The sequence below is a fragment of the Leptospira haakeii genome (genome assembly GCF_002812045.1).
Lineage (GTDB): Bacteria > Spirochaetota > Leptospiria > Leptospirales > Leptospiraceae > Leptospira_B > Leptospira_B haakeii.
In genome coordinates, this window is sequence record NZ_NPEG01000004.1 from 57,672 (window position 1) to 173,014 (window position 115,343).

At 40.1% G+C, this 115,343-nt stretch carries 108 protein-coding genes and 2 tRNA genes (2 of these 110 cut by a window edge); 64 read left to right on the plus strand and 46 right to left on the minus strand.

Annotation, left to right across the window (positions count from 1 at the left end; all coding sequences use genetic code 11):
- The 7 genes from CH377_RS09160 to CH377_RS09190 all read left to right on the plus strand — a co-directional run.
- Window positions 1-746: the final stretch of an AAA family ATPase gene (locus CH377_RS09160; protein ID WP_100723519.1), read on the plus strand. It extends 2,284 nt beyond the left edge of the window; 746 of the gene's 3,030 nt are visible here — the last part of the coding sequence; its start codon lies off the left edge, out of view; it ends in the stop codon at window positions 744-746.
- Window positions 747-779: 33 nt separating this feature from the next.
- A complete protein-coding gene (gene smpB / locus CH377_RS09165) occupies window positions 780-1,262 on the plus strand; it encodes an SsrA-binding protein (RefSeq protein ID WP_086446672.1) in 483 nt (160 codons plus the stop codon).
- The gene (der, locus tag CH377_RS09170; RefSeq protein WP_100723520.1) at window positions 1,263-2,642 is read left to right on the plus strand and encodes a ribosome biogenesis GTPase Der; all 1,380 of its coding nucleotides are present in this window, start codon (window positions 1,263-1,265) and stop codon (window positions 2,640-2,642) included. It begins immediately after the preceding gene.
- Window positions 2,639-3,271, plus strand: coding sequence for a glycerol-3-phosphate 1-O-acyltransferase PlsY (plsY, locus tag CH377_RS09175; protein ID WP_100723521.1), 633 nt, complete (start codon window positions 2,639-2,641; stop codon window positions 3,269-3,271). Before der ends, plsY begins: the two co-directional genes overlap by 4 nt.
- 79 nt (window positions 3,272-3,350) lie before the next feature.
- Window positions 3,351-4,037, plus strand: coding sequence for a hypothetical protein (locus CH377_RS09180; protein WP_100723522.1), 687 nt, complete (start codon window positions 3,351-3,353; stop codon window positions 4,035-4,037).
- A 103-nt stretch (window positions 4,038-4,140) separates the two neighbouring features.
- Window positions 4,141-4,353 carry a hypothetical protein gene (locus CH377_RS09185; protein ID WP_008592748.1) on the plus strand — a complete coding sequence of 71 codons (213 nt, stop codon included), beginning with the start codon at window positions 4,141-4,143 and terminating at the stop codon, window positions 4,351-4,353.
- Window positions 4,354-4,466: 113 nt separating this feature from the next.
- On the plus strand, window positions 4,467-5,399 hold the full coding sequence (locus CH377_RS09190; RefSeq protein ID WP_100723523.1) for a DMT family transporter: 933 nt from the start codon (window positions 4,467-4,469) through the stop codon (window positions 5,397-5,399).
- Here CH377_RS09190 and CH377_RS09195 read toward each other — a convergent pair.
- The 5 genes from CH377_RS09195 to CH377_RS09215 form a co-directional block, all read right to left on the minus strand.
- Window positions 5,396-5,617 carry a hypothetical protein gene (locus tag CH377_RS09195; RefSeq protein WP_100723524.1) on the minus strand — a complete coding sequence of 74 codons (222 nt, stop codon included), beginning with the start codon at window positions 5,615-5,617 and terminating at the stop codon, window positions 5,396-5,398. The genes CH377_RS09190 and CH377_RS09195 overlap by 4 nt on opposite strands.
- A gap of 12 nt (window positions 5,618-5,629) precedes the next feature.
- Entirely contained in the window at window positions 5,630-6,844 is a 1,215-nt protein-coding gene (locus CH377_RS09200) for an EAL domain-containing protein (protein WP_100723525.1), read from the minus strand.
- Window positions 6,845-6,964: 120 nt separating this feature from the next.
- Window positions 6,965-7,150, minus strand: a complete 186-nt coding sequence (locus tag CH377_RS19595) for a hypothetical protein (protein ID WP_125172155.1) — start codon at window positions 7,148-7,150, stop codon at window positions 6,965-6,967.
- A gap of 584 nt (window positions 7,151-7,734) precedes the next feature.
- The gene (locus CH377_RS09210; RefSeq protein WP_125172157.1) at window positions 7,735-8,733 is read right to left on the minus strand and encodes an outer membrane protein assembly factor BamD; all 999 of its coding nucleotides are present in this window, start codon (window positions 8,731-8,733) and stop codon (window positions 7,735-7,737) included.
- An 85-nt stretch (window positions 8,734-8,818) separates the two neighbouring features.
- On the minus strand, window positions 8,819-9,913 hold the full coding sequence (locus tag CH377_RS09215) for a hypothetical protein (RefSeq protein ID WP_100723528.1): 1,095 nt from the start codon (window positions 9,911-9,913) through the stop codon (window positions 8,819-8,821).
- 508 nt (window positions 9,914-10,421) lie between these two features.
- Between CH377_RS09215 and CH377_RS09220 the strand changes: the two genes are divergently transcribed.
- On the plus strand, window positions 10,422-14,066 hold the full coding sequence (locus CH377_RS09220; RefSeq protein WP_125172159.1) for a fibronectin type III domain-containing protein: 3,645 nt from the start codon (window positions 10,422-10,424) through the stop codon (window positions 14,064-14,066).
- Window positions 14,067-14,116: 50 nt separating this feature from the next.
- On the opposite strand, the gene CH377_RS09225 is transcribed toward CH377_RS09220, so the two are convergent.
- The 4 genes from CH377_RS09225 to CH377_RS09240 are packed head-to-tail and all read right to left on the minus strand — an operon-like array spanning window position 14,117 to window position 17,096.
- Window positions 14,117-14,524: an acyl-CoA thioesterase gene (locus CH377_RS09225; protein WP_100723530.1), complete on the minus strand. Its 408-nt coding sequence runs from the start codon at window positions 14,522-14,524 to the stop codon at window positions 14,117-14,119.
- A 3-nt stretch (window positions 14,525-14,527) separates the two neighbouring features.
- Entirely contained in the window at window positions 14,528-15,133 is a 606-nt protein-coding gene (locus CH377_RS09230) for a TetR/AcrR family transcriptional regulator (protein ID WP_100723531.1), read from the minus strand.
- 28 nt (window positions 15,134-15,161) lie between these two features.
- Window positions 15,162-16,412 (minus strand): MFS transporter, encoded by a 1,251-nt coding sequence (locus CH377_RS09235; protein WP_100723532.1) that lies wholly within the window; start codon window positions 16,410-16,412, stop codon window positions 15,162-15,164.
- A gap of 3 nt (window positions 16,413-16,415) precedes the next feature.
- A complete protein-coding gene (locus CH377_RS09240; RefSeq protein ID WP_100723533.1) occupies window positions 16,416-17,096 on the minus strand; it encodes a biliverdin-producing heme oxygenase in 681 nt (226 codons plus the stop codon).
- A gap of 308 nt (window positions 17,097-17,404) precedes the next feature.
- Here CH377_RS09240 and CH377_RS09245 point away from each other — a divergent pair, with 308 nt between their 5' ends.
- The gene (locus CH377_RS09245) at window positions 17,405-18,424 is read left to right on the plus strand and encodes a hypothetical protein (RefSeq protein WP_125172161.1); all 1,020 of its coding nucleotides are present in this window, start codon (window positions 17,405-17,407) and stop codon (window positions 18,422-18,424) included.
- Here CH377_RS09245 and CH377_RS09250 read toward each other — a convergent pair.
- Both CH377_RS09250 and CH377_RS09255 read right to left on the minus strand, forming a co-directional pair.
- Window positions 18,421-19,473, minus strand: coding sequence for a serine/threonine protein kinase (locus CH377_RS09250; protein WP_100723535.1), 1,053 nt, complete (start codon window positions 19,471-19,473; stop codon window positions 18,421-18,423). The two genes, CH377_RS09245 and CH377_RS09250, sit on opposite strands and share 4 nt — an antisense overlap.
- Before the next feature lie 37 nt (window positions 19,474-19,510).
- Window positions 19,511-21,337: a motility associated factor glycosyltransferase family protein gene (locus CH377_RS09255; protein WP_100723536.1), complete on the minus strand. Its 1,827-nt coding sequence runs from the start codon at window positions 21,335-21,337 to the stop codon at window positions 19,511-19,513.
- A 77-nt stretch (window positions 21,338-21,414) separates the two neighbouring features.
- Between CH377_RS09255 and CH377_RS09260 the strand changes: the two genes are divergently transcribed.
- The 3 genes from CH377_RS09260 to thiH are packed head-to-tail and all read left to right on the plus strand — an operon-like array spanning window position 21,415 to window position 26,137.
- Window positions 21,415-24,198 carry a chromosome segregation SMC family protein gene (locus CH377_RS09260; RefSeq protein ID WP_100723537.1) on the plus strand — a complete coding sequence of 928 codons (2,784 nt, stop codon included), beginning with the start codon at window positions 21,415-21,417 and terminating at the stop codon, window positions 24,196-24,198.
- A 9-nt stretch (window positions 24,199-24,207) separates the two neighbouring features.
- On the plus strand, window positions 24,208-25,020 hold the full coding sequence (locus tag CH377_RS09265) for a thiazole synthase (RefSeq protein ID WP_100723538.1): 813 nt from the start codon (window positions 24,208-24,210) through the stop codon (window positions 25,018-25,020).
- Window positions 25,001-26,137: a 2-iminoacetate synthase ThiH gene (gene thiH, locus CH377_RS09270; RefSeq protein WP_100723539.1), complete on the plus strand. Its 1,137-nt coding sequence runs from the start codon at window positions 25,001-25,003 to the stop codon at window positions 26,135-26,137. The genes CH377_RS09265 and thiH overlap by 20 nt, the downstream gene beginning before the upstream one ends.
- A gap of 3 nt (window positions 26,138-26,140) precedes the next feature.
- Here the strand turns inward: thiH and CH377_RS09275 are convergent, their stop codons facing one another.
- The 3 genes from CH377_RS09275 to CH377_RS09285 form a co-directional block, all read right to left on the minus strand.
- A complete protein-coding gene (locus tag CH377_RS09275; protein ID WP_100723540.1) occupies window positions 26,141-26,428 on the minus strand; it encodes a Cys-rich protein in 288 nt (95 codons plus the stop codon).
- A gap of 23 nt (window positions 26,429-26,451) precedes the next feature.
- Window positions 26,452-26,525, minus strand: a tRNA-Met gene (locus tag CH377_RS09280).
- A 123-nt stretch (window positions 26,526-26,648) separates the two neighbouring features.
- On the minus strand, window positions 26,649-27,896 hold the full coding sequence (locus CH377_RS09285) for a hypothetical protein (protein WP_100723651.1): 1,248 nt from the start codon (window positions 27,894-27,896) through the stop codon (window positions 26,649-26,651).
- Window positions 27,897-28,215: 319 nt separating this feature from the next.
- On the opposite strand from CH377_RS09285, the gene glnA reads away from it, so the two are divergent.
- Both glnA and CH377_RS09295 read left to right on the plus strand, forming a co-directional pair.
- Entirely contained in the window at window positions 28,216-29,637 is a 1,422-nt protein-coding gene (gene glnA / locus CH377_RS09290) for a type I glutamate--ammonia ligase (RefSeq protein ID WP_100723541.1), read from the plus strand.
- Between the two features lie 734 nt (window positions 29,638-30,371).
- A complete protein-coding gene (locus tag CH377_RS09295) occupies window positions 30,372-31,520 on the plus strand; it encodes a hypothetical protein (RefSeq protein ID WP_125172163.1) in 1,149 nt (382 codons plus the stop codon).
- A gap of 44 nt (window positions 31,521-31,564) precedes the next feature.
- Here the strand turns inward: CH377_RS09295 and CH377_RS09300 are convergent, their stop codons facing one another.
- A complete protein-coding gene (locus CH377_RS09300; RefSeq protein ID WP_100723543.1) occupies window positions 31,565-32,323 on the minus strand; it encodes a hypothetical protein in 759 nt (252 codons plus the stop codon).
- 329 nt (window positions 32,324-32,652) lie between these two features.
- Here CH377_RS09300 and CH377_RS09305 point away from each other — a divergent pair, with 329 nt between their 5' ends.
- Both CH377_RS09305 and CH377_RS09310 read left to right on the plus strand, forming a co-directional pair.
- Complete coding sequence (locus tag CH377_RS09305; RefSeq protein ID WP_243401980.1) at window positions 32,653-34,485, plus strand: alginate export family protein; 1,833 nt, start codon at window positions 32,653-32,655, stop codon at window positions 34,483-34,485.
- Window positions 34,486-34,715: 230 nt separating this feature from the next.
- Window positions 34,716-36,122, plus strand: coding sequence for a cytochrome c biogenesis protein CcdA (locus CH377_RS09310; protein WP_100723652.1), 1,407 nt, complete (start codon window positions 34,716-34,718; stop codon window positions 36,120-36,122).
- 17 nt (window positions 36,123-36,139) lie between these two features.
- Here CH377_RS09310 and CH377_RS09315 read toward each other — a convergent pair whose 3' ends face one another.
- Both CH377_RS09315 and CH377_RS09320 read right to left on the minus strand, forming a co-directional pair.
- Window positions 36,140-37,102 carry a prolipoprotein diacylglyceryl transferase gene (locus tag CH377_RS09315; protein WP_100723545.1) on the minus strand — a complete coding sequence of 321 codons (963 nt, stop codon included), beginning with the start codon at window positions 37,100-37,102 and terminating at the stop codon, window positions 36,140-36,142.
- A 71-nt stretch (window positions 37,103-37,173) separates the two neighbouring features.
- On the minus strand, window positions 37,174-38,190 hold the full coding sequence (locus tag CH377_RS09320) for a M23 family metallopeptidase (protein WP_100723546.1): 1,017 nt from the start codon (window positions 38,188-38,190) through the stop codon (window positions 37,174-37,176).
- Window positions 38,191-38,249: 59 nt separating this feature from the next.
- Here CH377_RS09320 and pcnB point away from each other — a divergent pair, with 59 nt between their 5' ends.
- Window positions 38,250-39,722: a polynucleotide adenylyltransferase PcnB gene (gene pcnB / locus CH377_RS09325; RefSeq protein WP_100723547.1), complete on the plus strand. Its 1,473-nt coding sequence runs from the start codon at window positions 38,250-38,252 to the stop codon at window positions 39,720-39,722.
- Window position 39,723: 1 nt separating this feature from the next.
- Here pcnB and recJ read toward each other — a convergent pair whose 3' ends face one another.
- From recJ to CH377_RS09355, 6 genes are all read right to left on the minus strand, one after another.
- Window positions 39,724-41,628 (minus strand): single-stranded-DNA-specific exonuclease RecJ, encoded by a 1,905-nt coding sequence (gene recJ, locus CH377_RS09330; protein WP_100723548.1) that lies wholly within the window; start codon window positions 41,626-41,628, stop codon window positions 39,724-39,726.
- A 2-nt stretch (window positions 41,629-41,630) separates the two neighbouring features.
- On the minus strand, window positions 41,631-41,951 hold the full coding sequence (locus tag CH377_RS09335; RefSeq protein WP_010515397.1) for a bactofilin family protein: 321 nt from the start codon (window positions 41,949-41,951) through the stop codon (window positions 41,631-41,633).
- 72 nt (window positions 41,952-42,023) lie between these two features.
- A complete protein-coding gene (locus CH377_RS09340; RefSeq protein WP_100723549.1) occupies window positions 42,024-43,193 on the minus strand; it encodes an iron-containing alcohol dehydrogenase in 1,170 nt (389 codons plus the stop codon).
- Window positions 43,194-43,275: 82 nt separating this feature from the next.
- On the minus strand, window positions 43,276-43,599 hold the full coding sequence (locus CH377_RS09345) for a flagellar biosynthesis anti-sigma factor FlgM (RefSeq protein WP_008592868.1): 324 nt from the start codon (window positions 43,597-43,599) through the stop codon (window positions 43,276-43,278).
- Window positions 43,600-43,611: 12 nt separating this feature from the next.
- Window positions 43,612-44,361, minus strand: a complete 750-nt coding sequence (gene rsmI / locus CH377_RS09350) for a 16S rRNA (cytidine(1402)-2'-O)-methyltransferase (protein ID WP_100723550.1) — start codon at window positions 44,359-44,361, stop codon at window positions 43,612-43,614.
- The gene (locus CH377_RS09355) at window positions 44,358-45,065 is read right to left on the minus strand and encodes an LIC11073 family putative lipoprotein (RefSeq protein WP_423789917.1); all 708 of its coding nucleotides are present in this window, start codon (window positions 45,063-45,065) and stop codon (window positions 44,358-44,360) included. The genes rsmI and CH377_RS09355 overlap by 4 nt, the downstream gene beginning before the upstream one ends.
- Window positions 45,066-45,143: 78 nt before the next feature.
- Between CH377_RS09355 and CH377_RS09360 the strand changes: the two genes are divergently transcribed.
- Entirely contained in the window at window positions 45,144-45,863 is a 720-nt protein-coding gene (locus CH377_RS09360; RefSeq protein WP_423789915.1) for an LIC_20245 family lipoprotein, read from the plus strand.
- Here CH377_RS09360 and nadE read toward each other — a convergent pair.
- Complete coding sequence (nadE, locus tag CH377_RS09365) at window positions 45,860-47,749, minus strand: NAD(+) synthase (protein ID WP_100723654.1); 1,890 nt, start codon at window positions 47,747-47,749, stop codon at window positions 45,860-45,862. The genes CH377_RS09360 and nadE overlap by 4 nt on opposite strands.
- Before the next feature lie 94 nt (window positions 47,750-47,843).
- Window positions 47,844-49,079, minus strand: coding sequence for a 3-deoxy-D-manno-octulosonic acid transferase (locus CH377_RS09370; protein ID WP_100723551.1), 1,236 nt, complete (start codon window positions 49,077-49,079; stop codon window positions 47,844-47,846).
- Window positions 49,080-49,085: 6 nt separating this feature from the next.
- Between CH377_RS09370 and CH377_RS09375 the strand changes: the two genes are divergently transcribed.
- Window positions 49,086-49,703: an HAD family hydrolase gene (locus CH377_RS09375; RefSeq protein ID WP_100723552.1), complete on the plus strand. Its 618-nt coding sequence runs from the start codon at window positions 49,086-49,088 to the stop codon at window positions 49,701-49,703.
- Here CH377_RS09375 and CH377_RS09380 read toward each other — a convergent pair.
- Window positions 49,675-50,415, minus strand: coding sequence for a flagellar filament outer layer protein FlaA (locus CH377_RS09380; RefSeq protein WP_100723553.1), 741 nt, complete (start codon window positions 50,413-50,415; stop codon window positions 49,675-49,677). The genes CH377_RS09375 and CH377_RS09380 overlap by 29 nt on opposite strands.
- A 99-nt stretch (window positions 50,416-50,514) precedes the next feature.
- Between CH377_RS09380 and CH377_RS09385 the strand changes: the two genes are divergently transcribed.
- From CH377_RS09385 to proC, 3 genes are read left to right on the plus strand one after another with little or no spacing between them, the layout of a single operon-like run.
- Window positions 50,515-51,198 (plus strand): hypothetical protein, encoded by a 684-nt coding sequence (locus CH377_RS09385; RefSeq protein WP_243401981.1) that lies wholly within the window; start codon window positions 50,515-50,517, stop codon window positions 51,196-51,198.
- Between the two features lie 2 nt (window positions 51,199-51,200).
- On the plus strand, window positions 51,201-51,866 hold the full coding sequence (locus tag CH377_RS09390) for a YggS family pyridoxal phosphate-dependent enzyme (protein WP_165780458.1): 666 nt from the start codon (window positions 51,201-51,203) through the stop codon (window positions 51,864-51,866).
- Complete coding sequence (gene proC, locus CH377_RS09395) at window positions 51,863-52,642, plus strand: pyrroline-5-carboxylate reductase (RefSeq protein WP_100723555.1); 780 nt, start codon at window positions 51,863-51,865, stop codon at window positions 52,640-52,642. Before CH377_RS09390 ends, proC begins: the two co-directional genes overlap by 4 nt.
- A gap of 118 nt (window positions 52,643-52,760) precedes the next feature.
- On the opposite strand, the gene CH377_RS09400 is transcribed toward proC, so the two are convergent.
- Window positions 52,761-52,833 (minus strand) — tRNA-Met (locus CH377_RS09400).
- Window positions 52,834-53,032: 199 nt separating this feature from the next.
- Between CH377_RS09400 and CH377_RS09405 the strand changes: the two genes are divergently transcribed.
- The 12 genes from CH377_RS09405 to CH377_RS09460 all read left to right on the plus strand — a co-directional run bounded on the left by CH377_RS09405 (window position 53,033) and on the right by CH377_RS09460 (window position 66,972).
- Window positions 53,033-54,097 carry a sensor domain-containing diguanylate cyclase gene (locus CH377_RS09405; protein WP_100723656.1) on the plus strand — a complete coding sequence of 355 codons (1,065 nt, stop codon included), beginning with the start codon at window positions 53,033-53,035 and terminating at the stop codon, window positions 54,095-54,097.
- 65 nt (window positions 54,098-54,162) lie between these two features.
- Window positions 54,163-54,393 carry a hypothetical protein gene (locus CH377_RS09410; RefSeq protein ID WP_100707036.1) on the plus strand — a complete coding sequence of 77 codons (231 nt, stop codon included), beginning with the start codon at window positions 54,163-54,165 and terminating at the stop codon, window positions 54,391-54,393.
- A gap of 108 nt (window positions 54,394-54,501) precedes the next feature.
- Window positions 54,502-55,521 carry a retropepsin-like aspartic protease gene (locus tag CH377_RS09415; protein ID WP_100723556.1) on the plus strand — a complete coding sequence of 340 codons (1,020 nt, stop codon included), beginning with the start codon at window positions 54,502-54,504 and terminating at the stop codon, window positions 55,519-55,521.
- On the plus strand, window positions 55,514-56,668 hold the full coding sequence (mnmA, locus tag CH377_RS09420) for a tRNA 2-thiouridine(34) synthase MnmA (RefSeq protein WP_100723557.1): 1,155 nt from the start codon (window positions 55,514-55,516) through the stop codon (window positions 56,666-56,668). The genes CH377_RS09415 and mnmA overlap by 8 nt, the downstream gene beginning before the upstream one ends.
- Window positions 56,665-58,929, plus strand: coding sequence for an alpha-hydroxy-acid oxidizing protein (locus tag CH377_RS09425; RefSeq protein WP_100723558.1), 2,265 nt, complete (start codon window positions 56,665-56,667; stop codon window positions 58,927-58,929). The genes mnmA and CH377_RS09425 overlap by 4 nt, the downstream gene beginning before the upstream one ends.
- 207 nt (window positions 58,930-59,136) lie before the next feature.
- Complete coding sequence (locus CH377_RS09430; protein WP_100723559.1) at window positions 59,137-60,348, plus strand: PilZ domain-containing protein; 1,212 nt, start codon at window positions 59,137-59,139, stop codon at window positions 60,346-60,348.
- Between the two features lie 31 nt (window positions 60,349-60,379).
- A complete protein-coding gene (locus CH377_RS09435) occupies window positions 60,380-61,312 on the plus strand; it encodes a pseudouridine synthase (protein ID WP_100723657.1) in 933 nt (310 codons plus the stop codon).
- Window positions 61,309-62,757 (plus strand): Na+/H+ antiporter NhaC, encoded by a 1,449-nt coding sequence (nhaC, locus tag CH377_RS09440; RefSeq protein WP_100723560.1) that lies wholly within the window; start codon window positions 61,309-61,311, stop codon window positions 62,755-62,757. Before CH377_RS09435 ends, nhaC begins: the two co-directional genes overlap by 4 nt.
- 187 nt (window positions 62,758-62,944) lie before the next feature.
- The gene (locus CH377_RS09445) at window positions 62,945-64,951 is read left to right on the plus strand and encodes a right-handed parallel beta-helix repeat-containing protein (RefSeq protein WP_100723658.1); all 2,007 of its coding nucleotides are present in this window, start codon (window positions 62,945-62,947) and stop codon (window positions 64,949-64,951) included.
- Window positions 64,952-65,001: 50 nt separating this feature from the next.
- On the plus strand, window positions 65,002-65,316 hold the full coding sequence (locus tag CH377_RS09450; RefSeq protein ID WP_100723561.1) for a PLDc N-terminal domain-containing protein: 315 nt from the start codon (window positions 65,002-65,004) through the stop codon (window positions 65,314-65,316).
- Window positions 65,317-65,332: 16 nt separating this feature from the next.
- On the plus strand, window positions 65,333-66,367 hold the full coding sequence (locus CH377_RS09455; RefSeq protein WP_100723562.1) for a multicopper oxidase domain-containing protein: 1,035 nt from the start codon (window positions 65,333-65,335) through the stop codon (window positions 66,365-66,367).
- Window positions 66,364-66,972: an SCO family protein gene (locus CH377_RS09460; RefSeq protein ID WP_100723563.1), complete on the plus strand. Its 609-nt coding sequence runs from the start codon at window positions 66,364-66,366 to the stop codon at window positions 66,970-66,972. Before CH377_RS09455 ends, CH377_RS09460 begins: the two co-directional genes overlap by 4 nt.
- 67 nt (window positions 66,973-67,039) lie before the next feature.
- On the opposite strand, the gene CH377_RS09465 is transcribed toward CH377_RS09460, so the two are convergent.
- The 3 genes from CH377_RS09465 to CH377_RS09475 all read right to left on the minus strand — a co-directional run bounded on the left by CH377_RS09465 (window position 67,040) and on the right by CH377_RS09475 (window position 68,283).
- Window positions 67,040-67,381, minus strand: a complete 342-nt coding sequence (locus CH377_RS09465; RefSeq protein WP_100723659.1) for a DMT family protein — start codon at window positions 67,379-67,381, stop codon at window positions 67,040-67,042.
- Window positions 67,382-67,469: 88 nt separating this feature from the next.
- Window positions 67,470-67,865 carry an Hsp20/alpha crystallin family protein gene (locus CH377_RS09470; RefSeq protein WP_100723564.1) on the minus strand — a complete coding sequence of 132 codons (396 nt, stop codon included), beginning with the start codon at window positions 67,863-67,865 and terminating at the stop codon, window positions 67,470-67,472.
- A gap of 10 nt (window positions 67,866-67,875) precedes the next feature.
- Window positions 67,876-68,283, minus strand: a complete 408-nt coding sequence (locus tag CH377_RS09475) for an Hsp20/alpha crystallin family protein (protein ID WP_100723565.1) — start codon at window positions 68,281-68,283, stop codon at window positions 67,876-67,878.
- Between the two features lie 255 nt (window positions 68,284-68,538).
- On the opposite strand from CH377_RS09475, the gene purU reads away from it, so the two are divergent.
- From purU to CH377_RS09495, 4 genes are all read left to right on the plus strand, one after another.
- Window positions 68,539-69,402: a formyltetrahydrofolate deformylase gene (purU, locus tag CH377_RS09480; protein ID WP_100723566.1), complete on the plus strand. Its 864-nt coding sequence runs from the start codon at window positions 68,539-68,541 to the stop codon at window positions 69,400-69,402.
- 36 nt (window positions 69,403-69,438) lie between these two features.
- On the plus strand, window positions 69,439-70,845 hold the full coding sequence (locus CH377_RS09485) for an SLC13 family permease (protein ID WP_100723567.1): 1,407 nt from the start codon (window positions 69,439-69,441) through the stop codon (window positions 70,843-70,845).
- Between the two features lie 127 nt (window positions 70,846-70,972).
- Entirely contained in the window at window positions 70,973-72,412 is a 1,440-nt protein-coding gene (locus tag CH377_RS09490) for an SBBP repeat-containing protein (protein WP_100723568.1), read from the plus strand.
- A gap of 64 nt (window positions 72,413-72,476) precedes the next feature.
- Entirely contained in the window at window positions 72,477-73,685 is a 1,209-nt protein-coding gene (locus tag CH377_RS09495; protein ID WP_100723569.1) for a CapA family protein, read from the plus strand.
- Here CH377_RS09495 and CH377_RS09500 read toward each other — a convergent pair.
- On the minus strand, window positions 73,682-74,086 hold the full coding sequence (locus tag CH377_RS09500; RefSeq protein WP_100723570.1) for a type II toxin-antitoxin system VapC family toxin: 405 nt from the start codon (window positions 74,084-74,086) through the stop codon (window positions 73,682-73,684). The genes CH377_RS09495 and CH377_RS09500 overlap by 4 nt on opposite strands.
- Complete coding sequence (locus CH377_RS09505; protein WP_100723571.1) at window positions 74,070-74,348, minus strand: FitA-like ribbon-helix-helix domain-containing protein; 279 nt, start codon at window positions 74,346-74,348, stop codon at window positions 74,070-74,072. Before CH377_RS09505 ends, CH377_RS09500 begins: the two co-directional genes overlap by 17 nt.
- 318 nt (window positions 74,349-74,666) lie before the next feature.
- On the opposite strand from CH377_RS09505, the gene rpsF reads away from it, so the two are divergent.
- From rpsF to CH377_RS09575, 14 genes are all read left to right on the plus strand, one after another.
- Complete coding sequence (gene rpsF / locus CH377_RS09510; protein WP_100709504.1) at window positions 74,667-74,942, plus strand: 30S ribosomal protein S6; 276 nt, start codon at window positions 74,667-74,669, stop codon at window positions 74,940-74,942.
- Window positions 74,935-75,375, plus strand: a complete 441-nt coding sequence (locus CH377_RS09515) for a single-stranded DNA-binding protein (protein ID WP_008592888.1) — start codon at window positions 74,935-74,937, stop codon at window positions 75,373-75,375. The genes rpsF and CH377_RS09515 overlap by 8 nt, the downstream gene beginning before the upstream one ends.
- 14 nt (window positions 75,376-75,389) lie before the next feature.
- Window positions 75,390-75,704, plus strand: coding sequence for a 30S ribosomal protein S18 (rpsR, locus tag CH377_RS09520; protein WP_086446611.1), 315 nt, complete (start codon window positions 75,390-75,392; stop codon window positions 75,702-75,704).
- Between the two features lie 10 nt (window positions 75,705-75,714).
- Window positions 75,715-76,179, plus strand: a complete 465-nt coding sequence (gene rplI, locus CH377_RS09525; protein WP_100723572.1) for a 50S ribosomal protein L9 — start codon at window positions 75,715-75,717, stop codon at window positions 76,177-76,179.
- Between the two features lie 12 nt (window positions 76,180-76,191).
- The gene (gene dnaB / locus CH377_RS09530) at window positions 76,192-77,514 is read left to right on the plus strand and encodes a replicative DNA helicase (RefSeq protein WP_100723573.1); all 1,323 of its coding nucleotides are present in this window, start codon (window positions 76,192-76,194) and stop codon (window positions 77,512-77,514) included.
- A gap of 95 nt (window positions 77,515-77,609) precedes the next feature.
- A complete protein-coding gene (aspS, locus tag CH377_RS09535) occupies window positions 77,610-79,415 on the plus strand; it encodes an aspartate--tRNA ligase (RefSeq protein WP_100723574.1) in 1,806 nt (601 codons plus the stop codon).
- A 4-nt stretch (window positions 79,416-79,419) separates the two neighbouring features.
- Window positions 79,420-80,388 (plus strand): PhoH family protein, encoded by a 969-nt coding sequence (locus CH377_RS09540; RefSeq protein ID WP_100723575.1) that lies wholly within the window; start codon window positions 79,420-79,422, stop codon window positions 80,386-80,388.
- Window positions 80,388-82,796: an HD family phosphohydrolase gene (locus CH377_RS09545; RefSeq protein WP_100723576.1), complete on the plus strand. Its 2,409-nt coding sequence runs from the start codon at window positions 80,388-80,390 to the stop codon at window positions 82,794-82,796. Before CH377_RS09540 ends, CH377_RS09545 begins: the two co-directional genes overlap by 1 nt.
- 64 nt (window positions 82,797-82,860) lie before the next feature.
- The gene (gene ybeY / locus CH377_RS09550) at window positions 82,861-83,280 is read left to right on the plus strand and encodes an rRNA maturation RNase YbeY (protein ID WP_423789918.1); all 420 of its coding nucleotides are present in this window, start codon (window positions 82,861-82,863) and stop codon (window positions 83,278-83,280) included.
- On the plus strand, window positions 83,253-84,026 hold the full coding sequence (gene recO / locus CH377_RS09555) for a DNA repair protein RecO (protein ID WP_100723578.1): 774 nt from the start codon (window positions 83,253-83,255) through the stop codon (window positions 84,024-84,026). The genes ybeY and recO overlap by 28 nt, the downstream gene beginning before the upstream one ends.
- Entirely contained in the window at window positions 84,019-84,273 is a 255-nt protein-coding gene (locus CH377_RS09560; protein ID WP_100723579.1) for a hypothetical protein, read from the plus strand. The genes recO and CH377_RS09560 overlap by 8 nt, the downstream gene beginning before the upstream one ends.
- 20 nt (window positions 84,274-84,293) lie before the next feature.
- Window positions 84,294-86,060 carry an arginine--tRNA ligase gene (gene argS, locus CH377_RS09565; protein ID WP_100723580.1) on the plus strand — a complete coding sequence of 589 codons (1,767 nt, stop codon included), beginning with the start codon at window positions 84,294-84,296 and terminating at the stop codon, window positions 86,058-86,060.
- Window positions 86,057-87,313, plus strand: a complete 1,257-nt coding sequence (locus CH377_RS09570) for a CinA family nicotinamide mononucleotide deamidase-related protein (protein ID WP_100723581.1) — start codon at window positions 86,057-86,059, stop codon at window positions 87,311-87,313. Before argS ends, CH377_RS09570 begins: the two co-directional genes overlap by 4 nt.
- Entirely contained in the window at window positions 87,310-88,398 is a 1,089-nt protein-coding gene (locus tag CH377_RS09575) for a TolB-like translocation protein (protein WP_100723582.1), read from the plus strand. Before CH377_RS09570 ends, CH377_RS09575 begins: the two co-directional genes overlap by 4 nt.
- 182 nt (window positions 88,399-88,580) lie before the next feature.
- Here the strand turns inward: CH377_RS09575 and CH377_RS09580 are convergent, their stop codons facing one another.
- From CH377_RS09580 to CH377_RS09620, 9 genes are all read right to left on the minus strand, one after another.
- A complete protein-coding gene (locus CH377_RS09580; protein ID WP_100723583.1) occupies window positions 88,581-89,576 on the minus strand; it encodes a response regulator transcription factor in 996 nt (331 codons plus the stop codon).
- Window position 89,577: 1 nt separating this feature from the next.
- The gene (locus CH377_RS09585) at window positions 89,578-90,702 is read right to left on the minus strand and encodes an LIC_12097 family sensor histidine kinase (RefSeq protein ID WP_100723584.1); all 1,125 of its coding nucleotides are present in this window, start codon (window positions 90,700-90,702) and stop codon (window positions 89,578-89,580) included.
- Window positions 90,703-90,707: 5 nt separating this feature from the next.
- Window positions 90,708-91,472 (minus strand): endostatin-like outer membrane lipoprotein LenA, encoded by a 765-nt coding sequence (gene lenA, locus CH377_RS09590; RefSeq protein WP_243401982.1) that lies wholly within the window; start codon window positions 91,470-91,472, stop codon window positions 90,708-90,710.
- On the minus strand, window positions 91,408-91,788 hold the full coding sequence (secG, locus tag CH377_RS09595) for a preprotein translocase subunit SecG (RefSeq protein WP_100723585.1): 381 nt from the start codon (window positions 91,786-91,788) through the stop codon (window positions 91,408-91,410). The genes lenA and secG overlap by 65 nt, the downstream gene beginning before the upstream one ends.
- Before the next feature lie 135 nt (window positions 91,789-91,923).
- Complete coding sequence (gene tpiA, locus CH377_RS09600; protein WP_100723586.1) at window positions 91,924-92,676, minus strand: triose-phosphate isomerase; 753 nt, start codon at window positions 92,674-92,676, stop codon at window positions 91,924-91,926.
- A 22-nt stretch (window positions 92,677-92,698) separates the two neighbouring features.
- Window positions 92,699-93,880: a phosphoglycerate kinase gene (locus CH377_RS09605; RefSeq protein ID WP_100723587.1), complete on the minus strand. Its 1,182-nt coding sequence runs from the start codon at window positions 93,878-93,880 to the stop codon at window positions 92,699-92,701.
- 3 nt (window positions 93,881-93,883) lie between these two features.
- Window positions 93,884-94,891 (minus strand): type I glyceraldehyde-3-phosphate dehydrogenase, encoded by a 1,008-nt coding sequence (gene gap / locus CH377_RS09610; RefSeq protein WP_100709523.1) that lies wholly within the window; start codon window positions 94,889-94,891, stop codon window positions 93,884-93,886.
- 145 nt (window positions 94,892-95,036) lie between these two features.
- Complete coding sequence (lepB, locus tag CH377_RS09615; protein WP_100723588.1) at window positions 95,037-95,594, minus strand: signal peptidase I; 558 nt, start codon at window positions 95,592-95,594, stop codon at window positions 95,037-95,039.
- A 69-nt stretch (window positions 95,595-95,663) separates the two neighbouring features.
- Window positions 95,664-97,235, minus strand: coding sequence for an LA_3751/LA_3752 family putative glycosyltransferase (locus tag CH377_RS09620; RefSeq protein ID WP_100723589.1), 1,572 nt, complete (start codon window positions 97,233-97,235; stop codon window positions 95,664-95,666).
- A gap of 113 nt (window positions 97,236-97,348) precedes the next feature.
- Here CH377_RS09620 and CH377_RS09625 point away from each other — a divergent pair, with 113 nt between their 5' ends.
- From CH377_RS09625 to topA, 5 genes are all read left to right on the plus strand, one after another.
- On the plus strand, window positions 97,349-97,906 hold the full coding sequence (locus CH377_RS09625; RefSeq protein ID WP_100723590.1) for a gamma carbonic anhydrase family protein: 558 nt from the start codon (window positions 97,349-97,351) through the stop codon (window positions 97,904-97,906).
- A gap of 51 nt (window positions 97,907-97,957) precedes the next feature.
- On the plus strand, window positions 97,958-99,028 hold the full coding sequence (locus CH377_RS09630) for a hypothetical protein (RefSeq protein ID WP_100723591.1): 1,071 nt from the start codon (window positions 97,958-97,960) through the stop codon (window positions 99,026-99,028).
- Between the two features lie 123 nt (window positions 99,029-99,151).
- Complete coding sequence (gene cysK / locus CH377_RS09635) at window positions 99,152-100,081, plus strand: cysteine synthase A (RefSeq protein WP_100723592.1); 930 nt, start codon at window positions 99,152-99,154, stop codon at window positions 100,079-100,081.
- 178 nt (window positions 100,082-100,259) lie between these two features.
- Window positions 100,260-101,108 carry an oxygenase MpaB family protein gene (locus CH377_RS09640; protein WP_100723593.1) on the plus strand — a complete coding sequence of 283 codons (849 nt, stop codon included), beginning with the start codon at window positions 100,260-100,262 and terminating at the stop codon, window positions 101,106-101,108.
- Window positions 101,109-101,146: 38 nt separating this feature from the next.
- Window positions 101,147-102,991, plus strand: coding sequence for a type I DNA topoisomerase (gene topA, locus CH377_RS09645; RefSeq protein ID WP_100723594.1), 1,845 nt, complete (start codon window positions 101,147-101,149; stop codon window positions 102,989-102,991).
- Here topA and CH377_RS09650 read toward each other — a convergent pair whose 3' ends face one another.
- Together CH377_RS09650 and CH377_RS09655 are read right to left on the minus strand one after the other, a co-directional pair.
- The gene (locus CH377_RS09650) at window positions 102,992-103,792 is read right to left on the minus strand and encodes an ABC transporter ATP-binding protein (RefSeq protein ID WP_100723595.1); all 801 of its coding nucleotides are present in this window, start codon (window positions 103,790-103,792) and stop codon (window positions 102,992-102,994) included.
- Window positions 103,779-105,260 carry an HDOD domain-containing protein gene (locus CH377_RS09655; RefSeq protein WP_100723596.1) on the minus strand — a complete coding sequence of 494 codons (1,482 nt, stop codon included), beginning with the start codon at window positions 105,258-105,260 and terminating at the stop codon, window positions 103,779-103,781. Before CH377_RS09655 ends, CH377_RS09650 begins: the two co-directional genes overlap by 14 nt.
- A 114-nt stretch (window positions 105,261-105,374) precedes the next feature.
- On the opposite strand from CH377_RS09655, the gene CH377_RS09660 reads away from it, so the two are divergent.
- Window positions 105,375-105,662 carry a hypothetical protein gene (locus tag CH377_RS09660; protein ID WP_100723597.1) on the plus strand — a complete coding sequence of 96 codons (288 nt, stop codon included), beginning with the start codon at window positions 105,375-105,377 and terminating at the stop codon, window positions 105,660-105,662.
- A gap of 79 nt (window positions 105,663-105,741) precedes the next feature.
- Entirely contained in the window at window positions 105,742-105,984 is a 243-nt protein-coding gene (locus CH377_RS09665) for a hypothetical protein (RefSeq protein WP_100709534.1), read from the plus strand.
- A gap of 67 nt (window positions 105,985-106,051) precedes the next feature.
- Here the strand turns inward: CH377_RS09665 and CH377_RS09670 are convergent, their stop codons facing one another.
- The 3 genes from CH377_RS09670 to CH377_RS09680 all read right to left on the minus strand — a co-directional run bounded on the left by CH377_RS09670 (window position 106,052) and on the right by CH377_RS09680 (window position 107,984).
- Window positions 106,052-106,900 carry a hypothetical protein gene (locus tag CH377_RS09670; protein WP_100723598.1) on the minus strand — a complete coding sequence of 283 codons (849 nt, stop codon included), beginning with the start codon at window positions 106,898-106,900 and terminating at the stop codon, window positions 106,052-106,054.
- Between the two features lie 187 nt (window positions 106,901-107,087).
- Window positions 107,088-107,444, minus strand: a complete 357-nt coding sequence (panD, locus tag CH377_RS09675; protein WP_008592788.1) for an aspartate 1-decarboxylase — start codon at window positions 107,442-107,444, stop codon at window positions 107,088-107,090.
- 6 nt (window positions 107,445-107,450) lie between these two features.
- Window positions 107,451-107,984 carry a type II toxin-antitoxin system antitoxin SocA domain-containing protein gene (locus CH377_RS09680; RefSeq protein WP_100723599.1) on the minus strand — a complete coding sequence of 178 codons (534 nt, stop codon included), beginning with the start codon at window positions 107,982-107,984 and terminating at the stop codon, window positions 107,451-107,453.
- Between CH377_RS09680 and lipB the strand changes: the two genes are divergently transcribed.
- The 5 genes from lipB to CH377_RS09705 all read left to right on the plus strand — a co-directional run.
- On the plus strand, window positions 107,962-108,651 hold the full coding sequence (gene lipB, locus CH377_RS09685) for a lipoyl(octanoyl) transferase LipB (protein ID WP_100723600.1): 690 nt from the start codon (window positions 107,962-107,964) through the stop codon (window positions 108,649-108,651). The two genes, CH377_RS09680 and lipB, sit on opposite strands and share 23 nt — an antisense overlap.
- A gap of 65 nt (window positions 108,652-108,716) precedes the next feature.
- On the plus strand, window positions 108,717-109,700 hold the full coding sequence (locus CH377_RS09690; RefSeq protein WP_100723601.1) for an LIC_12071 family protein: 984 nt from the start codon (window positions 108,717-108,719) through the stop codon (window positions 109,698-109,700).
- A gap of 6 nt (window positions 109,701-109,706) precedes the next feature.
- Window positions 109,707-110,411 carry an STAS domain-containing protein gene (locus CH377_RS09695; RefSeq protein ID WP_100723602.1) on the plus strand — a complete coding sequence of 235 codons (705 nt, stop codon included), beginning with the start codon at window positions 109,707-109,709 and terminating at the stop codon, window positions 110,409-110,411.
- 37 nt (window positions 110,412-110,448) lie between these two features.
- A complete protein-coding gene (gene murJ / locus CH377_RS09700; RefSeq protein ID WP_100723603.1) occupies window positions 110,449-112,038 on the plus strand; it encodes a murein biosynthesis integral membrane protein MurJ in 1,590 nt (529 codons plus the stop codon).
- Between the two features lie 98 nt (window positions 112,039-112,136).
- Window positions 112,137-115,343 carry the 5' portion of an LA_1737 family protein gene (locus tag CH377_RS09705; protein ID WP_244283709.1) on the plus strand. The gene runs 1,776 nt beyond the window's last position, so the window shows 3,207 of its 4,983 coding nt (coding positions 1-3,207); its start codon is at window positions 112,137-112,139; the stop codon falls past the right edge of the window.

The window sequence follows — 115,343 nt, forward strand, 5'->3', positions numbered from 1 at the left end:
ATCCGGAAATAGACATCAACCGGATGTATAGAAGTGAAGGTTCCAGGATCGACACTCGAAAATATATCTCATTTCTCTCCGGAAAAGGGGACTCTAAGGTATTCGATAAGACTACGATAGATAAGGACGAAGAAAAACTAAAAGGTGTAGAAGTCGCCTTCCTGGTTTCCAAGTCCCGTAGGATCTTCAACTTCGAATATTCTGTCGCTACATTATCCGCAATGCTCTCCAGTGCTCATATCCTGGATGAACATGACGTAAACTTCTCCGTAACAGCTTATTCGGATAGAATGAACCGAAAAGACAGGATCGATTTGGTTCAAGTGAAACGAATGGACGAATACTTTGATTCCAAAAAGGAAGAGGAGATGTTCGATTCTCTTCGATCGGACTGGCAAGGGGATTCGATTGAAGAATACCAACTCTTAGAACAGATAGAATCCTACTTTTCCCCGGAGGCCCAGACGAAAATACTGGTTATGATTTCGGACTTTAGGGGACAAAGGGGTAAAACGGAGATCGAACAAGAGATCCAATCCCGAGACAATAAACGTCTAAAGGCGGAGATCCTTAAACATTCGAATAAAAATTACGTGTTTTTGGGTGTGGGACTGGGACGCAGATATATTGCGGAGCATTTATTTCCGGATTCTATCCAAATCACTTCCGAAAACTTTTATAATATGCCGAATTTAATCGGAGCAGAACTGGGAAGATTGATCCTAACTCACCATTCTTCCCGATAACGGCAAGCGCGGGTATCTCCGCGCCTGGGAACTATGGCAACGAAGAAGGAAAAAGACAATAGCCCTCAACCTCTGGTAAATAAAAAAGCCAAGTTTAACTTCGAATTGATCTCATTCATCGAAGCAGGCATAGTTTTGTCCGGATCAGAAGTTAAAAGTCTCCGAGAAAAAAAAGCAAACCTCACTGATGCATTTGCTAAGATAAAAAACGGAGAAGTTTACTTGGATAGTTTTTCTATCACTCCATACAAGAACGGAGGATATTCCAATCACCCGGATATCAGACCACGTAAACTTCTACTGAATAGAAAAGAGATAGATAAGTTAGATAAACAGATCAAAGAAAAAGGATTGGTGCTCGTCGCAACTAAAGTATATTTCAAGGATAACCGTTGGGCTAAGGTAGAGTTAGCATTAGGAAAACCTAAAAAACTCTATGATAAACGGGAAGATATGAAAAAAAGCGACGCAAAACTGGAAATCGCGAGAGCGATGAAGACCAAGAATTACTCCTAAATGTCCTCTAAAAAAAGAGTTCCGATTATAAGTATCGTAGGACGCCAGAATGTTGGTAAGTCCACATTATTCAACGCACTTCTCAAAAAGAAATTAGCGATCACAGAAGATTATCCTGGTGTGACACGTGACGTTCTTCGTGCTCGTGTTTTAAATCCGGAGAAGGGACTGGATTTTATCCTGGCCGATACTCCAGGTCTGGATATAGAAAGACCTGAAAGTTTGGAAGAAGCAGTTCTTGAAAATGCTTTCAGACAAGTTGCAGAATCCGACCTTGTAGTTTTTCTTTTAGATCTGCACGAGGTCACTTCTTACGATTCCAGGCTTATTGATAAATTCAGAAAGGATCCTGAGCTAACTCAGATCCCAGTATTATACTGCGTGAACAAAGTGGATCATCCGGAAGATGAAGAAGATCTGGATTCTTTTTATAAGATGGGTTTGTCGGAAATCCTACCGATTTCTGCTATAGGAAGAAGAAACCTTCCTCTTCTTTTAGAAAAAATTGCATTCTTACTTCCAACTGCAAAAAGAAGACTCCAGACTTCTGAAGAAGGCGAAACTACCTCTACAGCTAGTGCTGAAGACTTCAGTCTTGCAATCGTAGGAAAACCAAACGCAGGAAAATCCAGTTTATTAAATGCACTTTGTGGATATGATAGAGCAGTTGTGAGCGAGGTTGCCGGAACTACTCGAGACTCAGTAGATACAACTGTTACATTTGAGGGCAAAAAGATCCGTATCACAGATACTGCTGGTATCCGCAGAAAATCGGATAAGGCAGAAGCCTTGGAATTTTATTCTTACCAAAGAACAAAAAGAACCATCCAGAATTCTGATGTTGTCATTCATCTTTTGGATGCGCTTAAAGGTTTCGGGGAATTCGATAAAAAGATCGTAGGAATGCTCCAAGAAGAAGGAAAACCATTCTTACTCGCCGTAAATAAATGGGACGCAATAGAAGATAAGGATAATGATTCCTTTAAAAATTACCAAGAACGTTTATATTCCAGATTCCCTCTTTTAAAAGAAATACAGATCATCACCTTAAGTGCTAAAGAAAAACAGAGGATCCATAAGATGATGGAAATGACCATCGATCTTGCGTCCCGTTCTAAGAAAAAAATCTCTACCTCAGAATTAAACCAATCTCTTAGGGCATGGATGGCGGAAGCAGGTAGGTCCTTCTCCGCAAATAAACCTCCTAAGATGTTGTATTGTACACAAGTTTCTGTTTCTCCGTTCCATCTCATCTTATTCGTGAATCATGTGGATTATTTCAAATCCAATCTAATAACATTTATAAAGAAGAAGCTGACAGAGAAATATAATCTGAAAGGGATCCCGATCCGTTTAGAATTGAGATCTGATAGAAAATGAACGAATTATATATACTCTTCTTACCTGGCTCTTTTCTTATAGGCTCAATTCCTTTTGGGTTTTTGGCCGCTAAATTTAAAGGAATAGATATCAGACAAAAAGGAAGCGGTAATATCGGTGCAACCAATGTAACCCGTATGCTTGGATGGAAGATCGGACTTCCGGTTTTACTTTTAGACATTGCTAAAGGTGCGGTTTTCCCATTTACGATCCGATTGATCTACGGGGAATCCCAAGAGTTACTTTCCCTTTTTTGCGGAGTCGTAGCAGTCCTCGGTCATATGTTTTCTCCCTTTTTAAAATTTAAAGGCGGGAAGGGCGTTGCCACAAGCTTCGGAGTATTTGCAGTGCTTGCACCAGGGCCGACTCTTATTACCTTAATCGTATTCTTAAGTTTGAAAAAGATTTTCGGCTTCGTATCGATTGGATCAATCGGTGGAGCAATCACTTTACCTATTTCGTATTATCTACTTTCTTTAATAGACGGTAAAAGTTTTAATACTCCCATTTTTTGGGCAATTGTATGTATCAGTTCTACGATCTTGATTTTACATAGGACTAATTTGATCCGATTGATCAAAGGCCAAGAGTTTGCTTCCGATAAAGAGAAGTATAAAAACCAAGAATAAACTTTTTCTAAAATTCCGAAAGATCAGTTTTAGGCTTGAATTTGGAGCTGAGCCGATCTAAAAATCTCCCTTAAGGTTTATGATTCACAAGGAGATAGACGAAAACCGTACCAGAGAAGAGAAGATCGAGAGTCTGAATCGATTCTTGCAAGCTCACCCTTTGGCAGAGATCCAAGACCTGTACAAATGGCTCTATTACGGGGAATTCGGAGAGATCGCTATCCAGGAATTTTATACCGAAAAAAAGAACGCTCCTGCTCTTCACTCCATGTTAGAAGAGTTAAGATTCGACGGTGATAATAATATCTCTCCCGAAAATGTTTGGGAACCTCTCGGTTTTTCCCAAAGATACCTGATGATCTATCTTACTCCATATTATAATATGGAATATCCTTTGATGAGGATCGTAAATCTGATCCAAAGATCATCCGCATTCCAAGGATATCGAATGAGATTCAAGCTGGATTGGATTTTACTCAAGGACGAGATCGTATCTCGAAATATTGGATTCTCAAAACAAGACTTTATCAATTTTGAAGATAGGATCCAATTCCACCAATTGCCCGAATTGGACTTCTCAGATACATTCAAACAAAATTATCCTGCTGCAAAAAGGATTATAGCAGGTAAATTGTTCTTCGAATATTTTCCCGAGTTCATAGGAGAGCCAAGAGGATTCACATTACTCGAGGACGAGGCAGGTTCTTCTATCCCGGAAGAGGAAGAAGAGATGTCCTATCCTCGCTGGGAAGGTGAGGCCCTGTAGGGGCTCCTACAAACGCGGCTAAAGACGCCATTTTCTTCCGAAATTTCTTTCTTTACAAAACTTACCGAATGGTCTAAATTTTGTAAAAATAGGATTCGCAGTTATGTTACAAGAAATCAATGCAGCCGGAAGCAATAACCGAGCAGCCCAACAATTCTCCCAATCCGAATTCACTATCCGTAATATGCCGGATCGTCTTCATCCGCTTAGCAACATGGATACTGTTGTTACAGCACCGAAGAGTCTCGCCAAGGTAGGCGTAAATACCGATGATCAAATTACTCGCAGGGGTTATCTAATCGATCTAAATGCATGATCTTTCAGATACAGACTAAAGTCGAAAGGAAAACCCGGCACTAAGGCCGGGTTTTTTATTATACTCCTCTTCAAAGATAGAACAAAAAAACTGGTAATGAGGCAGAACTAGGAATGTTCCAAAATCAATCTATAAAATTCTTTATCCTACTCGTGATTGCTATGGTGAGCTGGGGATTCGCTTGGCCTTCTGCAAAATCAATCGTGGGGACAGAACCTCCGATCGTAATTGTGTTCTGGAGATTTTTAGCCACAGCACTTTCTTTAGTTCCAGTATTGATCTTGAGAAAAGAATCCATTGCCTTACCTGATAAAAAAGGATTACTACAAGTTGCGATAGGCGCTGTATTATATACAATATACAATCAATTCTTCCTATTAGGACTTAGCCAAGGTTTGGCCGGAGCCGGTGGAGTATTGGTTACTACAATGAATCCGATCTTCACTTATATTTTGGTTCATACATTCCAAAGAAAACTTCCTTCCGGAAAAGAATTTATAGGTTTATTGATAGGGTTAACGGGCGGGTTCTTGCTCTTGAAAATTTGGGAAGGAGATTGGACTCTACTCTTCCAATCAGGGAATGTTTACTTTCTACTCTGTGCATTTAGTTGGGCAATTCTAAGTATGAATAGCCATAGCACGGGGCAAAGAATGTCTCCGATGGTGTACAGCTTTTACGTGTTCAGTATCGGAACGGTGCTGGATCTATTTCTTGCATTCCCATATGATCTAGGCGGAGTAATGGATAATAATTGGAATTTCTGGGTCCAACTACTTTATCTTTCCGTAATATCTACGACTTTCGGGACCACTGTATATTTTTATGCATCCAGTAGATTGGGATCCAGAACTGCGAGTTCCTTTATATTCTTAGTTCCTGTGACCGCACTTTTGGGGAGTTGGATCTTTTTGGGAGAAGAACCTAAATTGAGTACATTGCTCGGTGGAATATTTGCGATCTCCTCTGTGGTCATACTGAATAGAACTCAGGGAAAAAAAGAAGAAGTTTTATCAACAGAAGAAGAACTAGACGTTCCGAATTAACCCCAGTTACTTTTATAAAAATGTCTGCCTTTAGGAGCCACCTGGAAACCTTCCGGGTGCTCCACTATCAGACTCGCCTCTTTCAAATCTTCTAAATGAGGTCTCAGATTCCATTCGGTAAGAGAAGTGTTCAGTTCTAAATCCCGTATAGTAAGAAATCCTCCTTCGGAAGATGCCCTATAAATATCTTGCAGGATTTGATTTTCAATACCACTCATTGAAACCGTTTTTTAGTACAGGCGAGGAGCGGTCACGTCTAAAAATACATAAGCGCCAGATCCCACTTCTCTGCTAAAAACGATCAGATCTTTTACCGCATCGCTATCAAAATATCGTTCGCTCATTCCCCAATCATCAGGCTTTCTCATAGAATCTCTAAGTTGCCTATAAAAATAAGGAAGATAAGACCAATTTTTACCGATCCCATGGCTTGTTTCCCTGAATGAATCCTCACCGGTTCTCATATAATAGGGAGATAATTGAGTTCCTTTAGAATCAGTGATATAAACCCTATGGATCTCTTTAGAAGATTGGAAAACGGTATAAGCATCGATCAGATATCGATTAGCTATTTGTAATATAGGGAAAGGGTTCAGAAGTTCCCCTAAAGTCAGTCTGATCTTATTCTCAAAACTCAACTCTTGTTTAAGTGCTTCCATCTTTTTTTGATGAAAAAATTTCACCATTTCTTTGATAGATAAAGAAGGTTCCTTGCCCGTAGAAAGTTCTGCCCCAGGTCTTAAAAGTAAAAATCCCTGCAAGAATCTGGCTCCACCTTCTAAGGCGAAGTATAATTCTTCCTGGGTTTCTAGACCTTCATATAGAACAGAAGCTCCTAAGGAGAATGCAAGATCTCGTATATGTTCTAATACTTTTCGGACCGATGGAGAACGAGAAGATGCTCTGATTAATCTTAGATCTAATTTTAAAAAGTCCGGACGGAGAAGTCCTACTCTTTCTATACCGGAAGCCTCCGATCCTAAATCGTCCAATGCGATCTTAAATCCGTACGCGCGGAGAAGGTCCACTGCAATTCTTAATGAGTCTAGACTTCCCGAAAATTCCTCTTCAGTGACTTCTAAAATAATACGATTCGGCTCTATTCCATATTCTCTGGCTAAACGTAATAATCTAAAGGAATCAATTCTTTCATTCTCCAATTCCCTATAAAGTCGATTTGGGGAAATGTTCAGAAATAATTTGGATTGGTCCGGATGAATTTTAAGTTTTTCTAATGCTTTTCTCCAGAGGCCTTCTTCTAAATCCCCTAATTCAGAATCCGAAAGACCGGTTTCGGCAGAGAATAAATAACCGGCAGAAACAATACCATCTGCAGTTTTTTTGCGAGCCAAAACCTCGTGAGCGAAAATTTGCCCATCTTCTACTGACAAGATCGGCTGAAAGAAAGGTAAAATCTCAGTTTCTTTACCGATTACTTGCTCCATATTCGTTATATCGAATGAAGCATTTGTTATATCAAATGGAATCTGTTGTCGAATGCTATTTTGACTAGAAATTGTTTAATATAATTAAATATATTTAATATAAGTAAAGTTTGGATCCAATCATGGGCTTGGCGCAGTATTATAGTGAAGAGAATATTCTATGATCTCGGTAAATACTTTTTCATCGGAGATCGCAAAAGTGGGACCCCAAAAAATAAAAGGCCATCCGAACCAATGTTTGATTTCAGTTGAAGGGATATGTATTTGTTCGACTCGATTTTTTAGATCTGTTCTTGAAATTTCCATATTCCATTCTTCCTTAAAAAATCCGGGAAACACTAAAAGAGAAAAGGAAGATAGATATAAGGACCAATGTATTTTACGAGGAAACCCACCGATTTTGACGGTTAGCGTGGAGGAATAATTTTGGTCGTCTGACGGGTCCGGTGAATTGTAAAAACAATTCAAATTTTTTTTGGCCTTACATAACTCCGTTGAAATGTTTGAGATTTGTTCTATAAACCATTTCTTTCTAGGTGGGTAATACTTAAATACGGAACTTACTTCGCTTCCGGCTGCAAAATCTGCCGGCATCCAGTCCTTTATCCAAGATTTGCAACTGTTTGTATTACCATTACAATTCGGAGATTTATCTTCCTTCTTACAAAGCTCTATACATCGATCTCCTGCTAAGAAAACCTGCAGTCTCACTGGCTTTATCGAATCGATTTGAATCTGTTTCGGGGTTGTAGGTAAGGACGTCATGGATCTATAAATACATCCATAACTAGAAAATATGATGGTAAGAAAAAAAAGGGATCGAATTACCATGATGCTTATTCTATATAATTCGAATCCCTTTCTTTTTGCTATTAAGATTAAATACCGATTTAATTCGGTTTTTTATTTTTTCCTTTTGGCACTATGAGTTGTATATCCTGATTTTCGGTTTCTATTATTTTCTCCGGTTCAGGGAAAGCGTTCCGGAATTCGCCTATTTGTTTTTCATTATATCTGTCTGCGGCATTGATCACCCGATATAAATGATCTTCTTGCTCTCTATTAAAATGAATTGAATTCGTTGTAGCGAAATCGTCCCCCATAAAATCGACAAAAAAGAGACCCGCAAAGAAATCTGCTATTTCTGTATAATGGAGTTCTACTTCGGCTCCGATCAAAACAAATCCTACTTTACCGCCGTTACTCCAATAGTCCCGATAATTTATATAAAGAGGATTGTTTGGCATATGTACGAAGAAACCGTTCCAAGTACCTGCATAGGCTCTTCTTCCAGTTCCTATCCTTCTTCCATGAATTGCAGCTCCCCCGAAACCTAAAAATGCATATTCGGCGGAAGATTCTTCCGAAATTCCTAGGTTTCTTTTTTGCGACCAACCGAAGGATACAGTTCTTCCTGCGTATAAAGTTGTTTGGATCGCGCGGGTATTCCAGCTACTTACACCGATTTGAGGGCCGACAGATATATTTAAACTAAATATATCTAATAAATCTAATAGACGATCTGGAATGTACCAGGCTAGTCTCTCGAAAAAGCCACTCTCTTCGGGAGATCTTTTGGAAAAGCCTTGACCGAGTGCATTATCATATTTGGTCCTTCTTTGCCAAACTTCAGGTAATTTTTCCCAGAGAATTTCCGCTTTCGCATTTTCCGGATACATCCTAAAGACTGCTCGCAAGGATTCCGAAGCTTCTCCATATTTTTTTTCTTGGATGAGACGTTCCGCGTCGTTTAATAAATATTTAACGGATTCATTTACTTCCTTATACGCCGGGGCAGATGCGCAATTTAGGACCGAGACATTTAAACAAAATAATATTAGCATTCCAAAATATATTTTAAAGTAAGATAATTTTTTTTCGAGACTCATCTTGTTCTCTTTCTCCTGGAATTTTGGGAAACTTTCCGGCAATTCATTAAATTTTCTTGGTTCCAAAATTTATACGACTCCGTTCTTAATATTTGTATCCGAATTCGATTCCGAATTGAGATCTTGTGTCTCTGGAATTCGGGAAAGGACCCATAGGCGGAGACGCTAAAGCCCATATAAGCAGAGAGATATCGTTTGTTGAAAGTATGCTCGAGGAGGATGGTACGTCAGCATCCTTAACTTTTTGTGTAGAATCTTGGTATGCGAATGAGACCCTAAAAAAGGAAATTTCGTTAATATAATACTTATATCCTAAGGCAGCTCGAAATCCTTCTAATTCACTTTTTACGAGCCCGGTTGCTTTGGAAGCAATTGGTAAATATGTTCCCAAAGATGTTATGGTCATAGAGAGATATTGGTTTTCATACTTGGAATCGTTTCCGAAACTTTTAAAATATTCGAAACCGAAATCGAAGCTCGATAATGGGGATAGATTGAGTTTATAATTCAATCCGATCACTGCATTTCCAAAAGTTTCCGACAATTTGATCTTCTCTTGGTCTATGGCATCTATTCCGGAATAGGGTGCTCCGTTGGAAACTCCGACATACGGATAAGGTTTTGAAGAAGTGCTGAATGTATTTCCATAGGCTTCTATACCTATACGAAAAGCAAAATTCTCTAAATATTTGTTTGAGGAGTTTTCGAAAAAGAAAAAATCCGTCAAAAAAGCAACCCTGGATGTAATCAGCTTATTATTTGAATAAGTTTTGAAAGACATATCGGTTATACTTACAGGAGAACCGGAAAACGGCTGAAAATTTAAGGTTGCTAAGTCGTTTAGGTGATTGCTTCCGGAGTGTAAGTTTGCATAGGACATGAAATAATTTGTCCTAATAAAATTGCTATGTCTAATATCTGTTTCCCATTCTATTCCCTGTCCCTGGAAATTTGAAATATTAGGTTTTACGAATTCGTTTGAGCCTGAATTTACTTGGTTCATTGCCCTGATATTTATAAGACTCATCGCATTATTTGCTGTAGCCGAGTTTACCGAAACGTTTGTAATCCTAATTTTAGAAAGAGTGTAGCCTTCCACCGTTTGATCCGTGTCTTTAGAATATACAGAAGAATTTAGTAAAAATACGCAAAGTAAGATCCAACAATTAATATATCTCAAAAGAAATACCTCGACTTGCTTTATCAAAAGCGAATGACGTTTGGGTTAATTAGGATTAAATTCAGAACCCGGTTTTTATCTCAATTATTTATGTAAAAAGTAATGCAAAAAAATTGAATATGCTCCCGCCTATTGCGATTTATGCGCACTTAAACTTAGGATCTATAATATCTATAGGTTTGGTTTATCTCAAACGGGGTATGCGGATTTACAGAGTTTAATAAAGTTTAAATGAAAAATTTGCAGGATATTCGCGAGCTTCCTTCGAAAAAAGACAAGTTATGTGTCTGTTTTTATTATCCAATTTATAGAATATAAAAAAAGATTTATGAAAAGATCTGGAGCATTCATGAAAATTCGATCGTTATGCCTATTGTTAATCGGAACTTTTTCGATTTCTTGTTCGGGAGCATGGGATTTATTTAAGAAAGAAGATAAATTTCCTCTTCCAATACTCGCAAGTTTCGCGCCCTCTGTGCAATTGCCTGAGGAGATAAATTCAAGTAGTTTGAGAATTTCGGAAAGACCTCAGAGTGAGACTCCTACTTTGATAGGAAAAAATTCCGTACCGATCGGTAATGTACATGATATTTATCTGGAATTCAAAGATAAGAATGGGGATTTGATTTCGACTTTAGGTAAAAGATTTCATTTTAAAAAAGCTGCCACGCTAAAATATAAGGTGGATCGAAATACACTTCGCAGCTCAGGCCTTTCCGAAGAATTTGCGATATTCTACCAAGATCATGTAACAAAAAAATGGATACTAGTACCCGGTCATGTTTGGGATGCGGAAACTTCCACAATAACCGTTACTACAGATCATTTTACTCCTTTCATTTTGACCGCAATGCCCTTAGCAAGCCCCTCCGGTCTTCCTGTTCCGCCAGCTTGTATCGCTGCGGATAGCTCTAGCTTGGATCTCCAAGGTGTTTTAGATGATAGTTCAGTATCTCAAGCTAAATTTAGTTTAATCGGAGAAGGTTTTCAATATTATCAAGACCGTGTTTATACAGTTAAGACGAACGAGGGAGCTTTTAGAGAATTAGGTTTCGAAGGAGCACTCGGAATATCAACCTGCCAGGGCGGGGCAGGAGGTTGTGGAAGCGCGGCAATTCACAAAAATTTCCAAGGAAATGAATATATATCCTTCAACGCGCCCAAGAATCTTGAAGTATATATATTGTATGATACTAGAGGAGGTGCAACTCCTTCGGATACTTCTCAGGATGCGGATTGGCTTAATTCAGATTATATTCTTTTAAATGGAAAATATGTATTTACTACGGACACAGGATTGGATCCGGATCTTGTTCCTGGTGCTTCCGGGTATAAAGTATATAAGAGTAATAGAATATACTTGGCGGGAGAAAGAGTGGTACTTCCCGGCAATAAAAGGGGGACTATAGCCGGAGGAATTCAATCTACATACTGGGTGATCATCAAACCGGCTGGGTCGCAAGGGTTCTTATCTCCTGCTTCTTCCTTATGTTCTATTCCTCCTGCGAATATTCCTCCTTCTGTAACAGGTTTAAAAGTTTTTCCAGGTAGCGACAGGATTTTATTACATTGGGATAATCCACAAGACCCTGCTTTAAAGAACGTATTGATTCGTCGTTCTCAAACTCTGGCGCCAGCAAGTTTAGGAGCGGGAAATGCACCTGGGGGCTCGGAGCTTACAACGGAATCCTATTTGGATACCGGACTTTCTCCTAATACTACTTACTATTATTCCGTTTTTGCTTTGAATGAAGATGGCGTTTATAATGGAGTCGCGAGTATCTCAACAAGTACCGGAACGGATACTGATGGAGATGGATTATCGGATTTGGCAGAAGTTAGTTTTGATTTGAGCCAATACTTTCAATCGGGGGCTTCTTATTTTAGTAATCCTAACTCCGCAGATACTGATGGGGATGGTGTTTCCGATGGAGATGAGATTACTGCGGGAGAGGATCCTGCAAATCCGGATAGAACTCCACCAAATCTTATTGTTATAAAGAAAGAATCTGCAATTGGTTTAGAATACCAAAACAGCCATGTGGATATATTGCTGGAGGAAACTGCGACTCCTGAAGTTGTTAAATATTTTACCCAAGAAGCCACTCAGGATAAGCCCTTTACTGCGGTGCCTAATCCACCACATCCGTTTTCTAATTTATGGACTTTTCAGAAACCTACATACATTACAAGTGAGCCTAATAGAAAGGCTAAGTATTTTGTCGTTTGGGGTAAGGACAAAGCGGGGAATATTAGTCCATTAGCAGGCGATAGTTTTATTTTCGCAAAAGATGTATTAGATCCCGATTTGGTTTTCGTTCGGAACAAGTCCGTCGGCGAGATAAATATTTTATCTATTTCTCCATCTGACGGAAAAATTTCAATCCGGCAGAAGATAGTGGGGAATTATGATTCGATGGCCTTTTCTCCAAAAGAAAAAGATTATCTTTTCTTGAATCGAACGAATACTGCCCCATCTACGGATAGTTTAGAAATTTGGAAATACGATATATTTTCCGGGCAATACAGTTTACAGATTTCTTATCCTAGAACTGCGCCTTCCGTATCACATAAATCCGCGATAGATGTATCCGTGGATGGAAAAAAATTATACTTAATAACTGATCTTGGGCCTGAAGCTGGTGCTACTACATATATTGAATATAACTTTAACTCTTCCACTGGCGTATTAGCTGAAGCACAAAGAAAGGGAATGGGTAGCATAAAGCCAGATCAAATTCGCGTGGATTCCACAGGTAGGGAATTATTTATGCTGGCTGCTGCGGGGCTTTATAGGCTGTTGATTCCGGAGCTAATCGCTGAAGGAACTTCAAATGCAAGGTATACGGACAATGAAACATATCTATCTTCTTATATTCAAGATATGAAATATTTCGGCCATTATGAAGATCCAGTATTCCATATTTACGCAGACGCTTCGGATCCTGTTTCCGGGCAATTAAGAATGTTTCGTGATAAAGGAAATTTGAAAGAAAGGGCGAAAGTTGTTGATGTTCCGGCAGGATATAGAGCAAGAGCGGTTACAATGGCCGCTACTGAAAATGATCCGAATTCCTCTTTGAAAAAATTTTTTGTATTAACAAAGGCAAGTATGCCAGTTGAAAATAGGATCGTTAGAAGAACTCAAAGTACAATTCTGAGCGAGTTCACGTTATCCGAATTAGATGTGTCTTGGATAGATGTAGATCCTGGATACAGATTTCTTTATGCGGCAACCCAGACTGGGGACTTTTTGACCTATGCGATTCTGCAAGGGCAAAATGGTGCTCCGAAATTTGTGCTGAAAGATAGGATAAACATAACTTCTTCCTTTGGTTTGAGTATAGAAGCGATTCATAAGATGAATAGGGCCCAATTAAGTTTTATACCATCTTACGGAAAAATTCGTCGTCTCAGAACTTTACCAGGACAGTCATTTTTTGAGGGCGCAGGTTTTTATCCTTCGGGTGAACAAATAGGATTTGCATTCATAGTAAATTCTCCAACCTGGGCAGGTTGTCCAGGTATTACTCCAGTACAGAATTTTACTAGCACTGCTCAATATGCTTCTGGGCTTCCGTTTCCAAATGATACTGCGACAACTCCGGTAAGTTTTAGTTACCAAAACGGGATGCCTATATTTCAATTTTTTGCTCCAGTTAAGCCTGGAAATACTAGAGTAAACGTTGAGCTTGCGGAAACTTATCCAGGTTGTATTACTCCTCCGGTATATTTTGGCGGGACTCAATATACGATTGCCCTTGACGATTTTAAGATTCGTACTTTAAAGATGGTCGAAGTTCCCGTACAAAGCGTGGATACTTCTTGGGGGGTAACAACTCCTTATTCACCTTATCCTCAACAACCTCCGGCTCCGTCAGATTCCGTTGGTTCCGAATATATTTCGTATGAAGCTAAGTTCCAATATTATGATGTAAGAGGAAATTTCAATCGAGCTTATTATGTGTTCTGGGCTGGCATTTTGTTTCCTACCGGAAATTGTTTTCGCTCTGGAGTTACTGAGGCAGAAGGGCAAGCTCAGTGTGAGGCAGAGAATAATTGGCCTTGGCGTATAGATAGTTTTGAAATTTACTACAATAGGTTCTATTATAAGGGATTTTACACTTACTCTCTACCGTATACCGGTCCTTGATTCGTACTACTTCCCTCGCTACATTAAATAAGCGGGGGAAGTTTTATTTCTTAAAGAACATCCATAAACTTAGCAGGACGTTTTCGATTCAGATCAAGTAATGTCCATTCTGTGCTAGCTTGGCAGGCAAGCTTTCCATTCGACAAAAGTATTTTCTGTTCGAATACAGCTCTTGTAGGAGAAGTCAAAATAAGATCAGACTCGATTGTAATCTCTTCCGGATAAGAGATTTCTTTTATAAATTTCAGATTTAAATTTAAGATCACAGGGCCAAAACCTTTGTCCGCAAATTCTTCCATGGGAGCTCCCCAATCTCTCATGGCTTTCATTCTGGCCTCATCCAAATAACCCTGATAGTTTTTATTATTCACATGTCTATTTGCATCCAGCTCATCCCATCTTACGTTTAAAGAATGTTTATGACCTTGTCTGATCGTTTGTGTTTCCGCAATTTGCATGTCTTATTCCTTATGGTCCAAAATTTGTATTAGAAATTTATAAAAGTTTTCTGCCGGCTCAAGCGAACCGACCGCTCTACCTACTAGTAGAGCGCCTCTCCATGAAGATTCCAGAAACAAAGCGAATTCTTTATCCGAGCTAGTGATATTCAATTTTTTGAATGATCGTATTTTTTGGATTACGAAAGCCAATTGATCCAGGGCGGAATCGAAATAATTTTTGAGAGGTTTTTGGAGAGATGTTTCAGAATATCCTAGTTCTTGACCAAAAACATTGACTAAGCAGGAAACACCTTCTTTCAGAAGTTTTTTCTCCAACTTAATCCTTTCTTTATATAAATTTAAAAGAGAATAAATCGGATCTTCCTTTGTTTTTTGAAGGATCTGTTCATTCCATAAGATTGCATTTTCAGAATAATATTCTAATACTTCTGAGGCAAAGTTTTGTTTGGTCGGAAAGTAATTATAAAAGGAAGCCTTTGGGATTTCCGCCTCGTCCGCGATTTCCTGGATACCTGTTGCGGAATATCCGAATTTGCGAAAACGATCGACCCCTTTTAGGATAAGAGTATGTCTCTTCTCCTTAGCGGATTCTGCGCTGATTCTCATACAAAATTAATACGACCAATCGGTCGCATTAATCAAGTCTTTTTTCTTTCTCTAAAATTTTAGATAATAGGGGGAGGGTGCCTAAAACTAGTAAAACTTCCAGGGCTCCGTATAAGATCCCTGTAAATTCCAAACCCAAGGTTTTGTCGTATGTATGACTGACAGATTCCTGGACGGAGATAGAGACCAGAGGTCCTAAAAGAAATCCCAAGGATCCGAGGCCCGTGAATACAGTCATGACACTTGCATTAAAACCGCTGGGTGCAAGTGAGGATGCAAGTCTCATTGCAGGCACATACATTATCCCTGCACCTATTCCACAAGCGATCATAGATAAGTATAGTCCGGAGGAAGTATTCAGAAAGCCGGTGCTCGCTTGTGCAATTCCGTAAATGAAAGAACCGATCCAAACTAGAGTGATAGAATTCCATCTTTTTGAAAGGAGTGCAGCAGGAAGAGATAATACACTCATTAGCAGGAACATAACTCCGAAGAGTCCACCTACTTGTCCTGGGGAGAATCCAAGGTCTTCCCTTAGATGTAAATTTAAGGAACTTAAAAAATAACCTACGGTAAATCGATCCACAAAATGGAAAGCTATCGGAACGAGCAATAAGGGAGAATATGCTAAGGCTGTTTTTGTTTTTTTCCAACCTTCCCATTCTAATTTTTTGAGATTACCTTCTTCTAAAAAGAAAAAAGATAAAAGCCCTAAAACGAAAAGAATAGCTCCACCTACAAAAAAGGGTAGAAGCGGATTTTTATTTCCTAAAAATCCAAGAGACTGGCCGACTCCTCCTCCTAATGTGAGAAGTGTTCCACCTAATCCGAATAAAATTCCTTTATTGTAAAAATTAGATGTTTGGTCCTTCTCCCTGTCTGAAATACAAGTAAGAAGTAGACCTATCACAAAAATATGTGCTCCTCCTTCTAAAAACCGAATTGCAAAAAGAAAAGAAATATTCGGCATGAATGGTAGAGAAGCGAGTAATACAGCGTCTATAATAGCAAAGATCCCGATCAGCTTTTTTCTGGTGCCGAGTTTGTCGGAAAGCCAGCCGGCGATAGGGGAAAATAGAAAAGAACCGAGCATTGCCGAACTTTGGAACCATGCGACTCCGTATCCGGTACCACCCAATCTATCTTTAACGATTTCTTTATATACCGGTACGATCATCGTAACCGGAAGCATGGCCAAGAAGATAAAGGATAATGTGATCCAGGGAAAAGAATCCGCCCCCAGGGAGGAGGATTCTTTTTTGGCAGATACTTTTAACAAAAATCAGTGCCTCGCAGGACTTGCTAGAACTTCTTCGAATTTGGCTTTGCCTATGGAGGAGATCAAGGTTTCTTCCAACTCATCGAAAATTTTTCCATTCAGTTTGAAAACTTCATTTGCCTCTTGGACGATTTTTTCTTTTTCAGAATCTGAGAGAGGAAGAGAATCCAAGGTATTTCTATATTTATCCTTAAAATCTTTCGGGCTAGAAATTTCAGGAAACTCATAAAAGTCCAGACCGGATGTTCCTTCAATGCCTAAAGCTTTAGCTGCTACTCTTTTTAAGATCTGTCCGCCGGAAAGATCACCTAAATAACGAACATAACTATGAGCTACTAATAATTCAGGAGAAGTATTTGCGATTTCTCTAATATGTTTTACATAAGTTTCCGTAGCTGAAGTGGCCTTTGGAGAATGTCCTGGTTGGAAAAAATGTGCCAGGTCTTTTTCGATCATTCCTTTTCTATATAATTCAGGGAATCTGATCTTTCCTACGATTGGATGGTCTTTTTTATTTTCCAGCTCTTCTTCCATTGCTGCATAAACGAAATAAAAAGATTCCAAATGTTTGGCGTAACTTTTGGGCTCCAATACTCCTTTCATAAAGCAGCGAATGAATGCGTTATTTTCCGCGATGGTATGAGATTCGGAGGTTCCGTCTCTTAATGCTTGGGCTAGGCTCATGGGGTTTCTCCTGACAATACTATGACAAATCTCTAATTTTAGGTTTGAGAGTCAATCTCAAAAAATAATTTTAGCAGAATCGCCTGGATAGCGAATTTCGTAGTTTATTTTGTCTTGGTTCGCAAAATGAGGCTCTATACTTTCTTAAATCGATGTATCCAAGAGCAGTATTCATCTTCTTCTTATTTTTTCTTTCAGATTGTATAACTTTAAAATCAATACCGGAAAGTGAACTTCGGAAAATTGAATTTTCTAAACTAAACACTTATTATGCCGGAAAAGATGGAAACGGGTATGAAACCCCTAACTTGCAATCCCTTATAATATTAAAATTTTCTAAAGGTCAAAAAGTTAAAATACTCGAAACCTTATCCGATATTCGTAGGAATTTATACGGTTGGGTACTTGTCCAAAATGAATTTGGGGAACAGGCCTGGATCCGTCAGGATTCGATTTCTGCAAAACTTTTACCCAACGAAGGGATTGGCGAAATTTACTCAGTATCTGCTCGTCTACGTAAGGGAAGAGATAATGAGAAACCGAAGCCAGGAGAGAATTTAGGGTTGATACTGGATCTATTCATACACCAAGGGGAGATCATTTCTTTTGGTTCTTGGGAAAGGAAAAAATACAAACAGTACAAAGTAGGATCCAAAGAGAGGTTAAAGTATTTATCTAAATCTAAGGGGCAGGTTTTAGAATTAGGAAATGCGAGAAGGCTTGGAGAGCAGTATGATGGGGAAACTGGTTGTTGGTTCGGTTACGAATACAATTCTAAGATTGGATTGCAAGAATCTGAAATTAATTCGACGCAAGACTTGGTATTTGGAGGAGATATCTACCCAAAATTTCCGGATGGGGAAATTCAGAATGGTGTAACAGATGAGAAGTATATACAGATACTGAATAGAATTTCCAATGATCTTTCAAAATACTCGAGTATTGAAGAGATAAAAAAAGGAACAGTAAGACCATTGAAATGCGAGGGGGAGCATTGTCATACCGCTGCTTGGATACTCCCCGACAAAACATACTTATTCTCTACTATTGAAGCAATATTTACCGGAGAGGTTAGACGTCATTATTCTTTATTTCTAATTGTCCTTATAAAAGACGGTCGAGAGAAACTTATTTCTTTTTTGTTTGATAAAAGTTCAGAAAGTATAGGACGATTCTTTTATAAAATCACAGATATGGATTCTAATGGAATACCGGAAATTTGGATAGAAGATATAAACTCTCATGGGGAGAGTTTCGAAGAAAAAATTTTTCTGTTAGATCGAGATTCTTTCATTCCTCTTGGAACCAGATATTGGACAGGTTGTTAGTCCTCCATATCCCAGAAAAAGTCCTTATTCGTAAGCTCAGATTCTTCCGTTTTTTGAAAGGAGTTCCTACCAGCTTCTTCGGTAGATAAAGGAAGATCCGAACCCAATCTTTCCAGATCCTGGGTTTCCCTTTCCCAATATTCTTCCGTTCCGAAATGAGGAAACGCATTCGGGAAAGAAGGATCTTCCCAACGTTTTGCGATCCATGCAGAATAATGAATATATCGTAAACCTCGCAAAGGTTCTACTAGATCGAACCAAGAGGAGCGAAATTCGCGAAATTCTCGGTAGCCTTCTAAAAAAACCTCTCTTTCATATTCGGAAGCAGAGTCTCCAAAAGGAAGAAGCATCCAAAAATCTTGGACTGCAGGTCCGGTAACAAAATCATCGAAGTCTATAAAACAAAGTCCGTCTGCAGTTTGTATTAAATTTCCTTTATGGCAATCTCCGTGGATCCTATGGAATGGCATATCCTTGGAAGCTTCGGAGAACGAATTGAAAATCTGATAACAAGCATCCTCGTATCTTTTCCAAAGATGGGTAGGTAGGAAATCCTTCTCTTTCAAAAAACGTAAAGGTTCTTCACCGAAATTTTTGAGATTATATTCTATCCTATGTTTTGATTGTTTAGAGGCTCCAATATTATGGATCCTGGCGAGTAGTCTTCCGGTTTGGATCAAATTGTTTTTGTCCAACTCTTCTACCAATCTTCCTTTTTGGAGAGGCCAGATCGTATAATAAATTCCTTTTGTTTCTCTAACTGTGATTCCGTTTTCCAAAGGTAAGGGAGCGACGACCGGGATCTCTCCTTCTTCCAACTCTTTTAGAAATGAATGTTCTTCTAATATTTGATTAAGAGTCCATCGTCCAGGGCGGTAGAATTTTACTACGAGTCTTCCGCCTTCTTCTAGGCCGACATCATACACTCTATTTTCTAAACTGTTTAATGCGAGGCAATGTCCTGAAACTGAAAATCCGGCATCTTCTACCGCTGATAAAACGGAATCTATATCGAGTCTATTATAGAATTCTTTGCCTGGGATTTCCATGATTGCTAGTATCTATTTATACTGATTAAATTTCTTCCTAATTTTCTCCAGCCAGAAGTTTTCTACGAAGCATTGTGAATTCTTTTAGAATAGCTCCCAGGAATAACTGCTTTTTTCTTTCCTCGTCCAACTTATCTTTATGGCGAAGGATATAAACTTCCGTTTTTCGGATCAAATATCTTAGATCTTCCCATTTGCCTAACGTGTCTCTGAAAAGAGAGAGTAGATCTGTATAAGGTTTTTCTTTTTTTTCCGGTTTGGAAAATTCATTTTTGATCTTATCTATTGTTTCTAATAATTCTTTTTTGAATTCTGTGGGCGATCCTACTAAGGTTTCCTGGATCCATTCAGGTTTCCAGGCGGGGAATTCTTTCCAGAAGTATTCATGATTTTTGAACCCGTTTAGGATTTTTGTCGCTTCTTCCGGTCCTATGTTTTCTGCGTTTTCTATTTTTGCACCTTGGGTGTTTACATTATAGACTGGAAAGTCCAAGGAATTGGAAGATTCTTCAAACCAATGTCTGTATAAGTCCAACACATAGTCCGTTAGCACTTCTCCACCTGTTACGGATGGAACGTATCTAGTGTCTCTTTTTCGGACTACTGCTTCATTAATTTTTTCTAAACTTGTTTTTCTGGTAATTAAGGTGAGCCATTTTTCATTATGGTGTGTTCCCGTAGAATGGATCTCTCTTCCTGAATAAGCCAAATCCTGTCCTACTAAAAAGCACGGTTTACATCCGAGACTTCTAAGTAGGTCAAATGCAGTCGTAGCAACACTTCCCCCGGATTGAACGTCGCCGATTGGGCCAAGTAAAGATTCTGCACTAGAACTTCCCGCAGTCGCTTCTCTTTTTAATTCTCCAGAAGCATCGACTAAATACTTTGCAGTGATACTATGCACTATTGACTTGAATTTCAAATTTCTTAATATAGGAGGGGAACTGACCAGGTCCGCGAATAAAGGGATCGGCGATGTATCTTCTCCCAAAAAATGGAATACCGAATGAGTTTGTGCATCTAATGTCATTACTCCATCGGGTATGATCCCATATTTAAGAAGGACCTTAAGGGAAGTATCACAGGACATCACGAAAACTTTATCTCGTATACTTTTGATCCATTCACATTGTCTGCGCAGGTTCGGTCCTGCGGAAACGAGTAGGGAAGGTGTCCCGTTAAATTTTTCCTTTAGGGATTCTATTTTAGTCCGAGGACTTGGTGGTGATAAAAAGTTTGCAGTATTTACAAGAGAGTTCCTAACCCAAATTCTTTCGAACTCGAATTTGGTGAGTAGATCGCTCATCTTAGAAGACAAAATTTTTCGAAGTCTTATATCGGTTTCGGCATAAAACATTTCTTCCAGAGAAACACTTGCCGCGTTCCTAAGTATCCTGATGCCTGAAACTCTTTCTACAGGAAGGGACTCCAAATAATTCCAAAGAAGAGAAAGTGAATTTTCTCCCAAGAATAAATGTCTTCCTGGAACTTCCATAACTGGTTCCAACCAGTCTTCCCAAAGTGGAAAGAGTAGATCCCTGTCTTTATCTATGAGTAATAAAATTTGTCCCGGTTCTAATTTGGATTCTACCTCTCGGATCAAATGTGGGTTACCGAGCCCTAAAACTGCGACCAAATCCGTGGATTGGATAGAAACCGAATCAACTTGGCGTTTTGCTTGTGTAAGAGGCGCAACTGCACTTGCCAAGGCTCTCCCTTTTTTGGAGAGAAAAAACTCATTTTGGTTTTTGGCAGCCTCAAGTCGGAACTCCAACATCTCAGTTGGAGGATTTTGGAAATACAGGCTGAGATAGGGTTTTTTCCCGAATATTTCTCTTGTTTTTTCCGGGAGATCGTGAGACATAATACTCCTAAGCATTCCAGAGTCCGCCCGATTCTGGTCACTTGCAATCAATTTCCCAAAGAAACACAAAAATACATATGTATCTCAAAAGCCTGAATATTGTTGGATTCAAGACCTTTGCGGACGAGACAGAAGTTCTTCTCGATCCGGGATTTACCGCAGTTGTAGGACCTAACGGTTCCGGAAAATCGAATATAGTCGACGCTTTAAAATGGGTCTTTGGCGAAAAATCCGCCAAAGGTCTTCGTGGTGATAAGATGGACGATGTTATCTTCCACGGTTCCGAAGCTCGTAAGCCTGCCGGTTTCGCGGAAGTCAGCGTAGTTTTTGATAATTCTTCCAAACTTATCAAGATGGATTATCCAACCATCAAATTGACCCGCAGATTATATGCGGATGGAAATAACGAATATCTAATAAACGATTCTCGTGTACAACGTAAAGAGATCGAAAAGATCCTACTCGATACAGGTATCGGAAAATCAAGTTATTCTATCATGGAACAGGGAAAAGTGGATCGTATCCTTCACTCTAAACCGGAAGAGAGAAGACTGATCTTCGAAGAGGCCGCAGGTATTTCCAGATTTAAGATGGAAAGACAAGAGGCTCTTAAAAAACTTTCCGACACGAACCAAAACCTTCTTCGTATCCAAGATATTATGAATACGATGAAGAAGGAGATGGAAGTTAAGGAAAAACAAGCCGAGAAGGCAGAAGAGTATTTCAAACTCAAACAAGAGTTGGATGAAACCGATAAGATCATCCGATATATCAAATTCTCTACCTTAACTAGAAAACATGAGACTTCTGAGAATGAATTAAAAGAGATCAAAGAAAAGAACCGAGTTCTTTTAGAAATGATTTCAGCCGAAACAGGAAGGATCGAAGAGCTGGATCATCATAAGTCCGACTTGGAGAAGAAGGTTGCCGAGATCGACAAAAAACTTTTGGATCATCTCACCCAAACACAGATCCAAAAAGATAAGGTTGAGAGCAATAAGGGTATTATCCTAGATTATTCTGATCGAATTTCTGATATTAGAGAATCCTTAACGAAAGAAGAGTCTGCCCAAAGCCTTCTACAGATCGATAAAGAAAAATTAGAAAAAGAAGCGATCGATCTAGAAGGAGAAAGTAAATCCCTGGAGTTAGGGATCGAAGATCTTCGTAAAAATAAAACAGAGATCGAATCGAAGATAGAAGCGGAGAATACTTCCATCCAAGACAAGGAAACTCGGATCCAGTCCAATGACAAACGACATGTGGAGCTCCGAGAAAGATTAAAAGAAGTTATTTTTGATCTGATCTCGCAATTGGAATCCCGCAAAAAAGAAGCCCAATCCACAGAGGAAGAAAGAAACCGCCTGAAGGAACTCCTACTGGGAGAAGCGGACAGGATCCATTCTGTAGAATCGGAACTGAAATCCGCATTGGATTCTTATACAGGAGAAGAGACTAAAAACAAGATCTCTTACCTTGCCGGGAAATTGGAAACTGAAAAGTTTAGATCTCAATTGGGGGAATATTTCTCCTTAGAAGATAGTATCCGTACCTTATTATTTGATAGAGATGGATTTTTATCCCAAAAAGAAGGATTAGACCAAGAGATAGAAGATCTGATCTTAGAGAACGAAAATCTGACACGTTCTATCAAAGAATCCGGATTATCAATCGAGTCATTGAGAGAAGAAGCGGAGAATATCCGTGAGAAGATCGTATATTTAGAAAAACGAATTTTAGAATTAAATTCCGAAAAGAATTCGAAGTTAGAATCCGCAAAGTCACTTTCTGTAAGGATAGAAGAAACCCAAAAGAGAATTCTGGCCGCTCAAGAATCCATTAAAACTCTAGGCGCTAAAAAAACAGAATTCGAAAAAGAAGTGATCGAACTGGAACAACAGATCGAGAACAGATACAACGAATTTTTGGAAATGAGCCGTGCACTCGATTCTGAAAAAGAAGCACTTCGAAATATTGTAAAAGAGATCCAAGGTCTTAAAAACGAGATCCAGAAAAATCAAGAGGACTATAAGAACTTATTCCCTATCTTAACCGAAAAGGAAAAGGCAGTTTCTGTTTATAAGGTCCAACTGGAGTCTTTCTCAGAAGAATTGTACAATGATTATTCTATTTCTGAGCAAGAACTTGCTGACGAGTTTAAGGATAGAAAACCTGAAAAAGGGGAAAGTGAGACTAAACTTAAACGTTTGAAATCCGACATCCAAATGCTTGGTTCCATTAATCCTCTTTCTATCGAAGAATATAGAAACGTAAAAGAGATCTACGAACATCATCGTACTCAAAAAGAAGATATAGAAAGATCTAAAAATGATATCACAGAGATCCTGAAAAACATCAACGAAGAGTCTGAAAAACTTTTTAGAGAAACATTCGAAAGGATCAGAGAAAACTTCCAGGAAACATTCTCCACTTTGTTCAACGGTGGAAAAGCGATGCTGGAACTCGTGGACGGAGAGGACAGCTTAAACGCAGGTATCGAGATCATGGCAGAACCTCCTGGCAAACATGTTCAAAACCTGAGACTACTTTCCGGTGGAGAAAAATCACTAACTGCGATAGCACTCTTGTTTGCGATTTATATGGTAAAACCTTCTCCATTCTGTTTCTTGGATGAGATAGATGCGGCCCTCGACGAAGCGAATAAACTTCGTTTCTGCCAGATCTTGGATAAGTTCAAGGACAAGTCCCAGTTCGTGGTGATCACTCACGCACAGTCTACGATACATCGGGCAAATTCCATTTTCGGAGTCACAAACGAAGAGCCTGGGATTTCCAAAATTATCAGCTTGAGACTGGATGAAGCCAGAGATTTTGCTGGAAGAGCGACCGAAGCAGTATAATCTGGAATTGTGGCGGAATCAGACGATCTAATCATCGCAGGCAGAAGGTTCAAATCCAGGCTGTTTTTAGGCACTGGCAAGTTCTCTTCCGGTGCTGCTTTGGAGCAGGCGATCCGTTCTTCGGAAACGGAAGTGGTGACTGTTGCTTTGCGCAGAGTGGATCTGAATTCACAAGAAGACGATATTCTTTCGAGAATTGACCGAGAAAGAATATTGCTTTTACCTAATACAAGTGGTGCAAGGGATGCAGAAGAAGCTGTCCGCCTAGCGAGACTTTCTCGTGAACTCGGCGGGGGAAATTGGGTAAAACTTGAAGTGACCCCTGATCCAGTTTACCTTCTTCCTGATCCTATCGAGACTTTAAAGGCCGCAAAGATCTTAGTAAAAGAAGGATTTAATGTCCTACCTTATATCAACGCAGATCCAATTTTATGTAAACATTTAGAAGAAGCAGGTTGTGCTACAGTAATGCCTTTAGGTTCTCCAATTGGGACCAACCAAGGGATCCGCACCTTGGCAAATTTAGAAATTATCATTGAACAATCCAATGTACCGGTGGTCGTAGATGCAGGACTCGGACTACCTTCTCATGCCGCGCAAGCAATGGAACTTGGAGCAGACGCAGTACTCGTCAATACTGCAATCGCGATTGCAAAAGATCCCGCAAAAACAGCATACGCCTTCAAATTGGCAACAGAAGCAGGAAGGATCTCCAGATTATACTCCAATTTCGGAATATCCACATCCCCAAAAGCGTCCGCGTCCAGTCCGCTCACAGGATTTTTAGAAGAAGAATCTAGAAATGTACACGGAGTTATTTGACCAAATCTCCTTCTCAGAAGCGAAGGAAAGAGTATTATCTAAATCTAAATTAGATATAGAATCTGCACTACATATTTCCCATTCTGGAAAAGCACTCAATTTCGAAGAATATCTCTCTTTAATACATCCATCTGCTGATTCTTATTTGGAAAAAATGGCGGAACTTTCCTTAGGCTGGACCCAAAAAAGATTCGGTAATACAATTTCTCTCTATATGCCGATGTATCTTTCCAATGAGTGCAGGTCTTCTTGCATTTATTGCGGATTCAGTTTTGAAAATAAGATCCCGAGAAAAACTTTAAACGAATCCGAAATCCGTGCCGAGTCGGAAGTCCTACATTCCAAGGGAATTCGACATCTTCTTATCCTAACTGGAGAAGACTATTCCATCACAAATTTAGAATATCTCAGATCTTCAGTTCGTATCTTAAAATCCTATTTTGATTCCATCTCCATAGAAATTTATCCGATGGACCGAGAAAAATACGAGGTATTGATTGGGGAAGGGGTAGAAGGTTTAGTAGTCTACCAAGAGACCTATGATCCGGAGGTTTATGCCAAGTATCATCTTCGAGGGATGAAAAAGAATATGAGATACAGGCTGGATGCACCTGACAGGGGAGGCCTGGCCGGTTTCAGGCGTATCGGAGTAGGTGCACTTCTTGGACTTTCGGATCCTTATGGAGAAATGTTCCGTCTTGCTGAACATGCACATTATCTTTCCAAAAAATATTGGAGAACTACTATCCAAATTTCTCTTCCACGGATGAGACCGGCAGAAGGTGAGTTCGATAAGACAATTTTTGTGTCTGACAGAGAGTATGTTCGATTTTTATTCGCGCTTCGGCTTTTTTTACCGGACAGCGGACTTATTCAATCCACAAGAGAATCTATTCGAATGAGAAATCATCTAGCAGGAATGCCGATCACACATATGTCTGTGGAATCCAGAACAGATCCTGGAGGTTATTCAGGTGGAGAAGAATTAAAACAATTCGAAATAGAGGATTCTAGAAAGATCGAAGAATTTACTGAGATGTTAAAGAAGAAGGGACTCGATCCGGTATTTAAGGATTTCGATCGGGCATTTTTTCAGGTACCCGATCGAATTGGTTAATGATTATTTTTTACCTTTGTAACTGTCCATTAAGCAGCTATTAAAAGGTGTACATTGGCCTGAATGAGTTTCATAACAAGAAGTAACTGCTGCATAATTTTTGCGGCAGGTATTTAAACAACCGGCTCCCACTTTTTGTTTATCTGCAGCGCTAAGCTTTTTTTGCCCTTCTACGCAGGTTGTGTAAAAATCACAGATCTGGTTGCATGCTTGGCTTTGAGCGGAAACGGAGGAGAATCCGGTGAAAACCGTAGCTAGCAAGATTAGGGTTGCGAGGATTGTTTTTTTCATTGGTGTGTTTTCTCCAAAGGACCTAGCGACGCAGGGATTCGAACCCCGGACCTGCGGATTATGATTCCGTTGCTCTAACCAGCTGAGCTACGTCGCCGTTATTCCTAGGAAATACCTTTGAAAGGTATTTACCGGTCATTTTTTTTGAAATACCGGCATTGTCAAAGATTTCTCTCCGGGAGATTCGAAACCTTCCTAGGATAAACTGGCCTTATATTCTTTAATCTGACCTTTGCCCGATTAGAATGTTCCAGCTTTCGGGCGTTTTTCCGTTCCCTTTTTGCTCCGGATTTGGTAAATTTTTTCTTTCTAATAGAAGATTTTCTAGACGAATCTGTAATGTTTTTCCTAAATTTTCCCACTCCGTTTTTAATTCTTCCGGAAAGGAAAGTTTAGAATGAGATTCTACTTGAGAGAGAAGGTCGGGGATCAGTTTTTCCTCTAACTCCTTCTTCCTGAGTTGGAAATGTTCTGATAAATCTTTTTGAGAATGTGAATATTCTTGTTCTAATCTTTTTAGAAGGAATCTGTCCGTTCTACCTGAATATTTATCCAATAAATGAACGACTCTTTCTTCAAAGATCGCTTCCATTCCTGCTTCAGTTTTGGGATGAAATTCTTTCCCAGTCCATTCTTCTAATTTGCTCAACGCATCTTTTACTTGCGGCCTTTCTTGGATCCAACGAGAAACTAATTCCTCATAAGCTTCTGCAATAACGCAGGCGAGTATTAAAAGTTGTAGTCCGAATGAAAAATGGATCTTGGGTTTAAAAACGAATCCCTTCTCGGATTCAATTTTTCCCAAAGAGGATAAAAGGGAGAAGTATTTGGAATCTGCTCTTTTATATAAGAATTTTTGGATTGTTTCTTCTAACTCTGAAGAAGATCCAAATACTAATTCGTATTCGTGAATTTCTCTGATATCTGTCAAAGATCCTACAAAAAACGCTTTGGCTAAAGAGAAAGAAGAGGAGTATCTTTTTCCATTTTCTTTTTTTCCCCATAATTTTCTTTCTAAGAGTAGAGAATTCGAATGTTTCTCTTCTTCTTTCCAAATGATTTCAGGGATAGAGTGGATATTTATTCCGAAAATTTTGCTGAGTTGCTCTTCGGATCTTTCGATTTTTTCTAAAACATGAATATAAGAGTCGGTTAAGCTAGCTCCTTCTGAAGTCCAAAAGCATATTTTTTTTCCGAATAATACCGGAGGAATTAAATAGGAGAAGGTAACTGAATCGAGAATATCTACTTGGGTGCGGATCGGATAAGAGGGGAGTGTAGAAAGCAGTTTCGAAGAAGGAACCCATTCTTCCAGCGGAACTAAAAAGTATTCTTCTGCTCCATTCTCCTTTGCCCATGCCAACACAGTTTGAAAATATTCTTTTGGTTCTGGAATTCCTGTTTGGGTATCTCTCCCATCTGAAAAAGATAGCTCTGATGGACTGGGCCATTTGGCAAGGGTCTGCATGGTTTCTCCCATGATTATATTTTGAGCGTAGTGTACCAAACTAGCGCAAGACAAAGGACAGATAGATCCAAAACCTTAGGTTTGAAAATTCTATCGAATCCATTCAATCGGAGTTTTTTACTGATTGCCTCAGGTTCAAGGATTTTTAGCCTGAGCATGGACTGCTTTTCAAGGGGCTCATCCTTTTTTTATTGGGAAGGAAGATACTTGCAAGATGGGTATTAGGATTTGGCACATCTTTTGCATAAGCTTAAGCAGGACACGCTTTTCGCGTGCGAATTAGAGACCCCTAGTACAAACATATAGGAGATAAGTATCAATGGCGAAAAATGCCGCAGAAGTGATCGCTTTCGCAAAAGCGAACAAGGTTCTTTTCTACGATTTCCGTTTTACGGATATTAAAGGAGCTTGGCACCACGTTTCTTACCACGTAGATTCAGTAGAAGAAGACACTCTAAAAGGACTTCCTTTTGACGGTTCTTCCATCCCTGCTTGGCAGCCGATCCACAAATCGGACATGCAGTTGATCCCTGACCCAACTTCCATCTTTTTGGATCCGTTCACTGCAGATCCTACTCTTGTAGTATTCTGCGACGTTTGGGACATCTATAAAAACCAAGCTTACGAAAAATGCCCTCGTTCCATCGCTAAAAATGCGGTGAAATACCTGAAAGATACCGGGATCGGCGACACTGTTTATTTCGGACCAGAAAATGAATTTTTCCTTTTCGACGGTTTGAAAGTAAGAGACGCGATCAATATTCAGTATTATGAATTAGAATCTTCCGAAGGTATTTGGAACTCTCACACTGACATGCCAGGTTCCATCAACACTGGACACCGTCCAGGAACCAAAGGTGGTTACTTCCCAGTAGCTCCTGTGGATTCACAAGTGGATCTTCGTGCTGACATCGTTAAAACTCTTCATAAGATCGGAATGGAAACTTTCGTGGTTCACCACGAGGTTGCTCAGGCTCAAGGAGAGATCGGAGTTAAATTCGGAACTCTTATAGAAGCGGCAGATAACGTTCAAAAACTGAAATATGTTGTTAAGAACGTAGCTCATAAATGGGGAAAAACTGCAACCTTCATGCCTAAACCTCTTTACGGAGACAACGGTAACGGTATGCACTGCCACCAATCTATTTGGAAAGACGGCAAAAACCTGTTTGCAGGAAACGGATACCAAGGTTTGAGCGAATTAGCTCTTAACTATACCGGTGGTGTATTGAAGCACGGAAAAACCGTAGCAGCTTTCACTAACGCTTCTACTAACTCTTACAAAAGACTTCTTCCAGGATTCGAAGCTCCTGCGATCTTAGCTTACTCTGCTCAGAACCGTTCCGCTTGCGCGAGAATTCCGTTCGTTAGCGGTGAAAAAGCTAAACGTGTTGAGTTCCGCTTCCCAGATTCTTCTGCGAACCCTTACCTTGCATTTGCTGCATTGCTTATGGCAGGACTTGATGGAATCCAGAACAAGATCGATCCGGGACCACCTCGGGAAGAAGACTTGTTCGAACTTTCTCTGGACGAGATCCGCGAGAAGGGAATCCAACAAATGCCTCACACTCTTAGAGAAGCAGTTGAGCATATGTTGGCAGGTAAAGAAATTTTCAAAAAAGGAAATGTATTTACCGAAGAGTTCATCCAAACCTACAAAGCTTACAAATTCGAAACCGAAATTTGGCCTTGGGAAGGACGTCCTCACCCATTCGAGTTCCTTACTACTTATTCTTGCTAATCGTAAGAATTCAGTATGGATTAAAAAACCCCGAGATTTCTCGGGGTTTTTTATTTGAGAAGGGGATTTCATTTCGATTACCCCGTCCTTGACATCTTGACAAATGTGATAAAACTAAAAGTATAGACATCCTATAATAGGTGATTTTACTTAATGGATGTTCTGTAATGAATAACAATTTTTTGAAAGAATTCAAGCTGAATAGATTCAAGGAAATATTTCTTAAAGTAGCACCGTTTATCATTATAGTATGGTCCACTTACTTTGCGTATTTAAATAAATTTTTACAAGACGATGCATTCATAACTTTTCGGTATTCGGAAAATTTTATAAATGGACTTGGAATAGTATTCAATCCCGGAGAATATCTAGAAGGATACACTAACTTTCTTTGGATGTTATTAGTTTCTCTAGGAATCTCGCTTGGAATACCTCCTGAAAAGTTTTCCATTCAATTGGGTCTATTTTTCTATTTAGGGACCTTATTGGTCTGGTTTAGGATCGCTAAGTCCTTATTCAAATCCAATGAATTTTATATAATAGGCTTTCTCTTTTTATTAGGTTTTAATTACTCTTTTTCTTCGTATGCGACGGGGGGGCTCGAAACTTCGTTAATTACTTTTTTGATCAGCATCGTTTCTTATATTACATTAAAGATTTATGATCAATCTAAGTATTCGGCTTTATCTTTGATTCTAATGAGTATTGCCCTTGCATTATTGGTCCTTACTCGAATGGATGCAGGTTTAGTAGCTGTGGCTACGGGACTTTTTTTACTTTATAAAGTAAGGAATCAAAAAGGTGAGTTGATTCGATTTTTAGCCTTAATTTCTATTCCTTTCGCATTGATTGTCGGTGCTTGGTTATTATGGAAATTGAGCTATTACGGTAATATTTTACCGAATACATTTAACGCCAAAGTAGGCGGTAAAAATGCGGATACTTTCATAGCGGGATTGGAATATTTTCAAATATTCTTATCTATATATTCTCTTGGCCCATTTTTAATTTTAGGGATCCTATTCGCGTTTTATAAATCGAATTTCAAATTTTATTCCTTTTTAGGTTATATCGGACTCTTGGTTGGATTGATCTCTTTATATATACTCTGGGTTGGAGGGGATTTTATGGAATTTCGATTCATAATACCTATTCTCCCACCAATAGTATTGGCTTTGTTCCTTATTTATCGAGAACAAGCAAAGGCCGGTTTATTGATAGGCTCGATGCTAATTGTTACTAGTATTTCTTCCTATTATTTCAGATTACAAGATAGATTCTTTCCGGAGCCCATCTCGAATTTTTCAACAGTTGAAACTACTCGTATGCTGGAAAGGCATTTGAAATCTCCATATGAAAATTGGAGTTTGATCGGTAAAAAATTCCAGGAATATTTTGGAAATTCGCAAGTCAAAATTGCTTTAACACCCGCAGGTGTTATTCCTTATTATTCAAAACTTTATACGTTAGATATGCTAGGTTTAATGGATTCTAATGTTCGAAATCCTGATAAATTCCTTGCCGCAGAATATATGAAGAGTGGTCACAAGAGATTTTCTAAGATAAACTATCTAAAGGAACAACAAGTCAATTTAATCATTGGTCATCCGGTAATTAATCTCACGGATGATTTTGAAGGTCAATTTCCTGTTGAGGCAGCTGTTATAAGCTCAAGAATACCTCGTTTAAAGATAAATAAGGAAGTGGTTTTAAGGAATTTTTTTCCTTATATCTCTGCGGAAGAAATTGCAAGCGTACAGTCTGTAAATCTGCTATGGATTCCGCTCAATGAATCTATTAAAGTCCTAACAATCTATTTAAGTTCATCAGAGTTTGTTGATCAAAAGATTAAAGAAAACAACTGGGAATTGATTCGGCTTTAAAGTTTAGGATCGATACTTTTTGTTTTGAAGAACTATGACTAATTTTAAGGGATCTGATCCAGGTTTGGCTTATCTGCTTCCGGGTATTTTGCCAAATACGCCCCCACAGTTTCTCTTTTTTTTGTCAGCCTTTCTCTATGATCGGAGATTATTTGTCCAAAGTCTAATTTGCCGGTAATGATCTCGTATCTTTCCGTTTCGATCGTGCCTAAATCCAGATCATAATCTATCTCTGAAGCTTGGTCTGCGTATTTTCTGGAAGCTTCCCAATAGGGAATAGCTTCTTTGTAAAATGAATCGGCTACTTCGAAGGATTGTTTCAACTCGTGGGCAAAATCTAAATTATAAAAATATAAATGCCTTTTGTCGAATTGAGAAGCGATCCTCATATAGGACCGCATAATCTGCAGATTCATGTGCATAAAGATCAGAAGTCTATATTTATGATATTCTTCTTCGTTAGTTACTCTACAGAGTGCATTTCTTGGATGGCGGAATCTCTTTTGTAATCCGGCTTTTAAGAAGAATATATTCCGTCTGAGTTCATTCTCTTTATAATGAAGTTTGAGACCATACATCTCGTAATAATCTTCTAAAAACTTTGGCTCCCATTTATGGAGTTTATAGGGGACCCAGTCTGAAAACTTGGTATATACACCATTCTTCTCGTATTCGTAATTATAATCCAAGTCCGGTTCTGTGCTGATGGAGACAGGGATTGGGTTCAAATTTTGTAATGTAGGGGAGAATAGCAGAAAAATGAGTATCCAGACCCGCGTTATGTGCCTTATTCTTTTCTGCATTCTATCTTATTCTATCGGTCTTTCTGCGCAATCCTGGATGGAAAAGAAGTCTCGGAAGATTCTACTTTAGCAGAGGAAATGACAAATCGTCATATAGAATAAGGGTTTTTAATTTAAAAAAGCGACTGAGGACCAAAAAATCCTGGAAAATATCAAATAAATTGTTTACAGAATCTGTTAAACTCTAATTTATATCCGCTATATTGGATTTTAATCCAAAATAAGGGACTCCCCATATGTTAAAAAATACAGTTACAAGCCGACCGAGTCGGAACAAAAAAAATTCACTCTTGCCAGTCCGACTCTTTTTGTCCTTCGGACTTTTCGGATTGGGAACCCTATGGGCCCAAGGTGTGGAGCCTCCTAAACAGGAGACAGTGACACAGGCGGAGATTACTCCAACCAAGTCTGTTGCAGAAGAAAAAAATACTGCTCCTTCTACCCAAACTCCTGCGGCAACTACGACTAGTAATGCAGATGCTAAGGACAAAGATAAGGAGAAGGAAAAACCTCCTGCTCCTCCATATAAAAGTCCTTGGAAAGGTAAATTAGACGGAGAATTACTTGGTACCTTACTTTTAACTCCGGAACACCAGGATTCAGTTAAAAAGAATCCGAATCTTTGGATTACAGATAACCTTCGTTTCGGTATACAGATCCGCCCTAGATTTGAAAATTTTAATAACCAAGATTTTGATAAGTCTACAAGTGATTCTAAAAACTACGTTACCCAAAATAGCCAGTTCTGGACTCTTTTGGATATAAATGAATCTTTCGCGGTGAAATTAACCATCCAAGACACTCGTCTTTATGGGCAATATAAAGATCCAAGTGGAACAGGATATGGTCCTACTTCATTTACGAATTCTATCGGGACAGCGTATGCTCCCGGAAGCCAGATCCCGGTAAAAAATAATACGGATGTCCGAGAAGCTTATGTGATCTGGAAAGATTTCCTTCCTTATACAAAAATGTATTTAGGTCGTCAGGTTTTCTCTTACGGAGATTCCAGGATCATCGGTGCCCGGAATGATAGTCAGATCGGTAACTCTTTCGATGGGGTAAGAGTTGCATTTGATACCAAAACATGGTCTACACATGCAGGTTATACTGTTCTTGCGGAAGAGAGTAATGGTCCTAACGGATTTGTAACCGCAAATAGCCAGAAAGTCAGTGGGGCAAGTGCGCTTAATGATACTTACCTTGCTTTCTTATATAATTCCTGGAAACCTTCCGAAGAATTAGTGGTGGATCTGTATGAGATCGGTGTTATCAAAAAATATAATACTACTACAGCTTCCGGTCCTCTCGTAGATCCAAATTTAAGAACAAACGGTAGAGATAATCTATTCACCACAGGTTTTCGTTTGAGCAATAGAACTGCTTCCGGTCGTAGTCTTCCTGCAGGAAAATCTTGGGACTGGGGTTTAGAATATGCAGCCCAAACAGGAAGCACCGGTCAGACAATAAACGCTTCTTGGGATACTCTGAATACTACCATTGGAACCGGCGCAAACAAACATGCCGCCTACAAGGAAACAGTTCAGCATGACGCTTCCTTCTTCTTGGCTCAAACAGGCTATACCTACAAAGGTTTCCGTGTGGGAGTTCAATTCGCAAGAGCTTCCGGCGACCCGAACAGAACTGATGGAAAATCTGCAACTTGGGATCCTTTATTCGCTACAAGATCCGGTGGATTCCCTTATTTCGACTCAGGAAACGGTATTGCAAACGCTGCCTTTTGGGCAAACGTAAGAACTTCTTCCATTCATATCCAATACTATGATGAAACCTGGGGAAGGTTCATTTTCGCAATTTACGATATTCGCAAGGATAAAGTCCAAGACGCATGGTATGACGGTAATAGAAACGCAGTTACAGGAAGCACGGGATATGATGCGAACGGAAATTTTGTCGGGAATAAGACTGTTGCTGGAAGTACTGAAAACGTCGGCAATAATCCTTTCCTGAAAAATTGGCAACCTGGGCACAGGCTTTTACTGGAATATGATCTGATTTATATCAAGAAGATCAATGATTACTTCTCGATTTGGGCAGGAGCCACTGTTCTTTACGCGGGAGACGCGATCAAAAACCAAAAACAATTCAATTTCGATCGAAATAGTACCTATTTCTCACTCACTCTTCAGTTCGCCATCTGAAGTAGTTGTCCGTCTTAAACCCGGTCTTTTTTTAGAAAAGGGCCGGGCTTTTTCTGTCCTTTCTACCTTTCCGCTTCGTCCAAACAAGTACGGACCAAATCTAAGGGTGTCCTTCCGGGAATTCAGGATTGACCATACTTTTAGAAATCGCAACTTGGTTTCGAGGTTATGGAGCCGATAATGAATCTTAGGAGAAAGACAAATCCTGTTTGGGTCTAATCGTCCATCTCATGAAGAAAATTCGGATCCTTCTCTCCTCAATGTTTGGCCTAAGAGCCGGACTTCTAATATTCTTCTTTTTCCTAACTAGCTCGTTACAGGCCCAATCTCAGGCAGTCTCCGAATCCTGGCTGTCTTCTCTAAACAGATGGCTGGAAACCGGAATTTCAGGTTCTGAGTTCGGATTTAATTCTGCGATCTTCCTAGTCTTGGGAGGATTATGTGCGAGCCTTCTTCCTTGCGTTTATCCTTTATATCCAATCACTGTCGGGATCATAAAAGCAAGGGGAGAAACCGCCACGAACAAAATGTTCCATCCTCTGGTGTATTATGCAGGGCTGGCTTCCATGTATTTTTGTTTCGGTCTTGTGGCTGGAGTTTCAGGTGGAGCGTTTAATACTGTTCTAAGATTTCCGGGAACAAATCTATTTTTAGCCGTAATTATTTTTCTATTGGGACTTGCTTCATTAGGAATTTTGCATTTACCGATTTTTCCAGTGAAAGAATGGAAAGGCTGCCAAGGCTGGAAGGGGACCTTCCTTTTGGGAATGGGAGCAGGCTTTTTATCTTCTCCTTGCGTGGGGCCGATCGTAGTTGCGATTCTCATCCAAGTGACTGCCGGGGTCCAAAGTATCAGTGTTTATTCTTTAGCAGTTTCTGCATTTAAGATGGCGTTGTTCGGACTTGGTTTAGGATTACCGTTTTTATTTTTAGGAGTGTTTGGGCTTTCTCTTCCTCGTGGAGGTAGATGGACCAGATGGATACAGATCGTTTTAGGATTTGTGGTCTTCTATTTTGCATGGTCTTATTATAATAAGGCAATGCAGTTATGGTCCGTTCCTGCTGATTTGAGTCTTGGGATCTTGGCCGCCGCTCTTGGAGTTTTAGCCACAGCATATTATTACCAACCGGCATCATATCTTCGTACAGAAAGAATGAAGAAGGCATTAATTCTTACCGGACTAATTTGTTCTAGCGCTATCCTAATCCGACTTGCAGGTTGGGGTGTTGTTCCAGGCGGGATCAAGAAGGATCTTGTAGAAGAACATGGAAATTTGGAGTGGCATAGAATTTCTGATACTGCATTCGAGACTGCTCGAACAGAAGATCGTTTAGTATTTGTGGATTTTTATGCAGATTGGTGTTCTAATTGTAAGGCTTTCGAAGAGTTGACCATTGCCGATCAGAATTTGAATCAGGCATTAGGTAAAACTATCCTTTTAAAGATCAAGGATGATGATAAGGATTTTCTAATATATGAGAATGATCCTAGATTCCCTGAATTGAAAATTGGACTTCCATTCTTTGTGATCTTCTCTTCGGATGGGAAGGTCCTTTTTAAAACTACGAATTATTTGAATACTGCAGATATGATCAGAACGATCAAAGGGGAGAATATCCACGCCTCAGGTGAATGAGGCGCAGAGAATTTCTCTTAAGCTGGGACTGGTTCTTTTTCCCAGAGTTTCCATTTCACTAAGAAATATACTCCTACCAGTATGATCGCAATTGATACGTACTGAGATTGGGAAAATCCATGCCAGTAATATCCATTTAAGAAGGTAGTAGTTTCTCCATTTGCTCCTGGGATGTTCGATTGAACAGGAGGATCAAAGAATGGAATCACTGCCTTATTTACTCTTAAGAACTCTATCGCTAATCTTGCAAATCCGTGTAGGATTAGATACTGAGCACCTAAGCTGAATTTTTTGAAGTTTTGGAATCTTGCCCATTTTTGGAAGTAAACAAAAAACAAGAAGGATACTGCTGATTCCATAACTGGAGTATTCCAGACAGGAACGCCACTTGGAACTGCACTTGTTGGCCAGTAGGTGAATGTTAAAACTGGAATGTCTGAATGAGTTGCAAATCCGTAACAACCATCTCCGGAAACAAAACATCCTAATCTACCTATTGCATAACCCAATGCCATACTTGGAATTGTAGCGTCCAGGTAAGCTTTTACATCCAATTTGTTTTGGATCATGTATAAGCTAATGAATAAGATCCCGAAAAGGAATCCTCCGTAAAATACCAAACCACTTCCGGAAAATAAACTGGACCAAAGTCCTGGACGACCAGGGAATCCATCGAAGTGGGTGAGTGGATAGAGGTATATTCCGTCGAAGCCTGGGGTATCTACGAATATTTGGTCCCAGATCTCGAAGATAAAAAATATCTTAGCGCCTACGAATGTTCCAAAAACTCCTAAGATCAAAAGCCAATCTGCATGAGCAGGTTCCAGATGTTTTCTTTCTAATTCCTTAGGTAAAAAATAAGAAGCCGCTAAAAAGGCGATGACTACTAAAATGCTGAATGTGGAAATTCCTTCCCAACCGCTGCTGATGTATTTCTGGACGAAAGGTACTAGTCCGGGAATATCTATGACTTTATACATGGTTCCTTCTTTGGATCTTTTTTCCCTTATATTCGTTCCCCGAATCGGGAAAGTTTCGGAGAGATTAAAAATTATTCCATATTTACGAATTCTGCCGGATCCATAGGTGGATCATAACCTATATGGACCTCATAATGAACGTGGGGGCCTGTGGCCTTTCCTGTGGACCCTACATTGCCTATATGTTGGCCTCTTGTGACTAACTGTCCTTTTTCTACGAAGACCACGGAGCAATGCCCATACACAGTATAAAATCCGTTCAAATGATTGATACGGATACTTTTTCCGAGCCCACCGGCAGACTGTCCATTATCTTCTATTATACCTGGAGCTGTTGCGTAGATAGGAATTCCTTCGCCCGCAGCAAAGTCAATACCAGAGTGGAATTCTCCCATCTCTACTAGACCGAATGGATCCACCCTTCCTCCAAAAGTAGAAGTCACAAATCCTACTCCAGGTTTTAAAGGACGGCCTCTAGGCATCGCGTATAAAATAGATTCTCTTTCTTCCAAGTAATCGAATGCATTTTGGAATGCATGTTTGATCTTGTATAATTCAATATTTCTTTCTGCGAAACCTTCGACAGTATCTGAATATAGATCCATGTTAGTCGAAGATTCCGGAACGTTTTTCTTTAAGCTAAACTCAGGTACATAATCAAATGTGAGAATTCTTTTCCAGGGAACTTCTTCCCAAGCGACTAGGTTTAGCTGTTCTGTCTTTTTTTCTAATCCGGAAATTTCTTTCTTAGCGTCTTTGAGAAGAGAGTTATAATAAAGAAATAACCCAACATTATTGTCAGTCTCTCTGATCAACTCCCTATTTGGTACAAAAAAGAAGTTCATATAGACCACGAATGCACTCGCTAACAGAAAAAGTAGGACAGAAAGCACTCCTAAAAACGCGGCCATAAAAACACTTAGCTCTACGTTCAGTACAGCTTCGTGATCATGAGGTACGAGTAGGAAAGAAATTTTGCGTGAGCCTTTTTCTTTGATTTTTAGCCAAGAAGAACGAAGGCGAAGATACTTGATCTTCAGCCTTTCTGCGGCTCTGGGGCGGTCTTCGAACTTTGCCTCGTTGTTCATAGATTTTTACTTGCAGGTAGGGGTCCGACAGGGATTATAGGACTTAACTATCCCATCATATGAAATTTCTGTCCAATCTCTTCAAGAAAAAAATAGGATCCGTCGACGACATTCTTATTTATCCGGAGGGACGGAGGTTCTATCGAGATTCGCATCCGGTCCGTAAGACCATGATCGACGAAGATGCGGTAAAAATCATCCACCGTCTCCACAAATTTGGATACAAGGCCTATATCGTGGGTGGGGGAGTTCGTGATCTTCTTTTGGGACGCAAGCCGAAAGATTTCGACGTGGTCACCAACGCGACTCCGAATCAAATTAAAAAAATCTTTAATAACTGTCGTATCATCGGTCGTAGATTTAAGATCGTTCATATTCTCTTCAAGGGAAAGGTGATCGAGGTAAGTACTTTTCGATCTCTTCCCGAGCATCGTTTCGAAAAACATGTAGAAGATCAGGATTATCTGATCAAACGCGACAACAAATTCGGTACTCCTCAAGAAGACGCCGCCAGAAGAGACTTCACAATCAACGCGTTATACTATGATATCCGTAATGATTCCATCGTGGATTATGTAGGCGGATATGAGGATATCCAAAGCAGACAACTCAGAGTGATCGGAAATCCGGATATTTCTTTTAGAGAAGATCCGGTTAGAATGTTGCGCGCGGTAAAGTTTGCGGTACTTCTAGGTCTTAAAATAGATAAGGGAACTTCCAAATCTATTAAGAAGAATGTTCACGAGTTGGAAAAGGCTTCTTCTTCCCGTATGCTGGAAGAATATAATAAAATTTTCCGCACCTGGAGAACTTCTCTTATTTTCCAGGGGATGGCCCAAAATTCTCTTTTAGAAGTTCTTCTCAAAGAAGCATTCGAAAGAGAACGCAAAAAAAATCCGGACTTCGGGGACAAGTTCCTGGAGACTAGAATCGGAAAACGTTTGGCTATCGCGGATAAACTTCTTTCCGAAAGAGAGGAGCTTACTCCTCAAATATTTTATGCACTTTTATTCTCCGACCTTGCGGAAGATTCTTTAACTAAGAAGAGTGGGGGGCATTTAGTTGCTTCTTTAAAACTAGCTTTGGAGCCGATTTTCCAGAGATTAGGAACTCCTAAAAAAGATAAGGAAAGACTGATCAAGGTATTTGCTTCTCAGGAAAGATTTACTCATATCGAAGACGATAAAGCCACTCAGAATAATTTCTTCCGTAAGAAAGATTTCTTCTACGACGCGTTTTACGTTTATAAGATCAATGCGATCGCGGACAATAATGACAAGGCCCTACAGTCTGCATTCTTCTGGGAAATCTCTCTTCGTAAAAGACCGGTCCTGCCGAATAGTATCGGTGGCGGCGGCGGAAGAAGGGAAGGTGGACAGCAAAGCGGACGTCCAAACCGAAACCGTAAAGAAAGAGAAAGCGGCGGCGGTAGATTTAAAGATCGTAATAGAAAGGGCGGTCGCCAAAACGGGGAACAGTCTAAACAACAGCCCGAATCAAATTCCGAAAATTCTGAAACCGAATCGGATTGATCTACTCGAAGGATTGGACCACGAACTGAAGGTTGGTCTTTCCTCTGAAAGTGTTCTCTTCCAAACTACCCCAAAGATCTAATTCACCTTTTTCTCTTAATACTTGAGAGAACTCTTCCGCTTTATTCCAAATAATACATTGTATGGATTCGGAAGATGCTAAAATTTTGAACCTTGCATGTTTACCTTCTGATAAAGGACGATAAGAAAGTATTTTTGCACCTTTTATAGAAAGTAATGGAGCAGGGTTTTCCATTCCGAAAGGTTCGAATAGCCCAAGCTCGGTATATAAATTTTCTCTTAATTCTTGGGGTCTCAGACTCACTAAACTTTTGGTCTCTTCATGAACGCCGGTAATATTTTCCGATTCCAACCAACTTCCCGCTTCCTGGAAAAGAATTTCTGCAAGTTTCGGGATTTGATCTATGGAAAGAGAAAATCCTCCGGCTTCTTTATGGCCCCCGAATTGGTGAAAGACATTCTCTGCTTTTTTCAGAAGATTTAGAACATTCTCACGTCCGTATGCTCTTACACTTCCTTTTGCATGTCCATGGTCGGGTGCAATGAATACAACAGGTCTTTTGTATTGTTCTACAAGTCTTGTGGCTACGATTCCGGAAACTCCAGGTTCAAAATCAGGTTCATAACAGAAAAGAATGGGCCTTTCTGTTCTTTCTCTTTTTCTTTTTAGAAAACCTTCTACCCTGAATAAATTTCTTTTGGTCCTTTCTCTTCTTTCTTCGTTTAATTTGAGAAGGTCCGTTGCCAAGGATTCCGCTTCCTTATCCGAGTTGGAAAGAAGAAGCCCAAGTGCTGCTTCCGTTTTTTGCATTCTACCTGCAGCGTTCAATGCAGGACCGATGCTCCATCCCAAATCTCTGGAGAGTACCTTCTTCTTATCTAGATCCAATTGAGAGAAAAGTTTTTCCAAACCGGGACGATGTGAAAATTCTCCCGTTTTGATCTTCTGTAGAGTATAACAACCTTCTTTTACTATGATTCTATTTTCACCAACAAGAGGCATCATGTCCGTGATCGTCCCGATAGAAGCAAGATCCAGATTTTTCAAAACCTGTTCCCAGATCGCGGGAGAAGAAGAAATTTGAGAATAAAAAACTTCCCTTTCCGGATACTGAGTTTTGGAAGTGTTAGGCCAGTCTATAAAACTCCCGGAAAAACGTTTTTCTGCTTCCGACTTATCCCCTTGGAAAAGTTTGATCCCGTTTTTTACGAGAGATCCGCTAAAAAATGTTTCTCCATCAGGAATCCAAACCAAGGAATTATAATTTTCTAATGTAGAATAAAGCCATGCAGTGATCAGTTTCCAGGAAATTACGGAAGTGCAAATTTTTTCCGTAGGGTAAAGGGAATCTCCTCTTTTAGGAGAGATAAGTTTACAAGAAGAAGGTATCCTTTCCGGGATCTCGTGATGGTCCAGGACAATTACCTGCATTCCTTCTCCATTCAATTCTTCTATTTCTGAACTATTGCTTGTTCCAAAATCAAGTGTTACGAGTAGATCAGGTTTGACCTCTCTCACATATTTCATCGCAGGTTCACAAAGCCCGTAATCTTCTTCGCTGGAAGTTTTGACAGTGAGCTTTCCCGGATGTATGCCTCTTAAAAAATTGGCGAGTAGGCTTGTGGAACAAACACCGTCGCTATCCCTATCTCCATAGAGTAAAATGGATTTACTTTCTTTAACTGCAGTTTGAAGAATGCGAATAGATTCATCCATATCCGGTAATAAAAACGGAGAAGGAAGATCTGAAATATTTTGGGTAAGGATCTTAGAAGGATCAGAAACCCCTCCGAATTTTGTCCCGAACACATGGGACTGGAGGGGGGTTAGGCCTTGGATGGAAGAATTTGGTAGGTTATAAAAATCCGGTCCATGCTGGGGCATAATTACATTATGCAATTCCCGCTGAATTTTGCCCCTGATTCTATTTCAAGATCCGGGGTGCGAACATCTCCTACTAATTTGCCTGTCTTGCGGACGGAAACTTTAGATGCAGCGCTGATATTTCCTTTTAGATCTCCCTCGATTTCCAGGGTTCCTGTTTCGATATCGGCCTCGACTCTTCCGGTTTCTCCCACAATCAAAGAGCCTGTGGTCTCAATGGTACCCTTGAATTGGCCCTTGATCTTCAGTGCGTTATTGAAACGTAGTTTGCCTCGGAATTGGATGTCTTCCCCGATAATCGTGTCTATGGATTCTTCGCTCATGAGTCTCCATTCTCGGACCCTAACCAGGCCTTTCAAATGTTTTTCGAAGACATAAACCGCTTTTTTTGCGGCTTAGAACGCGGCTACTAAAATGGTTTCGATCTCGTTTTTAGGAAGTTCCCTAGGCAAGGAATCCAAGAAAGGAAAGGAAGAAGCAAGACTTGCGATCCCTGGTAGATCTATCTTACGAACCTCATATTCAGAAAGCCTTTGAGGGATCTTTAGTTCTATATAAATTTTACGGATCCCTTCTACAGCTTTGATGGCAGCCTCGATCACTGAAATATTGGTGATATCCTCGTCCAAGGCTTTTGCGATCATCACATACTTACCTGCCGAGGAGGTGAGGTTGTATTCCATCACATGGGGAAGAAGAATGGACATTGCTTGGAAAACATCCAGGTTTGTCAGGTTAGAAGCAGCCAAGGAAAGTGCATAACAAAGTCCTAATGAACTGGAAGAATGGGACATTCCCACAAGTAAACTCGCACCGAAGATCGCGTTTTTATACTGCAGGTTCTTGGGATCTCTGATCGCAGGTACCAAGTTTTTATAAATGATCTCGATCGCTCTTAAAGAAGAAGAGTTTGTAAGTTCATTTGAATATTTAGAAAGAATACTATCTACCGCGGCCGCTAAAATTCCCACCCCAACTTTTGCAACGTCCGCAGAAGTCATAAAACTACTGATCTTAGCGTCAGCGATCACCATTTCCGGGAAAAGAAACTCGTTAGAAAAATAACGAACGGTCCTATCGTCATCCATATACACTGTGGCGGTAGGGGAACATTCTAATCCCATCACCGGATGAGTGGGGATTAAAATAAGAGGGACAGGTTTTTTAAGCCTAAGATTTTTTTTCAGAATAAAAACATCTTCTGCGAAAGCATCGTTATTTGCGAGAAGTGCAACTAACTTAGCGGTGTTTAAACTTTCGTAAGAACCGTAACCTATGATACAATTTGCGTTTGAGATCCTGGCAAAGTAAGCGGCAGTATCCAGTTCTTTTAATGTAGGTTCCTTCTCTATATTGTCGTAGAGAATAACGCCGTCTATATGTTTCTCTAAAGAAGTTTTGATGATGGAGAACTCGTCCATATTCTCCAACTCACTTTGAGTGGAAAGAATGACTGCACGATTGCCTATGTTCTTAACGAAGTTACCCATTTTAAAGCCGCAATCGACTTCAAAATGGATTTTGGTGGGAAAACTAAAATTGATCCAGTCGGGGAGTATCGGCATTGTGTGTCGTTCTCCCTTTTAATTGAGAGGAAGTATGAAAAATCCGGAATCCAAGGGAAACAATTCCGGATTTAAGTTTGGATTAACGGCCTAAAAAAGATTCTGCGATACGATCAGCAACTGCGTTCAAGATCTCAGGGCTGAGATTATCGTAATCTCCGTTCTTAAGTTTTTCCTTAACTTCTTTCAGCTTGGTTGAGCGTTCAGAATCCACTGGACTTGCTACGATCTTTTGTGCTATCGTTTGCACTTCCGCTTGGATACGAGCTTCCGAAGCCTTTTGTTTAGCAGTGTCGGAAATAGAAATATTGTCGAATGATTCTTTAGATTCAGATTTGCGTACAGGAGTCGACTTACGTGGCTCGTAAGATCCTCCGCCAATGCCGCCTATTTTATCGATAGTCATGGGTTTTCCCTCTCACTCCAAAGTATCGGCATCTCCGACACGTCCGTTAAGCATTTTTTTAGGATTTGTATAGATTAATACTACAAATTCGCCCTTTTCCGGGAATTTCAGGGATTCGAGGGCCTGAACAGGTTCTATTTTCAGGATTTCCTCATGAATTTTGGTCAATTCTCTCCCTAGAAGAATAGGGGAATTTGGAAAAATTTCCCGGATCGCGGAGAGTGTATCTCTTATTCTATGAACAGATTCGAAGATGGTAAGTACTCCTTCGAAGTTTTCCCATTCTTTGAGTTGGTTTCTTTTTTTGCCCTTCTTCTCGGATAAAAAACCTAAGAATAGGGAAGGTTGTACTTGCCAACCTGAAACAGAAAGCATAGAGGTAAGCGCACTTGCTCCAGGGATCGGAACGATCTGAATGTTCTCTTCTCTCAAAATCCGGACGAGCTGGGAACCGGGATCTGAGACTCCCGGAGTTCCTGCATCTGAAACTAGAGCCAATGTCTTTCCTGATTTAAGATCTTCTATAATACCTTTATAAGGTTCGGAACCTTGGTCTTTATATAAGGTTCGAGCGAGGGTAGGAATTTCGTAGGTCTGTAAAAGTCTTCTGCTATGAGAAGAATTTTCGCAATAGATTACATCCACCTGCTTGAGGACTTGTACTGCTCTAAAAGTGATATCTTCTAAGTTTCCTATAGGAGTGGCAACTACGTATGCTACACCAGGTCGAATGCTAAACTTAGAGTTAGAAGCCTCGCTCATAGATTGCAACCCGGCGGAGATTGTCCCGCAGGGCAGGCGCAACCTGTCGCAGCAACACCCTTAGTGCAGGGATTACAAGCGGTTCCGACAGGGCAAAGAGATTGGGTAGAACTAGAACAACTCGCCACAGTGCATGCAGTAGGATTACAACTAGTATTGGTTCCACAATGATCCGGATAAATCGAACTACATCTAGTGACCGGAGAGGACATATTAGAAGTGATCCCTGTATTCAATAATGCTCTCAATGTGAAGGTATAAACCTCACATTTCTGGAACATCTGCACAGGAGAGAACGGTTGGTAATTTTCTATGGTCTGAGTTACTACATTAGAAGTAGAAGCTTGGATTGCCAATTGAGGAAAAGAAGGTTGGACCCCGTTTTCTAAATACAAATTTGCGTTACTGAGAGTTTCTCCCGCAGAAGGAATGGCAAAAGTAATATAAAGATTATAACCTACAAACTGAGGTTCCATATTCGTGATATAATACTTCAGATCGTACTCGGGCCTATGGGTACCCAGATTATCGTACTTAGCAGTGATGGAAAAAATTTGAGGAACTCCCACTGGAGTTAGGAAAACAAAAGGCGATTGTGTCACCTCAGTATTCGTTCCGCATGAGGCGAAAAATAAAAAAAACGAGAATAAAACCGCCTGAACGGCAGGGGTTTTTAGGTTGCCTGTCTTTAGGCTCTGTTGGATTCTAAATTTACAACCCACAAGGATAGAATTCGACCTTGGAGTGGTCTTACAACTAAAAAAAAATGGGGCTTCCTCATCGTGACTAGAGTTCGAACATTATTAATTTCAGTCGTTTTTATAGTATTCTTCATCTTATTATTGGTGGTCTCATTTTGGACCGACGATGATGGATCTGACACCAAAAATAAACAAAGTGAGGCCGAAGCACTCGCGAGTATTTTCGGTGGGGGATCGGGATCCACTTCGGGACGTTCCGGTTATGGAAAAACAGGTGCGGATCCATCTTTATTCGATTCCAACTCCGATTTTTATAAAGCCGGAAAAGCAGAATATCGTGAACCGGAAGCGGGGGAACCTTCTTCGGAAAATAAACCGGGAGCACCTGTTTCAGATTCGAATAACCCAGTAAATCCTCAGACTGGAAAACCATACACGAACGAAGAGATGGAAAGGTTCGCGCAACTTAAGGAGAAGTTTCCAAATAACTCACTTCTTCCTAGCCGCATGACTCCAGCGGAAAAAGAACAAAGAAAAGTTTTCGAACAAAGAGTATCCGAAGCTACTCGTGCAGTTTTAAGTCGTACCGCTTCTAAGGACCAAACAGTAACTTATTACGATTATATGGAAAAACAATCCAAGGACAGATTGGAGATCGTAAAATACTTGGTGGATCTTCAAAAAGGGTCAGGAGACCCTGAACAAGAGAAGAAGTTAGAGACTATCCAGCAAACTATGATCCAACAATTGGAACAAGTACAGAAGGATAAACAAAGGGCTTACGAACAAGCGGGCCTTTAAAAAGAGATCTCGCTTAAGATAGGAAAACGGAAACTGGATTTAGGATCCAAACCGTATTCATCCAAATGGAAAGAAGGTGGGAGCCTTTCTCTTTTCCATTGGCTTGCAGAAAATAATTTCAAAAATTTCTTTTTGCCTTCTTCTGCCTCTTTTGTATCGGACCATTCCTGAGACTCTAAAAGATTGTCAGGAGATTTTCCTAAGAATACAAAATTCCTTTCTAATTTTTGGAGAAGAGGATAAGGCATTAGATCCTTCTCATCTTCTTGTTTTTCAGAAAGCGGTTTTAATTCCGCAGTAGGTTTCGAATTCAAAATACCTTCGAGTGCATTTATCTTAGGAAGAATGATATCTTTTCCTTCAAACACATTCTTTAACCAAGAAAGTACAAATTCTTTACTCACACCTGTAAGTGGGGCAACGGAACCGGAAGAGTCTCCGTCCATTGTAGTATATCCTACACTTGCCTCACTTCTGTTTCCTGTAGAAAGAAGAAGATGTCCGTTCAAGTTTGCAAGTAACCAGATAAGAGGGGACCTTACTCTTGCTTGTATATTTTGGAGTGCAAGATTATGATCCTTCCAGTTTGGAACGAGTCCTTTCACTGCAGAAATTTTTTCCAGCATGGATTTCACTTCAGAATCCATTGTAATTTCTGAATGAGTAAAACCTAATTCTTCCGAAAGTTGTTTTGCAGAATTTTTGGTTTGTTCTGAATTATTTTCAGTTCCTTGGAAAAGTGTGAATAATAGATTTTTAGGATCTAATCCTAAGGATTCCAAATATTTAGGTCCTAATTCTTTCTCAGAGAATAGAATTCCTGCTTTTATAAGAAGTGCACATGCGGCACTATCTGCTCCGCCTGAAAGAGATAATGTATAACCTTTTGTTTTGGATTTAATCAGATAATCGAATAGGCCGAGAGATGTTGCCCTTGTGAAATCTTGGAATAGATCCGATTTGGAAACTTGAACGGAATTATTAAAATCCTTTTGGGTTTTAAGAGGAAGTATTTCTATTCTTTGCAGACCTTTCCCTCTGGATCTAAATTCTCTTGTGCCGGAAGATCTGAAGTTTCTTGCACGATTGGATCTAAGTTCGGTCGAATCCAGGTCCAAATGGGTACTTTCAAAATCCGTAAAATGAAGTTTTGGGCCTTCTTGTTTTACGTTTCCGTCCAGGATGCCCATACATCCGCCCTCGAAGATCAAACGGCCTGATTCATTCCCATTTAAATTTGCATAAAGAATTGCAGTGGAAGAATTACGAGAAGACTCAGAGAACATTTTTTTACGGATCTCTTGTTTTCCCAAAGCGAAATGAGAAGCTCCAGGAGATAGGATTAGATCCGCTCCTGCTTCTACCAGGTATTGCCCAGGTCTAGTTTGGACCCAAGAGTCTTCACAAATCTCGATTCCGAAATTGAAATCAGCACTTTCAAAAAGTAGGGAACCAAAAGGAAGTTCCGATCCGTCGGGAGTGATCGCATAATTTCTGGATTCTTCTCCTTTGGTGAACCATCTGTTTTCATAATGTACACCTGTTTGTGCCAGGTTTTGTTTAGGAACGAGTCCAAGTATTTTGCCATTTTGCAAAACTGCGGTCACATTGAATAGATAGGGACTTTGGAAAAATGGAAGTCCTACGATGACTGTTTTACCGGAAGTTACTTTTGCGATCTCAAGAAGGCTTTTCCAAGATTGTTCCCAAACCCAAGGAAAATAAAAAGTGTCCTCGCAACCATATCCTGAAATACAAAGTTCCGGAAAAAGGATCAGAGAAGAATTTTCATTGGCCTGAATGGCTGTTAGAATCTTCTCTCGATTTCCCTTAAAATCCAGGGCGGTCGTTTTTAAACTTACTGCTGTACAACGGTAGAAGGACATTTCCTTCCTAGTATCCTCCATTATCAGTGGGAGGAAAGGATTTTTTGTTTAGGACTCCTAAATCCCTTTGTGCTCTTCGTGCCTTTGTGTGAACCTAGGTTCTTATCTCCGAGTAAATCCTTTCTGCCGCTCCTCTACCTGTTTCCACAAACTGGCGATTGGAGAAACGAATAGCCTCTTTTCTTTCAGAGTTTAATTGCAGTATTTCTAAAACTTCTTCCTTCGTACGGATGATGAATAATCCACCTCTATGATTCAGTTCTATTGCTTCAGGTGCATGAGTTATCCTCGGACCGCTTAAAAGTGGAAGTCCGAAGTATGCGGGCTCTAAAACATTATGCACTCTATTATGTAAGGCTCCGCCTATGTATGCAAAGTCTGCGGCTCTATATGCATGTGCCAAAATCCCAAGCACATCGAATAAGATCACTCTAGAGGAAATAGAATCAAATTCAGTTCTAGAATATAGAGTATAGTCGGAAGTGAATGATTTGATCTCGGATTCCAACTGAGTAATCCTCGATGGATCCGTTTTATGTGGAAAGATCCAGAAGGAAGTATTTTTGAGAGCAGGTTCTTTCAGAAGTGGAAGAAGTAATTTTTCGCAAGGCTCGTAAGTAGAAGCGAGTAGAAACACTTGAGAGAAAGGATAATTTTTTGGCCTTTTAAATTCTCTTTGGCTTGTTTCTATTTTTTGGATCACAGAATCGAATCTGGAATCTCCAAGTGTTTTAATATGTTTTTTCTCTCCTAGTAATTCTTTGAACTTTTCTTCTCCGGAAGAATGAGAGGTTAGGATTTTATCGAATAAGGAAAATGCTGCCTTGTAGAACTTTCTCTTTAGAAATCCTTTCGGGGGAGTGATAACTGCGGAAGCAAGGACGGTTTGGATCCTTCTTCTTTTAGCAGCCTGAAGTAAATTGGGCCAACGATCCCAGGCCATACATACTAAAACTTGAGGAGAGAATTTATCTAAGATAAAATCATAACTCCAAGGAAAATCCAAGGGAAGACGAAATTTCAGATCTGCCGGGAATGCTTCCAGACTAGAATCTCTGACTGAATCTGAGAATACACTTTGTAGAATAAAAGTTTCCGGCTCCTTCTTCTTATATACTAGAGCAAGGGCCTTACATTGGTCCAGTTCTCCAACGGATGCCGCGTGTAACCAAACTACTTTTTGCGCTTTGGGTGCAAAAGGGTAGGAGAGTATTCTTCTTTTATCTTCTTTTCTGCTTTTAAGAAAATTTTTTGCGCTCGGGATCAAAAGTGAGAAAACGAAAATCCAGGGCCAAAGAAGGATCGTCAAAATCTGATACGTTATTAGCATAGTGGTATGAGATCTCCTCTTTTTGTATTCGACCTAATGGATACCCTAATCCAGGACCCATTCCATTTGGCCTTAAAAGAACTTTTACCCAGAGAACATTGGGAAGATTTTAAGAACGGTCGGGAAAAGCAAGCCTTCTTAGATTTTGAAATGGGAAGAATCGAAGAAGAGGATTTTTTCCAGAGATTTTATTTGGATTCTCATAAGGACAAGGGACTTCCTCATCCCAAGGATTTAAAGGAGAAGATGTTTTCCAAGATCAATCCGATTTCTGAAACTTTGGAAATAGTAAAAAGCCTGAAGTCCAAAGGATTTTCCGTGATCCTTGCCAGTAATTATTCAATTTGGTACAAAGAGATCCTGAAATTCCCAGAGATAGGTGAGTTATTACATTCTTTGGATGCTTTGTATTTTTCCTGCGAGATGGGTGTAAGAAAACCTGCTCAAGAATATTACCAATGGATAGAGACTGATTTCCCTGGAAAAGATTATGTGTTTGTAGATGATAATCCAACAAATGTGGAAGTTGCGGGTTATATGAATTGGAATGCTTTTAAGTTTAATCCTAAAAAACCGGGAGAGCTAAAGGAATTCCTTACAGAGCAGTACCCCAATTGTCTTTGACATCTGCACCAGGATAAGATTCTTCTCTGCTATCTATGAGTATCCCTAAACGATCCATATAAAAATAAAATTCACCTTTGGGTTGGAAAGGGTTCGGTTTGATCCGAATAGAAACCAGTTCCAAAGGAAAACGAAGAGATTGGTTTAACCTGATATTTTTTGCAGGGACTGCAATTTGAGTCTCTATCCTTTTCCAACCATCGAACTTCAGATCTCCCAATTCTAAAACGATCTCTTTGGATTTTTTCTGATGGAATACCAACTCCAGGACAACATTATGATTATTGGAATAAGCCCAGAAAAATACACGCATTGGAATTCCAATCGGTAGTCGGATCGGTTCCTTAGGTCTGATCTCCAAATGTTCATGTTTAGGATTTTCGAAGAATGTTTGGACCATCATGGATCTGTATTCTTCTTTGGGAGAGGTTTTGTATAATTCTCTTTCTTTAACGAATGCTTGGGAGTCCGGGACTTGGGAAACATAGTCTATCCTGTTTAAGAAGGAAACTCCTCTATAAATTTCCCAAGGTCTTTCTCCTTCGAACGAATCTACTAGAAAAAGATTGTAATGCTTCCAATCGACTAGTACTTTTTCTAATTGAAGTACTCTGCTCGCCTCGTCTTGGTCTCTTTTGACCGGAGGTGCCCAGGTCGGTTTAGGAAGGATCCATAAACTTAGGCAAAAGCAGAATAGAAGGGACCGGATCACTCTAGATCTTTCGGTAGATTTTGTGGATCTCCCAATAAGAAGCCGGGTTTTTTGCCGAATTCTCTGGTTTTCTGCGCCGATAATTCTAAAAGGTATTTTATGAACCGGGATATTCTCAAAATCCTACTGAGCGGACTTCTAATCCTGCTACTTGGATCTCTTGCATTTTATTTATATGTGGAAAGGGATCGTATCTCCGCTTGGTATAAGGACAAAAATGTCCAAGTAGAGGAGAAGTCCCAACCGGAGAGGACCATCCTTACTCCGGAAGAAGTACCTGACGGAAAAGATCTATCTTCTCCGAACCAAAACTTTGACTCAGATTTTTCCAAACCTAAGGATTCGGTTACTGAACCTTCTTCCCAACCTTTGCCAAAAGACTATGAGGTTCCTGGTTTAGGAAAGGAGAAGAAGGATAGTCTCTCCACAAAAACTTCCGAAAAGCCTGAGACAAAGGTTACTGAAACTTCCGATCTTCCTAAAAGAGAGGAAATGGAGCGTCCTAGAACAAAACAAAGGGACGAAAGTTTAGTAGAATACGACGACGGTCCTAAACTTAAAAAAGAAAAACGTCATTCTAAGAAGTATAAGAAAAGAAGAGTGGCTCATTCTTCCGTAAATGCTAAGATCAGTTCTTTGGAAAAAAGAGTGGGGCGTTTAGAAAGAAAATTAGGAATGAAAAACGGATCTCCTAAGAAGAAGAGCAAGGTCTCCTTACGTAAACGTGTGGAAATCCTAGAACAAGAAGTCTCCGGTCTGAAAAAAAAGTCCAAGGCCGATTAGGCGTGGGTGTTGCTGAAAATTATAGATCTATAGTACAAGAATTGGAGTCCCTGAAACCTATAGGAGCTCCTACGCTCATTTCTGTTTCCAAATTCCAACCAAAAGAAAAAGTACAAGAAGCGATCTCCGGAGGAGTGATCCATTTCGGAGAAAATAGAGTCCAAGAAGGGATAGAAAAATTTTCCGACTTGGGAAAACCGGAAAAAGATTTTATACTACATCATATAGGCCCGGTTCAATCTTCCCATATCCGAAAGTATGCAGGGCTATATTCATTCGTGCATGGAGTAGGTTCCGAAAAGATCCTAGAAGAATTGAGAAGGAGAATGGACCAGGACCGCTGGAAGATACGTTACTTCCTACAAGTCAATCTAACGGAAGAAGATTCAAAATCAGGATTCTCAAAAGAAGAAGTTTTGGAACTTCTCCGCAAAAAAGAAACTCTCAGCTCAGAGTTTTGTGTGTTAGAAGGATTTATGACCATGGGCCCAAGTTCAGGAGATTCTGAAGAAACACGAAAAGTGTTCAGAGAGATCGCTAATATACGAAAAGAATTTTTGCCCCAAGGTAAACTATCTATGGGAATGTCGGGCGATTACAGGATTGCATTGGAAGAAGGTAGCGATTATCTTAGGATCGGGACCGCAATATTCGGAGAAAGAACATGAAATATAATAAGATTGGTATCATAGGCTGCGGGAATATGGGAGGAGCGATATTCCGTTCTCTCCTATCTAGAAAAATTGATGTGATCGGTTTCGATCCGTATCTAGATCCTAAAAAAGCGGAAGGAATGGTTTTGGAATCGGATTGGTCCTCCTTCCAAAAGAAAGCAGACCTAATTATAGTAGCGGTAAAACCCGCAGAGGTTTCTAAAACTCTTAGGTCCTTAGAGGCTCCTAAGGCAATTCTATCCGTTGCAGCGGGCATTGATACAAAGGTACTTTCTTCTTCTGCTCCTGCCGGATCCAAGGTGGTCCGTATAATGCCAAATCTCCCTATTATGGTAGGAAAGGGCGCGTTAGGATATTATGGGGATAAGGAACTATACGAAAGTCTGAAAGAAATATTCTCACCCATCTCTTATTGTTTGGAACTTTCCAAAGAAGAACTGTTAGATGCTGTGACGGGACTCTCCGGTTCCGGCCCTGCCTATGTACTTAGGTTTATACAAAGTTTGGCAGAAGGTGGAGTTGCCTCCGGTTTGACATACTCTCAAGCATTGGAACTCTCCATACAAACCGTGATAGGTGGCGCTGAATTACTTGCAAAAGAATTGGAAAAGAATCCTGATACTCATCCGGAAGTTTTGAAAAACAAAGTAACTTCTCCAGGCGGAACAACCATTGCAGGTTTAGAAGAGTTGGAGAAGAATAAGTTCCCGTTTGCTATTATCTCCGCAGTGAAAAGAGCAACGGAACGTTCTAAAGAGCTTGGAAACTAAATAGAAAGGATTATCAGATAAGAGATTTGTTTCTTTTTTATAAGGAAAGAGTAGAAAAGGTAGAAATTAAACGTCTCTTTGTCTACTTTTGAGGATAATGATTTGATGTAAAACGCTCTAGCGCGGACAGGATTCGAACCTGTGACCTTTGGGTTATGAGCCCAACGAGCTACCGGCTGCTCCACCGCGCGGCGTCTAAAACCATGTTTCCTGAGCCCAGGCTGAAAGTCAAATGAAAAAGTAAAAAGAGTTTGATTTCCCCGAGGAAAGCTTTTTGATGCTACTACCTCTCGCGGATCGACTTCACGGAAAATGTTCAGAGTCCGTAGGTGAAGAAACGGATTAGCGAAATTAATTATCTTTTCAATTTTGTATTGGGAGATTCCACAGTTGATCGGAAAAGACAATGATCCATTGATGATCGAATATTATGAGAAGAAGATCTATGATCAGAAACAACTTCTCGAGATCAGTAAGGCTCTTAATTCCACACTGGATTATAAGTATCTAATTGATGCTATTTTAAATATTTGTTTAGCTCAACTTCAAACTTTGAGCGCGGCTATCTTTTTAGCACCGGAAGCTGACTCTAATTATTTCGAATTGGAGCCGAGTTTTAAAGGATTCGATCTCGCAGAAGATGACGCGGGATTTAAGATCAAAACAGATGCACCTTTAGTTACTTTTTTAGAGACCAAACTTAAGGCAATGACTCCTGATCAAGTTGAAGAGTCTATGGGCTTAAGTCCTGAACTGGAATTTTTAAGAAGAATCGGCGGAGACCTGATCATTCCTTTGAACGCAAAAGGAAAAGTGAACGGACTCCTTCTCTTGGGTGAAAAGATCACTATGGGAGAATGGATGGAAGAGGACAGAGACTTTCTCACAACTCTTTCCACACTTGCAGGAATTGCAGTAGAGAATTCCCGTCTATACGAACTTGCTACCGTAGATATGATGACTGGTTTGAAAGTACATCATTACTTCCAAACTAAACTGAAAGAAGAGATGGAACGTTGCCGTAAAAAAAGAACGAATCTTGCTCTTCTATTTACTGATGTGGACAATTTCAAAAAATTCAATGATACTCATGGGCACCAAGCAGGGGACCAGGTATTGATTGAAGTTGCCGCAAGACTGATCCAATGCGCAGGTAAACATGATATCGCTGCCAGATATGGTGGAGAGGAATTCTGCTTAGTTATGCCTGGAGCGGACTTAAAGCGTGGCTTTGAAATGGGAGAACGTTTGAGAAAGGCGGTAGAAACTGCTTCTATCCCGAATCCGAACGGAGGTCCTGATTTCCAAGTCACTCTTTCTATAGGAGTTTCCGAGTTTTGGACAAGCGACCGAAACAATAAGGACCTGATAGAAAGGGCGGATAAGGCGCTTTACGAGGCAAAACACTCAGGTAAAAACAGGACCATTTCCTTCCAAATCCCCGTCCAGAACTAGTTTTTTCCAATTTTCTGAGGTATTTCGGGCTTATCGAATTCCAAAATTCGACCGAAACCTCTATCATGGAAAAACAACTTGAGCTGGACCATTATTATATTAGCCAGATCGAAGAGGCGGAGCTCGGAAAACGTATCCGTAACCGTGCTTTAGGAAGAGAAGAGTTCGATTTTTCTCCTTATTCCTGCTTTATAGAATATAAAGCGAAGGATGTTCAGACAGGAATAGAATACAGAGACTGTGTAATCGATTACACTCGCTGTCCGAATTCTCGCTGTATCAAAAAACTACTCTAATTCTAAAGCGAACTCGGATGAGTTCGCTTTTCCAAATTTTTTCCAAATAAAAAAGAATCGATTTTTTCCTTAAATTTGAAATCCTAATCGGGTTTTCGAACATTGGCGATGCTTTTTCTTCCAAATCGTACATTCAAAAAAAGAACTATTCTATCCAGGATTGTCCTAGGAACATTCTTGTTTTATGTAGCAGGATGTACTACTTTCGATTTTCGGAATTTATTCTCCGGTTATATTCGTTACGAAAAAGATGCAGGAGGAATTTGGATCAGACTTCCTCTCAAAGAAGTGGACCATCTTCCTGTAATTTATCTCTCCTTGGACAAGGATAGAGAACCACTTAGATTTTTGATTGATACAGGTGCATTTGTTTCCTTCCTCTCCGAAGACCATGTACCTGAAAATTCTACTAAAAGAGTTTTGAGCGCTAGCTTTCCCGGAGGTTCCGTCCAGTCGGTCAGAAGAACGATCAAGAACGATTTATTCATCGGAGGGATTCGTCCTTTCGAATCTGTGGAATTTTATTCTCATGTATTCCCTAAAGAACTTAGAGTGGATGGGATCTTAGGAATGAATGCATTCTTAGGTTCAGTTGTAGTTCTTGATTTACCTGATAGAATTTCTCTTTGGAGATCTTCTACCTCCAGTCCTGCTCCCGGTTTTTTGGAAGAAAATTTATTTCCCATGTTTTTGAAGTCCGGTCAGCCTTCTGCGGTGCTTCTTCGTCCACCTGGAACCAGAAAAGAATCTTGGATCTTGGATACTGGGGCAGAATACAGCGTTCTAGACTGGGACACGATCAAGTCGGATCATTCCACGGAATATGTAGAAGGAAAAGAAGCCACAGTATTCAACTTTGGCGGAGGCCGACTACAGGCAAAGATCAGAACACTTCGGCCTTTTTGTCCTGTTTTTGTGAAAAACGATTCCGAAGGAATCGGCTTCTGCACACCTGAATTGGAGGTCTTTCCTGGAGGAATTCCCCCTGACGCTTTACATTCGGACCACCGAAGAGGGATCGTCGGGATCTTGGGCCGGAATTGGATGGAAAACTATCGAATTCTTTTGGACACAAAAAGGAGTCTTATTGGTATAGTAGGAAAGGAATCGGTCCTGGGAAATGAGTAAGGGTAAGATCATAGTAGCGATGAGTGGAGGGGTAGACAGTGCTGTCACTGCAGGCCTACTCATGGAAGAAGGTTACGAAGTGATCGGTGTCAACCTGCGCACCTGGGAATATGAGGCACCTGCCTGCGATACCACTAAAAAATCCTGTTGTTCTCCTGAAGATATAAGGGACGCGAGAGATGTTGGTCTTTCCTTAAATATCCCTTTTTATGTGATCAAGATGGAGAAACTTTTCCAAGAGAAGGTCATAGACAGATTTGTAAATGATTACAAGGAAGGAAAAACCCCGAATCCTTGTGTGGAATGTAATACTTTCGTGAAATTTGGTGCCTTATTCGAGAAGGCATCTGCATTAGGAATTGATAAAATAGCTACCGGACATTATGCGAATATCGTAGAGATAGACGGAAGATATGCTGTGTCCAATGCTCAGGACATGAATAAGAACCAGGCATATTATTTATATGGTTTGTCCCAAGAGAATTTAAAAAATACAGTTTTTCCTTTGGGTGGAATGACCAAACCTGAAGTGAGAGAGATCGCAAGAAGAATGGGACTTCCAGTTGCTGAAAAAGCTGAATCCCAAGAAATCTGTTTTATTCCTGAGAACGATTATAGAAAGTTTTTAGCTAAGAAAAATATTAATTTCACTCCTGGAGTTTTCAAATTACAAGACGGACAAGTAATTGGAGAACATTCTGGAAAGGAAAACTTCACCATAGGACAAAGAAAAGGTCTAGGCATTGCTTGGAAGGCACCTTTATATGTAATCTCTATCCAAGATGACGGAACGGTTGTTTTGGCAGAAGAGAGACAAACCTTTGTGGAATCTTTTATTGTGGAAGATCTGAACCTACAAGCCTGGGCTCCTGTTTTAGAAACAGAAAGTTCGGAATGTAGGGTGCAAGTCAGATATCGTTCCCGTCCTATCAGAGCAAAAGTAGTACGTAACGAAAACTTTATAGAAGTGTTTCCTCTAGAAGAAGTGAAAGGTGTAGCCCCAGGGCAATCTGCGGTCTTCTATCCAAATGATTCAGATTATTTACTCGCAGGTGGGATCATCCGAAAAGGAAGTGTGACTACTTACGAAAAATCGGATCTTACTGTCTTAGAAAATTCGGAACTAGGAGTAAGCGTTCTTCCGTGAGTAAAAAAATCGCAGGTAAGACGATCCTAATCATTGGCGGAGGACTTCTTCAGGTTCCCATCATCCAAACCGCAAAAACGATGCTTCTCAGGACAGTGGTGGCGGATATGAATCCGGAAGCACCAGGTCTGAAAATTTGCGATCTTCCTATGGTCATGTCCACAAAGGACATAGAAGGAATGGTGAGAGAGGCCAAAAAATTATCTGCAACTACTAAGATAGACGGTGTTATCACTGCAGGAACAGATGCGAGTATGACTGTTGCCGCAGTTGCTAACGCGTTAGACCTTCCTGGCATTCGTTTCGTGGACGCGGAAGCCGCATCCAATAAGGTAAAGATGAGAGAACGCCTGAAAAAAGCAGGGGTTCCTATTCCCGGATTTGCTCCAGTCTGGAGTATACAAGACACTCGTGACGCGTTGGAATTCCTACAATTCCCTTTGGTTATGAAACCTGCGGATAATATGGGAGCCCGTGGAGTTGTAAAAGTAAATAATAGAGAAGAGCTACAGGCTGCATTTAAACATGCTAAAAAATATTCACCGACTGGTGAGATGATCCTAGAAGAATATATGCCTGGTCCTGAAGTTTCCGTGGATGCACTTGCATGGGACGGAAAATATATGATCACAGGTCTTGCGGACCGTATCATAGAAAGAGAACCTTATTTTATAGAGATGGGCCATAATATGCCTTCTGCTCTTTCGCCTGAGATTCAAAAAGAAATAGAGGATGTGATGTTCCGAGGAATGCAGGCACTCGGGATCCGAAGAGGTGCAGGCAAAGGAGATATAAAGGTAACTCCTACCGGTGTGAAAGTGGGAGAGATTGCTGCAAGACTTTCCGGCGGATTCATGTCCGCTTTTACTTTTCCGTTGTCCAGCGGTATCAATCTGAATCGAGCTGCCATCTTAATTGCGCTTGGAGAAGAGCCTGATAATTTAGAGCCATTATTTCATAGAGTTTCTATCGAAAGAGCATTACTTGCACCTAAAGGAAAACTTCTTGCAATCGATGGATTGGAAGAAGCAAAGAAGATAGAAGGTGTAACCGATATCTATCTATTACACAAGGTGGGGGATATAATACCTGAGCCCACGAATAATATTGAAAAAACAGGGCATGTGATCATCTCTGCGGAGAATTTAAGCCAAGCAGAGAGTGTATTCTCCAAAGTATTAGAAACGATTCAATTTACTTGTGATGAATTATATTCTATTTCCGAAAAAGAAATTGCGGCTAATGCAAGAATCCGTTTTGGAAAAGAGATCTGTTGGGTCTGTAAAGTTTGTGACGGAACAGATTGCGCATCTGGAGTTCCGGGCATGGGTGGTGTTGGAAGAATGCTCAGCTTCCAAGACAATACAAAGGCATTGGAAGAATATTCTATTCTACCCAGATATATCAGAGAGAATGTTCAAGCGAGCACTGAGAGCGAATTTTTAGGACAAAAATTATCCACTTCTTTCATGTGTGCGCCCATGACAGGTGCGATCACTAATATGAGCGGAGCCATGGATGAGTATACTTTGGCTGCGGTTTTACTGGAAGGATGTTTGGCTTCCGGCAGCTTAGCATGGTTAGGTGATGGCGCAAGTCCGGAAAAATATCTGATCATCTTGGAAGCTCTCAAAAAAGTAGAAGGTAAAGGTATTCTTATTTGTAAACCTAGAGAAGACGAAGGTTTGATCAAAGAAAGATTCCAAGAAGCAGAAGCCCAGGGAGTTCTTGCCCTTGGTATGGACATAGATGCGGTGAATTTCAAAACTCTGGTCCAGAAAAAAATTCCTTCTGTTACAAGAGGAGTGGATGCTCTTTCTAAAATACGTTCTTATACAAAACTTCCTTTTATTTTAAAAGGTGTGATGAGTCCAGAAGATGCAATTCTTGCGAAAGAAGCAGGAGCGGATGCGATCGTTGTTTCTAACCATGGTGGTAGGGTGTTGGACGATATGCCTGGGACTGCAAGAGTCCTTCCTTTGATCCGAGAAGCATTAGGCCCTAATTTTCCGATCTCCGTGGATGGAGGAGTGAGAAGTGGTGCAGACGTTTTCAAAATGCATGCACTAGGTGCGAATAATGTTCTAATTGGAAGACCTATGGCGATTTCCGCGGTGGGCGGAGGAGTGGCCGGAGTCCGCTTTTTAGTGGGCCAATACACAGAAGGTTTGGCACAGGCAATGAATACGGTAGGAGTTTCCCGAATTTCCGAAATTAGGAAAGAATTTATTTTCAGAAAAAAGGAAGAAACTGCTTCTTAAATTCAACCTTAGATTTTTATTTTTGCCAGACTTTTGATATAATTTCACAAAAGGTCTCCCGGCATCCTCACAACGTATTAGTAGAATATAATGCAAAAAGAATGATCCGGAAAATTCCTTGGAACCAGTAATTTCCTTTCCCTAAACGAGGGAGCCGTTAAACTCGGATTCCTTGCCAAAGGAAAAGGGCTCCTTTAGGAGGAAAGTTTGGATAGGACAGTCAAAGAAACAGAGGCTCTGACTAAAATCCTCCAAACATTGTTTGCGAGACTGCCTGTTTCTGTAGAAATTAAAGGTAGATCTTATCCTGCAAAAATTGTAGGGATCAAAGACGGTCTATATCTTCTGGCTTCCCTTCCTGGAAAATCGGACGGAGAGAAGACTCGGATCCTATTTCTCACTCATAATAATCATTTTTTCCACGGTGTTTTTACCGTAGTCCAAAGAAATGCCGGCAACGGTTTAGAATTACTTAGGATCCAAGCTGTAAAAGTCAGCGAGGCGAAACGTGCGCAAGGTAGGGTGGAACTGGAAGGCGGAGGTGGAGAGCCGATCATTCTCACCAATATAATCAACCAACTTCACTTAAGGCGTTCATTAGGTTTTATTGATAAGATAGTAGAGACTATCCTTCAGAAGCATGCAAAAAAAATGAAGGAAACCTATCCTGATTCTTTGATCTATTTTTCAGATAGAATGGATAACAGGCTTAGGATCATGTACAATTTCGAACAATCCATTTTTGTAACCAATCGTTTGGAGAGAAGTTCCGGCGGAGCAGGACAAAATTTTGTTCCAATCGAAGAATATCTAAAACTTCTAACATTGAACAAGATAGAGTCCAGGTTTGTTTCCGAAATTTCAGTTCTAATACGTTATAAAAATTATACTCCGCTTGGTTATGTACAGGTTCTTTCGGACAAACCTATGGATACGGAAGATTATAATAAGATCACATTATTTGCTGCCGCAATTTCCAGAGATGTGATCGCTTCCGGATTTTTCCAGGAATCTAAGGAAAGATGTATGGCAGAAGACATTAGCAGAAGTGGACTTGGATTTTTCCATCCTCAATCCATTTTCTTTTCCAGAAGTTTTGCCGTGGGAGAAATATTACTCTGCGATGTACAATTGAACCAGGAATTAAGAGGAACTTATCGCGCGGTTATCCGAAATATCACAAACACCGATAAGATGTTCCGCATAGGTTTACAATTCTTTAATTTAAATTCTAAGGAAGAAGAAATGTTAAACCAATTCGTAGATTCCAGATTAGGGCCGGGAGAAGGTTCCCAAGCACCGGAATCGACTGCCCAAGATTTGCCTTCTCCTTCGGAAGAGGAATCTGCTTCTGAAATGGAAACAGTTTCGGAAGAAGTGCCTGATATGGGTTTTGAAGGAGAAGAAGAGTCTGTCTAATTCTTCTACACAGGAAGGCCTCAAAACAAAGATCGGGAAAGACGAGGCGGGCACTAGACTAGACGTATTTCTTGCTTCCAGATTTACTTATCAATCCAGATCCAATTGGAGAAAAATATTAGAAGAAGGTAAAATACTTGTCCAAGGAAAAGTTGCAAAACCTTCTTATACAATCAAAGAGGGAGATGAGATACTTTATCTACCTGGAGAAAGTTTTGAACCTCCTGTCCAAACTAATTTCAAAATTTTATTCGAAGACTCTCGTTATATCGCTGTAGAAAAGCCGGGAGATATACCAATACATAGTGCAGGACGATATAGGAAGAATAATCTCACCGACCTATTAGAAGAAGATCCCCGTTTCGAAAAAATGTATACCATTCACAGGTTGGATAGAGAGACTTCTGGAGTAGTTGTTTTTGGGAAAGATTCGGAAGCAGCCTCTAAATTAGCCGAGTTATTTTCTAAAAGGAAAATAAACAAAACGTATATCTCCTATGTTTGGGGAAATTTTCCGAGTTCCGTTAGGGCGAAAGGATATTTGATATCGGACCCTTCTTCTTTGATCCGTAAAAAAAGAAAATTTGTCTACGAGGATTCGTTTCGAAAATTAGAAACTCAGGGAGAGGATCTGGAAACCTGCGAAACTAATTTTCGAAAAATTGGAGAAGGTACGTTTCAGGGGACGCCCTTCTCTAAAGTGTACTGTTTTCCGAAAACAGGAAGACTTCATCAAATCAGAGCCACATTATATTCTTTAGGATTTCCTTTACTCGGAGATAAAATTTACGGTAAGGATGAAAGAGCATTTCTGGAATTTATAGAAGGAAAAGAGCCGGACCTGATTGCTAAACTTGGGATGAATAGACAGGCTTTACATGCCAGTTCTTTAAAGTTCATTCATCCGTTTACTGAGATGAAAACAAAGATACGATCTAATTTACCGGAGGATTTTCCGGAATGAACGAAAAACCAGGATTTTGGATCTCCTTATTTCCTCTGGGATTTTTGATCCTCTCTTTAAGTACTGCAGGATATTTATTCGGAAGTGGTATTGCTGAGGGGCCTGCTCAAATTTTATTATTTAGCGCTGGTGCAATCTCTGCGGGAATTTCCAGGCTTAGGGGAATTTCTTGGGAGAAGATAGAAGACACGGTTTTAGATTCTCTTCGAAATGTTTTACAGCCAATACTCATTTTACTTTTAATAGGTGCATTGATCGGAATTTGGATCCGTTCCGGGATCGTTCCTGCACTCATAGTATGGGGGCTGGAATTATTAAAACCAGAGATATTTTTACCATCTGCTTTGATCTTATCCTCAGTAGTTTCTTTGGCCACTGGAAGTTCTTGGTCCACCGCGGGAACGATCGGTGTCGCATTGATCGGAGTAGGGGCGGGACTCGGAAAACCATTGGGAATGGTAGCAGGGGCCGTAGTTTCAGGAGCTTACTTCGGAGACAAACTTTCTCCATTTTCGGAAACTACAAATCTTGCATCCTCCATCACTGGAGTTTCTCTTCTATCACATATACGTAATATGGCTCGGACAACTTTACCTGCATTCGGGATCTGTCTTTTGGCATTCGGATTTTTAGGTTGGGGTGGAAGCCAAGGTGAGACGGAAACTGCAACGGGACCTGTAATCTCCGCTTTAAAAGCGGAATTCCAAATTTCTTGGGTTCTACTTCTTCCACCACTTCTTACATTCTTTCTCATCTATTTTAGGGTATCTGCAATTCCTTCTATCTTTATCGGGATCTTGAGCGGTGGAGTCTGTTTTGTCCTGACTCAGTCCAATATATATACAAATTCTTTAAACTTCCAGGATGCTGCTTCTGCCGCTTTTAAAAATTTGGTCTCCGCGGCATCTGAGGGAACAAAGGTCAAGACCGGACATACAGTTGTAGATGGATTATTATCCAGAGGTGGAATGTCTTCTATGCTCTCCACAGTTTGGCTGATTATCTCTGCCATGTTCTATGCTGGGATCATGGAAGGTGGTGGAATGACCCAAGTTTTAGCGGAGAAGGTTTTAAACTGGGCTAAGGCAAGAGGATCCTTATTCGCAGCTACAGTATTCACATGTATGGGGACCAATTTATTTTGCGCGGACCAATATCTTGCGATTGTGGTCCCAGGTAAAATGTTCAAAGAGGCCTATTATAGAAAAGGACTAGACCCTAGAAATCTTTCCAGATGTTTGGAGGATTCCGGAACTATGACTTCCGCTTTAGTCCCTTGGAATTCCTGCGGTTCCTTTATGGCTACTGCATTGGGAGTTCCTACACTTGTATATCTTCCTTACGCATTCTTAAATTTACTTTCTCCTTTGTTTTCTTTAGTCACAGGATGGACGGGTTGGGGCCTGGCAGGAAAAGATCCTGAATTTAAAAAAGAATTATCCTGAACACTTTTTGGCTTTTAATAAGAAGAAGCTTTCTATAACATCTGCTCGATTATAATTCTTAGAAAAATGCTTGTGTCGTTGTAGTGATATGCGAAAATACTGAAAAAGTGAGCAAAAGCTCACATTTTTAAAAGGCATGTCTCGGGTGAAATTCCGAGATACTTCGAATATGAGGAGAGGAGTTCCGATGCCTAAATTCCATTTAAAAGAAAGGTATATTCCCTTTATAGGACTATTGGTCCTGGGAATTTTGATGGGAGCCTTCGCTTCTTCTTGCAGTGGCAAAGAGGGAGAGACAACAGAAGGTTTTGCCCATGTGGTAATGGTGGATAATGCATTTTCTCCCCCTATGCAAAAGATTCCAATCGGCGGTCAGATCGAATTTATAAATTCTGGGGCTAATCCTCATAATGCGATTGCAGTGGATAAGTCTTGGTCTACCGAAAAAAGTTTCGGTAATATCGTGATGCCAAGAGGCGCCAAGGTAAAGATCAGTTATCCTAAGGAAGGAGTATTTCCTTATTACTGCAGTTTCCACGCTTCTCCTGACGGAAAAAGTGGAATGGTTGCGGATATAGTAGTAGGAAATGCCGCTTATAACCCAGCTGCAAGAGCTGGTAAGGACTGGAAGGTCGCTGAAAAATTTTCAGGAACGACTCGTAAGGTTCCACAAATGTATCCTACTATCCAAAACGCAGTGGACGCTGCCTCTCCTGGAGATCTGATCCTAATAGACGAAGGTGTATATTACGAAGAAGTAGTAGTTACTACTCCTTCTCTTACCTTAAGAGGAACAGATCGAAACAAAGTAATCTTAGACGGTCAGTTCCAAAGAGCGAACGGTGTGATCGTGGTGGGAGCAAATGGCGTTGCAGTGGAAAATATGACTGCAAGGAACGCAACCTTAAACGGATTCTTTTGGACAGGTGTAAAAGGATATAGAGGTTCTTATCTAACCGCTTATAATAACGGTGACTACGGAATTTATGCTTTCGATTCAGTGAACGGAGTATTAGAACATTCTTATGCTTCTGGATCTCCTGATGCTGGGATTTATGTAGGCCAATGTTATCCTTGTAAAGCGATCCTCTATGATGTGATCTCCGAGAATAGCGCCTTGGGTTATTCCGGAACGAACGCTGGTGGAGAATTATATATCATCAGTTCAATCTGGAGAAATAATATCGTTGGTTTAGGACCAAATTCCTTGGATAGGGAACTTCTTCCTCCGGAGAGGGAGACTTATATTATTGGGAATTTAATCTATGATAATAATAACCTGACCGCTCCAATCAAACCTCTGGAATATCCTACTTACGGAACAGGGATCTTGATCGCAGGTGGTTTGCATAATGTGATCAAAAATAACGTTGTGATCGGACATGATAATCACGGGATTGCAATCTTCCCGAATCTGGATGAGAATTTTTGGTTTTCCCATAGAAATATTGTGGAAGGAAACATTGTACATTCTTCCGGTTTTGGAGACTTGACTCTTGCCGGACCGATCAGTATTGGAAACTGTTTCTCAAATAATAAATTCCAAACCTCTGTTCCTCCTTTATTAGAAAAAACGAATTCTTGCGGTTCAGGGATCAGAATCCCAATGGGCGGAGAAATTTTCACTGCATATAATGCACTTTCATTGATGGTGGATGCGACTCACGGAATTTATCCGAGCGGAGATTGGAAGAACCAACCTGTACCTGCTCCTCAAACAAATATTCCTGGTGGAGTTTCGGCTCCGATCAAACCTGCTATTCATCCTTTCGAAGATTTCGGTTTGGATTTGGATAAGGTAAAACTTCCGGAAGAAGCAGCTAAGATCCTCGCAGAAAGAAAACCTAAGTTCGGAGACGTTCTGGGTGGATTCTCTGTGCCTAAACCTTTGGATTTCCAAATAGTGATTTTCCGCTGGTTTGGATATTTGCTTCCACTTCTTCTTTACGTATGTTTAGTCAGCTTAAGTGTTTATGATCTGGTTTCTAAATCGGAAATTAGCCCTGGCAAATACGTATGGTTGGCATTCGTTTCCTTAGTGCCTTATATTGGAGGAGGAGCTTATCTTCTTTCAGGCAAATCTTCTTATCCAAAATACTTGAGGTTCACTCTTGTGTTTGCCGGATTTGGAGCTTCTCTGGCCTTCATTCTCTACCTTGGATTCACCATTGTGGGGAACGTGGGAGCGGGTTGATCTCAGGAAATTGATACATTAAATTTTTAGAATATATTAAGGAGTTATTTATGGAAACTGCTCAATTTTACGATCCCGGATTTTTTACCTTACTTTTCAATTTTTACGGATACTATATTTTCTACATTTTATTCGCTCTCTGGGCTCCTTTAGCCCTGATCGACTTGTCTAAAAGAGACGATGTAGATCCTAAAAAAGGAAGTTTATGGACTGCGGCGATCATTCTTGTCCCTCTATTTGGGGCAGGAGCCTATCATATAATAGGCGGTTCTAAGATCCCATCTTGGGCAAAGAACAGTCTTGTGTATGGAGGGATCGGCCTTTTGGTTTTGACACTTCTGATCTCTACGATCGCAAGATTTTAATAAACGGAAAGGTAATATGAATCGGAAGGATTTCCTTCGTTGGTTAGGAATAGGCGGTGCCGGACTCGCAGCGGGTACCGGGATCGCCGGAATTACCTCGGGTAAAAAAGAAGATCCACTTTGTAGGACAGGATCTTCTGTTCCTGGGCAGATTTCTTCTACTCCGAATCCTTCTATCCGACTGCCTGGATCTATAGGTGGGAATTCCTACGGAAGTATGATCCATCCTCCGATGTTCGCGGATGCCGCGTTCTTATCTAGGATGGAATTGAATACTTCTATTCCCCAGGCTCCTTCCGGCGCCAAGTTCCGTTCCGAAGTTAATATTATAGAAATGCCATTGACTGTGGCTCATAACACAGTTGTGGATGCCTGGACCTTTGATGGCGTTGTTCCTGGAAAAGTAATACGTGCAAGACTTGGTCAGGAGATGGAACTTCTTTTTAGGAACCATTCCAATCATCCTCACTCGGTTCATTTTCATGGAACTCATGATCCTCAGCAGGATGGTTGGGAACCAATTGCTCCAGGTGCAGAAAGAATATATAAGATCACTGCAGGCCCAATCGGTTTTCATCCTTACCATTGTCATGTTCCTCCTTTGGCGAGTCATATGTCCAAAGGTTTGTATGGTGGATTCATAGTAGATCCTCCTGGCGGAAGACCTCCTGCATTAGAATTTATGTTGATACTTGCTGGTTGGGATCTGAATGAAACCGGTCGTAACGATATTTATGCCTGGAACGGTATCGCAGGATATTATGATCGTTTCCCGATCAAAGTTCCTGTCGGTAAAAAAGTAAGATTGTATATAGCAAATATGACTGAACATGATCCTGTTGCTTCTTTCCATCTTCATTCCCAAACATTCGATGTGTATAGGACCGGGACCAAACTTGTACCTGATGAACATACGGATGTGATCACTCTGGGCCAAACGGAAAGAGCAATTGTAGAATTTACTCTTACTAAAAGGGGAAGGTATATGTTCCATCCTCACCAGACCCATATGGCTGACAGAGGGGCAATGGGTTGGATCGTAGCAGTATGAATTTTTTAAAATCGAATTATAAAAATATAATCTATTCTCTATTGATTCTTGGAGTCGGTTTCGGCGTCGGGTATTATATGAAGAAGAAACCTTCTTCAAGATTTGCATCCGAGGCTCCAGTAGCGGAATGGAAAACTTCTATCTTAAAAGATACGGATGGGAAGTTTGTTCGCCCGGCAGAATTACCTGGGAATTTGTTCGTAGTTTATTTTGGATTTTCCCATTGTCCTGATATGTGCCCGATGGCATTGAATGACATAGAGAACGCATTCATTTCTTTAAAAGATGATTCCAAAGATATTACTCCTGTGTTTATCACAATCGATCCAGAAAGAGATACTCCGGAAGTATTAAGAAAATATATTTCTCATTTTCCTGGAAAAGAACTCGTGGCCTTAACTGGTGGAAAAGATCAGATTGGAGAGTTACAGAAAGGATTCGGAGTATTCTCCCAAAAGACCCAAATTCCTCAAGGAAATGGAGAATATGGAATGGATCATACTCTCTTTATATATCTGGTTGATAGAACCGGAAATGTACTAAGAGCTTACCCTACTGGAATCAAGGGAGAAGAACTTGCGAAAGAGATCAGGGAATTATTGTAAATTTTATTCAGGTTTGTTAATAAACTAGCAAAATATAATCCCCTGTTATCTTATCTTCTCAAAACCTTCATTCTTTATCATAAAAAGCGAATACTACAGCAAGTATTACCAGAAAAAAACTGACCGCGTGGTTCCATTTCATTTTTTCTTTTAATACAAGGATCGCAAATCCTACGAATACGGTGATCGTGATCACTTCTTGTAAAATTTTGAGCTGGAAACCACTTAATCCATCTTCTGCATATCCAATCCGATTTGCCGGAACCATCAGGCAATACTCAAAAAATGCTATTCCCCAAGAGATCAGGATTGTTTTCCAAATGGGGAAGTCCTTGAAGAACTTCAGATGACCGTACCAAGCAAAGGTCATGAATAAATTGGAAAGAGTGAGTAATAGAAAAGTCCTCATAAATCCAGGAAAACCGAATGGAAGAATGGAGGCAAAAAAAAACCGGGCTGAAAACCCGGTTATCAAGTAAGGATTTGCTGAAAAACAATTAGTTAGTTTTGACCTCTATCTTTTTACTCAAAGGTTTCTTTCTAGGGAGTTTGAGTTGTAAAACCCCGTTTTTGAGAACTGCGGAAATTTTATCTTCTTCCACAGGTTCTGATACAAGGAAGGTCCTTTTATAATCTCCAGTTCCATATTCCGAATATCTTAAACTTCCTTTTGGTTCAGAAATATTAGTCTTCGCAGAGATCCTGAGTTCATCTTTCTCCAGAGAAATTTCAAGATCGGATTCTTTTACTCCAGGAAGATCTAAGACAAGAAGATGTTCTTCTTCATTTGAATAAAGATCGGTAGCAGGAGTGTAGGTCGATTTAGGCCTCTGAGCCTTCTCTTGTTCTGCTGCTACTTTTTCTTCTGTTTTTAGTAATTCTGATACGCTCATTTTTTTCTCCTTATGCCTTTGCTTCTATACGGATCTTTCTTGGTTTTTCGCTCTCGAGGATCGGAAGTACTAAAGTTAAAACTCCGTCTTTTACGGATGCTTCTACCTTTTCCGAATCTATCGCAACAGGAAGCTCTAACCTGCGCTGGAATTTACCTCTGGCTCTTTCTATCCTGCGAGGTTTGTCTTGTGTGTATTCCTTCCATTCACCTGAGATGGTTAGAAGGTTATGAGCCACTGTGATGTCCAAGTCTTCCGGAGAAAGGCCTGGAACCTCGGCAGTAACTGTGATCCTGTCTTGGTCTGTATATACGTTTAGCGCAGGATATACCTGTCCGCCTTCCGAGACTGGATCGAATAAATTATGGAATCTATTTTGAATTCTTCTGACTTCGCTAAAAAAATTTGGGGTTCTCATTATTGCCTCCTGGGCGTATTTAGCACTTTAATACTTAGAGTGCTAAATATTCAAAAAGGTTCCATTCTTTTTTCGAAAAATTGGCACTTTTTTGAACAGAGTGCTAAATAAGAAAAAGGCGCCTATCCGGATCATTCTGGCGCAAAACAGGCTTTTGGGAGGAAAAAAGAAGATATTCCTTTTCTGGTTCGGAAGGAAGATTAGCCGAAATTTTAGACTTCTTAGGTAATTCTTTCAAACCAGAAAGGAGAAATTTTGAATCCGGAACCCAATCTGAAAAAGAACAGAATACTTTTAATCCGTTGTAAAGACGAGGCGGGACTGATCCACAGGATCACAGGTTTTTTAGCTAATATAGGTGCGAATATAGTAGGAAACCAAGAGTTCGTGGAACCATTAGAGAAGGTATTCTTCATGAGAACTGAATACTCTCTTGAGAACAGTTCAAAAGAAGAAGGTCTTATTTCCGAACTTGCAAAGATACTTCCGAAAGATGCAAAGCTTACTTTATCCAATCCAAAATTTCCCAAGGTAGTTTTACTCGCAACAAAAGAGCCTCATTGTTTGGGGGATATTCTGCTTCGTTGGAGATACGGAGAATTACCCATGGAACTTTTGGGTGTAGTTTCTAATCACGAAATTTTGGGAGACTTGGTCCGGGATTTTAAACTTCCTTTTCATTGTATTTCTAGCGAAGGATTGAGTAGGGAAGAACATGAAAACCAATTAGATTCCTACCTGAAGGAACTCCAACCGGATTGGATCGTTCTTGCGAAATATATGAGGATACTTACTCCTGAATTCGTGAAAAAATGGGAACATCGTATATTGAATATCCATCATTCGTTTTTACCTGCATTTGTAGGAGCAAAACCATACGAGCAAGCGTATAAGCGCGGAGTAAAGATCATAGGTGGAACTGCTCATATCGTGACTGAAAATTTAGATGAGGGGCCGATCCTAGTCCAGGATGTTTGTCATGTGGATCATGGTTATTCTCCGGAACGTTTGGTCTTATACGGAAGAGATTTAGAGAAGGTAGTTTTATCAAAGGCTCTCCGTTTACTTTTGGAAGATAGAGTGATGATCTTTCAGAATAGAACAATTATTTTTGAATAATAACTATAATTAGAATATTAGGTTTTTAGAACATACATGAAATTGAAATACATCGGTTTTATTTTTTCCATACTACTTGCTTGCGTCCCTCCTTTATTTTCCTTTTACGGTTATGTTCCTGCTTCGGTCGGAGGTATGTTTTTTATATTTTTGATCGCTGCAGGATTATGGATTTTTGAAATTATCCCGGGTCATGCTACTTCTATCCTGATCATTTTTTCAGAGATCATTCTTTTTTCTAATCCTGGTAAATGGGAATTTTTGAAACAATATGCCGGTCCTGGAAAGCCGACTCCGCCAGCAGCATTCTTGGCATCACTTGCTGATTCTGCCGTAGTATTGTTTTTAGGAAGTTTTGCATTGGCCAAGTCCTGTGTAAAAGTAGGTGTGGATCGTTGGTTGGCCAATCGAGTTCTTCCTTATTTTGGAACTTCTCCTAAGTTTGTATTACTCGGACTCATGTGTATCACTGCAACCATCTCACTCTGGATGAGTAATACCGCCACGGCATCTTTGATGATTGCTTTGGTATTTCCATTGCTTATGGTTTTGGATAAGGATGAAAAATTTAGGAAAGCAGTTCTGATCGGAATTCCATTTGCTGCAAATTTAGGGGGGATTGGAACGCCGATCGGATCTCCTCCGAATGTGATCGCATTCGCAAATTTGAAAAACCAGGGATATGGAGACTTTATTTCCTTTGGGACTTGGATGCTTGTGGCAGTTCCACTTTTGATCATTCTACTTTTTGCAGCATGGTTTTGGCTTCTTCGCGCGTTTCCTGCAAGTGAGGGTTTAACTCTTTCTCTTCGTTATGAAACTATCTCAGATGAAGGTTCCGAGAAAAAACTGAGATTTGTTTTATTTGGATTTTTGATTACTGTACTTCTATGGTTGAGTGAATCATTTCACGGGATTCCTGCAGGAGTTATAGCTCTATTCCCTCTTCTTCTTTTTACTGCTTTCGGAATATTAGAATCCAATGATTTACGTTCTTTGGAATGGGATGTTCTGATCTTAGTTGCAGGCGGGATCGCTCTCGGAACTGGGATAGAAAAAAGTGGCGCGGGGGCCTGGTTCGGAGAACTAATCGGTAAACAAGCAGGCCCGGGAGAAAGTCTTTGGGTGCTTGGGATTTTCTTTTCGATCGGACTTTTTCTTTCTACATTTTTATCCAATACTGCTACAGCAAATCTTCTGGTTCCTTTGGCTCTTCCTGTGGCCACTTTGTTATTGCCTGGCAATGAATCTTATGCGATACAATTAGTTTTAGGATCAGCGTTAGGCGCTTCTTTGGCAATGTCCTTACCTGTTTCTACACCTCCAAATGCGGTGGCTTATGCAGTGGGTGGTTTTGAGATCAAGGATATGGCCAAAGTGGGTGTCAGGATCGGGCTTTTGGGATTGGTCCTTGTTCTTTTCGGGTTTCTTTTCTTTAAATAATAGATTTCTAAAATTCATCCGCTGATTGCTCCTAATTTGGAATGGATGCTAAAAAATGGGGAATGAATCTATCCTACGTTAGGTGAAAAGGATTCGAAATTTCGGTGTAGAGAATGTTACTTAAGGCATGAGCTTTGCCGTAAGAAGATACTCTTTCTCTATCCTTTTTATAGTTTTAAATATACTTTCCTGTTCATCTCCCGATCAATCCATTCCGTCGGAACTGGCTTTGCTCTTTGGAGGATCCGCAGAGAATAACGTTCCTTCCTCACCTACAAAACCTTGGCCGAAATTCTTTGGAGTTTTTGGCAGTTTAACTTTTGCATCAGGAGCGAGTATAGATCCCGACGGAAATATAATCGCTACAGGATTTACGGAAGGGAATTTCGGCGGGCAGCCGATGCTTGGCAAGTTGGATTCTTATATCACCAAACATGATGAAGAAGGAAATCGACTTTGGACCAGGCATTTAGGTGGAGGTCCAAAAGACTTTTCGAAAGGAAGTACCTATGGTCTTGCGATAAAGTCCGACAAAGATGGAAATGTTTTAAGTACAGGAATGACAGTCGTAGAGATATTAGATGGGCAGAATAAAATCGGCTACCAAGATGCTTATTTATCAAAATACGATAAGGACGGGAATAAAAAATGGACCAGAATGATCGGTGGAGGGAGTAACACCGATTTCCACCAAGGTACTTCTGCAGGAAGAGGAATTTCTTCCGATCAATTCGGGAATATTTATGTAGTAGGAACTACGAACGCAGGTACCTTCTTCGGTGAAAAAAACACGGCTGAACATAACGGTTTATTTATGGTGAAATATGATCCGAACGGAAACCAGATATGGGCGAGAACGGCGCGTAATACAGGTCCGGACAATATCGAATCGATTGCGGGAGATTTAACAATCGATTCGAATGGCGAGATTTATTTTGTAGGTGCTGCCCAAGGTGGTTTCGATGATCAAACCCAAATTGGGATAGAGGATGCACTTCTAATTAAATATGATTCGGATGGAAATAAACTTTGGGCCCGCTTATTGGGCGTTACTGATCAAATTTCAGTTGCGAATGATGTCAGCATAGATCCAGACAGAAATATTTACATAGTAGGTAGTGCATCAGGTGAACTGGATGGTCAAACTCCGATTGGAACTACTGATACTTTTATAGTAAAATATGATAAGGATGGAAATAAACTATGGACCAGACTTATTGGAAATCCAGATTATTCCGGTTTTTTCAGAGCGGAGACCCAAGGTTTTGGAATTACCGTAGATCCAAACGGTAATTCATATATTGCCGGAACAATTTCTGCTGTAAAAATACTTTTCACCAATTCTATAAATAATGCCTTCGCAGCGAAATTCGACACAGATGGGAATTTAGTCTGGTCGAATTTGAAATATATGGAAGAAACAACAAAATGTGAGGTCCGAGCCCAAGACGTAGTTCTTGGATTGAATGATTCTTTTTTTGTAGTCGGTTATACTTCCTGTCTTTTGAATATAATTGATCCTGCCAACGGAATCGACAGCTTATTCATTTCAAAAGAATCTCCCTAAAGGTTTTTCTTTTTTCAGTATTTTATTTCCGAAAACGAATCGGGGCCTAAAACTGTCCCGAAACATGTTGTTTTTCCGAAAACATTTCATTTTATCGATTTCGGTCCTTCTCATTTTTCCGTTTTTACTCTTGTTCGCCTGCGCCGGAGTTCCTGAGAATTCTTCCGGCTCAGAAAAACCTTCGGAATCACAGACTAGTATAGTTGATAAGATCGAAACCCAAATAGAAAAGTTATTTGGAAAAGAAGAAGATCCCGAAGTTGTAAAAGTGCTATTAGGCGGAGACGTCATGTTTAATTGGGGGATCCGGGACACGATCAAGTCCAAAGGAGAATTAGCCCCAGTCAAAGGCCTTAAGTCTGTTTTTGAAACTGCAGACCTAAGAGTTTTAAATTTAGAAACTCCTGTTGTATCCGAAAAAAGTTGGGATCATGGTAAGGCTTATGTTTTCCAAGCAAAAGAGTCTGATCTAGAAACTATGAGTTTTTTAGGAGTAGACCTTGTTTCTTTAGGTAATAATCACGCGATGGATCATGGTCCGGAGGGATTAGAGGAAACTCTCAAATTTTTAGAAAATAGAAAGATCGCTTCTATAGGTGCGGGGAAAAATTTAGAGTTCGCTTTTCGTCCTTGGATCTGGGAAGGGAAGGATACTTATCTTAGAATTTATTCTGCCACCAATGTAGCGGAAGGTAGATCTCATTATGCAGGGCAAACTCCAGGTGTTATGCCTTTGGATCCCGAACTGATCATCAAAAAAATCCGAATCGAAAAATTACAACCGAATTCGTCCCGAACTTCTAAAAGAGATAAAAAATCTAAAACGGTTTCTCCCGGAAAACAATTTAGGGTGCTTTCTATTCATTGGGGAGTGGAATATTCTCCCTTTCCAACTATAGAGCAGAGAAAAATCGCAAAAACTTTGGCTGATGGTGGATTGGACATTATAGTAGGGCATCATCCTCATATTCCTCAAGGTATCGAGAAGATAGGAAATACGATCATATTTTATTCTTTAGGAAATTTGATCTTTGGAAGTAGGAACGCCTATTTAAACCATAACTTAATCGTAATACTCCATATTAAAAAAAGTAAATTGATCAATATCGAACTCGTTCCGATTTTCGGAAAATTCCAAAACGAGGATCATTTGGTCAGGCCTCTTGAAGGAAAAGAAGCCGAGAATTTTTTAAAGGAAATCGCAGTCCTTTCTCAAGACTTGGGGACTAAGGTTCGGATCGATGGGGATAGAGCTTGGGTGGAACTGGATTAAGCTAAGTGAGTCCAGTTTTCTATTCTCAATCCTGGAATTTTTTGGAAATGCCTTTCGTTATTCGTAATTAAGGTATAGTTCAAATACAGAGCAGTAGATCCGATGAGTAGATCAAAGTCTTCTACCGTATTTCCTTTTTTCTGTTGAGTAGCTTTGAGTTCTCCATAAGTTTCCATAATTCCTTCGGTCAGTTCTATCACTGGAAAAAGTTCGGCAATTCTTCGGACCGTTGCTAGATTTCTTTCCTTGTAGATAGATTTCTGGGCTCCAAAGATTAATTCTCCATAAGTGATTACGGAAACCGATTTGATGGAGTTCTTACGATCCAAAAAATTTTGCCGAACGATTGGATCTTCCTTTAAGCTATAGATGATGATATCCGTATCAATCAAATAGCTCATCTGCATCTTTCCCTAATGTGTTTTTAGTTCGAGAGGAGCGTATGTCCTTTGCGATCTTATCTGCACTTCTTTCATCTACCCAAGAGCCAGATAATTCTAAAAAATCTAAGGTCTTACGTTCGGATTCTTTATTGTCATGTGCTAGATAGTTCTCGATTAGAAGAACTACTTCTTGGCTTACGGATCTGTGTTCCATTTCGGCCCTCCTTTTTAATGCTTCGTAGAGTCTGTCGTCTATATCCCTGACTTGTAAGTTTGCCATATTCCGAGTCTCCCGGAATACGGTAGCCATATTTCATGAAAATGAAAGCAAAATTCATGAAATGTGGAGCCACAGGATAGAAAAGACATTCCTTTGTATTGTTTGGAGAGTCAGTGAATGGACTTGGAAAATGAAAATTAGAAATAAGAAAGATCAGCGGAATATTGATTCGAATTACATCTTAGCGCCTTTTTGAGAGCTAAGACGCCCAAATCTATTCCACTTGACCCCTTGCCCCTAAAGCCGAAAATAGGACAAAATTCGGTTCTTCTGCTCGCCGCATTTGCGCAGACGGGCATTTTCCCATAGGAGAAACTTTTGAGAAACTACGAGATTACTACAATCACGCGTTCAACCGCGAAGGAAGTAGCTAAAACTGAGGTCCTAGAGATCTTCAAAAAGCATTCCATCAACGTGACCGCAGAAGAAGAATGGGGTCAAAAGAAACTTTGGCATCCAATCCAACACCAAGACTACGGAATATTCACTCACTTCAAAGTGAATGCAGAACAATCCGCCTTAGAAAAGGTAGAGCGTGACTTTGGTCTGAACCAAAATTTACTGCGCTCTATGATCGTCCGCCTCAATGGCTAACGATATCAATCGGGTGACCCTTGTTGGGCGCCTGACCCGTGATCCGGAATTCAAAACCGTGAACGGGACTTCTCTTGTGAATTTTTCCTTAGCTAACGGTCGCACTTATGTAACCGGCGGAGAGAAAAAAGAGGAAACTCATTTTTTCGACTGCGAGGCTTGGGGAAAAGGCGCGGATATCATCCAGCAATACTGCAAGAAAGGCAAACAACTCGTGATCGAGGGACGCCTTAAGCAGGACACCTGGGAAACCATGGAAGGCAAGAAGGCCTCCCGCATTCGTATCGTTGTGGAAAATTTCCAGATGATAGGCGGTGCAAGGGAGAATGGAAGCGGAGAGTACGGCTCTTCCGCTAATAGCGGATCTTCTTCTTATTCATCTGCTCAAGATGATATGGGAAGTTCTGCAATGGACGACGATATACCTTTTTAACGAGGACAAAACTCATGTCAGATAACGAAGTACAAGAAGAAACAAAGCAGGAAATGACTGCTGAGGGCATGCCTTTAGATCAAGATGGAGGCCGCCCCCCTAAAAAACAAAACAAGTATAAGAAGAAAGTTTGCCGTTTTACTGCAGACCCTGAACTTGCTAAACAAATTAATTATAAGAACACCGAACTTTTGGAAAGATTTATCACTAACCGTGGTAAGATCATTCCAAGAAGAATTACCGGAACTTCTGCAAAGTATCAAAGGATTCTTGCTAGAGAAATCCGCAAAGCTCGTAGCATCGGCCTTCTACCGTTCAAAGTAAACTAAGGAGAAACTAATGAGAGTAATATTACAAAAAGATGTTTCTAACTTAGGAGATGCGGGAGACGTAAAGGAAGTTGCGGACGGTTTCGCTCGTAATTTTCTTTTCCCTCAAAGACTTGCTGTAAGAGCTTCTGAAGGTAAGACCAAAATGGCTCTTCATCAAAAGAAACTTGCAGATCTTAAAAAAGACAAACGCAAGAAAGATATGGAATCTGTATCTTCTGGATTAAACGGAAAAGAATTCGAAATTTCCGTTAAAACCGGAGGCGGGGATAAACTTTTTGGAGCGGTAACTCCTGCTGATGTAGCAGCTTTGTTAAAAACCGCAGGATTCGAAGTAGACAAGCGCAAAATCGAATTCCCAGAGCCTATCCGTAACCTAGGTTCCTTTAAATTAAAAGTGCGTCTTGCAGAAGGTATCCTCCCAACTATCACAGTTCATGTGAAGAAAGAGGAAGTCGTTTCTACCGAAGCGTAATCCGGAACAAGAATGCAATCCGACTCCTTGTTTGAATTGGAATCCGAGAAATCTTTTCTCGGATTTCTGCTTCTTAAAGGAGCGGATAACCTAATCGATATTCCTCTCGTTCCTGAGGATTTTTACCAAGATACAAACAGAAGAATTTATAAGGCAATTCTTGACCTTGTGGACAAGAGGACTGCAGTAGATCCGGTCTCCGTCCTAAACTTCTTAAAAGAAAACTCTCTACTCAAAGATCCAGAAAGAGAATACGAATACATTTATTCTCTCTACAAGGATTCCGTAGTTTCCCATCCACTGGGTTATTATGCGGAAAGGATCAAACGTCTTTCCGAAAGAAGAAAATATTCTAAATTATTAATGAACGCTCTGGAGCTGATCCAGAAAGAACCGGGCGAAAACGAATCGGTATTCAATCAGATCGAACAAAGTCTTACAGATGTTTCTAGATCTGCAGATGTTAAAGGACTTCTTCCTGTTTCTGGGGATAAGGCAGCACTTTCTGAATATATCAAAGATATTATGGAGAGTAGAGGCCAGATCAAGGGTCTCAGAACTAATTTTACTCAGTTCGATGAGATGACTTCCGGCTTGAAAGAATACGAGATGATGGTTTTGGCTGCAAGACCTGGTAACGGTAAGACCACCTTAGCTCTGAATATTGCATCCAATGTAGCGTTGATCCACAATCGACCTGTGGTAATCTTCTCCTTAGAGATGAGTAGAATGGAACTCCTACTTAAACTAGTATGTTCTTATGCTCAGGTTGAATCGAACAAATTAAAACGTTCTGAAGTTACCAAGTCGGATGCTCCCAAGCTGATTGATGCAATTATTAAGGTAACTTCTTCCCCAATTTATATAGATGACTCAGGTGCACTGAGCGTGGATGATTTTAAGGGAAGGGTTCGTAAACTTCTGACCAACGAAACTCTTGGGCTTATCATTGTGGACTATCTACAGCTCATGAACGATCCCAAAAACAGGGACGGGGGAAGACAACAAGAGGTTTCCTCGATTTCTAGGGCGCTTAAGCAGATGGCTAAAGAAGCTAGATGTCCTGTTATCGCTCTTTCTCAGATGAACCGTTCCATCGAGCAAAGATCCAAGGACCAAAGACCTCAACTTGCGGACTTAAGAGAGTCTGGTGCGATCGAGCAGGATGCGGATATTGTTACATTCATCTATCGCGGAGAGAAGGGAAAGGACGAAGAGGAAGATCCTAGGATGAAGGGGATGGCGGAGATCATCATCGCCAAAAACAGGTCCGGACCAACCGGTTCTTTTCCACTTGCCTTCCGACCTGAACTTTCCAGATTTGATAACGTGTAGATTCGGAAAGACCGAATTTAGAACGAATATCCCTTTCCGGTGTTAACCGAACAAAGGGATACGCACTCATAGAATATAATAAGGAACTGGATTCTTTGGAAGATTGGATTTTAGAAGGTTATAGATCAAGAGCCTGGGCGGGAGAAGTAACTGACGCCCAAGAAGGAAAAACTCTCACTTTATTCGGTTGGTCTTTCCGATTCCGGGACCAAGGCGGGGTCATCTTTGTGGATCTCCGCGATAGAACGGGGATCCTACAAGTTGTATTACGTAAAGAAATCCTGGGTGAGAACTTTGCTTCTGCGGAAAAGATCCGCTCCGAGTATGTGATCGCAGTCCAAGGTAAACTTAAAAAAAGGGATGCGGAAAGTATCAATCCCAAAATGAAAACCGGGACGATTGAACTTGTTGTAGACCAACTCATTATCCTGAACTCGGCAAAAACTCCTCCATTCTCCTTAGATGAGTTCGAAGAGATTTCTGAAGAAAACAGACTCAAATACAGATACTTGGATTTCAGAAGAGACGAACTCAAAAACAGAATGATAAAACGTCATGAGTTTGTATTCGCAATTCGTAATTATCTAAACTCCCGCAAATTCGTAGAGATTGAAACTCCAATCCTGAACAAGTCCACTCCCGAAGGAGCACGTGACTTTTTGGTTCCTTCTCGCCTTAACCCGAATTCATTCTACGCTCTTCCTCAATCTCCTCAGATCTTTAAACAGATCCTGATGGTTGGAGGAATGGAGAGATATTTTCAGATCGTAAAATGTTTCAGAGATGAGGACCTAAGAGCTGATAGACAACCTGAGTTCACTCAGTTGGATATGGAATTCTCCTTTGTTTCCCAAGAAGAGATCCTCTCAGAGATCGAAGGTCTATTTTCCAAAATTATGAAGGATGTGTTCTCTCTGGATTTTAAGGGTCCATTCTCTAGAATGCCTTATAAACAAGCCATGGAAGAATACGGTTCCGATAAACCGGATCTTCGTTTTGGAATGAAACTTGTAGATGTTTCTGAAATCGTAAAAGATTCAGATTTCCAAGTCTTTGCTGGTGCTGTCGCAAATGGCGGAGTAGTAAAAGCAGTCTGTGTTCCTGGTGGTTCTGTAATTTCCAGAAAAGAGATAGAAGATCTGACTGCTTGGTTGAACAGAGATTATAAAGCGAAAGGCCTTGCTTACATGAAACATGGGGCAGAAGGTTTAGAATCTACTATTACAAAACGATTCACTCCGGAAGCTCTTTCAAAAATTGCAAGTATAGTCGGCTCAAAAGAAGGAGATATGGTCTTTTTCGGAGCGGACGAAAGAGAAATCGTAAATCATTCTCTAGGCGCTCTACGACTGAAACTTTCGGAAAGATTTGACAAACCTGCGGAAGGAAGCTTTCATATTTCCTGGATCGTGGACTTTCCGATGTTCGAGTGGAACAAGGACAGCAAACGCTGGGATTCCTTACACCACCCGTTCACTTCTCCTGGAGATTCCAGTTTGGAAATTTTTTCTTCCGAAGAAAGGCTCCAAAAAGAAGCGGGAAATGCACTCGCAAAAGCCTATGATCTGGTGCTGAATGGTGTGGAGATCGGTGGAGGTTCCATTCGTATCCATTCCAAGGATGTGCAGACTCGAGTCTTCTCCACTTTGGGGATCGGACCTGAGGAAGCTAAAGAGAAATTCGGCTTCTTATTGGAGGCCTTGGAATATGGGGCACCTCCTCATGGAGGGATCGCATTTGGTATTGATAGGATCATGATGCTGTTGACTGGCGGAAAATCCATCAGAGATGTGATCGCATTCCCTAAAACACAGAAGGGTGTTTGTTTGATGAGCGAATGTCCGTCTGAAGTGGAAGAGAAACAGCTCCAAGAATTGAAGCTTAGGTTGATAAAGGTTTAATCGTATCAGGAAAGAACAATTTACTTTCGAAAACCAAGACCTGTATCGTAAGATCTGCGGGATCAACGATACAGGTGTCAGAAATTTGGAAAAACAATTGGAGATCGATCTAATCCCAAGAGGGAACGGTTTCCAGGTAGAAGGAATTCCTACAAAGGTAGAGTTTGCCTTAGATTTTTTCAGATTATTGGAAACAAATTATCGGGACAGACCGGACCGTGATTTTACGGATTCCTTTGATTTCGGTTATCTTCTCAAACAAGCCACTCGGGAAAAGAAGAAGGAAGAGCGTAAGTCGGATGACGAACCCTTCAAACCTAACGAAAAAATTCTCACTACATACAAGGGCAAACATCTTTATTCCAGGACTAAAAACCAGGAAAAGTATATTCAATCTTTCTTAAATAATCTGATCACATTCGGGATCGGTCCTGCCGGAACTGGAAAAACATTCTTATCAGTCGCAATGGCTTGTAGATTTTTACAGAATGGGATCGTGGATAAGATCGTTCTCACAAGACCTGCTGTAGAAGCCGGGGAGAATCTTGGATTTTTACCCGGAGATCTGAATCAAAAAGTGGATCCATATCTTCGCCCGGTTTACGACGCTTTAAACGAATGTATCGGCTTTGAAAAAACCCAAGAATATATAGCACTTACTAAAATTGAGATTGCACCTGTCGCTTTTATGAGAGGTCGGACTCTTTCCAAAAGTTTTATTATTTTGGACGAGGCCCAAAACTGTACTCTTGCTCAGCTTAAAATGATTATGACCCGTTTGGGCCGAAATTCCAGGATGTGTATCTCCGGGGACGTGACCCAAATCGACTTAGAACATGGTAGATCAGGTTTCGATCGTGTGGTAAACTTGTTCAGACAAACCGAAGGAATTGGTCAGGTATTTTTCGGAAAAGAAGATATCACCCGACATCCTTTGGTTGAAACCATCGTGAGGAAGTTCGAGGAATTGTAATGTTTCCTTTGGGATCACTTTTAGAAAGAGGGATGGCTTGGATCACGGATACCTTGACCAAGATCCGTCCGATTTCTTTCGTGAGAAAATTCCAGGTAATCCTTACGGCGATTACATTGATCATCGTGACTTGGATGCTTGCGATCCCATTTTTCGGTCAGGATAAAATTAATCTTTCTCAAGACGGTCCTTATTCGGAAGGCAAAAATGCTTTGGATAAAGTTGTCTCCACCAAAGATATCGTTTACGAAGACGAAGAAAAGACCAAGGCCAAAAAATTTAAGGCCTTTCAATCTGCCCCGAATTTTTTTGATAGAGATTATAGAGTTCTAATAGATGTGATCCGTCCTGCTATCCAAGAGGATATGGAGAAGTATAGGGAACCGAAACCAACCGGAGAAGTAAAAACTTCTGCAGAATTGTTGGCAGCCGTTCCAAGATGGAAAAATAGATCCAAGGAAGAGCTGGAACTCCTACTTAAGACTCCTGGCAAGTCCAGGGTTAGGGACTTGGTCCAACAATATAGTAATTTAGTTTTTTCTAATTTTTGTATTTTGAGAGATCAGCCCGGAGATTATTCTGCGATCCGATCCGCGGAAGCAAGAGTCCGTAATTCCGGTGCTAGCGGAAATAAGGAACAGATCTCTTCCGTAGAGGGGGCACTTGTGATCCCTCGTATGTATCTATATAGGGATAGTGCTACTATAGATACTTTAAATCGTTTGGCTGCGGAGAAGTTACAGGCCACAGATCCTCAGCTTCTTTCTGTGATCCAAAAACTTGCTCTGACTTATGTGTATTCCAATCCGGCTTGTACATACAATGCGGAAGAAACCAAAAATCAAAAACAAGCCGTCATGGATAGGACTGAACCTGTTAGTAGCAGGATCAATGCGGGAGAAACTATTGTAAAAGCGGGAGAGATTATTACTCCTGATATTTACCAGAAATTGCTAATAGTAAATAGATATGCCACTCGTGCAAATATTGCATCCATCATATCTATTCTTCTGATCCAATCCATTTTTGTAATTATAGTTTATGCGTTCTTGAAGAAGTATAATCCGAAACGTTTGAATGACGTATCGAGTAACGTGATCGTATTCACATTGATCTGGTCCTTGGTGTTATGGGCTTACTTGGCATCTAAGGCATTCTTCAGTTTTGAGAATAGTTATGATTCCGTATTTTACTTCGCCCTTGTGATCCCGACCGGAATGGTTTGTCTGATCTTGTCCATGATCTATGACGAACAATTATCGATCGCGATTGGGTTTTTCTTATCCTTCTTCGTATTTGCAGCTTCTAGATATAATCCTACTTCTTTCATACTTGCTTTTGTGATGACCGTTGTCGCGGCAACATATGGAAGAAAAATGAGAAAGAGGATCGATTTTATCAAGGCAGGCTTCTATATGGCCTTGGTCCAGATGCTGATCTCTTCTTCCGGATATTTATTCGATTCCAGGAATTATTGGGTGGCGGTCCCGTCCGGTTCTCATTTGAGAGACCTTTGGGAATCGAATATATTCAGATTATATTTATTATGTTTAGTGAATGGATTCGTCTGTTCCACTTTGACTCAGCTGCTTCTTCCTATCTATGAGTACGTATTTAATATACCTACTAGATTTAAGTTGTTGGAACTTGCAGATACCGGCCACCCATTGCTGCAGGATTTGCTAACAAAGGCACCTTCTACTTATACACATACATTTTTGGTGGCCGCTATGTCAGAAAGAGCGGCCCAAAATCTGGAATTGGATTGGCTTTTGACTAGAGTAGGTGTGTATTTCCACGATATCGGTAAGATCCCGAATGCAGGATTTTTCGTAGAGAACCAGCACTTGATCCCTAAAAAGGAAAACATCGATAAAAATAATCCTGCAAAAGCCGCTAAGATCGTAATCGATCATGTCTTGGACGGAATAGAGATGGCGAAGAAGGCGAGGCTTCCTAGAGAAGTGATCGATTTTATTCCGGAACATCATGGAACTTCTACCATGGCGTTTTTCTATCATAAGGCACTTGCTGAACTTTCTCCTTCTCAAAAGAAAAAGCTGAAAAAAGCAGACTTTCAATATCCTGGCCCTAAACCTCAGAGAAAAGAAACTGCGATCGTGATGATTGCGGATAGTTTGGAAGCTGCTAGTAGATCTTTGGAAGAAGTAACTCCGGAAGCTTTGGATGCACTCATCACAAAGATCGTGAACGGAAAATTAGCAGAGAACCAATTAGATGAATGTGGTCTTACCTTGGGAGATCTGGAGGTAGTAAAATATTCTTTCAAAGAGGTTCTTCTTTCTAGTCTTCACTCTAGACCTAAATATCCTAAACCTGAGGATACAAAAGCTTTAGAGGAGAAGAACAAAAATATTTTGGGGAAACACGCCCCTAAGAGTCATTGAATTGTTTGAGTTCTCTTCGGATTTCGATCCGAATTCTCTTCCTTCTTGGCTTTCCGAATCTTCTCTGGGATCTCGGTGGAAAATTTTAAGTACATTCTCTTTTCCTAATGTAAATACTCATTTGTCTTTGGTTTTAACTGATGACGAATCCATTCAGGAATTGAATCGAGTTAGAAGAGGAAAAGATTATGCGACCGATGTTCTTTCCTTTCCTTTAAGTTTTGATTTGATCCCTTGGGAACTTCCCCCTAACAAAAAAGAAAACTTCGGACCTATCCTGAGTTTAGGAGAAATTGTGATCTCTTGGGATACATGTAAGGCCCAAGCAAAGAGTATAGGCCATAGCGAAGAAGACGAATTTTTCAGATTATTCGTGCATGGTTTTTTACATTTAATCGGTTACGATCATGAACGAGGAGAAGAAGACGAGGCTCTAATGAAGGAGAAGGAGGATCTATGTCTGGATCTGGTCCTGGGGCCTTAAAAAAAACCACTGGAATCGTGATGGAAAGCCGCATCCTTCCGGAAGGTGATGCATTTTTACGACTTCTGCCGGAAGAAGGAGAAGTGGGAAGTTTTCGGGTTAAGGGGATCAAAAAAAGTAAAACAAGACCTATCGCAGCAGTGGAACCCGGATCTCTTACTGTATTAGATTATTATTATACCCAAGGAAGAGAAACGTTTAACGTAAAAGAGATCGGGTTAATCAGAAGATTCGACAAGGCGAAGACCGGATATTCAGGAACAGTTTTAGTCTCCTATTTGGTGGAACTTGTTTCTTCGTTTTTGACGGAAGGTGGTTCTCATCCGATGGAATATAAACTTCTTCTGGGTGCTTTAAAGGAATTGGATGAAGACGGTTACAAACCGGTATTTTTACCTTTTTTCAAACTGAAGTTATTATATGTGGGTGGATTTTTATCCAAGGAAATGGAATGCGCAAGCTGTGGAAAAAATCTTTCAGAGATCCAAGCCTGTAGTTTGGATGAAACTCATTTCGAAATAGTCTGTGGGGATTGTGGAAATCCTAAACCGGACAAGTATGGACTCGTATTATTTGTCCAAGATTGCCTTGCATTGAGATACAGGGACCTGAAAGACAAAAAGATTTCCCTTGAACTCCTGAAGGAGGCGGATAGCTTAAGCAACCGGGCCTTAAAACCTCTTCTAGGAAAAAGACTCAAATCGGAACCTATGTTGTACGAATCCTTAGGGGAAAATCTTGGATAAACTTTTTAAAACAGCATTTTTATTTATCTACACTGTAGGTCTGATTTTCTTGATCATTCTTCAAGAAAGATGGGGTAAGAAGGACATTCCACCTCGCCCCGTAATAATTGAGTCCTCCAGATGCCAATATCTTGAATGTATCCTGAGGGAGAAAAATCTGGTCCTTGGGGCCCTGGATAAAAGTTGGAAACTGATCGGAAACAAACGTCTGTTTCCGGATTGGGATGATAACTCCCTTAAAAAATAGGAACTACTACAAAATTCAGAATGAAAGAAACGGAAACTCTTAAACAACTCGTTTTAGAAGCTTTAAAGGAAGGAGTAAAACTCTATTGCGAAAAAGAAGCGCCTAACGTTTCCTTCGCTGATTTACGGATCCGAATAGAATATTCCAGAGAAGAATCCTTCGGAGATTATTCTACTTCTTTTGCTTTGGAAAATTCTAAACTCCTGTGCAAAAAACCTTTGGATTCTGCAGCTCTTCTTGTGAGTTACCTGCAAGTTAAAACGGATCTATTTGAGAAGGTGGATTTTACTCCTCCTGGTTTTGTGAATTTTCGGATCTCTCCTTCTTTCCTGATCCGATTCCTGGAAAACACTGTCCAGAAAAAAGAACTATTTCCTAAATTAGAAAATCCTAAAAAAATAAATTTGGAATTCGTAAGCGCGAATCCGACCGGACCTTTAAATATAGTATCGGCAAGGGCTGCAGCTACCGGAGAAGCATTTGCAAATCTACTCAAAGCTGTCGGTCATTCGGTAGATAAGGAATTTTATGTAAACGATTATGGAAACCAGGTGTTTTTACTTGGAGTTTCCACAATGGTACGTATCCGGGAAACTTTGGGAGAAACTTCTTCTGTCCAAGAAAATGCAGAAGACGGAAGATCTATCGAAGATTTACTCAATCAAAATGTGATCCCTGCGGAAGGGTATAGGGGAGATTACCTCAATATCATCGCAAAACAACTATTAGAAAATCGCCATACTGAAAAAGAGATCAAGTCCCATCTCGAAAAAAAGGAATATTCCGCTCTCGCAGAAAAATGTTCCCGTTGGACAGTGGAATCCAATTTGATCTGGCAAAAGAAAGATTTGGATCTATTCGGTGTAGGTTTTGATAGATTTTTTTCCGAAACAACACTTCACGAATCCGGAAAAGTTTTAGGAGTGCTTGAAAACTTAAAAAAATCCGGCAAAATTTTCGAAGAAGAAGGTAAACAGATCTTTAAATCCGAAGATTACGGAGACGATAAAAATCGTGTTGTGGTTCGGGATGATGGACGTCCTACATACCTTCTCGCAGATATAGCTTATCATAATGATAAAATTTCCAGAGGTTATGAAAAGATCATAGATATCTGGGGACCGGACCATCATGGATATATCGCAAGACTTGCAGGTGCTGTCCAAGCATTAGGTTATCCTAAAGAAAATTTCCAAGTGATTATCGCTCAACAAGTCAATCTTCTTATGGCTGGCCAGAAGATGAAGATGAGTAAACGTGCAGGAGAATTCCAGACGATGGAAGATCTTCTGGGTTATTTGGGAAAACATGCAAAAGACGTAGCTCGTTATTTTTTCACAATGAGATCTTTGGATTCTCCTCTCGATTTCGATCTGGATCTAGCAAAGGATGAATCTGACAAGAATCCAGTATTCTATCTCCAATATGCTCATGCGAGGGTTTGTTCCATCTTTAGAGAAGTTGGCACTAACTCTGATCCAAAAGCATTAGAAAATCTTGAAATGACAGAAGAGAGAAAAAGACTTCTTTTTTGGATCTCTCGTTTTCCGGAAGAAGTTTTGGATGCAGCAGCGACTTTGGAACCTCATAGGATCGCAAATTATCTTCAAAATCTTGCAAGAGCATTCACTCAATTCTATATAGCTAAAAATAATAGACTAAAGGATTCGGATGAGTCTACAAGATTGGGACTCGCGAGAATTTGCCAGGCAGTTCGTGTAGTACTCGCAGAAGGTCTGGCATTGCTTGGCGTTTCTGCCCCGGAAAGATTGGAGAAAGAAGAGTGAATCCGCCTCGAGTCACAGTCATTTCCACAGGTTCAGAACTGACTGCGGGAAGAAGCCAAGACACAAATTCTTCCTGGATCGCTAATGAACTTTTTGGGTTTGGGTATTCTACTCAAAAATTCCTGGTATTGCCTGATGATCCTAAACTGATCCGAGATGAGCTAAAAAATTTAGCTTCCGGGGCTTCCAAAGAAAATCCAGTCCTTCTTGTGATGACAGGCGGTCTTGGACCTACTGAGGATGATTATACTCTAGAAGTTGTATGTGAACTCACTTCTTCTAAACCTGTGTTGAATGAAAAAGCTCATGATAGGCTACAAGCATTGTATAGGCTTCGTGGCAAAGGATTCCAAGAGGCATTGACCACAGCATTAAGACAGGTTTCTATTCCATCTAATTCTACCGTTTTGAATAATTCTGTCGGAATTGCTCCTGGGTTCTGGTCGGAACTCCAACCAGGCGCTTACCTGGCTTGTATGCCTGGTGTCCCTTCCGAAATGGTGACCATGTTCAAAGAGGAATTAGTTCCTCTTATCCAGAAACAATTCCAGTCGGGAGAACTATACTCAGATTTTTTATTTATATGGGGAATGAGTGAGTCCTTATTCCAGCAGGAATTTATAGAGGGGATTGAGGAATTAAAGAACGGTAAAGCAGTTTGGGGAGTGGCTGCTAAAAAAGGATTTATCCGAGTTACTTATCAATCCGAAGACAAAAATTTAGTAGAAGAATTGATCCAAAAGACTAAAGAAAAATATCGCGGACTTTGTACAGGGGACTTATTCGAAGAATTTCCTAAACTTCTTTCCGAGAGAAAACTTACCTTAGGAACGATTGAAAGTTGTACTGGTGGACTCGCTGCAAAAATACTTACCGATCGAGCAGGTTCTTCTGAGTATTTTTTAGGATCTGTGGTCAGTTATTCCAACCTGATCAAAGAAAATATTGTTGGGGTCAAAAAAGAAACCCTAGAAGCTCACGGTGCAGTAAGTGAAGAAACCGCAATAGAGATGGCGGATAATGGAGCAAAACTTCTCGGAACGGACCTTGCGATTAGCATTACCGGTATCGCGGGCCCCGGAGGTGGAACTCCTACAAAAAAAATCGGGACTGTATTTATAGGAACCCATATCAGGGGCGAAAAAACGGAAGTGAAGGAACTCTTTCTACCTTTTAAGAGAGAGCTTTTCCGAGAAGTGGTGGCCGCAACTTCTCTTTATCTAATGTATAATCGATTGAGGAAACTCGTATGATCTCTAGGATTTTGACCCTAAGTTTAGTATTCTTTATCGGATTTTATTATTTTTTAGGGAATCCATACGAGTCAGCAAGAACCATACAAAAAACCTGGTACTGGAATAAGGAATCTAAGCTTGCTAGTTTTCCCGATCCTCGCAGTGATTTTGATCCGGAAAGAACGATCAACGGATACAAAACGAAAACTTCCTATATTAGAATCCCTTGGGGAGAATCCATTCCGACAGACGATTCACTTCGGATAGAATACCCACTCAGGGCCAAGGGATATTTGGCTTACAAAAAGATCGGAAGTTCCGTGGAGTTTTTTTCAGAAGCAGGAGAACTACTTTGGACCAAGGATTATAAAAGTTACCCTAGGATACATCCAGATGGAAATCTAGTTCTATTTTTATCCGGAGACAATAACCAAGTTTTAGTTTCCGATATTAACGGAAACTCTTTAGGTGCTAAAAAATTGGACGGTAGATTTTTGACCGACATCTCCTTTGCTCCAAAAGGAATTTCTAATGGAGAAACTGCAGTCCTATTTTCTGGCGGAGAATTATTCCTTTTAGATGGAAAGGGAGAAAAACTTTTCGAGGCTAAATTAGGGGAGAAGGAACCTGTATTTGCAAAAAGTCTTTCCGTCTCTGCTAACGGACAGAAAATCGCAGTTCATTTTTTGAAAAACAATAGAGACTTTATCCGAGTATATGACAGAGACGGATCCGAATCGGAAGAATGGAATCTTGGCAGAGTGATCCCTTATAAAGTAAATCTCGCCGTCTCAGATAACGGTGGAGTGCTTGCTGGTTTCTCCGATAAACTGACCTTATATTCCAAATCCGGAAAAGTGATCTTCGAAAAAAATCGAACTAAAGCGCAGGCAGTTTACCAAACCGTATTCAATTCCGGAACTTGGTTTGCTGGCGAATGGGAAGGAAATTTATTCTTCTTAGATGAAGAGGGTTATATCCTAAAAGAAGAAAAGATCCGCACCGGAGAGAAACCGTTTCGTTTTTATTCTTCCGGTCGTAACGGAGAGGCTTTCTTAGAAGGCGGAAACGATATCGTTCTTTATAGGGAACTGGAAAGATAAGTTTCAGTTCGCACAGAGTCCACGGAGAACACCGAGTATAAGTCGGATTTGTAGGAACTTCTACGCGATGGAGATTTTATCTTTGAATTAAGTTTACAGGAATTTTAATAGAATACGCATTACTCTTTGAAGCACTCTGTATTATAAAACTCCATGTCCTCAGTGAACTCTGTGCGAAAAAATCAAACCTCGTAAATAGAAAGCGATTTATAACCTTTATTGGTTTGCTTATCTAACAACGCGATAATTTCAGTTCTTGTGTCCTTCTCAATATTAAATATCAACTGGTCGGAGATCTCTCTACAAATATACAGACCACGTCCATGAGAATCCGCAAGACCAGCAGGAAGGCCAGTAGGGCTATCCACAGTGATATGTCTGTCTAAACGTTTCAAAATTTCTTTTTTGTTCAAAGAACCGAAATGATCTCGAACTACTACAATATAAGAATTCTCCGCAATCCCATAACCAATCTCAAAATAATCGGTTTCTGCAAGTTGTATATGTTCTAATGGAACTAGAAGATCTCTAGAAGGAAGTTCATACTGATATTTAGAATTTCCCTTAGAGTCCCTTGGAGCCCGGATCATCGCGTTGGAAGTAAGCTCTTCTAAAATTTGATGAACTGCATTAGGAGCTCCTTTTTCGATCAAAAATGAGCCTACACGATTACAGATATAATTTCGATCCTTGTCGGAGCTGATCTTACGAAATACGATCCCATTCTCAGGAGGAACTAAGAAAACTTCTTCTCCCTCACTTTCTAAAATCTTGAAGTCTGGGCCGAAATATTTTTCTACTCCGAAAATATCTTTATAGAGGAGTTTTTTAACCATCACAGTGATCAGGTTAATATCTAAGAAGGAATACTTAGGAATGATATTCCAGATATCATGTTGGTAGGCGAAATTTATGTAATCGTTAATATTGTAAGCAGTCATCAAGGAATACTGGACTGAGGGATATTCCTTTTGAATTGTCTTGATCAGATCCAATCCTGATTTTCCGGGCATACGAATATCGGTGATAACTAGGTCCACATGCTCATTAGAAAGAATTTTGACTGCTTCATCGTAATTTTCTGCATCGAAAACTTCGTAATCTCTGACCAGGATATCTTTTACCGCCTCCCGGATGGAGTGTATATCTTCTACTACTAAGATACGATGATTGGACAATTTAGTTTCCTTTTGGTTGTACTAATGGAAGAGAAATTTTAAATCTGGTCCTTCTATCATAAGAACGAACAGTTAACTCTCCCGAATGTTCTCTTACGATGGAATGGCAGATAGAAAGTCCGAGGCCGGTTCCGATCCCTGACTTGTTTTTGGAAAAGAATGGAGAAAAAATTTTATCCAGCATATCTTCAGGAATTCCTCCTGCGGTATCTTCCACGAAAATATGCATCATATTACGAGTGCGTCTGACTTCTACTTTAATCTTACCTTCTCCATAATCGTAAGCTTGTAGAGAGTTTTTGAAAAGATTAATAAACAACCTCTCCATTTTGACGGGATTAAATTGGAAGGTCATACCAGGTTCACTTAAAATTTCCCATTCTGTATTTTTAGAAAGAACAGGATAAACCCAAGTCACTGAGTCCTTTGCTTTCATTATGGTTTCATGAATGTCAGCGGTGGTAGTAACTAACTTATCCGGTTTAGCAAAACTGATTACATCCAAAACGATCATCGCAGCACGTGTAAGATCTTCTTTGATCATCTCCAATCTTTTACGGAAAAAAGTCGGATCCATGCTGGATAAATTATTCATCAGGTTTTGAAGAGTGAGGCTCATACCTGTAAGTGGGTTATTCAACTCATGAGCCACACCTGAAATAAAAATACCGAGAGAAGCGAGGTTACGTATTCTAAGGTTCTCTTCTTCTTTTTCTTTGATACGAGTGATATTGCTGATCTTCTCCACTATGGAGACAATACTTCCGTCTTTACGAATCGGGAAAAAATCCAAGTATAAGGTTTCTTTTTGGTCGTTGGCTACGTGAAATATCTCACGTCCAACTTCTCCCTTTCCTTCAAATTGAGCATCGAAGTCTGGTTCATTTTCATGATGATCCTTCATCGGACAGTAAGGGCAAACTGCAGAACGATTGTACAGAACCTCGTAACATTTTCTGCCCAGTGTAGAAGGGAAGTCAGGCTCACTCGAAAATTCAAGAGTGGCCTTGTTTACACGACGAACCCTGAAGCCCGAGTCTATTAAAACTAGGGGCTCAGTGATTCCGTCCAAAATAGCTTGGAGTTCCTCCGCTCTTTCGTGGAGGTTTTCCATTAGGGATGACATCCGGATCAATATTCTAGGGATTCTTTATAACTTTGCAGTAATTTTTTTTGATTTCTGGAAGAATGTTGAGACTGCATTTCTTGGAGCCTTAGAACATGCACGAAAAAATCCTCGATCAGCTTTAAGTAAAATTCTTTCTTAAACTCGGATCTATCCCGGTTTACCCCCTCATCAGGTAGGTAATTCAGAGGATATTCCGCCTCTTTACCGTTCTTATCCGCATAAATAACCAGATCATCCACATTATTATCCAAAGGAGTGGTGTCCGTCATCCGGATCATGATGGTGTCTTCTGCAGAATAATTTGCGGTTTTAATTTCAGAAACCACCTTTGAAAGAGTGGATCCGTTAAATTCCAGTAGAATGGACTTCTCTTCCGCTTTTTCTATCCCGCCAGGAGTAGTAGATTGGGTTACCGAGAACTTAGTGATCTTTACTCCTTTGCGGTTTGGATAATTTCCCACCCAAGTCACCAACGTTCCGATTGGCAAAGCTTCCATTCTTTCGAATTTCAAAAGTTCTCTTGCGACACTTAGGCTTTCATAAGCACGTAAGATACGCTGGTTCAACATTTGGGTAGAAGAAGAGGTGGAATTGTTCTGGGATTTTGTCCCATCCTGGCTTTGAGAATTTATGGAGAGAGAGGAAAGAAGAAGGATCAGAACGAAGACGGCCTGAAAAGCCGCCTTCGAAGAGGAATAAAAATTAAGGCTTAGGTTGCTCCGGAGCTGCTGTGTTTGGTGCGTTAGTAGGCGCGGATTCTTGGGCATTTGTCCCTCCTTGGTTGCCCTGGGCCTCTTCCGCAGCAGGTGGAGGAAGGATCTCAGGTGTTGGAGTGGTATTGTATCCGCTAGTCTTCGCAAAAAGGAAAGAAAGAATCAGAGACAGAGCCAAAAAAAGAAGTCCAGCAACTCTGGTTGCTTTAGTCAAAACATCCGCAGTAGAAGAACCAAAAACGGATTGGCTTGCTCCTCCACCAAGAACTCCACCCATTCCTCCTTTGCCTGTTTGGATCATGACAAGAAGGATCAGAAATAGACTGACGAAAACGAAAAGAACAAGGATGGTTCCGGTGATAAAGCCCATGAGTCGAATTCCTAAAGGTAAAAAGGTATGTTTTTTGGCGAAATAATCCGCTTTAAATCCAAACTACCGCCAAGCCCTAGGCTGACAAGCCGTTTAGTAGTTTCCTTAAACGACTCTATGACGGTAGGAATAAGATTAGAATAAAGCTAAGAAACTTTCCAGCTTCTGGCTGGCCCCGCCTACGAGCCCTCCATCGATATCCGCTTGGGATAGTAGTTCCTTCACGTTATCGGCTTTTACCGAGCCGCCATAAAGGATAGGTGTCACATCCGCGATTGTTTTCCCATTTTGGAATAATCCGGAAATTTCTTTTCTGATAAATGCATGGGCTTCTTGTGCTTGAGCAGGAGTTGCTACTTTACCGGTTCCGATCGCCCAAACAGGTTCGTAAGCTACCCAGATACGAGAGAACTGGTCGCTTTCAATAGAACCTAAACCTTCTTGGATCTGTTTTTTCAGAACCTCGAAAGTATTTCCAGATTCTCTTTCAGCCAAAGTTTCTCCCACACAATACACAGCGGTAAAACCATGTTTTGTAAGATAAGAGATCTTTTGGTTACAGAATACGCTTGTTTCTCCCAAGAATTGTCTTCTTTCGGAGTGGCCTACGAGTGCAAATTTGATTCCTAGTTCTGAAAGTTGGTCAGGTCCGGTTTCACCGGTCATAGCAGTGAGAGGAGCAGGGTAGATATTCTGCGCACCGACCGCAATTTTCGAATTTTCTAATATTCGAGCAACTGCGGCCAGATGAATAGAAGAAGGAAATACAACCGCCTTTTTATTATCGGGAAGAGAAGAAGACTTTTCCTTTAGGCCGCTTGCGAGTGCCAATGCTTCCTTTTCGGAAAGATTCATTTTCCAGTTACCGGCGATAATTTTAGGGCGCATATATATTTCCTTTGTCGTTAGATTATTGATTTAGAAGAGCAACAACTCCAGGGAGTTTTTTACCTTCTAAAAATTCTAAGGAGGCTCCTCCTCCAGTAGAAACATGAGTGATCTTATCTTCCACCTTAGCCTTATTGATAGCCGCGATGGAATCTCCTCCACCTACTACAGTTCTGGCTTTGGACTTGGAAACCGCTTTTGCGATCGCCATGGTTCCTGGTGCGAATTTATCGAATTCGAAAACTCCCATAGGACCGTTCCAAACGATGGTCGCCGCATTCTTAATTACTTTTTCGTAATTTGCGATCGTCTTAGGGCCGATATCCATTCCCATCCAACCGTCTAAAATTCCCATCTTGTCTACGGTTTTGGTTTTTGCATCAGCAGAGAATTTATCACCGATCACATGATCAACAGGAAGTTGGAAATCCACACCCGCGACTCCGGCTCTTTCTATCAGTTGGAAAGCTTCCACTTCGAAATCTTTTTCAATAAGGGAGTTTCCTACCGGAATTGCTCTGGATTTCAAGAATGTATAAGCCATTCCTCCGCCGATCAAGATATGATCCACTTTTTCGATCAGGTTTTTGATCACACTGATCTTAGAAGAGACCTTGGAACCTCCGATGATAGCAACGAAAGGTTTTGCTGGACGGGAAAGAAGGGAAGAAAGTTCGGTGATCTCTTTATACATCAACAAACCTGCAAAAGAAGGTAGAAGATGTGCAATTCCTTCCGTAGAAGCATGAGCTCTATGAGCCGCGCCGAATGCATCGTTTACATAAACGTCAGCGAGAGCTGCCAGACTTTTGGCGAATGCCGGAGCGTTCTCCTCTTCTTCTTTATGAAAACGTAAATTTTCCAGAACCAGGATTTCTCCATCTTTAAGCTCTTTGGAAAGTTTTACCGCATTCTCTCCGATTACGTCTTTGGAGAATATTACGGAAGTTTTAACTAAACCTTTAAAAACTTCGTAAACAGGTTCCATAGAATACTGAGGATCCGGTTTACCTTTTGGGCGGCCAAGGTGACTTGCGATCACCACCCTGGCACCTTTTTTTACCAATAATTCAATGGTAGGAAGGGTCTTTTCAATTCTTGTCTTGTCGGAAACTTTTCCGTTATCCAGAGGGACGTTAAAATCGACCCTCAGAAAAACTCGTTTCCCCTTGACGTCCTCGTTTTCGAGTCTGGGTAATTGCATCGATTAACCTTTTTTAGCCATATAACGGATCAGGTCTAGAACTCTGTTAGAGTAACCCATCTCGTTATCATACCAGGAAACCAGTTTAAAGAATCTGGAATTCAACTCGATACAAGCATCCGCGTCAAAGATAGAAGAAAGGGTAGAACTTAAGAAGTCGTTAGAAACAACCATCTCGTCCGTATAACCTAGGATACCTTTCATTGCACCTTCAGAAGCTTCTTTCATTTTTGCAGAAATTTCTTTTAGGCTGGTTTCTTTAGTAGTCCTAACAGTTAAGTCCACAACGGAAACATCCGGAGTCGGAACTCTGAAAGACATACCAGTTAGTTTTCCGTTTACTTCAGGAATACAAAGACCAACCGCTTTTGCAGCACCGGTAGAAGCTGGAATGATGTTTTGCATCGCTCCTCTTCCGCCTCTCCAGTCTTTTTTAGAAGGACCGTCAACAGTAGGTTGAGTAGCGGTAGTAGCGTGGATAGTGGTCATAAGACCTTCTTCGATTCCGAAATTGTCCAGGACCACTTTAGTAATTGGAGCAAGACAGTTAGTAGTACAGGAAGCGTTAGAAACAACATGATCCTTGCTTGGATCGTATTTCTCGTTATTCACTCCCATAACGAAAGTAGGGATGTCCTTATCTTTTGCTGGAGCAGAGATCACTACTTTTTTAGCTCCGGCTTTGATATGTTTTTCAGCGCCGACTCTATCAGTGAATAAACCGGTAGATTCGATCACATAGTCCACTTTCAGATCTTTCCAGGGGAGTTTTTCAGGATCCCTTTCGGATACACAAAGAACTTTTTTGCCGTCTACGATAAGTGCGTCTTCAGTATGCTCCACGGTCCCGTTAAAACGTCCATGAGTAGAATCGTATTTTAAAAGATATCCTAGGTTGTCCGGAGTTACTAGGTCGTTAATTGCTACAAATTCAATATTTGGGTCTTTGATCCCGGAACGGAATACCAAGCGACCGATTCGGCCAAAACCGTTGATAGCGATTCTTGTCATTTTCTTCCCTTTATTTCCTTAATGTTATTTGATAAAACAGGAGCCGTAAGCTCTTCAAATACATGTTTTTAGAACAAAACCATCCTGAAAATCCGTTTTTTCGTGAATTTTAGGATGGATTCTAATGATAAAAGGAGGCAGGAGCTTAGAATACCTTGCCTATGATCTTTTCGAAAGGTAAAGGGCCGAAATCCCTGGAATCCACACAATCATCCCGATTATCGCATAGGAGAAAGTAATTTCGATCTTCTATAGTTAGGTTAGAAAGATTGTCCCGGTTAGAATACGTTCCGGAAAAGGCGGGTCTTGCGTCTTTGAATTGTAAGGAGAAGTCAGATTTATCCTGGGCCTCGGAGATTCCGTTCCTATAAAGAACCTTATCCTTTATAGAGATTTGATCCCCTGATTTTCCCATAATACGGACCAGGGCTACTTTACCTTTTTGTGTCGGATGTGCAACCAGGACCACATCACCTAAAAACAAAGAAGAGTCTCGAACGAATCGGGAGATATAAATTCTTTTTCCTTTGGGAAGAGCAGGAGACATTTCTTCTGTTTCCGGAACGAATGGAAATATAAACCAGATCCGAAGTGCAGTCGCCAATAAAAATCCGACTATAGCGGAGATGGAGAAGATCTGAACGAATTTTTTTCGATCAAATTTTTTCTCCTTCTCTCCAAACTCTTTCTTAAATGAGAACATTATAGGCTAAGGTAAGAATGTAGTTCCAAAAGGTCAAAATAGATTTTGGCTCTACTATATTTTATATCCTTATCTAAGTTTTAAATTTCCAATACTAAATTTCAAACTTGCTTTAGCTAATTCTTCCCGGTTATCCAGGTTAGAATGTACTGCTGATTCAAAGGATTCTTTTTCCCAGATCATCTTGCCGATCCCGTATGCAAATTTGGTATTTTCTTTGATCGTATTTTTTACTTTTTCTCCGAAAATTTTATCGTTTGCTTGGATCAATGCTACCTTTTTGCCGGGATAAAATTTGGAAAGATCGGATAAAAATTTGGGTAAGTCTTCCGCTAAATAGACCCTGAAAATTATTTTATTAAAATAATCAGAGCCAGCAATATATGCCAGAGAATCATCCGAAAAAATCCAGATTTCGGAATTTGTAGAATGCAAAGCTAAATTATTCGTTTCCTGTTGTTTGCGTCCTTCTTTCACATATTTTAAACCGATTAAACCGCATAGGAAAGAGAATAGTATACATGCCAAAAATAGAATGCGGATAAAATTAAGCTTTTTTCTCTTCTTTAGGAAATAATAATATTTAGAGAATAAGATAGCAAAAGGAAATACGGCAGGTCCGAAAAATCTAGGTCCCCAATTATTAAACCCATCGTTCGGAATAATAAGTAAAACTAAAAATATATAACTTAACGTGGATCCTAAGAGGATTCTGTTTCTGGAAGATAAATTTTTCCAACCTACAATTAAAATGGGAAAAAGAAGTAGAGCTGCGGGCATATACCCGAAATATCCTAATTTAAATGTTCCGAAAAATAATAAGGTCTTAGCCCATTCTAATCTAGTTGTATAAGAAACATTCAGGCCGGATTCATTAATTAGGAATCTGGGTCCGAGAACATGCCCATAGTCTATAAAATTAAATAAAAAGAAAACTCCGACTGAAATCCCTGCTCCCAAACTGAAAAATAGGAATTCGGAAATGGATTGTTTGAATGATCCTTTTTTGTTTCCGGCAAAAAGGATCCAGAATGCAAGAGACGCGCAGTAAACTAAACCTTCATGCCTGAACCAAACAGAGATTCCGCAAAAGATCCCGGATAAGATAAATTTCACCGAAGAGTTTTTTCCTCTTAAGGCGAATGTGAGAGCGCATAAGGCGGAAAGCATAAAAAAGCTATGCTCGGAATATTCTACACTTAAGATCCAGGCGAATGTTCCTAATCCCGCAATTGCCAATGAGAACTTAGAGAATTTCCATTTCTTATAAAGAAGCAATAGGGAAAATAACAATCCGATCGCACTTAAATAGGGAAGAGCAGAAAATCCGAAAACCCAGAGCCATAAAGAGGAAATTGCAGCAAAAAAAACTGGGAAAGCGCTTAAATGTCTTTGATCTAATTTTAAAAAAACGTTATCCTGAGCTGGAAAATATTTATAGTCAGGATCGAATTCCTTTCCCGGATAAAATAGTTCTTCGGATTGGAACTTATTTTGAAGTAAAGAATAGGATTGGACTAATTTATTATGTGAGTCCCAATTAAATGAATATTTTGGCTTTAGATAATTTACGCTAGAAAAAACGGCTCCGATCAGTAAAATAGCAAAGAGCCAGATTCCATTCTTTCTTAAAAAATTCATATATTGCGAGAATGTTTTTATAGAAATTTTTATTGTAAAGAAAAGTTTGAAAATTTTGCACTTGTTCTCTTTTTGAAAAGCCTTAGAATTGAACCGCGATTGAGGGAAAATATATGCAAGAAGTAAATCTGTCCGGAAATATATTAGAATACATGGGTAAACGTCCTATCTTCAAAGACGGAGTATTCTTAGCTCCGGGTTCTTTGGTCGTAGGGGATGTAGTGATCGGAAAAGATTCCTCTATCTGGTTCCAAACATTGATACGGGGAGATGTGAATTATATTCGTATCGGGGATAATGTAAACATACAGGACATGACGGTTGTCCATGTTTCCAGAAACACCCATCCTGTTGAAATTGGAGACAATGTTTCCGTGGGCCATCGGGCTGTTCTTCACGGATGTAAGCTCAAAAGTAATTCATTCGTTGGAATGGGTGCGATCATCATGGATGGGGTGGAGCTAGGTGAATATTCCTTTGTGGCCGCAGGTGCTATGGTGACCCCGGGAAAGATTATCCCACCAGGGGCAATGGTGATGGGATCTCCTGCAAAGATCGTAAGAGATATTACGGAAGAAGAAAGGAATCTGATCGAGAGAACCGCTGCAAATTACGTTTCCTATAAGAACAATTATCTGGATGATTTTTCCTATAGGATTAGCATAGTTTAATTTTTCAAAATTTTCCTATACGTTTAAGGAATATGCTGAATACTTTACTATGTGGGCGAAACAAAAATTCCGGGAGTATATCTAAGAGGTACAGGGGTCATAGGTTGGCCTCTGGCTTCTTTGTTATTATTATTAAAGAATAAATTTGGCGGTTTCCAAGTATTTGTAGAACCGTATAAATTACAAAAATCGGAAATACCTCAGATACTCTCCCTACTCGAAAAAGGTGGGATTATAGTAGACGATGGTTCGAACGGGGTTCGGAATTTTTTTCCGGAATGGATCTCGAAAGAGGATGCATTATCCCAGTCTCAGGTGGTTTGTGATTCTTCTCCGCCTGGAGTAGCAGATAAAAGAAAATCTGAATATTCCGAATCAATTTACGAGCAGATAAAAATTTTTATCGCCCAAGGAAGTGAACATTCTTTCGGGCCTCAGTTCCTGTATCCGGAAAGTGCTCCACTTTTGGAAAAAAATCCTCCTAAATTTATACATGTTTCTACATGTAATACCCATACGTTAGCCGGAATACTTAGACCCTTCTACTCGGAAAAACCGCAAGAGTTAACAAATATATTGGAAGAGGCTGATTTTTTTGTGATCCGTAGAGATGCGGACATGGCAAAAAATGATCCTCACGTAACAGGGCCTTTACTTGTTCTTCCTGAATCTGAGACAGGTACCCATCATGGTAGATTATTGAACGAGGTATATTCAGATCTTGGATTTAAGATCAAATTGGGATCTTCTTCCGTAACGATCAATTCTCCCTATATGCACTTGATCCGTTTTCATCTCCGCTTAAAAAGAGAAATTAGTAAAGACTGGTTGGTTTCTAAGATCAATAATGATCCATTCTTAAGTAGCACTGAGCTTGTTTCCACAAATTCGATCTTCTCTTCCGGAAGAGATAGGGGATTATACGGTAGAATTTTCTCTCATGCAGTATTCCCTCTTTCTGCTTTGGAAGTGAATGGAAAAGAAGTGAGAGGATATGCTGCCACACCTGGTGATTCAAACGTGCATATTTCCAGTATTTATGCTGTTTATAAAGGGTTAGGACTTTCCTTTGGACCGGAAACAGAAGCCTTTCTCTCCGGAATTGTCTTGAAAGAAGTTTAGATCTTCTTAGAAATATCCAGACAGTTTTGATCTTTTTTCATTGATCGCATTTGATATATTGAAAAAGATGTTTAATATATTGACAAGTTCACAAAAATCCAGCTGCAGAGGTAGGAATTCCTAATGAAAGCAAATAATATCTTAGAGACGATCGGTAATACTCCACATGTAAAAATCAACCGACTCTTTGGATCCAAATACAATGTATATTCTAAATTAGAGCGTAGCAATCCAGGCGGTTCTATCAAGGATCGTATCGCGCTTTCTATGATCGAGGACGCTGAAAAAAGCGGAAAACTCACTAAGGATACAGTAATCATCGAACCGACTTCCGGAAACACCGGTATCGGTTTAGCTCTTGTTGCAGCAGTAAAAGGATACCGTTTGATCCTTGTAATGCCTGAGTCTATGAGTGTTGAAAGAAGAAGAATTATGGCTGCTTATGGCGCTGAATTCGACTTAACTCCTCGTGAAAAAGGAATGCCTGGAGCAATCGAAAGAGCAAAACAACTGGTTTCTGAAAATCCAAAAGCTTGGATGCCTCAACAGTTCGAGAACGAAGCAAACATTCAAGTACACATTGAAACTACTGCAGCAGAGATCTTAAAAGATTTCCCTAACGGAGTGGACGCTCTTATCACAGGAGTAGGAACAGGTGGACATATCACTGGAGTTGCTAAAGTTTTAAAGGAGAAGTTCCCTAAAACTAAGGTATTCGCAGTTGAGCCGGAAGCTTCTCCAGTAATTTCCGGAGGAAAACCTGGACCACACCCGATCCAAGGAATTGGAGCTGGATTCATTCCTAAAAACTTACACACTGATCTACTAGACGGAGTGATCCAAGTTTCTAAGGACGAGGCTTTCCAATATGCACTTCGTGCAGCAAAAGAAGAAGGGATTTTCTTAGGAGTATCTTCCGGTGCGGCTCTTGCAGCGGTTGCTAAAAAACTTCCTGAACTTCCTGAGGGAGCTACAGTTCTTACATTCAATTACGACACCGGAGAAAGATATCTTTCTATTGAAGGACTTTTCCCAGTTCCTTCTAACGGCTAAGATCCAGATCAAATCTGATCTTCTGAAAATCCCGGCGGGTAACGTCGGGATTTTTTTATGCCTTCTTTGTTTGTTATAAAAGTATCCAAATAAAATACTTGCGTTTCGAATTTAATCGAACATCTGTGCGAAAAAGTGATATAATAGAAAGTTCGGTATCAAAGGAAAAAGTAAACAAATGTTCAACCGTTTGAGAATATTAAAACAAATTAATGAATTAGATGCTGAGAAGGATGCGCAGAAGATCGTATTTCTTTCTGGAAGTTATGATTTCCCTCAGGATGTGGAGATCTCGCTCGCTATTTCTTTCTTCAGGACATTTGCAATTCCTTCTATTTCCAAAATATTAAATACAACCAAACGATTCGAATCCGCAGGACAGAAAAGATACGACGATACCGCGTTGATCCTGGCAGAATTTATAGAAAATGGACTGGATAGCGAAAGAGGAAGAGAAGCCATGAGAAGGCTGAACCAGATCCATAAAGAATACGATATCAAGAACGAAGATTTTTTATATACACTTACAACTTTTATATTCGAGCCGGATCGTTGGAATCAAAAGTTCGGCTGGAGAAAGAGCACTGAAAAAGAAAGGTTAGCCAACTTCTATCTTTGGAAACGGATCGGAAAAATGATGAATATCAAAAATATTCCGGAAACTTACGAAGAAATGTTGGAGTTCAATCTTCGTTTCGAAAAGGAAAAATTCCATCGCACTAAAGATTCGGAGCAGGTAGCACTTGCCACAATGAAGATCGCTTCTGCTAGAATCCCTAAAATTCCCGGTTTGGAATATTTAGTCTATCATGCGGTGTATTCTCTTATGGACAAACCTCTTAGGGAGGCTATGGGATTTCCGAAAGCAAATCCGATCGTTGCCGTATTTACTTATTCCATTTTTAAATTCAGAGCATTCTTCTTACGATATTTTTGGCCGCCTAGAAAAACTCCTTATTACGTGACCAAAAGAAATAACCCTACTTATCCGAATGGATATTTGATTGAAGAGTTAGGACCACATTAGAAAAATACGGAAGGGCCGGATTTCCGGTCCGTTCCGAAATGTCTGTTCTAGTACTCGTAGAATCTCCTACCAAAGTCAAAACGATTTCTTCCTATTTAGGAAAAGAGTATAAGGTGCTCGCCACCTTCGGGCATATTTTAGATCTTCCTCCGGATCGTATCGGGATCAAAATTGAAAAAGATTTCGAACCTGAGTATGTTCCTCTCAAAGGTAAAAAGAAAATCCTATCTTCTATCTTAAAAGAAGCAAAGTTTCATTCTTCCATACTCATAGCGACTGACCCGGATAGAGAAGGAGAGTTTATCGGATATATTCTTGCCCAAAAATTAGGGAAGAAGGCAAAGATCTCCCGAATTCGATTCCAAGAAATCCAGAAGGACAAAATTTTACAGGCAATCTCAGAACCTGATGAGATCGATCTGGACCTAGTAGATTCTCAAAAAGCAAGAAGGATCTTAGATAGGTTGATCGGATACAAGGTGAGCCCATTTTTATGGAGAGCAGTAAGCGGAGAAGGTTTGTCCGCAGGAAGAGTACAATCAGTCGCCCTGAAATGGATCTGTGAAAGAGAAGAAGAGATACGCAGCTTCATTCCAGTAACGACCTGGACTGTCTCTGCTACAGTATTTTATGGACCCGGAGAAAATGAAAGGATCATTTTTTATCCTAAAAAAGACCCATTTACTACCCAAAAAGAAGCGTCCGAATTTTTAGATTCTATATTAAGAAAAACGAAAGTTTTACAGATCACCGAAAAAAAGGAGAAGCTAGGAGAAACATTACCTCCGCCTCCTTTTACCACTGCTAGTTTACAACAGGAAGCGTTTAGAGTTTTAAAATTTTCCGCATCCAAAACAATGAAACTTGCGCAGGAATTATACGAGGGAACGGATCTCGGAAAAGGAAAATCCCAAGGACTGATCACTTATATGAGAACCGATTCGGTCCGGATCGGTGAAGACACAATAAACTCAATCCGTAAAAAGATCTCCTCTAAATTCGGAAAAGAATTCGTTTCAGATAAATCCCAAACTTACAGGCTCAAAAAAACGAAAGGAAAATCACAGGATGCACACGAAGCAATCCGACCAGTTGATGTTTTTTTAGAACCTTCTTTTGTATTCGAAGTGGCAGATCGTAATCTAAGTAAGGATTCTAAAAAATTATACGAACTGATCTGGAAACGAGCAATCGCTTCTCAAATGAAACCGGAAACTTGGAAAAGATTAGAGTTTGTTGCGAATGGAGGAGGAGAACTTTGGGAAGGAGAAAAACTTTTTACTATCGATCCCGGTTATAAAAAGATCTATAATGTAAGCACAGACATTCTTCCCAATTGGAAAAAAGGAGAAACCCTGACTCCCGATCCTTGGGAGGTCCAAGAAAAAACCACAGAACCTCCTCCTAGATATACTGAGGCAAGTCTTGTATCCAAATTGGAAAAAGAAGGAATTGGTAGACCTTCCACTTTTGCTTCTATACTGGAAACTTTATACAAAAGAAAATACGTATACTCCGAAAAAGGAAAATTATATTCAGAGACTCTGGGAGAAAAAGTGAATGCATTCTTGCAGGCAGCATTTGCAGATCTATTCAGAGAAAAATTCACTTCCGAAATGGAACAAAAATTGGACTCTATTGCTTCCGGAGAAGAAAGCAGGTCCAAGGTTCTTTCCGAATTCTATTCCATTTTGGATTCTCAATTAAAGAAAACGAATGTAACTGCAATTAATAAACAGCTAAAGGAAAAACCAAAAACCCCTAAATACGGAATTTGCCCTGTATGTAAAGAGGGAGAGAGAGTTAGGAAAAAGTCCTCAAAGAAAAAGGAATATTATATCTGTTCTCGTTTTCCGCAATGCGACTACGCGGAATATATTTAATTATTTTCTTTCAGTGACAGCGACCCAGGTGCCATTTTTATTTTCCGCTTCTACTTTACGATCGTATAGATCTGAAAGTCTTGCAGAAGTGAACGCTTCTGTGATCTCACCTGAGAATAAAATTTTGCCAGATTTCAAAAGAGCCGCGTGTTCGTAAAATGGAGGGATTTCGTCGATCCTGTGGGTAATATAAATAGATGTGAAGTTTCGATTCTTCTTATATTCATCCAAGAAGTCTATGAATTCTTCTCTTGCAGTTAGATCTAATCCGGAACAAGGCTCATCTAAGATCACAAATTCAGGAGAAGTGCACATTGCTCTTAGGAAGAGTATCTTTTTCTTTTCGCCGGAAGATAGGGTGCGGAATAACTGGTTTCTTTTAGCTCCGAAACCGTTCTCCTCTAAAATTCGCTCCGCTTCTTTTTCTTCCCAGGCATTGGATTCCCTGTAAAAGCCTATGGTATGAAAAAAACCGGTAAGAAGCACATCGTAAACAGTAAGACTTTTTTGGAGTGCGCTTTCTTGTTGGGAAGAATCCAAGATCCCAATCTTATTTCTCAAGATCTGTAGAGGAGTTTCGCCGAATGTTTCTCCGAAAAGATTGATCCTACCTGCTGTAGGCCATACAGAACCATAGATCAAATTTACAAGTGTAGTTTTGCCTGCACCATTACGGCCTAACAGAACCCAATGTTCTCCGGAATTGATTTGAAAATCGATCCCATCTAGAATAGGAGTCCCGGATCTATAAAACTTAATTCCGTGTAAATTGAGTAGATTATTGGATTCAGTTTTCTTCATTCGCGATCTCGTAGGCCTTTGCTAATTTTTCGCAGGTCTCTTCGAACTTTGCCTTATCATCTAACTGGAATTTCTTTAGTATACTCGAGTCAGCTGCGTAATAGCTGGTCTTTTTATCCAGATAATCGCACATCATATTTGCCACGTATACGGAATCAACTAAATCCGTATAAATAGTGTTAGTCGCCATGAAGGCTCTATGATGAAATTCGATCATATGAACAAGGTCCGGAGGGAAATCCCATTTTCTAGCGAGCATAGCTCCCAGGGTCGGATGAGAAATACCTGTTGAAATTTCTTCAAGGATCGTGGAATTGGATAGGTCCCTATTCTTTTGATAAGATGCCAAACGTTTGAATAATGTTGGATCCAACGAAAGCAAAATGAATTTTCCTAAATCATGGAGTAAGGCACCGACTGCTGCGATATCGGAAAGTTTTCCGAGTCCCGCTCTTTGAGAAACCTGTCTCGCGAAAAAGCTCGCGAGGTTGGAATGATTCCATACTTCTTGTAGTTTGGAATATCTTCCTTCCATGATCTTTCGTACACCAGAGACATACAAAAGATTTCGGACGTTCTTCAGTCCCACAACCTTAACAGCTTGGACGATCGTATTTACTTTATTCCTACTCGCGAAACCGGCTGAGTTTGAAAGTTTTAAAAGATCCGCACTGATAGCTGGATTTCTTTCTATTTCGTTTGCAATTACACCTAAATCTGAGTCAGGATTATTACAAAGGTTTATGATCCGTGTAAGAGTGTGGGGAAGAGGAGGAAGACCATCTACTTCTGACAAAATTCTGTCCTTCAGTTTAGTGGCAACATCCAAAGGAACAATTTGTTTAGGGATCACTAAGGTGGCTCTCGTGATCTTACCATCAGTTTCTATCTTAAATTTATCAGAACCTATTCCTGAGTTTTTTAATAATAACTGTATGAGAACAAGCCCAAGGCCGGCACTCTCTTGGCTGTCCGCCATGGAAAGAAATGCATCCGATAGATCGTTAAACTTACTTGCGGATTCTAATCTTGCTTTGATCCTTTCCGATTCTTGAGGAAGGAGTGCCGAATCGTTTTCAATCAAAAAGATCAGGTTCTGGTTCATGATCTTTGCACGAAGGCGAACGGATAAATTAGAACCTTTGAGTACCTTCTCCTGCTCATCCCATTTATGAATGATATCTTCCAGAAAACGTTTCATCCCTTTATTATAATGAGATGTTTCGTTGATGTTCAGTCCCTCTGTAAGAAAGAAAAGCCTCTTGGCATTCGCCTTATTAGCGTTCATCAAAAGTTCTTTCAGAATGGTAGAAACTACTTCTGTGAGAAATAACCTATCCAGGTTTCCCAAAACCTGAAGAAGCAGAAGATAGATCTGCTGGTGGTCCTCGTCCGAAATAAATCTATATTCCAGTTCGATATCTTTTCCTGAGACAAGGGTTTCAGTGAGTTCCGTCGGATTTAGCATTCCCTCAAATTTGGGTCTAAACTCCCTTGTCGCAAGAAAAAAAATGCGCTCCATTCTTCGGATTGGGCACCTGTTTGTCCGGGGAAAACCTAAAATATCATATGGGGGCCGGAAATGGAGAAGGAGCCAAAAAATTCAGAACAAGGATCCGAAAAAATCGGAGAAGATTTACAGGAAGAACTTAGATTTTTTCTGGAAAATCGATTGGATGGGCTTTTGGACGAGGCGGAGAAGTTTAGGCAAACCAAACAATCCTATAGAAAGACCCGATCCAAGTTTTTGAGACATGAGTTCAATTCGGAAAAAAACCAGGGATTTCTGCCTTTTCTCTATTCCATTTCCAAACAAAGGGAGGGGAACAGGGAGGAGCCGGAGTCTAAAGTATCAGGGAACGAATCTTAGAATGAGACCTTCCCAGATTATTTTCTCATTAGCTAAATAAAGATGGACATTTGGATGGAAAGATTCATGGTAGAGGCGAATGGATAGCAACTTCTTCTTCGAAGAGGCTCCTGAGGACTCGGAGAGTCGAGATATCTTAGATATCATGGACTCCTACCGTTATATGAACTCCTCTTACTTTTTCGATTTTATATCGGATGGAAGATGGGATCATGGCAAGGGTTGGGTGGAGAAAAACATCGACCGAGGACAATGGACCACAAGATTCGTTCCGGGCAGTATAGATCGTTACCGTCGACCCGGGTCCGGTCAAAGTCCCTGAGCACAAAAAAAGGACCCTTTTTCGGGTCCTTTTTTATTATACAGACTTGATTCTGCGACTTTAAGTCTTAGTTCACCAATTTCAACCCGTTGATGTCTATGATCTTACGATAGACTAGTTTGTTCTTCTCTTTTTGAGGATTGAAGATCAGAACCACAACCTTGTTAAAAGTAAAATATCCAGGACGATACTCAGTGTAGTGGTGAGAGAAGATCGTGGATTTATACTTAGCATTGTATACTGTATAAGTATGTTTGCTTAAAGTATCATGCTTTTGTTTTTGCAGATCTTCTGCAGTTTGAGGCACGAAATTACTGATTAGAACTTTGTCTTTTGCAGGACCTTCTTCTCCGTAAAGAACGATAGGAAGTGCATCCTTAGGATTATTAGTAAGATAATGAACTAGAGTATCCAGATTCGGGTTAGGGAATTTTACTTTTTCTCCTCTCGCGATCTTTTCATCATAGCTCTTCTTTACTTCTCCGTATTTTTTCTCTCCCCAAACATTTTTACTGTCTAGTTTTACTGGAACCAGGTTCTGGAAGTTTACTACTTTTGTTTCTTCTTCCAAATCGTATTGTCTCCATTTAGGGAATGGAACCAGTTCTCTGCGATCATCTACCCTAGAAAGAGGAGTTTCGTTTACTGCTAAAATATAAATGGAGAAGTTCGCCGCGTCGAAGTCTCTATTCTCGAGTTCAACCATTACGTCCATGAACTCGCCTTTTCCGTTATCTGCATGTCTACGGAAGAAGGAAACTTCTTTGACTAAGAGCCTATCATCGTAATACGCGAGTGGATAAAATTCCACACCTTCGGAACCTTTGCTTTCCTTCTCAGCATTGTTTTGGCCGGAAATGCCATTTCCCAAAATTAAGAATAATAGGATAAAAGAAAATTTTGCGACGGATTTCATGCGATTTAATGTCCCAGTACGGTTCTTCATATTGAATATCGACTTAAAAGCCCCGAAACTTAGCCGTTCCTTCTCCTTTTCCTTAAAAAAATGAGAAGAATTCTGCCTCGGGAGGAGAACGGATCGACTCTATCTAAAATAGGAAATTTAGTCCAGCGGATTAAAAGTTTAAGAAAAGCCTAAGGGATTAGGCTTTTTTGATATGGTTCTTGTCGTCTACAAGAACGACTTGTGGTTTATAACCTTTTGGCAGGTCCTTTTCTTCCAAGGAGCCGTAGGAAATGATAATTACCTTGTCTCCTTTCATTCCGAGACGGGCAGCGGCTCCGTTCAAACAGATCTCTCCAGAACCTCTTTTGCCTTCGATCAGATATGTCTCGAATCTGGATCCATTGTTTACATTCACAACAGAAACTTTTTCGTAAGGAAACATTCCAGCGGCATCTACCAAATCCATATCTACCGTCAGGCTTCCCTCATAATTGAGGTCGGCGTCGGTTACGGTGGCTCTATGGATTTTACCTTTACAAACAGTGATGAGCATTCGTGTTTACTCGCTAAAAAGTACCTTAAATATTTTGCCCGAGATATTCAAAAGCGTTTTTCTCTTAAAGAAATGGATTTTAGTGTTAATAGTTTCTTTGCTAAACTTAATTTCCGAAAAAAGCGGAGTTATCACGTAATTCTCATATAAATTCGGATACACTCTATTTTCGTCGTAAACACTTCCTTTGAAATTTTCCAGAACTTTGCGAAGGATCCTTTTTTCCTGACGATTCAGGTCTATCTCATCCTCATGCTCTGTTCCGACCCAAGTTAGCAAATAACCCGAAATCCCAGTCTCGGTCAATTTTGGGAGTACATCTATTAGACGATTTTCTTTCAGGTGAAGAAGTGCCTGATTTAGTTCCATCGGATAAGGAGAATCTTCCAGATGGATATATTTCTGCTCAGTAATCACTTTGGCATATTTTTGGAAGAACACACCATCGGAAAGATAGACCAATTTTGCAAGTTCCTGGCGATTTCTTCCTCGCGGAGATCTTTGGAGTATAAAGGAGATGACTTCGAGCAGCTTTTCCATAAATAATACGTGTGTGCAGGCTTTTTCCCTGAAAAATCCCCTTCCGTATGAAGATTACGTCCTCTTCCAGGAAAAGTCCCGGGAAAATAGAAGGGAATCGATTCTATTTTTGGAACACCCTCTTACGATAACCGGGGGGATCAATTATAATATCGACAATCTTCTCCGAAATGAGGACTTCCTTTCCGAACACGGAATCTCTCTCCAATACATAAAAAGAGGAGGGGATTATACCGCTCATGAGCCCGGACAGATCGTTACCTATGTACATTTGGACTTAAAAAAAAGGGAAATTTCCATCTCGGAATTTCTGGATGGGGTCCTTGAATCTGCTATTTATTCCACTAAGAAAGTTTGGGATCTGGATCTTGTAAAAAATCCCCACGCTCCCGGGCTTTACCTTTCTACTTCTCCCAATCGTAAAATTCTTTCTATGGGAGTTTTGTTCAAGTCTTGGTTTACCAGTTATGGGATCGCACTGAACGTTTCTAATGATTTTTCTGCCTTCCAGTGTATTCATCCCTGCGGACAAGACTGGAAATCCATGATTTCAGTCTCTCAGTTGGGACTCGGAAGCGGGCAAGATAAGAAGAAGGAATGGATCCTGGCTTTTCAGTCCAAATTTCTGGAACATTTAAAGCCGATTCGAGACAAGATCAGCACCTAAAAGGATTTTTATTCTTTAGAAAAAAGCCGAAATCGGCCGATTTTTAAAAGAAGAGAGGTTCTCAGGTGCAAATTTTCAAACATATTCTATTTTTCGTTTTAGCACTTTTGGTTTGCGAAGGGATCGCTGCCGGAGCCTCTGCATGGTCTTTTCTGGAGTCTTCTCTTGCTTCTTTTGAGCAGATCAAAAATCTTTCGGACCAAAGAGCCAGAGATACGATCGGTGCCATTTCTAAATCCAGCGAAGGAAAATTAAGTAAAGATAGATTAGAAGATCTGAACTTTGCATTCACAAGACTTGTGAAAGTGACTTCTGGAGATAAAGAAGGATTTATCATTTCCGAGATCAGCATGACTGATGATTCAGGAGTAGTTCTTGCATCGTCGAACGAAGATTATGTGTCCGATCAGAGAGCAAAAAGAAAACCCGAACCTAAGTTTTTATCCACTAATTATACCGCTGCACATCATTTGAGAAAATGGCAGATCGGGACTCCTATCCTCTTGGGAGAAAAGAATACATACCAGAATGATAAACTGATGCAGATCGTTTCTCCTTATTTCCCTGAAATTACGGAGCCAAGTGTTCTTCTTTCAATGGCTGTATATCATCCTGAAAAATTGGAAAGAGTGGCTTCTCTTCATATGAAATATGAAAGAGGGAACTTTGCACATTTTGTAAAGATACAGACAGAACTTTTCTGGTGGACCTTGCAGAATAACGCGATCATCGCTCTTATCTGCGCTCTTATATTAGGATTTTCTCATTTGCTTATTAAAAGTGTTCGTACTTCTTTTACTCAGGACGGAAAGTATATTGCGGATCCTTCTGCTCCTCCTTTATGGGAGAAGGTCGACTTTGCACAAACTCAGGGGCCTATCCGTTGGAGAGAAAATGTTTCTCCTACTCCTTCTTACACAAGCCAAAACACCGCGCCTGTTTCTGAGAGCCATGTTCCGGCAGCGACCCCAGTGTTATCTGCTCCTTCTACTGCGCAAGCAGTCAATCGAGAGAAAGCGGAAATTATAGACGCTATTTATCTAGGATAAACTTTTTTGGAAATTCATACTACAAAACAAGGACATATATTGAAGGTAACTCCTAAGGGAGTTCTGGATTCTTATTCTGCATTCGATCTGGTACGTTTTATCAAAACTCGCTGGGAAGAAGGAGAGAGACTTGTTCTAGTCAATTCTCGTTTTGTGGAATATATAGAAGAAGATGGGATTTCTGCGCTCGTAGAATTGAAAAACTTCTTCGAAAAATTCGGTGGAAATATTGCATTCAGTGACTGGAACGAAGAAAGTTTATTGGTTTTAGGATTATTCGGTTTGAATAAAGGCCAGAACTTCTTCGCACATGAAAAAGAAGCGGAAGTTTGGCTTTCTTCTTTGAAGATAGAGGATAGAAGGACTTTATCGGAGAGATCGGAAAGTGTTTCTTCTCTCAGACAAACTAAACCTGTACAGTTTTATTCAAGTCCCTCTTCTTCGTTAACTAAGTCGGATGTATATGTTCCTGAGATCAGCACTGTTCCTATACCTGGGCAAGAACCTGTTGAGAAAACTAAGATCGGAAAGGATCTGGATCATTCTTTAGAGCAGGCGAGACACATCCAAGAGAGAATATTATATTGTGAGTCTTGTAGGGCAAGACTTAGGATTAAAACTCTTGGCCGTCATCAATGTCCTAATTGCGGAATTCAGTTTGACGTAAGTCGCACCGGCGGAGTTCGATACTTAGAGAAACTATTAGGTTAGTTTCAATACGTCGGAAACACCGACCACGTAGGATCTCTTGTCCCAAGCAGCCAGAAGAAGTTTCGCTCTTTCTTTTTACACCCTCGTTTCCAGAATTTTAGGAGTGTTCCGAGACCATTTTATGGCCGTGTCTTTCGGGACAGGCACAGTGGCCTCCGCATTTTCTGTAGCTTATAGATTGCCTAATATGTTCCGCAACCTATTGGCAGAAGGGACTCTTTCTCAATCCTTCATGCCATTATATTCAGATGCGGAGAAGGACGGAGTAGTCGCCGCTCGAAAGATGAGTGGAGCCGTATTAAGTTTTCTTTTTGTAATTCTTCTAAGCTTCGTAGTTATCGTATTTACGTTTTCTCCATTCGCACTTCCAATTCTGGTAGGAGGAACTGCTGAATATTCCGGCCTTGTAATAGAACTTACCTATATACTCTTTTTCTTAATTGTCACTGCGAGTTTGTCTTCAATCTATATGGCGATATCCAACGTCAAAAATAGATTTTTTGTTCCATCTCTTTCTCCCATCATTCTGAATTTAAGTTATCTCACAGTGTTCCTTGGGATTTTTCCCTTTGTAGAATGGGAACTTTTGACCAAGGTGAGAGTCCTTTGTTTTGCGATCGTAGGAGGAGGAATCATACAATTAGTTGTCCAAGCCTGGTACGTTTCCAAAAATGGAGAAGGTCCGATATTCTCTTGGAATTATAAACATCCTGCCATTTCAAAAATATTTAAACTGATGTTACCTGCAGCGGTCGGAGGCGGTTTTTACCAGCTCGGGCTTTTAGTGGATATATTTTTAGCAAACTATGTGCAGAATACAAATCCAGGTTTGGGTGCAGTCGTTAGTTTGGATTACGCACAGAGGTTGGTGCAACTTCCTACCGGAATTATCGGAGTCGCACTTGCCACCACAACTTTACCTGCGTTACTTTCTTCCCTAAAACAAAACAAACATTCTGAGGTTCCTAAGGAAATGTTGGGGGTTTTAGGATTCGCAGGTTTTCTGACTGCGCCTGCTGCCTTAGGAATTGGCATTTTAGCCGGACCAATTTTGGATTCCATATATTATGGAGGAAGATGGGATCATTTAGCTACGGAAACTACGATTTTACCTTTGGTATTTTATTCAGTAGCGGTACCATTTTATAGCATGAATAAGGTTTTGATCTCTACGTATTATGCATTCCAAGATACTAAAACTCCTTTGAGAGTCCAAGCATTCACTTTTGTTTTGAATCTGACTTTAAACTTTTCATTAATTTTCTTTCTGAAACATTCTGCAATCGCATTGTCTTCCGCCGTATCAACTGTAGTAACTTGGACCTTACTTTCGGGTTATTTAAAAAAGCATGAAGTCGCTTTTCCTTGGGAAGGTTTTATTTCCAAAATTGCAAAATTGATCCTGCCACTTTTAGCGATGGCGGCATTTTTATTTTTTTATAAAGAAATAATCCATCCTTGGGCTTTAGGTTTTCTCTCCGAAAAAGGCTTAAGTTATGCGAATTCTTCCAGGATCTCACTTTGTGCCGCTATTCTTCCGGGGATGGCAATTTTTTTCCTGATTAGTCTGCTTTTAGGTATAGAAGAGATAAGGTTAATAGCTGGAAAAATATTTCGTAAGAAGTAATTTTGCCCGATAGATCTGCGGTGAAGAATTGGGACTGGCTCCTTCTAAGGTAAAAATTCTCCGAGGAGAAAAAAGTAAGTTAAAACTTCTAGAAGTTTATGATTAGAAATTTTCTGAAAAATTTTTATACTAAAATCGGAGGAGCTTTTTTATTTTTTCCGGTTCTTTTGATTTGTTTTTCTTTTGAAATTCAGGCAACCGATTATTTTGACACCCTCACTTCCGAGAAGAAACCTATATTAGGAAGTGATAAAGAAGATAAATATACTTTCAAAATTTCCCCATTCGCGAGTATTGAGAACTGGGGGCCTCATTATTCATTAAATCTGCTAGTTCTTTATACTTATACTGATTATCCCAAATTTAAGCAGACTAGTTTTTTTCCTTTATTTGATCATATATCTGCAAAAGAAAACAAATCTTACAAATCTTATCTTTTCCCGATCTATTATGCACAGCGCATCCAGGACTCTCAGTCGGATTCCGAAGTAAACTATTCCTTATTTCATTATAACTCTTTCGAATCCAGAGGAGAAAAATTTTCGGAGAGTTGGATATCCTTTCCTTCTTTTCTCCCTTTGTTTGGAAGAAGTAAAACAATTGAAAGCGGCAAGGAAGAATCCTTTTATTTCGCGGTCCCGTTCTTGTTTTTCAGGAATAGAATTAATGGAGATGACTGGAATCATTTTTTGATCTTTCATTGGGGAGAAGATAAAGAGTCTTCTTACGGTTCCATTCTTCCTTTGGTGTATTGGGGCTCCGGTAAAAGAAAATTCAATTTAACTTTTTTTCCGATCTTTTTCTATAGTACATTATATAATTCTTATTCTGATAAGGAAGATTTTCATTTTACCATTTTTCCTCTATTCTCTTACAATTCTTGGAATTCGAGTCAGGAAGGTTCCTTTTTTACTCCACTTTTCGGCCAAACTTGGAGGGAAACTCCTCAATTAGGGGGAGGCGGAAAAGAAGAGGAAAAATTTTCCTACTACTTGGCTCTTTTCCTGAATCGTAATTATCATAACGGTGAATTACAGAATTATAATGCGAATATTCCGATCTTATTCAGCAGGAAATGGGAGAAGGGAGGTAAGTCCGATACAAATATAGCATTGATCAGTGGTTGGAGTTCCAATGAAAAAGGAGATTATTCGTCCTCTTATCTTTTTCCTCTGATGTTCCATAAGAAAAACGAATATTTTTATCTGTTCCCTGCATATTTCGATAATGGGACTAGCAAATTCGGGATCTTGCCTCCATTCTATTATAATCGAACAGCGACAGACCTGGACTTTTATGCTTTAAATTTTTATTATACGAAAGATTGGAGCGGATCCTCTAAATTTTTATTTTTCCCGGTCTATTATCATTCGTTTAAACCGGATGAGTCAAAGATTGTTACTCCGATTTTTTATTATTCTTCGGATGTTTCCAAAACTACCACTTTGTTTCCTTGGTTTCTTTTTTATCGAAATAAAGAAAAAGAAGCCTCTCAGAATTATTTTATAAATACTTATCTTTCTTGGAATGATCAAGGGAAATTTCAGCACGGGTTTTTCTTCCCTCTTTGGTTCTATAAGTCTCAAGATTATTTTCATTTTATTCCTTTATGGGCGAAGGGGAATCAGCCAGGGAATGAATATACTTGGATCATTCCGTTATTCACTTATTGGAATAAGACTAGAACTTGGGTAGGTCCGTTCTATTCTAGAAAAAGTGAGATCGGTGATCAATATGAAAGATGGATCTTATTCCCATTCTGGTATTTTTATAGGGACTCTTGGCAAGGTAATAAGTCCGAAAGTTATACACTTTTGCCTGTTTTCCAATGGAATGATACTTCCGAATATAAAGAACTCATAACTCCTTTGTCTTATTCAAAAGAATATAAAACAAAGTTCGAAAAATATTCCTTAGTTACATTATATGAAAGATATGACACCGACCAGGAATCTAGGAGGAGGATATATCCGTTTTATTTTTCGAATAGTACTAACGAATATTCTTATTGGAATGTTCTTGGGCTTGTAGGTAGAGGTTTTGACAAGGTCGGAGATGCAAAATATAGTTATGGATTTCCATTCTACTTCTATAAAAGGGATAGTTTTCGCTTAGTTTTACCATTCTATTTCCGTTTTGGAAAGGACGAAGATATCTATACTCATTTCGGTCTTTTTCATTATTGGAATCGTTCTGCAGAAAAGGATAATACCTGGATTTGGCCTTTATTATGGTTTTCGAATGTGGATAAGGTCCGTAAGGAAGAATTCTCCACTTGGTTTCCCCTCTATTGGAATTGGAACAATTCGCGGAGCAAGGGGGATATGTTTCTTCCCCTTTGGCTAAACTATTATGAAGCGGATAAAACTTTAGAGTTAAAATTAGCCTATTCTTCCTCTAAAACATTAGGAAGTTTTTCGGGAGCAGCCGGAGTCGGGGCTACTGAAAAAGATTATTATCTAGACGCGGATATTTCTTTGTTCTATAGTTTATTTAGCATTTCCACAAGAACCTCCGTAAACAAAGAGGAATTACAATTTTGGAAAGAAAATCACCCTGCTGAAGTCGCCACATCCGATTTACCTGTTAAGAATATTTCCGTTAAAAATTCTTGGGAAGAAAAAGAAGGTTTGGGCCAATACAATAGATTAACTCGAGAGAAGGTCCGTTCTTTCTGGGGTGTCAGTGCTTTATTCGGAATTTTCAGTTATGAAAGGGGAGACGACAGGCGACATTTCAGGTTACTCCCTTTAAGTTGGTTTTCTTGGTCTGAAAAAACGTCGGATAAGGTGTATGCCGCTCCTCTATTCTTTTGGAGTAGGATTGCGGATGAATCTTATTTTGTTTTATTTCCTTTCTATGGAAGACAGGAACAAAAGGAAAATTTCCAAGAATCTTATCTGCTGTTCGGTTTCTTGAGAGGAAAACAGGGGGAACTTAGAGATTATTCTATTCTATGGCCGATTACTAGATTTTATACTTCACCGGATTCTTGGGGATTTAGGATCTTTCCTTTAGTTGCCCATGATGAGTCTAAAGATTATTCTCGCACAATCTCTCCTTTGTATTATAAAAAGAGGATCGTAGAAGGAAATATTACCACCAAAGCTTTTCATTCATTACTTTTGCCGTTATTTCTATATCATTCTGGTTCTGAATCCAGCCAGAATCAGGATCTATTCCAAGAAAAATCATATAATCTCTTAATACCATTTTATTTGAGTTATGGTTCTAAGATCAAACTTCCATCTGAAGAGGCATATGTATCCAAGTTTTATACTTTATTATCCGCTTATTCTAATAAG

Bases quoted from the DNA above. Each gene is read 5' to 3' on its own strand.
- smpB (WP_086446672.1), top strand. From the start codon at position 780: ATGGCAACGAAGAAGGAAAAAGACAATAGCCCTCAACCTCTGGTAAAT.
- der (WP_100723520.1), top strand. From the start codon at position 1,263: ATGTCCTCTAAAAAAAGAGTTCCGATTATAAGTATCGTAGGACGCCAG.
- plsY (WP_100723521.1), top strand. From the start codon at position 2,639: ATGAACGAATTATATATACTCTTCTTACCTGGCTCTTTTCTTATAGGC.
- CH377_RS09180 (WP_100723522.1), top strand. From the start codon at position 3,351: ATGATTCACAAGGAGATAGACGAAAACCGTACCAGAGAAGAGAAGATC.
- CH377_RS09185 (WP_008592748.1), top strand. From the start codon at position 4,141: ATGTTACAAGAAATCAATGCAGCCGGAAGCAATAACCGAGCAGCCCAA.
- CH377_RS09190 (WP_100723523.1), top strand. From the start codon at position 4,467: ATGTTCCAAAATCAATCTATAAAATTCTTTATCCTACTCGTGATTGCT.
- CH377_RS09195 (WP_100723524.1), bottom strand. From the start codon at position 5,617: ATGAGTGGTATTGAAAATCAAATCCTGCAAGATATTTATAGGGCATCT.
- CH377_RS09200 (WP_100723525.1), bottom strand. From the start codon at position 6,844: ATGGAGCAAGTAATCGGTAAAGAAACTGAGATTTTACCTTTCTTTCAG.
- CH377_RS19595 (WP_125172155.1), bottom strand. From the start codon at position 7,150: ATGGAAATTTCAAGAACAGATCTAAAAAATCGAGTCGAACAAATACAT.
- CH377_RS09210 (WP_125172157.1), bottom strand. From the start codon at position 8,733: ATGAGTCTCGAAAAAAAATTATCTTACTTTAAAATATATTTTGGAATG.
- CH377_RS09225 (WP_100723530.1), bottom strand. From the start codon at position 14,524: ATGCAAATTGCGGAAACACAAACGATCAGACAAGGTCATAAACATTCT.
- CH377_RS09230 (WP_100723531.1), bottom strand. From the start codon at position 15,133: ATGAGAATCAGCGCAGAATCCGCTAAGGAGAAGAGACATACTCTTATC.
- CH377_RS09240 (WP_100723533.1), bottom strand. From the start codon at position 17,096: ATGAGCCTAGCCCAAGCATTAAGAGACGGAACCTCCGAATCTCATACC.
- CH377_RS09250 (WP_100723535.1), bottom strand. From the start codon at position 19,473: ATGGAAATCCCAGGCAAAGAATTCTATAATAGACTCGATATAGATTCC.
- CH377_RS09255 (WP_100723536.1), bottom strand. From the start codon at position 21,337: ATGTCTCACGATCTCCCGGAAAAAACAAGAGAAATATTCGGGAAAAAA.
- CH377_RS09260 (WP_100723537.1), top strand. From the start codon at position 21,415: ATGTATCTCAAAAGCCTGAATATTGTTGGATTCAAGACCTTTGCGGAC.
- thiH (WP_100723539.1), top strand. From the start codon at position 25,001: ATGTACACGGAGTTATTTGACCAAATCTCCTTCTCAGAAGCGAAGGAA.
- CH377_RS09275 (WP_100723540.1), bottom strand. From the start codon at position 26,428: ATGAAAAAAACAATCCTCGCAACCCTAATCTTGCTAGCTACGGTTTTC.
- CH377_RS09285 (WP_100723651.1), bottom strand. From the start codon at position 27,896: ATGCAGACCCTTGCCAAATGGCCCAGTCCATCAGAGCTATCTTTTTCA.
- glnA (WP_100723541.1), top strand. From the start codon at position 28,216: ATGGCGAAAAATGCCGCAGAAGTGATCGCTTTCGCAAAAGCGAACAAG.
- CH377_RS09295 (WP_125172163.1), top strand. From the start codon at position 30,372: ATGGATGCAGGTTTAGTAGCTGTGGCTACGGGACTTTTTTTACTTTAT.
- CH377_RS09300 (WP_100723543.1), bottom strand. From the start codon at position 32,323: ATGCAGAAAAGAATAAGGCACATAACGCGGGTCTGGATACTCATTTTT.
- CH377_RS09310 (WP_100723652.1), top strand. From the start codon at position 34,716: ATGAAGAAAATTCGGATCCTTCTCTCCTCAATGTTTGGCCTAAGAGCC.
- CH377_RS09315 (WP_100723545.1), bottom strand. From the start codon at position 37,102: ATGTATAAAGTCATAGATATTCCCGGACTAGTACCTTTCGTCCAGAAA.
- CH377_RS09320 (WP_100723546.1), bottom strand. From the start codon at position 38,190: ATGAACAACGAGGCAAAGTTCGAAGACCGCCCCAGAGCCGCAGAAAGG.
- pcnB (WP_100723547.1), top strand. From the start codon at position 38,250: ATGAAATTTCTGTCCAATCTCTTCAAGAAAAAAATAGGATCCGTCGAC.
- recJ (WP_100723548.1), bottom strand. From the start codon at position 41,628: ATGCCCCAGCATGGACCGGATTTTTATAACCTACCAAATTCTTCCATC.
- CH377_RS09335 (WP_010515397.1), bottom strand. From the start codon at position 41,951: ATGAGCGAAGAATCCATAGACACGATTATCGGGGAAGACATCCAATTC.
- CH377_RS09340 (WP_100723549.1), bottom strand. From the start codon at position 43,193: ATGCCGATACTCCCCGACTGGATCAATTTTAGTTTTCCCACCAAAATC.
- CH377_RS09345 (WP_008592868.1), bottom strand. From the start codon at position 43,599: ATGACTATCGATAAAATAGGCGGCATTGGCGGAGGATCTTACGAGCCA.
- rsmI (WP_100723550.1), bottom strand. From the start codon at position 44,361: ATGAGCGAGGCTTCTAACTCTAAGTTTAGCATTCGACCTGGTGTAGCA.
- nadE (WP_100723654.1), bottom strand. From the start codon at position 47,749: ATGTCCTTCTACCGTTGTACAGCAGTAAGTTTAAAAACGACCGCCCTG.
- CH377_RS09370 (WP_100723551.1), bottom strand. From the start codon at position 49,079: ATGCTAATAACGTATCAGATTTTGACGATCCTTCTTTGGCCCTGGATT.
- CH377_RS09375 (WP_100723552.1), top strand. From the start codon at position 49,086: ATGAGATCTCCTCTTTTTGTATTCGACCTAATGGATACCCTAATCCAG.
- CH377_RS09385 (WP_243401981.1), top strand. From the start codon at position 50,515: ATGAACCGGGATATTCTCAAAATCCTACTGAGCGGACTTCTAATCCTG.
- proC (WP_100723555.1), top strand. From the start codon at position 51,863: ATGAAATATAATAAGATTGGTATCATAGGCTGCGGGAATATGGGAGGA.
- CH377_RS09410 (WP_100707036.1), top strand. From the start codon at position 54,163: ATGGAAAAACAACTTGAGCTGGACCATTATTATATTAGCCAGATCGAA.
- CH377_RS09415 (WP_100723556.1), top strand. From the start codon at position 54,502: ATGCTTTTTCTTCCAAATCGTACATTCAAAAAAAGAACTATTCTATCC.
- mnmA (WP_100723557.1), top strand. From the start codon at position 55,514: ATGAGTAAGGGTAAGATCATAGTAGCGATGAGTGGAGGGGTAGACAGT.
- nhaC (WP_100723560.1), top strand. From the start codon at position 61,309: ATGAACGAAAAACCAGGATTTTGGATCTCCTTATTTCCTCTGGGATTT.
- CH377_RS09445 (WP_100723658.1), top strand. From the start codon at position 62,945: ATGCCTAAATTCCATTTAAAAGAAAGGTATATTCCCTTTATAGGACTA.
- CH377_RS09450 (WP_100723561.1), top strand. From the start codon at position 65,002: ATGGAAACTGCTCAATTTTACGATCCCGGATTTTTTACCTTACTTTTC.
- CH377_RS09455 (WP_100723562.1), top strand. From the start codon at position 65,333: ATGAATCGGAAGGATTTCCTTCGTTGGTTAGGAATAGGCGGTGCCGGA.
- CH377_RS09460 (WP_100723563.1), top strand. From the start codon at position 66,364: ATGAATTTTTTAAAATCGAATTATAAAAATATAATCTATTCTCTATTG.
- CH377_RS09465 (WP_100723659.1), bottom strand. From the start codon at position 67,381: ATGAGGACTTTTCTATTACTCACTCTTTCCAATTTATTCATGACCTTT.
- CH377_RS09470 (WP_100723564.1), bottom strand. From the start codon at position 67,865: ATGAGCGTATCAGAATTACTAAAAACAGAAGAAAAAGTAGCAGCAGAA.
- CH377_RS09475 (WP_100723565.1), bottom strand. From the start codon at position 68,283: ATGAGAACCCCAAATTTTTTTAGCGAAGTCAGAAGAATTCAAAATAGA.
- CH377_RS09485 (WP_100723567.1), top strand. From the start codon at position 69,439: ATGAAATTGAAATACATCGGTTTTATTTTTTCCATACTACTTGCTTGC.
- CH377_RS09490 (WP_100723568.1), top strand. From the start codon at position 70,973: ATGAGCTTTGCCGTAAGAAGATACTCTTTCTCTATCCTTTTTATAGTT.
- CH377_RS09495 (WP_100723569.1), top strand. From the start codon at position 72,477: ATGTTGTTTTTCCGAAAACATTTCATTTTATCGATTTCGGTCCTTCTC.
- CH377_RS09500 (WP_100723570.1), bottom strand. From the start codon at position 74,086: ATGAGCTATTTGATTGATACGGATATCATCATCTATAGCTTAAAGGAA.
- CH377_RS09505 (WP_100723571.1), bottom strand. From the start codon at position 74,348: ATGGCAAACTTACAAGTCAGGGATATAGACGACAGACTCTACGAAGCA.
- CH377_RS09515 (WP_008592888.1), top strand. From the start codon at position 74,935: ATGGCTAACGATATCAATCGGGTGACCCTTGTTGGGCGCCTGACCCGT.
- rpsR (WP_086446611.1), top strand. From the start codon at position 75,390: ATGTCAGATAACGAAGTACAAGAAGAAACAAAGCAGGAAATGACTGCT.
- rplI (WP_100723572.1), top strand. From the start codon at position 75,715: ATGAGAGTAATATTACAAAAAGATGTTTCTAACTTAGGAGATGCGGGA.
- dnaB (WP_100723573.1), top strand. From the start codon at position 76,192: ATGCAATCCGACTCCTTGTTTGAATTGGAATCCGAGAAATCTTTTCTC.
- CH377_RS09545 (WP_100723576.1), top strand. From the start codon at position 80,388: ATGTTTCCTTTGGGATCACTTTTAGAAAGAGGGATGGCTTGGATCACG.
- recO (WP_100723578.1), top strand. From the start codon at position 83,253: ATGTCTGGATCTGGTCCTGGGGCCTTAAAAAAAACCACTGGAATCGTG.
- argS (WP_100723580.1), top strand. From the start codon at position 84,294: ATGAAAGAAACGGAAACTCTTAAACAACTCGTTTTAGAAGCTTTAAAG.
- CH377_RS09575 (WP_100723582.1), top strand. From the start codon at position 87,310: ATGATCTCTAGGATTTTGACCCTAAGTTTAGTATTCTTTATCGGATTT.
- CH377_RS09585 (WP_100723584.1), bottom strand. From the start codon at position 90,702: ATGTCATCCCTAATGGAAAACCTCCACGAAAGAGCGGAGGAACTCCAA.
- lenA (WP_243401982.1), bottom strand. From the start codon at position 91,472: ATGCCCAAGAATCCGCGCCTACTAACGCACCAAACACAGCAGCTCCGG.
- secG (WP_100723585.1), bottom strand. From the start codon at position 91,788: ATGGGCTTTATCACCGGAACCATCCTTGTTCTTTTCGTTTTCGTCAGT.
- tpiA (WP_100723586.1), bottom strand. From the start codon at position 92,676: ATGCGCCCTAAAATTATCGCCGGTAACTGGAAAATGAATCTTTCCGAA.
- CH377_RS09605 (WP_100723587.1), bottom strand. From the start codon at position 93,880: ATGCAATTACCCAGACTCGAAAACGAGGACGTCAAGGGGAAACGAGTT.
- gap (WP_100709523.1), bottom strand. From the start codon at position 94,891: ATGACAAGAATCGCTATCAACGGTTTTGGCCGAATCGGTCGCTTGGTA.
- lepB (WP_100723588.1), bottom strand. From the start codon at position 95,594: ATGTTCTCATTTAAGAAAGAGTTTGGAGAGAAGGAGAAAAAATTTGAT.
- CH377_RS09620 (WP_100723589.1), bottom strand. From the start codon at position 97,235: ATGAATTTTTTAAGAAAGAATGGAATCTGGCTCTTTGCTATTTTACTG.
- CH377_RS09625 (WP_100723590.1), top strand. From the start codon at position 97,349: ATGCAAGAAGTAAATCTGTCCGGAAATATATTAGAATACATGGGTAAA.
- cysK (WP_100723592.1), top strand. From the start codon at position 99,152: ATGAAAGCAAATAATATCTTAGAGACGATCGGTAATACTCCACATGTA.
- CH377_RS09640 (WP_100723593.1), top strand. From the start codon at position 100,260: ATGTTCAACCGTTTGAGAATATTAAAACAAATTAATGAATTAGATGCT.
- topA (WP_100723594.1), top strand. From the start codon at position 101,147: ATGTCTGTTCTAGTACTCGTAGAATCTCCTACCAAAGTCAAAACGATT.
- CH377_RS09650 (WP_100723595.1), bottom strand. From the start codon at position 103,792: ATGAAGAAAACTGAATCCAATAATCTACTCAATTTACACGGAATTAAG.
- CH377_RS09655 (WP_100723596.1), bottom strand. From the start codon at position 105,260: ATGCTAAATCCGACGGAACTCACTGAAACCCTTGTCTCAGGAAAAGAT.
- CH377_RS09660 (WP_100723597.1), top strand. From the start codon at position 105,375: ATGGAGAAGGAGCCAAAAAATTCAGAACAAGGATCCGAAAAAATCGGA.
- CH377_RS09665 (WP_100709534.1), top strand. From the start codon at position 105,742: ATGGATAGCAACTTCTTCTTCGAAGAGGCTCCTGAGGACTCGGAGAGT.
- CH377_RS09670 (WP_100723598.1), bottom strand. From the start codon at position 106,900: ATGAAATCCGTCGCAAAATTTTCTTTTATCCTATTATTCTTAATTTTG.
- panD (WP_008592788.1), bottom strand. From the start codon at position 107,444: ATGCTCATCACTGTTTGTAAAGGTAAAATCCATAGAGCCACCGTAACC.
- lipB (WP_100723600.1), top strand. From the start codon at position 107,962: ATGACTTCGAGCAGCTTTTCCATAAATAATACGTGTGTGCAGGCTTTT.
- CH377_RS09680 (WP_100723599.1), bottom strand. From the start codon at position 107,984: ATGGAAAAGCTGCTCGAAGTCATCTCCTTTATACTCCAAAGATCTCCG.